This is a genomic window from Chryseobacterium sp. MYb328, assembly GCF_037572595.1.
Classification (GTDB): Bacteria; Bacteroidota; Bacteroidia; order Flavobacteriales; family Weeksellaceae; genus Chryseobacterium; species Chryseobacterium pennae.
Genome location: NZ_JBBGZQ010000024.1, coordinates 1 through 109,463, shown reverse-complemented (window position 1 = coordinate 109,463; position 109,463 = coordinate 1). Strand labels below are relative to the sequence as shown.

Genomic DNA, 109,463 nt, shown 5'->3' with positions numbered 1-109,463 from the left:
CTTCGAGGCCGCCGATTCTTTTAAAATAATATTAATATGAAGTTATAAAATTACGGTCTGTATAGAGTGTGCCGGAGCATTTACCTTAGCCGCCATGCCTTCAATCCAAAGATTAGTTTCGATATCATTATCGGAATCGTTCATAATTACAGTAACCAGCTCTCCGTTTTCATTCATAAAAGCAGAAGACGTTAATGCCGCTCTGTTGGAAGATGAACCTATCCTTTGTGCATTAGGTTTGATGTATTTTGATACATGGCCGATGTAGTAGTATTCATAAGTATAGAACACCTCCCCTGTTTTTGTATCGGCAATGATGGGTGCAAAACAGAAATTTCCTTTATGGTTGGGTCCACCGGTTTCATCCAGCAGAATATTCCAGTCTGTCCATAAAGCATTTCCTTTATTAAAATCGTTCAGCATATTCTTGCTGTATAGTTCACCTAGGCTTACATCATAAATTCTATCCATGGCAAACTGTTCTTTACAGCCTTCCGTGAAGGCAAGAAATTTATCCGGGAAAGCTCTGTGGGTTTCTGCAAGGTTATCAAATAATTGGGTTTTATTATTCCAGGTTTCATACCAGTGATAGCCTATTCCATGCGCATATTTTGAAGTTTCAGGGTCACCAAGTGTGGTAGTTGCCCTTTGATAAATCAGGTCTCTGTTGTGATCCCAGATCATTACTTTTTTATCTTTATAGCCGTTTTTCCATAAAGTTGGACCTAGGTTGTTTTTCAGGAATTCCCCTTCTTCTTCGGCTGTATAAATGCAGGATTCCCAGGATTGTGTTGCCATAGGTTCATTCTGAACAGTTAATCCCCAGACATTAATTCCTCTTTTTTCGTATTCTTTGATGAATTTAATATAGTAATCTGCCCAGGTCTGGTAATATTGGTTTTCCAGCCTTCCGCCTTTGTATAAACTTTTATTAGACTTCATCCAGGCTGGCGGACTCCATGGAGAGAAGTAAAAGGTAAAATTATTTCCTATTGCTTTCTGTGCTTCTCTGATCATCGGAATTTTATACTTTTCATCGTGGGCAAGGTTGAAAGTTTTCAGAGAAGTGTCGTTATCTTCTACATAGGTATAGGAATCGCTGGAGAAGTCACAGGAATTCATATTAGTACGCACCACAGTGTATCCCAATCCGTTTTTCCCAAAATAGGCCTCCAGAATTTCTTTTTGCTTATTCTTTGGCATTTTGTAGAATGTTTCTGCTGATGCATCTGTAATAGCTCCTCCAATTCCGATCAGCTTTTGATATTTAAAACCAGGAGCTACAAAAATACAGGCTTCCGTTTCCTTTGGCTGTCCGAACTGCTCAAATTTTACGGGACCTTTATCTACCATTCTTTCATTCACTTTAGAGTTGGTAAGAATGACCTTTGCTGTTTTTCCTTCATGTTTTTTCCAATAATTCTGGGCATTGACATTGATGGCAATCCCTATTACAAAACAACTTACGATTAGTTTTCTCATGATTTCTTTGTTTGTGGACCGTATGTCCTCTTTTTCATTATTTATTTTGATAGACCCTTACATAGTCTATATAATACTTTTGTGGAAAGATGCTGTCATCTATTCCCTCTTTTCCGCCCCAGAAACCACCTACTGCCAGATTTAAAATGATAAAATAAGGCTGTTCAAAAGGCCATGCTTCATAGGTCTTTTCTTTATTTTCATAGGTGAAAAACTTCTGATCATCAATATATACCTCTATCTTTTCCGGTGTCCAATTGGCTTTATACACATGAAATTTTTTGCTTGCATCTTTTACAATCAAAGTATCCGTTTTTTGGGTTCCCAGAATATGATTGTATTTTTTAGTATGTACCGAAGCATGGATATAGCCTTGATTAAATCCTACATGTTCCATGATATCAAGTTCGCCGTCATCAGGCCATTTCTTCATCTTTTCACTCATCATCCAGATGGCTGGCCATGTTCCCCGGCCTTTCGGAAGTTTTGCACGAACTTCTACCGTTCCATATTGAAAGGAAAATTTCCCCTTGGTTAACAATCTTGCTGAAGTATATTTATTCTTTTCCCAATTTTCTTTTTTAGCTTCAATAACAAGATTTCCGTTTTCCAGTCTGGCATTTTCCAGCCTGTTTTTGGTATAAAACTGAGCTTCATCATTTCCATAGCCACCACCACCCACATCGTAGTTCCATTTTAGTGAATCCGGAAGTCCTTTTCCGTTAAATTCATCACTCCAGATCAGTTTTCTGTCGGAATCTGCTTTGTTTGAAGCACAATTCGCCACAGATAAGGCTAATATTCCTGCTATACAAAACTGAATGGTATTTCGGAATTTAATTTTCATATTGTTATGATGATTAAGCTTTGGCTAAAGACATTTATATTTTTTATTGTGGTCAGGTTAAAAGAATATTTATTCCACCCAATTCACTCTTTTTGTTTGTACATTCTGAGAATTGGTTCCCACCATAATATCAAATTCACCTGCCTCCCAGTCAAAATTCAGTTCATCATCAAAAAATTTCAAATCTTCCGGAGTCAGTGTAAATTCTACTTTTTTGGCTTCTCCTTTTTTGATGAATACTTTTTTAAAACCTTTTAATTCTTTTACAGGTCTTACTACTTTCCCAAAAAGATCTCTTATATAAAGCTGCACCACTTCCTCACCATCATATTTCCCAGTATTGGAAACAGTAACACTGATGTTTAATTTCTGGTCTCCTTTCAGGTTTTCAGAACTTAAAATCATACCGGAATAGGTAAATTCTGTATAGCTTAACCCAAATCCAAACGGGAATTTCGGATCGTTGTCAAGATCAATATATGCTGAAACATAATTTCTGTCCGTATTGTTTTTTGCAGGTCTGCCTGTATTATAGTGATTATAGTACATCGGAATCTGTCCTTCAGTTCTTGGAAAGGTCATTGGAAGCTTTCCTCCTGGGTTTACGGTTCCAAACAGGATATCGGCAATAGAATTTCCTGCTTCCGTTCCCAGCCACCACGTATAAACAATAGCAGGAATATGGTCTGCCGCCCAGTTGAAAATCAAAGGCCTTCCTGCATTAATCATGAGAACAATCGGTTTCCCTGTTTTGGCAACTTCTTTCAAAAGATCTTCCTGTACCCCGGAAAAACCAATAGCACTTCGGCTTTTTGCTTCACCACTCATCGCATGTCCCTCTCCTAAAGTCATAATCACCACATCTGCTTTTCTGGCGGTCTCTACTGCTTCCGCAAACATTGTTTTGTCCTGATCATCTACATTACAGCCTTTTGCATATAATAAGGTAGAATTTTTATCCAATTGATTTTTAATCCCATCAAACTGAGAAACTATTCTTTGGGTGTCATCTTTAAAAGCAATAGACCAAAACCCATGATTGGCTACGGTTTCTTTTCCGAACGGACCAATCAAAGCCACTGTTTTTACAGTTTTTGAAAGTGGAAGGATATTATCTTTATTTTTAAGGAGAACAATACTCTTAGATCCGAACTCCCTTCCGAATTTCCTATTTTCCTGGTTATTAACTTGTTCTTTTTGTCTTTTCTCATTGCTGAATCGGTAAGGATCGTCGAAAAGCCCCATCTCGAATTTTTTGGTTAAAATTCTTCCTGCAGCATCATCCACCAGTTTAGTATCTACTTTTCCTTCTTTAACAAGTTTCGGAAGTTCTGCCATATATACCCGGCTTTCCATATCCATATCACTGCCTCCCTGTACTGCTTTTTCAGCAGCCTCAGCGCCATCCTTTGCATATCCGTGAGGAATCATTTCCCCGATACTTCCCCAGTCTGAAACTACAAAACCTTTATAATTCCATTTTCCTTTTAGTAAATTTCTCTGAATATATTGATTGGCTGTGGCCGGAATTCCATTGATATCATTGAAAGAATTCATGAACGTAGCAACTCCTGCTTCTGCGGCAGCTTTGAAAGGTGGAAGATAGGTTTCATTCAGTTGTCTGAGGCTCATGTCAACAGAATTATAATCTCTGCCGCCCACCGCTGCACCATAGGCTGCAAAATGTTTTGCACAAGCCATTACCGCATCAAGGCTTCCTAATCCTTTCCCCTGAAATCCTTTAATTCTTGCCAATCCGATTTGAGTTCCCAGATAAGTGTCTTCTCCTGGCCCCTCCATTACTCTTCCCCATCTCGGGTCTCTGGCAATATCTACCATCGGGGCAAAAGTCCAGTGAATGCCATACGCTGATGCTTCTGTAGCTGCAATCCTTTCTGATTTTTCTATCATTCCCAGATCCCAACTCGCAGCCTGCCCGATGTTAACAGGAAAAGTTGTCCTATATCCATGGATAACATCCTGTCCAAAAAGTAAAGGAATCTTCAATCGGGACTGCATGGCCAGTTTCTGAAATGCTCTGGTTTCTTCTGCTCCGGCAACATTCAGCATAGAGCCCACTTTCCCCTTTTTAATTTCGTCCAGCACTGCAGCCGAATTAGAATGCTGAGGCCCTGTGGCATATTCAAATCCACTGTATTGCACCATCTGCCCTACTTTTTCTTCCAGTGTCATTTTAGACAAAAGTTCTGCAACTCTCTGATCTGTTGTTTTCTGTCCATAGACATTCATTCCAAGTGTTGAGAATGCGAGTAAGAAATAAACTCTCTTCATACTTATTCGATTAAAAAATATAAGTGGCGGCAGATTGCCCAGGAATGTTTACTGTAGCGATCTTTCCGGCAAATTTAATATTAAAAATTTCAATTTCTTTACTATCGTTCTGAACAATCAATACCGTTTTTCCGTTGGGAGTTCTGAATGCAGCAGTCGATAAATATTGGGTCTGAGTGGAAGCAATACGTTGAGATCCTGAAGGGATAAACTTAGAGGCGTGTGCTACAATATAATAGGCAACATTTCTGGTAAAGCTCTCACTGTCTGAAATGGTTATTGCTCCTTTACATTCCGTACATCCGCCCTCTGTGTGGGGGGCATACTTTGAGTCATTGGCAAGATTCCACTCCAGTGCTGTTTTACTCCAGTTTCTCATAGAACCGATAATCACATTCTTTGTGTGCCAGTTCAGATCTTCATTGAAAGTTCCTTTTGAACCCGTCCACTGTTCGGTAAAATATAGGTTTTTATCTGGAAATGCATCATGAACCGTACTCAATGCTGAAATATCCCCTTCATACAAATGAAAAGCAGATCCATCTATATATTGATAGGCTTCAGGATCTTTTAAAATATCAAGAGCATACTCAGGTTTGTTACAGTTATGATCATATATTACAATCTTGGTTTTTATTTTATTGTTCTTAAAAGCAGGTCCTAAATGCCCTTTAATAAAATCCCTCTGTTGATCAGATGGCATGTACATACTCGGATTATTTCCAGGATGCAAGGGTTCATTTTGAGGAGTTACTGCATCAATAACAATCCCTTCGTTCTGCATTTCCTTAATATATTTTACAAAATACCGGGCATATGTCTCATAAAATTCAGGTTTTAAACTTCCTCCTTTAGATTTTCCGTTATCTTTCATCCAAACCGGAGGTGACCACGGAGCTGCAATAATTTTAATCTTAGGATTAATAGCTAAAATCTCTTTCAACATTGCAATCAGAGCCTTGTCTTTTGCTAAACTGAATTTAGAAAGAGAAACATCCGTCTGTCCTTCCGGAAGATCATCATACGAAAAAACTTCTCCATCAAGGTCCGAAGCTCCAATGCTTACTCTCAGATAACTGATGGAAATGGAATGTTTACCACTTCCGAAAAGTTCATTCAATAAAGCTTTTCTTTTGCCTGGAGACAAACGATTAATAACCTCAACACTTCCTCCCGTTAATGTATATCCGAAACCCTCAACATATTGAAACTTTTGTGTATCATCAATTTCAATATTCTGAAGGGTATTAGATGTATTTACAAATCTGATGGGAGCCTGGGGCTGTAATTTGATGTTTTCATCTCCTTTGGTAAGCCAATATTCAACTTCATCACCATTCTTCTGAGCAACAGTAGTACATGACAAAGGAAAAAGTACCACACCGCAAAGCAGTGCAGTACCTTTAAAGAAACTATATAAGTTGTGAAACTTCATATTTAATATCCCGGATTTTGATGTAACGCTGTATTCGGCAGTTCATTAAACGGAATGGGTAAAATTTCATTTTTACCAGCTTTAAACCCTTTGAATGCAAGCTTTATAGGTGCATCTCCCCATCTTACAAGGTCAAACCATCGGTGTCCTTCTCCGGCAAGTTCTCTTCTTCTTTCATCTTTTATTGCCTGAATAGAAACAGGAACTGATCCTAAACCAACTCTTGCTCTTACTGCATCCAACAAAGCCTGAGCTCTTGCTCCTGCTGCGCCTAAGGCCTCTGCCTCCATAAGATAGGTATCAGCTAATCTTATGGCTACATAATTTTGTCTGAAGTTGAGTTCTGCGGCTCCGGGAAGTGAGCTTTTCAAATCATTGGTAGGTAAATATTTATTTAAAAAATATCCGGTATCCGAAAATGCAGGACTATAGCTAACTTTATCCTCTGCTAACAACGGTTTCATATTGAAAATAGTTGTATTCATTCGTGGGTCACCCTGCATGAAATTATACAAGTCCTCAGCCACTGTATTAAATGCCCACCCCGGATATAAATCAGGAGCATCATTATCTTTAATTTTTTTGTTAATGGAATAAGAACGAGGTCCAAGCATTGCATTGATAGAGTTTCCTTCATCTTTTCCCTGTCCCCAGAAACCCCAGTCAGAATTCCCTTTGTTAGTATGCATTACTTCCAGAATAGATTCCGTCGAAAACTTATAAGGATCTACCGTTTCTGGTCCTACTTTAAATAGATCTCCATAATTTGCTACCAATTTGTACCCATATTGGCTGGTCCCTCCAGGTGTGCCATTCACCTGTTCAAATTGTGCTGCTGCTTCCGGCATTTTCTTATCATAAAGATAGATCTTTCCTAATATTGCTCTGGCTGTCCCCTGTGTAATTCTTCCTCTGTCATTACCTGTAGCTGTTAACATCAGATCAGGAAGTGCAGCAATGATATCATTTTCTATCTGTGTGTATACTTCGCCTGGCTTTGCCTGTGGAATATTCCAATAATCATCATCAAATTTTACACTTTTAAGAACCAAAGGAATATTTCCAAACATTCTTACCAATTCGAAGTAGTATAAAGATCTCAAAACTTTAGCTTCTGCACTGTATCTTTTTTTGAGACCTTCATCCATATTAGCTCCCGACACTCTCTCCATTAAAAGATTGGCACGTGCTACACCCTGATAATAATCTTTCCAATAGCTCGCAGGCATTGTGTTAGGGTTCAGTGAATAATTATTGAGTCCCTGAATACCTGCACCATCATTAGAATTTCCACCTCCGGAATAAAAATCATCAGATCCTGCATTAAAAAAGGTAACAGTATTCTCAAATCCCCCGGAATATTTTCTTAAAATATCATATACAGAAACCAGAGCACTAAATGACTGTCTCTCATTTTGAAAATAAGTCTCCGTTTTAAAAGCTCCTGAATTCTGTACTTCATCCAGATATGAACCACTGCAGGCCATATTGCTAAAACTCAGACCCACCAAAAAAGTTACAGCAAGTCCTTTATATATAAAACTTTTATTTTTCATGTTATTATGTATTAAAATTGAATATTTGCCCCCAGTAAGAAGGTTCTTGCCTGTGGATAGTAAGCTCTGTCTACCCCGATAATATCCTGCTCAGAATTATTTCTTCCGGCAATTTCCGGATCATATCCAGTATATTTTGTAAAGGTGAAAAGGTTTTCTCCGGTAATATATAATCTCACTTTATTCATTCCAAACCGGCTGGTAACGTCTTGAGGAAGGGTGTACCCCAACTGAATAATTTTCACACGAACATAATCTCCTTTCTGAAGATAGTAGTTAGACATCCATGAATAATTATGGTTAGAATCATCCCTGGTAACTCTCGGACTTGCATTAGTAGAACCCTCTCCTGTCCATCGGTCTAAAACCTTTGTCTGATAATTCGCATCAAGAATATCCAGCCTTCTTAATCCCTGAAAGATTTTGTTGCCAGCTTGCCCTTGAGCAAATATCATAAAATCAAAGTTTTTGTAATTCATGTTAACGGTAAGTCCAAAGGTATATTTTGGAATAGAACTTCCTAAATTCACTTTGTCTTCCTCATCAATTTTACCATCACCATTATTATCCTGCCAGATAAAATCTCCTGGTTTAGCACCAGGTAACAGCTTACTACCGTTAGCATTTACATAGGCATCAATTTGTGCCTGATTCTGAAACACTCCACTGTAAGTCTGTCCGTAAAAAGATCCATAAGGCTGTCCTACTGCTACTCTTGAGACAGCTCCCATGGTCTGGAAAGAAGCAAGATTGAAATAATCAATATCATTCTCTAATCGCAAAACTTTGTTTTTGATGGTTGCAAAATTTCCGTTTACAGATATACTGAAGTCTTCCCAATTCTTTTTATATCCCAACTCAAGTTCCAATCCTGAGTTTTCCATATCTCCTACGTTTGACCAAGGAAAATTAGGAACCCCAACATAGCCGGGAATATTGATTTGTCTTAAAATATCAGTAGTTTTCTTCTTATACCAATCTGCCGAAAGGGTAAAATTATTGAATAGCTTCAGGTCTGCTGCAATATTCAGCTGGCTGGTCTGTTCCCATTTAAGGTTTGGATTCTCCAGGGTACTTGGCGCATATCCTATAATGATATTATTTCCAGAATTGGAATAGTTACTTCCTGAAACCATAAAACTTGCAAATCTGAAGTTCTCCATTTCGTCATTTCCTAAAACACCATATCCTCCTCTCAGTTTCAAGCTATTAATCACTTTATTTTCTGGCCAGAAATCTTCTTTATGAGCATTCCATCCTAAAGACATAGACGGGAAAGTTCCCCAATGCTGATTTGTTGCAAATTTTGAAGACCCGTCTCTACGAACGGTTCCTGTAAATAAATATTTATCGGCATAATCATAAATAATTCTACCAAAATAAGAAGCTTTACGGGTTTGAATCCCATCCCATCCTTTGGCTGTAATATCATCCTGAGGAATATCAAAGTTAAAAGAAGCATCCTGCCAGCTATCAATAGGCAGATTACTGTAGGTTAAGCTGGCTCCGCCTGATATATTATATCGATATACTCCCTGTCCTATCAAAATACTTAAGTTATGATCCCCAAATTTATTCTGATAGGTCAATGTATTTTCCATGCTCCATTCAAACTTATTTTCATCCACTTTATTCAGACTATTGAAACCTGTGTTTCTATAGTTAGGACTTAAATAATATTTAGGAGTAAAAGTGCGGCTTCCCCAATACGATTTCTTACCATTTAAACTTGATTTGAAGGTAAAATGATCAAGAAATTTAAGCTCAGCAAAAACATTTCCTACAAAATCATCAGACCAGTTGTAATTCCCTTGCTGAATAGTACGGAAAGCTCTTGGGTTTGTCATTTCGTTGTTGACATACCGTGAAATCCCATACGGATTGCCATTGGGATCACGAGCGATATAAGGATCTGTGTACCCGCTTGGATCTACCTTCGACCAGTCTGTCACCACTTCCGGTGTAATAGGATCTAAGTTAACAGCTGAAGCCAATGGTCCACCATATTCTTCGTTGGCACTTACTCCCTGAGATTTGGTATGGGTATAAGCAAAGGTTTGCCCCAAAGTTAAATAGTCCGTAACCTTGTGAGTAGAGTTGAATCTGGCATTGATTCTTTTATAATAGGATATATCAGTCATTACAATACCCGTCTGATCAAAATATCCAAACGATGTATAATAACTTGATTTATCATTACCTCCAGTGATACTTACCTCATGAGAGGATTTTTCTCCTGTTCCAAAAATAGTATCCTGCCAGTTTGTTCCTTTTCCAAATGATTCAGGATTAGCAAAACGTGGTGCTTGCCCATCGTTTACAAAACCTTCATTGATAATTTTTGCATATTGGGTGGCATCCAGAAGGTCTAACTTTTTAGATGCATTTGAGAATCCGTAAAATCCATTATAAGAAAGAGAAAGCTTTCCTTTTTTCCCTTTTTTCGTGGTAACCAGAATTACCCCTTTTGCAGCAGAAACCCCATAGATTGCGGATGAAGCTCCATCCTTCAATACTTCAATACTTTCTATGTCAGATTGGTTAAGCCATCCGATATTGTCCACTACAATACCATCTACCACCCATAGCGGGCTGTTACTTCCAGCTCCAAAACTGGTAATTCCACGGACACGCACCGTTGCCGCAGCACCCGGCTGTCCGGAATTGGTTACTACAGAAACCCCTGCAGCCCTTCCCTGCAATACCTGTTCCGGCTTACCGGTGGGTATGTTTTCTATATCACTGGCTTTAATACTTGCAATAGATCCGGTTACATTAGACTTCTTCTGAGTCCCATAACCGATCACTACAATTTCATCTATTTTATTTTCTTTAGAAAGCGTGTCCTTTTTCGTCTGGCCACTGAAGTTAGCCGTAAAATAGAGGACGGCAATCACTCCTAAATTTCTCGATATTCTTACATTCATATACAGCTATTTGTTTTAATTCTCAAATTGAGACAATAAAAATATATTTTTTTTCAATTAATTAACATTATATTAATAAATATTTTAAAATTTCGTTTATTATTGAGGGTTAAAAGCCATATCTTCGCATCAATTATTCACAAAAAGCTATAAAAATTCAATAAAGTTAACTCCCGAAATGACCGCCAAGCTTTCCAAAATTTCTCTCCCGTTAAAACTAACCTTCCTTATTTTCTCCATGGTGTTAAACTGTATGGGACTTATTATCCTACAACTTGCAGACACTAATATCACCTATGGGGAGCTTGGGTTTCTTGAATCTTTTAAAGACCTGCCTATTGCTTTTATCTCTCTTTTTGCAGTAGGTTTCATCAATAAAACAGGATCAAAAAAAGCATTAATTGCCGCTTTGGCTATTGTAGGATTTTGTTCCTGCTTACTGCCGTTTATAGAAGAATTCTGGTTTTACAAGGTATGGTTTGCCATCATTGGAGCTTGTTTTGCGATTGGAAAAATATGTGTATTCGGAATTATCAGAAATAATATTTCGGATGAAAAATCTTTGGCCAAAACCATGAACAGTGTGGAAGCTTCCTTTATGATTGGAATCTTTGTAGTGAATACAGGTTTTGGATGGCTTATCTCCAGTCAGTATTCCGAATTTTGGAGATTTGGCTTTCTGTTGATTGCCGTGCTATCTGCCATTACCATATTCCTTCTTTCAAAAATAGAAATAACAGAATCGAAACCCTCGGAAAGCAAAAATATTTTCGCTGAATTATCAAGATTTACAACTCCTGTGGTTGCTTTATTTCTTGCTGTGATCTTCTTTATTGTTTTTGTAGAACAGGGATTTAATTCATGGCTTCCCTCTTTTTATAAGAACCATCTGAAGGTGAATTCATTTTTTGCTCTTCAGGCTACATCCTTCCTCTCTCTTTTTTCATACGCAGGAAGAACTGTTACGGCTAATATCATCCGTAGATTCTCATTATCAAAATATTACGTTGCATGTATTTCATTAATCATCGCTTTATTGCTGGTGATCTTAGGAATTCAGTATTTTGATTCCGAAGATTCAAAAATGCTTCTGTTCTTATTTCCGGTTATAGGATTGTTCCTGTCACCACTCTACCCTGTTGTCAATTCAAAAATGATTACTTTGGTGGACAAAGAAAAGATCAATCTGTTTACTTCTCTTATTGTTATTTTTTCTTCCCTGGGAAGTTCAGTCAGTTCTATTATTATGGCTGTACTCTTTGGAAAACAACTATTAAACTTTTATCCATTATATATATTATGCTCTGTAATTCTTCTTTTTGTGATTAGTTTGATGTATTTTAACGTCTCAAAAAGAAAATATAGAAAATAGTTTTTATTTTTACAATCATGAAAATCAAAGACACAAAAAGTAAAGAAACACTTCAGGAACTGATCGACACAAAGGATTTTGTTGCTCATATTTCTGTAGACTGTACGATATTCGGCTTTCACAATAATATTTTAAAAGTTTTATTATTAAAATATCATGATCTGGATCTGTGGTCACTTCCGGGTGGTTTTGTTTTCAATGATGAAGACCTTAGGGAAGCTGCTGAAAGAGTTTTGTATGAGCGTACTCATCTTAAAGATCTGTTTTTAAAACAATTCCATACCTTTGGAAGAATAGACCGTACAGAAAATAATGTTCACCAGATCCTCCTTAGAAACAAAGGAATAGAAGTCCCTGAGGATCACTGGATCTTTCAGAGATTTATTACTGTGGGATACTGCAGCCTTATTGATTTTTCTATGACAAATACTTTTCCGGATGCTTTTAATGAAAGCTGTGAATGGTTTGAAGTGAATAATTTGCCCAAGATGGCTTTTGATCACGACAGAATTATAGAAACCGGTCTGGAATACCTGAGAATGAATATCAATACCGAAGTGGCTGCCAGTAATCTTCTTCCGGAAAAATTTACTATGAAGGATCTTCAGGCTCTTTATGAAACTATTTTAGGTCAGAAATTCAGGAGAAATAATTTCCAGCGAAAAATATTAAGTCTAAACATCCTTGACAGGCTGGAAAAGCTTTATGACGGTTCTGCCAATAAAGCGCCATACCTCTATAAATTTAAAACCAAGGTGCATAATGCAACCAATCAGTACCCTATCTCCAATGATGAGGAGAGTTAAAATACAAGTTTTACCCCTCAAACAGGAAAAACAAGCATTATATATTTGAAAACCAGCATTTAGATAAGTTTTCAAAAAAATTTCCCAGACACCACAAAAAATGTTATTTTTAACAAAATCAAAAAATCATGTCATATTATCCTCTTACAAGCATCCCTGATTACTATGGAATTGATGCTTTACTTACTGAAGAACACAAACTGATCCGCCAATCTGTCAGAGACTGGGTTGAAAGTTTTGTAATGCCGCAGATTGATCAGGCAGCTCAAAATCATACTGACCTTCCTGGCCTTATGAGAGAATTAGGAAAAATTGGAGCATTAGGTCCGTATATTCCTGTTGAGTATGGAGGTTCCGGATTAGATCAGATTTCTTATGGTCTTATCATGCAGGAGTTGGAAAGAGGAGATTCTGCAGTACGTTCTGCTGCTTCAGTACAGAGCTCTTTGGTTATGTTTCCTATTAATGAGTTCGGTTCTGAAGAACAAAAGAAAAAATATCTTCCAAAGCTTGCTGCAGGAGAAATGATTGGTTCTTTTGGATTAACTGAGCCTAACCATGGTTCTGATCCGGGTTCTATGGAAACTTATTTTAAGGATATGGGTGACCATTACCTGTTGAATGGTGCTAAAATGTGGATCACCAATTCTCCACTTTGCGACATTGCAGTAGTATGGGCAAAAAATGAGGAAGGAAAAGTACAGGGATTAATTGTTGAAAGAGGAATGGAAGGATTCACGACTCCGGAAACGCACAATAAATGGAGCTTAAGAGCTTCCAAAACAGGAGAATTGGTATTCAATGATGTAAAAGTTCCGAAAGAAAATCTGCTTCCGGGAGTGACAGGATTGAAAGGACCTTTATCTTGTCTTAACTCTGCCAGATATGGAATTTCATGGGGCGTAATTGGTGCTGCTATTGATTGTCACTGTACAGCAGTGCAGTATTCTAAGGAAAGAAAACAATTTGGTAAGCCAATCGGTTCTTTCCAGCTTCAACAGAAAAAATTAGCTGAATTCTTAACAGAGATTACAAAAGCTCAGTTATTATGTCTTCAGTTAGGAAATCTTAAAAATGCACATAAAGCAACTCCTGCACAAATCTCAATGGCTAAACGTAATAACGTAAAAATGGCAATTGATATCGCAAGGGAATCAAGACAGATCCTTGGAGGTATGGGAATCATGGGTGAATTCCCAATGATGAGACACGCAGCCAATCTGGAATCTGTTATTACGTATGAAGGAACTCACGATGTTCATTTGTTAATCACCGGTTTAGATATTACAGGTCTCAACGCTTTCTAAGAAAAGAAAGAAGAGAAAAAATATAAATAAAAGAGTCTGGTCATTGATCAGACTCTTTTGTTTTACTCACCTTTCAGAGAATTTAATATTCAATGAATAGTTATTAATGTCTGAATATTTTTGCGAATTTACTAAAGTTATTACCTTAACCCTAATAAAAAATCACGACATGAAGAAAATCACAACTTTTTTAATAGGACTGGTAGCCCCATTCTATTTCAGCCAGCAGGCAGGAGACCTTGTAAGCGCCGAACAGAAACTGAATTTAACACCGCAGGGAGTTGTTAATTTCATTGCCAATAATCTTGGCGAACAGAATTCCCCTGATTTTGTAAGCTATCTCAATGGTTTCAATGTTGGACTAAAGGGATATAAAATAACCTATTACACCAAAAATGAAAACAATGTTCTTGTAAAAGCTACAGGGCTCCTCATGTATCCCAATGTTAATATGAAGCTTTCCACTGTCGTATCCAACCATGGGACTACCGATAGCAGACACAATGTTCCTTCAAATTTTAAGGGAGCTTTGGTAGCCGGATTTGTGGTTGAGCTCTCTTATGTTCTCAATGGTTATATTTTAATGGCTCCTGACTATGTAGGAATGGGAGACGGAGAAGGGGTACATCCTTACGTAGACTATGCTACCGAATCCGGAGCAACTATTGATTTTGTAACAGCAGCCAATAAAGCATTAGCACAATTAGGAATAAAGCGTTATGATGAATATTTCCTGGCAGGTTATTCACAAGGGGCACATGCAGCTATGTCAACCTTAAAAAGGTTAAACACCTCTAATCCAGGTAATTTAAAGTTTAAGTATGCCTATATGGGGGATGGACCTTATGATATGTCAGAAACCACTTTAAAGAAAGGTGTTTTAGAAAAAGATATTTATCCGTTCAGCTCATTCCTTGCCAATGTTCTTCATAGCTGTAACAATATGGGCTATAAAACTTATACTAATGATATTTCAGAAGTTATTTCTGCAGAATATCTTGACAAATACAATTATCACGTTGTTCAGGATAACGGAGGTTTGTTATGGGGGCCATTTATATGGAAAAAACTTTTCACGAACAATTTCGTTAATGAAGTTACCAACAATCCAAATCATAAATTCAGACAGTGTCTGAAGCCTAAAGATGTATACGACTGGTATAATAAGACCCCTATGACATTAGGTCATTCTACCGTTGATCTTGCGATTCCGCCAGAAAATACTTCTAAAACTATAGATGTACAGCGAGGTTATTATGCTTGGTGGGATCTGAATAAATACAAACTGGATTCCTTTTACTGGGGCCCTCTTGGACATGTGGGTGGCATTGTTCCTTTTGTTTTGGCATCCAATGCTAAATTCAATACTTTAAGAAGTGGCGGATTGTTCAATCAATGGGCTGTAGTAGGGTCTGTTTTTGGAAAACAGTCTGCAAACGCTTCACAAGAAGCTCCTACTCTATTTTCATCCCAGATAAAACCTGACCTTGGAAATATGCAGTTACTTGAAGTAACTGATTTCAATAAAGAAAAAGCAAACAGACGATCAGCAGATGACCACAGCTTATCTTCTTTAAAAGATGGTGTGTATCTATTGAAAGTATCGGAAAATAATCAGGAGAAAATGCTTCCATACATTAAGAACACCCCTAATGAAGTAGCTGAAAATGAAATTGTACAGTCTGGCAATAATGCAGTTTTAAAGCTGAAGATTGATCAGAATGAACTTTCTGCAGTTTATGTTTTTGATGAAAATAAAAATCTTGTTAAAACGATTTCTAAAGACCAGTATCAGGAAAATGACGGAATCAATATACAGGATCTGGATGCCCAGAAATATACATTCGAAGTAACGACCTCCTATTATAATTTGCAGTTCAGTAAAAATATCGGAAGCCGTACACTGGTAAGCAGCACAGATATATTTGCACAAAACAAACAGATCAGGGCCAGAGCCAATACTGACATCAAAAACATCAGCATATACAGCATTTCCGGAACTTTAATTGTTCAGCAGGAAGTCAATTCCCAGCAATTTGAATCAAAAAACATGGATTCTGGAGTATATGTGGTACAAATGACTCTTTCCAATGGGAAAGTGATCAATAAAAAAGTTAAACTATAGCATCAATCCTTTTTATATATCATTTTCAAGTTAATTTTGGCACTCCAGCAATGGAGTGCTTTTTTTAAACGCAAATGAAATTATCAAATATTACATTTTAGTGAGCTAAAAAGTCTGCTTTACCGTTGATAATAACAATATATAGCTATTTAATAACTTCATAAGAGGGTTCCTCTTTTGCCTCCTCAAAATACGTTCAATTATTCTTATTATTCCATTGTAAAGAAAGTAGGTATCCTTTAAACGGAAATAACTCCAACAATAAAACTTAGAAATAAATATTAAAAGATACTAATTAAACAAAATGTAAATGATTAAAAATCAACTAAATAAATATATATCTATAACTCTAAATGAATATTATCAATAATGCAAGTAAAATGATTTTTATCAATTATTTTAAATTATTCTAAATAAAATTAGAAATCTTATTTAAGCCCTCCTACCTTTGCGGGAAGAAAAGTACCAGATGGTAAGCAATGATCCACGATTCCCTATTAAAACACAAATTCTCACATTTTTATTTCTCTTCAGTGCATTTTCAACAGTCCATTCACAAGACAGGTCTGCCACTATTTCATTTGAAGTAAAGAACATCCATGCGGGACCTTTAAAAGATTCTGAAATAAAAATATTATCTACAGACCATAAATATTCGATATCTACCAATGACAAAGGTATTGCAACTGCCTCTATCAATCCCGGCCAGTATACTATTGAGATTATCAAAAACGGAATTCTTGAATATTCCGGGAAGATTGTGATCACAACTTCTCAAGCATTTACTTTCTCATTAAAAGATAAAATCAATTCTATTGAAGAAGTGATTATTACTGCTAAGGAAAGTAAGGGACTAACTTCTTCATCTATTATCAGTCAACGTGCCATGCAGCATTTACAGCCATCAAGCTTTACAGATCTTTTGGAATTACTTCCTGGAGGGAGATCCGGAGATCCGGTAATGAATCAGATGAATAAGATCAGCCTTCGTGAAACAGGTAATCCCGGAAATGATTACAACACTTCTGCAATGGGAACCACATTTTTAGTAGATGGCGCTCCATTGAATTCTGGTGCAAACCTTCAATATACTTATGATTTTTTAGACAAAAGCAATAATGGATTAAAAAGAAGGCTTAATCTTACGAGTGGAGTTGATATGCGAAGCATTTCCACAGATCAGATCGAGAAGGTAGAAATATTGCGCGGAATTCCTTCCGTTATTTATGGAAATTTAACTTCAGGGATCGTTAAAATCACCAACAAGTCAGGCTATACTCAATGGAAATCCAGATTTAAAGCAGATGGCTATAGTAAACTCTTTGCTGTCAGTAAAGGATTTGAAGATAAAAAGTATGGTCTGAAAATCAATACAGGAATTGATTATCTGAATGCTAAATCTGATCCGAGAGACAGACTTGAAAACTATAAACGAATTACAGCAAATTTTGCCCTGGCCAAGGAGAAACAATACAGCCATAGCTCTTTCAGATGGCAAACTCATCTTAGCTATACAGGTTCTCTGGATGGTTCGAAGACCGATCCGGATGTTGACTTGTCTCAATTAAACTCTTATGAGGTCAACAACCACCTTTTGAGCCTTTCAAATGTTTTTAATTACACAAAAAACGAGCCTTCATTTTACAGGTCTACAGAAATTCAGGCAACAGTCAACCAAAGGTTTGATAAAATAAAACAAACCAAATTCATTCAGTTGGAAAACGCAACAGCCTTTCCACTTTCCAGAATTGAAGGTGAATATGACGGATATTATCCTGAAGCCAGATATATTTCTGATTATACCGTAGATGGCAAGCCCCTTGACATTTTTGTAAAAATGATCAATAATTTCCAGTGGGATTTTAAAACCATTAAAAATGAAATCAATACAGGATTCGACTGGCAATTAAGTAAAAACTGGGGACAGGGACAGCTGTTCGACATTTATAAACCTATAGATCCTAAAGCGACATTCAGGCCCCGCCCTTATCGTGATGTTCCGGCTTATTCTACTTCTGCTTTATTCTTTGAAACCATAAGTACTGCAGATATCGGAAAGCATAAACTTACTGCAGCATTAGGAATAAGAGGAAATTCAATGCTGAACCTGCCTTCTGATTTTAAAATGAGCGGAAAAATCTATGCGGACCCGAGAGCCAACCTTCAATGGGATCTTCCTGCGTTTAATATTATGAACAGAAAAGCCCAGTTTACATTAACGCTTGGCTATGGAAAACAGAGCTTATTCCCGGATCTTAACCTGCTCTATCCGGAACTGGTTTATAAGGATATTCAGCAATTGAATTATTTCCACTCTAATCCGAATTACAGAAGGGTAAACTACAAAACCAATATCTATAACCCTCAAAACAAAGAAATAGAACCTGCTGTTAATGAAAAGTTTGAAGCAAGAATGGATTTCAGTCTGGGACTTCATCAATTATCTGTGACCGTTTTCAGGGAAAAAATGCATAATGCATTCCGTAGTATGAATGAATATGCGGTTTATCAGTATAAAAAATACGATACCTCAGGACTTAATCATGATGCTATCACTTCTCCACCGGACGTCAATACACTTCCCTATCAGGATATGACAGAAAACTTCACTTATTCTGCACAGCGAAACGGAAGCAAAATAGATAAAGAAGGTGTTGAGTTTCAGTATTCTTCTAACAGAATCCCTGCAATCAACACTAGATTTACGCTTAGTGGTGCATGGTTCCGTACAACATACGGCAACAGTCTTCCGGTATATAAAAGATCTGATGTATTGCTCAATGGAAGACCTTATCCTTACCTCGGACTTTACAATGGAATGGAACCTAATTCGGTGAACGAAATTCTGAATACCAATCTTATGATGGATACTTATATTCCTAAACTGGACCTTATATTTTCATCTTCTTTCCAGTTTTCATGGTATTCAATGAGAAAACTGGACCCTATGAACGGAACTCCCAGCCATTACGTGGATCAAAACGGGAATATATTGCCATTCAATCCTGATACAGCCAAAGGAACTATTCTTGAAAGGCTGATCATTGCCCAGAATGAAAACAAATATACCACCAACAGAAGGCCACTCGAAGCCAATGTTAACCTGAAGGTAACCAAAAGTTTCAGACATAAAACCGTTATCGTTTCTATGTTTGCCAACAGACTTTTCAGCTATTATGCTCCTTATAGTGTTAACGGATTCACGATCAATAGAAAAGGGGCAAATGATCCCTATTTCGGAATGGAAATCAATTTCAATTTATAACAATTTCAACTCAATACATTATGTTAAAACAATTATTAAGAACACTATTACTATTGTGTGCTGTAGTAAGTCTTGCAGCATGTTCATCAGACTCTGACGCACCGGAATCCCAGGCTCAGACCACACTTAATCTTCAACTGAAGGTAGTTCCGGAAAACATTAAGGTGAAAGAATACAAACACCTTACCGTTAATTTTAAAGAACTGAATACCGGATTTACAGTTATTCAGGAGCTTAATAATACCAACCTTCTGAAAGCAGTTCTTCCTACAGGAACTTATAACATTACTGTAGAAGGAAGTATTGTGTATACTGATAATGCAGGGGCTACAGAAGCAAAAGTTGGTGGAGTTCAGACCGGAGTGGTAATCAATGGTACTGAACAGACTAAAGTCATTGACATTTCAATGAAAGCGCAAAGCAGTGATCTTATCCTTGAAGAGGTATTTTTTGCAGGAACAAAAACACCGCAGGGAGCCATGTATTTTGGAGATCAGTATTTTAAAATCACAAATAATACGGATAAAACATTATATGCTGACGGAATGCTGCTGATACAGTCAGCTTTTATGACGAATGAAAAACAGGATTACAGCCCGAATATTATCGGAACAATATTCTCTGCCGGAGCGGTCATCAGAATTCCCGGTAACGGAAGTACATATCCGGTATTGCCAGGTTCATCTATAATCATTGCAGAAGATGCTATCAACCATCTGGAGTTTAATTCTTCCTCTATTAACCTTTCTCAGGCCAACTTCCAGATTTTCAAGGAAGATTCTGATGACATTGATAATCCTGCAGTACCTAAAATGCTTAATGTATTTGAAAAAATGGTTATTCACACCCAGGGATACTATGCTTATGCTTTAGCTCGTATGCCACTAGGAATGACCAATGAAGCGTTAGTAAGCCAGAACTCATACACTTACACATATAACCTCACTTTTGGCGGAGATGTCTATCCTATGGACGGAACAGCTGTTAAGATTCCAAATGAATGGATCACAGATGCAGTTAATCTCAGTGTACAGGATTCTTTCCAATGGTTGGTCACTTCACCTTCTTTAGATATGGGATGGACTTCTGTAACATCTTTTGATGGAGATAAAAACCGTTTTGGAAAAGCAGTCCGTAGAAAAGTGATTGGAAAAACTTCAGAAGGTAAAGATATTCTAAAAGACACCAACAACTCTACTGTGGATTTTGATCACGGTGTAAAACCATCATTATTCAACTAAAATGAAACATTTTCAATCCATACTTATCCTGCCGGTTCTTTTCCTTTGTTCTGAAATGCATGCTCAGGATAATGACACCATCATGAAGAAGATTCATGAAGAATACAGCTATGAAAGGAGACTTAAAAGCAGTATCAATTCCAACCCCGCCAATGTATTAGGCTCAAGGAAGTATGATATTACAGTTTTTAATATATTCACCCAAAACAGTAATACTCCCAATGAAATACAGCAAAAGGGCAAAGGGAAAAATATTTGGGGTGCAGAAGCCCGTACCCATCAGATATTGGATCCAAAAACTACGGTTTGGGGCAATGCTTCCTATTCACAGGGGAAAAACAAGCAGGTAGTATGGAACGAAAATGCCGACTATGACATCATCTACCCTTATGTGGCAGCAGACAGTGTAGGTGGAGATATGAAGTTTGAAAATTATGCGTTTTCAGGAGGATATTCCAGGGAATTCAATTCATTCACCATAGGTATTACAGGAAGCTACAGAGCAAGTTTGAGCTATCGTGATCTTGATCCGAGGCCTAAGAACACCTCTGCTAATTTTTCATTGGCGCTGGGAGCTCATAAAATGATGTTTGGAAAATTTAAAATCGGGGCTTATGTGGAAGCTGAAAAGTATACTCAAAAGCATTATCTGAGTTTTGTAAGCAACCAAGGTTTTCCAATGATTTACAATATGAGTGGCCTGGGTAATTCTAATGAACTGCTTTCAGGGAAACTTCGTCAGGCATATTATGAAGGCTGGTCCTATGGAGGGGGGCTGCAGATTTTTGAAGCAGAAAACAGATCGTGGTATCTTACTGCCGGAATTAAAAAGCTCAACCTTGACAAGCTCCTGACTGAATATACGAACCTTAATGCCTCCAGAATTGATGAACAACAGTTTAATTTCTCATTAGGGAAGTTTTTTGAAACAGGAAGAATCTCCTGGGGAATTTCTGCAAACGGAAACCATATCAACAGAAAAGGAACTGAAAATCTGTTTTTAAATGACAATTCAAGGAATTATATACAGATAGGTTCTGCACAAAGGTACAATCATCAGATAACTGATATTTTATTAAAAGGATTCTTAGAACTTGAGCATAAAAAAGCAAAATCATCACTGCTCCCCTTCTTTGGATGGCTTCAGGAAAAAGAAAACTATAACAGTCCTGTTTCGTTCATTGATTTAAATAAGCTTGTCTACGGTGCGGATTATCAATGGATAAAGACATTCACTGACAAGCTCGCTCTTTCGGTCTGCATGGGACTTGCGGTAACTGATGTTTATAAAAAAGATGCTGCGTTCAGTATTTCCAATAAACCTGGCATTCAACAAATGCTGCAGGAAAACTACAGCTATCAGTCTTCAGACTTCTGGCAGGCAAAACTTGATGTTAATTTTCACTTTAGCCTTCCGGTTATTAAGAATGCATATGCAGGCGGTAAAATGGTGTACAGTGATTTCAAAAATGGCAACAATATGTTTTTTGCGGCTACTATAGGAGGTATTTTTTAATTAAAAAAACATGAAATTTTCAAATATTAAATTAATACTGATGATCGGGATAATCGCTTTATTCTGCATGCAGTATACTTTACCCACATTCAAAAAAGATTACGGAGAAGTAATAAAACAATATAAAAAACCAATACAGTACTGGCCTAAACCTTCCGTAGATGCCGATGTAAAATGGAAGGAGTTTGAATCTATAGAATGGGATTCCAATTATTATGAAACCCAGGAATTCCCCGAAGTAATGCTTGGAAAAAAATTATTCTTTGATCCCAAACTATCCTCATCAAGCCAAGTTTCCTGTAGCAACTGTCATAATCCTGAATTGGGCTGGAGTGACGGACAGGAAGTGGCCTTGGGTAATGATCATTTGCTGGGAAAAAGAAATACACAATCCCTTTATAATATTGCGGATAGAAACTCTTATTTCTGGGACGGAAGAGCCAAAACTCTGGAGGAACAATTGATAGGTCCTATTTCTGCTCACAATGAAATGAATATGAAACCGGAAAAGCTGGCCGGAAAGCTTTCAAAATATAAAGAATACAAACAGCTTTTTAAAGAGGTTTATCATACCGATAAAATTACATTTAATCACATTGCGAATGCATTGGCTACCTTCCAACGTACCATCAGAAGTCAGCCGAGCAAACTGGATAAATTTATCAATGGTGATCACAAAGCTATGAGTGATAAGGAAATATACGGCATGCACCTGTTCCGCACCAAAGCAAGATGCATGAACTGCCATTATGGTAAATATCTGACTGATGAATCATTCCATAATATAGGACTTACCTACTATCAGCGTGAATATGAAGATCTTGGACTTTATCATATCACCAAAGATCCTGATGATGTAGGCAAATTTAAAACCCCATCTTTAAGGGACCTGAGTTATACAGCTCCATGGATGCATAATGGCTTGATGGATGACTTACACGGTGTGGTAAATTTATACAATAGCGGAATGCAGATGATCAACCCCAGTCCGGAAGAAAAGAAAGCCGATCCTAAGTTTCCGGTTACCGATCAGAGAATGAAACCATTACAGCTCAACAATCAGGAAACAGACGCTATCGTAGCCTTTCTGAAGAGCATATCCGGAAGTTATTACAAGATGCCACGTCCTGAAATTCCGAGAAAGTAGGAAATTATTGACTGGAAGCTGGAAGAGGGAGGCTGGAAGTTGCGATTGAGCAAATCACTTCCAGCCTCCTTTTTTCATTAATTTGAATGGATAAGTAAAATCTCCCAAAAATTTCTGGCTTCCTTATCTTAAAACAATATCCAGAGACACCGTAAACCACAATTCCTTCCCTCTTCCAGCCTCCATCTTCTTACTTCCTTAAAACTTTCTTGAACTGATAAAACTGAGGTACAGCTATAGCCTTAATCCCGAGCTCTTCCCTCTCCCTGCTTCCAACTTCCTTACTTCCTTAAAACTTAAACCCAACACTGAAATATATTCTTGAAAAATCAAGCTGATTATTTCTGGAAATATTAATATTAATTGGTCCTATGAGAGATTCATATCCCAAGTTCACCCCATATCCAAACATTTCAAAACTATCATTGAAAGGCGAAAACTCTTCACTCATCTTTCCGTAGCTGAATGAAGGCGTTAAGTATAATCTTTTCATAATTCTGTACTGAAGTGATATACCTGCCTTTGCTACAGAATTCATTGGTAATTCTTTCTGACGAAGTCCGTTAAACTCAGGATTTAATATATCATAATTATACTCACTCCCCCCTAAATTATATTTTTGATTCAGGAAAAAGTAAGGTACTGTGTCTTCTCTGTATGCACCAAAGCTTGTTCCCAGGAACAGATTAACCTTTGCAGCCAGTCTTCTTGTAATAGGATAGGCAAAATTTTCGTTCAGGGTAAAAGACACCAGATTTTCAGGAACAAGATAACCAGGAGTCTTAGGGTTTAAAATCGGATATAACTGAGGCTGTACCACTTGCAGATCATATAAATTATACTGCTCTCCAAAATACAGTCTTGTACTTATCTGAAGATGATTCCCTTTGGTAGAAAAGTATCTCTTATTCAGATTATTCTGTTCAAACTTCAGAAACGCATTAAAATTGCTGTGATTATAAAGCTTTTTGCTAAAATTATCGGCCTTTGCCTGATCTATTTTATCCAGCAATGTATACATCCTTTCAGTACTGAATTCTGTTCCCACAGAGATAAAAGCATTAGGTGTAATATTGTAATTTAACGCTACTTTTCCAGTAATATTCCGGTACATGTGGTTAGGGAACTTTGTAGTGTAATCATCATATCCAAATGTCCTAAAAATTAAATCATTACTTTTAAGATGAACCATTTTCGCTTCAAGATCTATCCACCAACGGTCACCGCTCCCCAGGAAACACTGATAAGCCAGACGTGCCTTAAAACGTTCCGAAATATCAATAGTAGCAAGAAATCTGGATCTGTTTGCCAGGATATTTCTGTAAGTATAATTTACAATAATTCCCACCGACTGTTCCGTATCGTAGTGAAGCGCAAGTTTAAAGGCTCCTTTCTTTGCTTTTTTAACGAAAATATTCATGGTAAGGCCATCTCCTTCATGGGTATAGGTGTAGTATACTTTTTCGTATTGACGCACTCCAAACACCCTGTCTATTGCTTCATTGACGGTTTTCACATCATAATACTTCCCTTCCGTAAGCCCAAGTTCTTTTTTAATAACGGCAATTTCCACTTCATCAGTAAGGGAAGTTCCGTTTTCTTCATTAAACGTGAATTTTGTTGTGGGAAGCTTTACTTCCTCAATTTTTTCATGTTCATACCTGATTCCCAATTTTTTCTGAACTTCTGCCAAGGCTACAAACTCAGGAAGATGCTTTCTGGCTTCTACTTCTCCTATTTTAATGATCTTTCTGAACCTCGCAAAGTCTTTTGTAGTAATATCTCCCAAAGGATCTACAAAGTCTACCAGAATATTAGATAAGGCCTTCTGATGTTTAAAATCTTCCACAGAACGGATCGCATGTGTCTGATAGATCATTTTCATGGGATTTTCAATTTCTTTTTTGGTAAAAAGTCTGAAACCTGTATACCCACCGATGACAAAATCGGCTCCCATCTGGCGAACTTCATTGGCCGGATAATTTCGATCCAAACCACCATCAACCAGTAATTTTCCGTCAATATAAACTGGAGCAAAAGCAGCAGGAATAGCCAATGTAGAACGAATAGCCAGTGGCAGGGATCCTTTTTTCTGCATGATCAGCCCTCCGTTTTCAATATCTGAAGAAGTAAGTTCTACAGGAATTCTCAGTTTACTGAAATCATTGATATGTTTTGCATTAAACGTCAGCGTATTCAAGACCTCTCCCATATACTGCCCTTCAATATAAGAGCTGGGAAGGGTGGGAAATCCTTTGACTACAGGAAACTCCAGAATATATTTGTCATATTCATCCTTTTCACTGATATTCACCTTGCTGTAAGGGATTTTATTGCTTAAAATTCTGTTCCAGTCAACTTTATAAATGGTTTTCTTTAATTCATCAGCATTATATCCCATTGCATATAAACCACCCAGAATTCCTCCCATGCTGGTTCCCGTAATATAATCCACCTTTATTCCAAGGGAATCTATCATCTTTAGGATACCAATGTGAGCAAATCCTTTTGCGCCTCCTCCACTCAGAGCTAAGCCAAATTTTGTATCCTTCGTTACATTTTGCAATCTGATATTCAGGGAATCGTTGATATGCTGTGATTTAAGAAAAAGGGAAAGAATTATGGTTCCCAAAACCAGGAGTTTTTTCATGAGACAGCCTGTTTTTATGTATAAGAAAATTTTAGAGTAAATATACAATTATACCATAAAAGCCAGTCAAAAATCATTTTATTCTTTTTGAGCATTACAGAAGGCTACATCTTTGTTCACTAAAATAAAACCTCAAAATATATTTGCTTTTGTAATCATTCAGATTCACAACCTGATCTGTGAGAAACTAAAAATAACCTGAGGCTGAATTTCTAATGGAAAGACAAAGAGGACAGATATTACTTAAAAACCTGTGTATTAAGTTAATCTACGGGAAAAATAAATGAATTCTCATAAAGGTATCCATAGACCAATTATCCGTGAAGAAAATTCTAAGCTCAGTAAGATTTTATACTTTCCACAAAGTTGATATCAGGATTCAGGATTTCCAGAATAAGACTTTTAACAGATCTCATGGCATCATCAATATCTCCTTTGTCAAATACCAGCGGAACCATTCCTTTCTTGGCTTCAGCAAAACTCCAGATCCCGGTTTCAATCGGGAAACCCCAAAACTCAGGAAGATGCTGCACTACATAATGATAAATACAGAGCTGTAATGCCTGTTTTCTGTCACTGTTATGGAAATAGTCTTCTACATTATCCGCATCAATTTTTACATGGAGGTTTTTAATTTTGGCCGTTTTATAATCAATGATCCTTAAGGTACCGTTCAGCTTATCGATCCGGTCAATAAATCCTAAGAAAGAAATTTTATCATTTCCGTCAAGATAAAACTCTACATTTTCAAACCTTCTTTCAATATCAATGATCTCTAATTTATTTCCCTGTCTGATCAGATCAAGATCATGATTCAGTATATTTTCAATCACCTTTTTTGCAATGGCTTTGTGAATATAATTCATCCCTTTTTCATAGAACTCCTGCTGGTGTTTAAGCTTCTCAATAGCAATATTTATAAATTGATCTATCGCTTTAACTGATTTTTGTAAATCACTTTCTTTTAAAACCTTACCCTTCAACCCCTCATAAACTTCTTGAAGTGAATAATGCACTAAATTTCCGTAATTCTTTACTGAAAGTTCTTCTTCAATTTCATCCGATTCCGAAGTGTTCAGAATCTTGGACAGATAGAAATCAATAGGATTATAAAGATAACTTGTAAGGTGGGAAGCTGACACTTTTTCTTTCCACTTCTGAAGTCTTTCCCTTACAATTTCCGTCTTGGAAATTTCTATAGGTTTGGTGACGATGGGGTCTGAAGCATTCTCAATAATCAGATGTTCGATCTGATGAGAGCTTTCCATTTCGATCTGTGTAATGAAACGGCTTTTTTCTCCGGTATTCACTCCTGAACTCAAAGCATTATACAACAAATGGACATTTTGAGCATCCTGAATAAGTCTGTAAAAGTGATAAGCGTAAATACTGTCATTTTCCAAAAACGTATGAAGATCAAAAAATCTTCGGATATCGAAAGGAATATAGGTGTTCTGTGAGTTCCCCAACGGAAGTTTTCCTTCATTTACTGAAAGCAGAATCACATTTTCAAAATTCAGCAGACGTGTTTCCAGTAATCCCATGATCTGCAGACCACGTAAAGGTTCCCCTTGAAAATCTATACTTTCAGAGTTGATATGCTGGTTGATCAAAATCTCCAGGGTTTCCATTTTGATCTCAATATTGTAAGGAGTCAGCTGGTTCTTGATGACCCTAAAGGCATTCTCGAAGTGAGAAACATTTTCATATTGAATATCATCTATTTCCAGCCATTTTACCTGATGACAGAATGCAATAAGAATATCCAGATAAGCATGCGTTCCTGCTGCTTTCTGAAGAAGTCCGAAATAAGACAACTCTCCTAAAAGTTCGTTCAGCAGTTTTTGAGAAATATAAACAATATTTCTTTCTTCTATTTTCGTCTTAAAATCATTGATTATTAATCCATCTTTAGCAGATTTCGGAAGTTCTTCCAGTATGGGAAATACATCTCTGTAGTAATATGATGTTTTGTTCTTCTCCAGTTGTTTCTGCAGATAAAAAAGTCGTTTTACCGCATTGGAAAAAGAAAGGTTCTTCAATGGAAATCCCATTGTAATGTTCAGATTATCTACTCCATGCATAACGTCCAGACTGGCAGGAAGAAGGTTCTCATCCAGCAGCACTACTGCTGTATTGGAATAGGTCTTGTTATTGATTTCCTTAAAGATCTCCGGCAGCACTTTCGTCTGGGTGACATTTCCGGATACTTCATAGACTTTGATCTTTTTAGGTTGGCTAAAATCATCTTCTATCCACTGAAAAGCCCTGTTATCATCAAATTCTTTCCATGTTTTATGATTTCTGAGGAATTTCCCTGCCTCCTGTCTCTCATCATTAAAGTAATACTGGTCTGCCTGGAAAAAGCATTGAGCTTTATTCCACTTCAAAAGACTTCTTACGAGTTTTTCTTCAACCGGCGTAAAGGCATTAAATCCGCAGAATACGAAATGTTCCTGGGTATTCTTCGCAAAATCCAAAATACTGGCCTTAGCAGCCTCGTGAATCATTCCTGAGGTCGCCCAGTTTTTTTCCTGCAGCCTGCTTTTTAATTCAGGAAGGAAAATATTCATATTCTGCCAGAAATTAAGGAATTTCCTTCTCGGTACATCATCATCCTCACCCAGGTTCTGAGCCCATTCCTTGATCCTTTCCTCATCAAACATATATTGCAAAACAGCTTCATCACTGTCTGAAAATTTCAGAATATCGTCCCAATCCTTCTGCAGGGTTGGAAACCACTTCAGAAAGTCCGAAAAATCATCTCTTGGAATCAGGTTTAAGCTTCTGTAAACATTAAATGAAAAAAGCCAGAGTGGAATTCCCTGAATGACCTGCCTGTCGGCAATAGTATTGATCAGCTCCTCAATTGTAAAAAAATTAGGGAGAAATCCTGAATAATTATTCTCCTCCAGAATTTGTCTGATAAATACAATCGGACGTTTTCCCGGCAGAATGATATTGAACGCCGAAAGATCCGGGTTTTGTGCCAACAGTTCGTGAATGATCTTATTGAGAAATTTCAAGGGGCTTGGTAGCTTTTAAGGTTTTCTAATTCTTTGGAAATAGCAACATTGTATTCTGCTTGTTTGTCTTCATTCATTCCATGACGCGTATCCCGGTCATAGGCTATCTGAAAATTCTTATATTCATTGGATATCTGGCTATAAATAGATTTAAATAACCTATCATAATCACCGGATTTCCTGATATTTTCAGCAACAGATCTTCTGAATTTTCTCACAAAAAGTTCTGCGATATCAAAATGTTTCTGCTCATGCAGTAGAATATAATCGTTAATCTTTTTGTTATCCTTCCAGGATTTATCTTCGTTGAAAATCGTTTTTATTTCAATTTTTACTGGCGACTTCGGATTACTGGATTTTACTACGGAATATTCCCAGCCACAATTGGTGTACGCTGCAACATCAGGATTGTTCCTTCTATTGACTGGGCTTTTAAAATTATCCCATACCAGTTTCTGCCCTTCCTGCCAGATAATTTTCTGTCCATATACCCAATGGGCAGATAACAGACAAAACACAAACATCAATCTCATTATTTCACCACAATCGTTTTTGTAATCCAGTTATCTCCGCCATTCCAGAATTTAAAGGTGTATTTTCCTTTTTTCTGAGGATTAAAGTTAATCTGATTTGCAGCGGTATACATATTTTGAGAACAGGGACCATTGGTTACATATTTGTAAGCCGTCACTGATCTTTCAAGTTCACCACTATAGACGTAATCATACCCATAAAACCCCTGGCACTTAGATGGATAAGCAGAATAAGTCTTTATCTGCTGTATGGCTAAAACATCCATGGTATCTCTGGTGATTTTCACGCTGTCTATCTTGATTTTGCCAATAGATTCAATGGTTTGATAATCATCATCGTCATTACACGAAACCAATACTAAACCAAACAATAATGCGGAAAATCCAATATTTAGAAGTTTTTTCATATTTTTTTTAAATTTCCTGATTATCAATTTGTATTTAGCAAAAATTATTCCTATTTCAAGTAAAATCAGGAATTAAAATTACCTTTTGATAAGTAAACCACTTTTTTAGTATCAAAAAATTCTCCTTCAAAATATTGTTTCAGGTTGAAAATTTCGCATTTAATTCCGGCAAGTTCTTCTGCAAGATCTCCTCCTTTTAAATATAAAATTCCGTTATGTTTAGGATTAAACTGTTCTTTTTCAAATTTACCTTTCAGCCATCTTAAAAATTCCGGCATCTGGGTTACTGCTCTACTGACTACAAAGTGGAATTTCTCTTTTAATTTTTCTGCTCTTCCGTGGATAGCCGTAACATTTTTCAACCCTACTCCTTCTGCTACAGCATTGACTACACTGATTTTTTTACCAATGGAATCGATCAGGGTAAATTCCGCTTCAGGGAAAAGGATAGCCAAAGGAATTCCAGGAAAACCACCTCCGGTTCCGATATCCAGAACTTTGGTTCCAGGTGCAAATTCCATTACTTTTGCTATTCCCAACGAGTGAAGAATATGTTTTTCATACAACGATTCCATATCTTTTCTGGAAATTACGTTGATCTTTTCATTCCATTCATTGTACAGGGTTTCCAGTTTTGCAAACTGTTCCAACTGAGTTTCGGTAAGATCCGGAAAATATTTTAATAGTAACGATGTAGACATGTGAATTATTATAATCCGCAAAAATAAGTTTTTATTGGCTTTATTCAAATTTTCAGAAAGAGTATCTCAAAAAATAATACAAGTTTCTTTTTAATCTGCTGTTTCTTTTTCAATAGGATTATTACTTTTCTTAAGCAGTCTTCCCAATTCTGCATCTTCATTTCCCTTACCGGCTTTTTTAATCAGACTCATATCCAATTGAGTAGCATATCCATCTTTCAATTGCACTCCCATCTTCCCTGTCTGTCCGTCTATATTGATACTCTCAATATCTTCGGGGCTGAAAATATCATCTTTCAGAAGTTTTCTATATTCCTTGTCAGACATTTTCTTATTGTTTTTAGGAACAAAGCTAAATATGGAGTTTACTTTTTTCACCTGAACCATATTAAAAACATGCTCATTATCGATATCTTTAATCCTTACTACAATCCCTGGAAGGCCATTGAATTTGTAAGGACCATCGCTGATAGGATAATCTTTGGAGAACCATGCTTCCCATTCTCTGCCCTTATATCGGGCAACCGCTTTCTGGCAATTCATTCCATTGATATTTAAAAATTCTTTCTCTACAGACCATTTTGGGACTTCAGAATCTGTAATAACAAGATTGGCCGTTTTGTATTTATCATATAAATTGGCCTCTCTTTTCGAGTAGTCCTTTTCAATGATATAACTTAAGCTTCTGTCATAGTTTTTACTCTTAAAAAGAACTTTAAGGTTTTTATCTGCTTGGTAAACAGAATCTCTTTCATATTTCACTGCATTATAAAAATAAGATGTCTTCCCATCGGAATCCAGATTCATATAATCTGTAACCAAGGAGTCTTTATGATCAATATCAGATTTCATTTTGTACTCATACACAAAACGATAGTTTTGGGCAGATACTGTACAGGCTAATGCCAAAAGTAAAAGTTTATATATTTTTTTCATGGAATTAAGTTTTTAAGGAAATAAATTTTTCCAATACAAATTGTATCAAAAAAAACACCTTAACTACAAATATAGTGAAACCTTCTAAACCTGATAAAAATCTTTAAACCTGTTCCCTTTTTATTTCTCCCGCAAAACGTTTTTATTATATATTTGTTAAAATTCAAAAAAAACATGGATAAACTATCAGATAGAGTAAAAAGACTAGGATACTCACAGACCTTTGTAATGTCTAATAAAGCAAGGGAGATGAAGGCGAATGGAATTGATGTAATCAGCTTAACCCTTGGTGAACCGGATTTTGATGTTCCGGACAATATCAAACAGGCAGCGTTTGATGCCATTAATCAAAATTATAGCCACTACTCTCCTGTTCCGGGATTCCTTGAACTGCGTGAGGCGATTGCATATAAATTAAAAAGAGACAATAACATAGAATACAAACCAGCCCAGATTTGTGTTTCCAATGGCGCCAAACAAGCTATTTTAAATGTTTTGGCCGCTATCATCAATCATGGTGATGAAGTTTTACTTCCTGCTCCTTATTGGGTAAGCTATGACGAAATGGTAAGAATGATGGACGGAACTTCTGTAATCCTTCCAACATCTTACGTTACCGATTTCAAAGTAACTGCAGAACAGCTTGAAGAAGCAATTACTGACAAAACAAAGGCTATTCTTTTCAGTTCACCATGTAACCCATCAGGAGGATATTATACCTATGATGAATTAAAATCCATTGCTAAAGTGGTTGCCAAATATCCTCAGGTAACTATTATTTCAGATGAGATCTACGAATTTATCAATTATGAAACAAAAACAACTTCTATCGCTCAGTTTCCGGAAGTCTACGAGCAGACCGCTGTAATCAACGGAATGTCTAAAGCTTTTGCAATGACCGGATGGAGAATCGGATATTCGGCATGCCCGGAATGGCTGGCTAAAGCCTGTGAAAAAGTACAGGGACAAATGACAAGTGGTGCTAATACTGTTGCCCAGAGAGCTTCTATTACCGCTTTAAAAGCAGATCCATCTGAATACCGATATATGATTGATGCTTTTAAAAAGAGAAGAGATCTTGTATATGAACTGATTCAGGAGATTCCAGGATTTAAAGTTCTGCTTCCAAAGGCAGCCTTCTATTTCTTCCCGGATATTTCATATTATATTGGAAAAACACTTGACGGAACAGAAATTAAAAATTCTGATGACTTTGCAATGTTCCTGTTAGAAAATGCACATGTAGGTTGTGTCGGAGGTTTCTCTTTCGGAAGTCCGGAATGTATCAGATTCTCTTACGCCGCTTCTGAAGAGGAATTAAGAGAAGCCATGAGGAGAATTAAAGAACTGTTGGAAAAGTTCGGATAACCCTTGCAATAAAATCTCAATTAACATATATAAAATAATGAAAAGCCCTGAATTCAGGGCCTTTTATTTAATAACACATCAAAAACAATTATAGATTTTATTTATCGAAATTCATTTGTTCGATAGATGAAACTTTTCTATATTTGCAACAGAAATTTAAATATAAAACAGAAAATTATGTCATTAGTAGGAAAAAAATTCCCGAATTTAACAATCGATGCAATGTCTGAAATGGGTGATGATTTAAGAATCAACATCCTTGAAGAAGCTACAAAAAACCAACAAAAAGTTCTTTTGTTCTGGTACCCTAAAGATTTCACTTTCGTATGTCCTACTGAGCTTCACGCTTTTCAGGAGGCTTTAGGTGAATTCGAAAAAAGAAACACTAAAGTAATCGGTGCATCTTGTGATACTAACGAAGTACATTTCGCATGGCTGAACACTCCAAAAGATAACGGAGGTATTGAAGGAGTAACTTACCCGCTTTTAGCTGATACTCACAGACAATTGGCTAACACTTTAGGTATCGTAGATCAGGATTTCGAATATAACGAAGATGGAGAAGAAATCTTCACCGGTTCTAACGTAACCTACAGAGCAACTTACCTTATCGACGAAACTGGAAAAATTTTCCACGAAGCGGTAAACGATATGCCTCTAGGTAGAAACGTAAAAGAATTCTTAAGATTAATCGACGCTTACACTCACGTTCAAAAACATGGTGAAGTATGTCCTGCAAACTGGGAAGAAGGTAAAGATGCTATGAAAGCTGACAGAACTTCTACTGCAGAATACTTAGCGAAGAACTAATTCAATTTAATAATCTACTAATTTAACAATGTAACAATACGTCATTGTAACAATAGTTTTTTTATTGGTACATTGATATACTATTCAATTGTTACATTGTTAAATTTTAATTCTTAAAATTTAACCTATTATGTACACAGAATTAACCGAAGATACATTACAGAATATAGTAAACGACAACGAAAAAGTAGTTGTTCAATATGGCGCAACATGGTGTGGAAACTGCAGAATCATGAAGCCTAAATTCAAAAAATTAGCTTCTGAGAACGAATCTATTCCTTTCTTATATGTAGATGCTGAAAAACTTCCTGAAAGCAGAAAATTAGCAAAAGTAGACAACTTACCTACATTCGCTATCTTTAAAAATGGCGAATTGGTAAACCAGGTTCAATCTAACCAGACTGAAAGTTTAATTAACCTTTTTAACGAATTAGCATAATGAAATTACCCGTAATCAGACAGTTCTATCAGAATCAAACCCCTGAGAACCTAGAAAAAACACTAGAAGTATTAGAAAGCTTCTGCGAATTCAGAGGAACAAGTGAAGAGGATTTAAATGTTGCAGGAGAGCTTATTACGAACATTTGTGGAGCTTTAGAAGTTCATGCTAATGTACAAAATGGAATGAGCGAAAAAGATGCCTTAAACTCTTTTGCCCAAAAGGTTTTAGGATCGATTGATAAATAATCTTTATCATTCTCCATTCAAACACAAAACAACCGAGGTTTTCCTCAACTCTATACTTCCCTATTCTTTAACAGCTCTTCTACTTTTATCACTGAAACAGAACTTCAGAGGCTTTTCAAATCCTATTGAAGCAGGATTCAGCATTGAACCCGTTAAAGAATATCCAATTAAAATCCCGATGAAATGTCATCAGGATTTTTTGGGCTCTTACCCATCAAACATTAATTTCCCACTAATTTTGCACTAACAGCACAAGTACCGCGACGCAAAAAGTGCCATTTGCAGTAAAAAACATCTGTTGAATCCGTAAATCTGCGAGAAAAAAAAAAAAAAAAAAAAACAGATCCATACAAATAAAAAATCCTGATGAAAACTCACCAGGACAATTATTTAATGCTAAATAGATATTCAATTAGCTTCTTCTGCTCATCAGAATATTCAGGATATACCAGAATAGAAGCATAATAGAAGCAAAAAGCTGTAACGCCGCTCCTACATACTGATTAGTAGCATAAGCATCCTTCAGTTTACTTGTCTGATATAAAATCGTTGCAGAAGCAAGAATTACCATTCCTACAGAGAACCATAATCCAAGATTAAAACCGAATGCCATTCCTCCGATAATCAATCCGATAGAAATAAATCCACCAATAATGATGATATTTCTTAAAAAGGAAAAATCTCTTTTGGAAGTAAAAGCAACTGCAGAAATCCCCGCAAACATAGCCACTGTTAAAGTAGCTGCCTGGAAGATGATATTAGCACCCCCTGCAATATTAGTAGCTATATAAAGCAATGGTAAAAAAATCACCGCCTCCAATACGATATAGAATCCTAAACCAAGGTACTGAGTGGATTGACTTTGTGAAAGCGACCATTTAGAAGCTAAAATAGAAGCCAGCCAGAAAACCCCGATAATTAATAACCAGGTAAATCTTCCGCTAAACATCATCGCAATAATCTCTACGGGTACAGTTTTCAACAAAATAGTCTCAACTCCAATAAATGCAAGAATAGATAATGCAACATGCAAATACGTCTTCTTGTAAAAATTCGCTTTCTCTACGTCTGTAGAATGAGCGACCAAAACATCTGTCATCATAGTTATATTTTTTTTGATTAATAGAAATTTATTTTTCCATTCCGGCAGGCAATACTCCGAGAATCTTTCCATCATCTTCAAATACAGCGCTTATCACTTCTTTTGATTCAGAATCTCCGGCATATTTATATTTAATGTTAGGATGATTCACACCATCCATGGTAACATAATAGCCTACTTTCAGAGGTTCCAGTTTTTTGTTGGCATCAATTCCGTCCTTTACCTTGTTAAGAACATTCTCAGTAACAATTTCTTTTACTTTATCAGAAAGCAGCTCCTTTGCAATTTTATAATCCGAAGAATGCAAAGCTTTGATAAATTTCTGAAAATTATCATTATAAACATTCACTTTATCCTTACTTATAGCAGCAGGCTGTTCTTTCTTTTGGCTGTTCTCAACCTTCAGCCCCGCTACTTTCTGAGCAAACGTCAACTGCGCACCAACAATCGCCAGACCTAAAAATATTTTTTTCATATTATTCATTTTGTTATTAGTGAAATAGGTCATGGAAGATACGAAAATCAGACCACTTCCAAAAATTTCATTGTATCCACATTATCTGCATAGGTATCAAGACCCGGATTCTGCGCTTCACCAAAATAAATCGAATTTAATTCCAACTCATCTTTCGCTACTATACACTGGATATCCTCCTCGTTTTCAGCAATAAAGCCTTTAACCTCCTCCAACGATTCATATCGGCTGAAATTAATTACAGAAAGCGGACTGAACAATTTATCATCTTCTTTCAGCATCACAAAATTATTATCCCAGAATTTATCCTGATTCAAAAGATAAACCGCTCTGTTGTAATCATAATTATTAGCATATTTATTATGATTGATAATATCCTGGAATCCTATAAAGCTTTCAAATAAGCGATCAATAACAAAATCCTGAGGAATAAAAATTCTTGTTACATTTCTGCACCCTAAACCGAAGTATTGAAAAATATCATTAGCCAAAAGCTGCAGTTCCTCATTAGTTTCATCACCCTTTAAAACAGCGATGGAAGTTCTGTTTTTACGGATAATACTTAAATGATTTTTAAAATAATACTCAAGGTATCTTGCTGTATTATTGCTTCCGGTAGCAATAACTGCATCAAAATTCGCTAATTTTTCTACAAATTCAAACTGCACCTGGCCATCTGAAAACTCATTCCACTTTTTTAATAAGAACGGGATCAAATACCTGTCTTTAGAAGATAACTTAATTACAGGGATGTGATTGCTGAGTACTACAGAAATCACGTCATGAAACCCTACCAAAGGAATATTTCCAGCCAAAATCAACCCCACTCTCTTTGAAGTTGCAGAGATTGAATAATTTTTAAGCCAGTTTTTAATATTTACCTCAGTAAGAAGATCTGCCCATTGCTGTAAAGCAAATTTCTGATTATCAACTACAAACCACGGATTTTCTATTTGAGATTTTTCTAACAATAACTCAATATTTACATCATCTTCATTGTGATCTTCCGGTTTTTTCGCTAAAAACGCTTTTATATAATCACTTAATTTAATAAGTCCTAAAACTTGATTTTCGATATTCATAATTACTTTAAAATTGGGGAATATTTTGTAATTTTGTGCAAATTTAAAAAAAATTAGCGATGGCTATTAAAATAACTGATGAATGCATTAATTGTGGCGCTTGTGAACCGGAATGTCCAAACAATGCAATATATGAAGGAGCTGTAGATTGGAAAGCTTCTGAAGGAACCAGTCTTCAGGGGACTATTACAATGCCTTCAGGACTTACTGTAGATGCTGATGCACCACAGGAACCTGTAAGTGATGATGTTTATTTCATTGTTACAGATAAATGTACGGAATGTAAAGGATTCCATGAGGAGCCACAATGTGCTGCGGTATGTCCGGTAGACTGCTGTGTTCCGGATGAAGATCATGTAGAATCTGAAGAAACTTTGCTTAATAAGAAAGCTTTCTTACACGGCGAATAAAAAAAAATTCCGTCTCATCATGTGTGAGGCGGCTTTTTTTAACCTAAATCCAATAAAAACCAAAAATTCAGCTAAAGGACTCCATTTCCTGAAGCAACCAAAAAATAAAAATATGAACAAAAAGCACAACTTCAGCGCAGGGCCATGTATCTTACCACAGGAAGTGTTCGAAAAATCGGCACAGGCAATCTTAGATTTTAACGGTATTGGATTATCTCTTCTTGAAATATCGCACAGAAGCAAGGATTTCGTTGCTGTAATGGACGAAGCACGTGCAATTGTAAAAAGATTAATGAACCTTGGTGACGATTATGAGGTTCTTTATTTAGGAAGTGGCGCAAGCATGCAGTTTGCCATGGTTCCTTATAACCTGATGAAAGCAGACGGAAAAGCAGCTTACCTGGACACAGGAACATGGGCAGCCGGAGCCATCAAAGAAGCCAAAAAATTAGGAACAGTAGATGTATTGGGTTCTTCAAAAGAAGAAAACTATTCTTTTATTCCTAAAGGTTATACAGTAGGTTCAGAATACGACTATTTCCACTGTACTTCCAATAACACCATTTATGGAACTCAGATGAAATCTTTCCCTGAAGTAGACACTCTGATGGTATGCGATATGAGTTCTGATATTTTCTCAAGACAGCTGGATTTTTCTAAATTTGATTTAATCTATGCGGGGGCTCAGAAAAATATGGGACCTGCAGGTGTTACTTTAGTAGTGATCAAAAAAGAAATTCTTGGCAAAACAGGAAGAGAAAATATGCTGTCTATGCTGGACTATTCTCAGCATATCTCCAAAGAATCTATGTATAATACTCCACCGGTATTCCCTATCTACGCTTCTTTACTTACGCTTCAGTATCTTGAAAATAATGGCGGAATTGCTGCTGCAGAACAAAGAAACGAAGCTAAAGCAAAGCTTTTATATGATGAAATCGACAGCAACCCATTATTTGAAACGTTCTGCGTAAAAGAAGACCGTTCGTTAATGAATGTTTCTTTCAAGCTTACAGATGAAAGCAAGAAAGAAGAATTTGACAATGCATGGAAAGCAGCAGGAATCAGTGGATTAAACGGACACAGAAGCCTTGGCGGATACAGAGCCAGCTTATACAATGCCTTACCTATTGAAAGCGTACAGGTATTGGTGGATGTAATGAAATCTATCAAATAATTTAAGCATAAAGAAATTCAAAGATTGAAAGATTTAGAAGCGACAAATTTAAATTTCTTAATTTGCGCCTAGTTTTAAAATTTTGAAAGATCTAAATTTTTCAATCTTTAAATCCAATAACACATGAAAGTTTTAGCAAACGATGGAATCTCAAAAGCAGGAGAACGGGCTTTAAAAGGCGCCGGAATTAATATTCTGGACAATAGAGTGGCTCAGGATCACGTTATTAATTTTATCAACGATAATAATGTAGATGTACTTCTTGTAAGGAGTGCAACAAAAGTAAGACAGGATCTGATTGATGCTTGCCCGGGGCTTAAAGTTATAGGCAGAGGCGGTATCGGAATGGATAACATAGACGTTGAATATGCGAAAAGTAAGGGAATTAAAATCATCAATACCCCAACAGCATCTTCAAAATCCGTTGCGGAACTGGTTTTCGGGCACTTTATTTCATTGGCAAGATTCCTTCACGAATCAAACAGACTAATGCCTTTGGAAGGGGAAACTCATTTCAACGCCATGAAAAAGTCATTCAGTAATGCGTATGAACTTTCAGGAAAAACATTAGGAGTAATTGGCTTTGGAAGCATTGGCCAGGAAGTTGTAAAAATAGGAATTGCCTTAGGAATGAAAATACAGGTGCTGACAAGAAGCCCGAAAACAGAAGTCCTGACCCTGAACTTCTTTGACGGACAGTCGGTGAATTTTGAAATCACTTCCACCAATGACATGGATGCTTTCCTTAAAGAAGCAGATTTCATCAGTATCAATACTCCGAGAACGAATGAATACATTATAGACACTCCACAGTTTGAGAAAATGAAGGATGGCGTCTATATTGTAAATACTGCAAGAGGCGGTGTGATAAATGAAGTAACACTGATTGATTTTATTGATTCCGGAAAAGTAGCGGGAGCAGCATTGGATGTATTTGAAAGCGAACCCAATCCTGAACTTCCTTTACTGATGAATCCGGCATTATCACTTTCTCCTCATGTAGGCGGAAATACGGTAGATGCGCAAGAGAAAATCGGTATCGAACTTGCAGAACAAATTATTAAGCTACAAAAAGAAACTATAAGATAAATATGCCTGTTTTTAAACCTTTCCGTGGAATAAGACCTCACAGAGATTTTGAGGATACTTTCCCTACCCATCCACTGGATAATTTTACCCAGGAAGAAATAGCAGAAAAAGCACAAGTTGAAAATACTTACATCAACATGATAAAACCATATGTTGTAAGTAAATCTAAAGATGTTGACCGGAACCTGAGAAAGATCCGTTCCACATTCGAAGAACTTGTGGACGAAAAGAAACTCGTTCAGGATAATTCTGCCTATTATCTTTACGAACAAATATATCCTAACAAGCAAATTTTTAGAGGGCTTCTAGGTCTGGCAAGTATTGAAGATTTCTGGAACGGAAAAATCAAAAGGCACGAAAGTACCATTCCCCAGAAAAAAGAAAAACTGGCTCATTACCTTGAAAAAGTAAATCTTCAGGCTGAACCGGTACTTCTTACTTACCCTGCCAACTCGAAAATTGAGTTGCTGATGAATCATGAGGAAAAGAATGTTCCGATTTTCAATCATGTAGATACCATTGGAATCAGACATAAGATCTGGAGAATAGATAACCGTCTGAAGCTTCAGCAGTTTAAAGAAGTAATCGACCAGATTGATTCCTTCTATATTGCTGACGGACACCACAGAATTGGTTCTACTGCATTAAATGCAAAGAAACATAAGGAGAAAAACAAAAGGCACAACGGTACAGAGCTTTATAACTTTGTGTATAGCTTTATCGTTTCCAACCAATCAATTAAGATTCATGATTACAACAGAATTCTTCATGATCTGAACGGCCTTTCCAGCGAACAGTTCTTAAAAGAACTTGATCAGTATTTCCTGATTCACGAAAAAGGTCAGACCCCTTATTTTCCTTCTCAGAAATTCCACATCTCCATGTATCTGGATGGTAAATTTTACTCCCTTCATGTGAAACACGACCTTCGTTCCAAGGAAATGTCTCTGGATAACCTTGATCACCACTTATTGGACAAATACATTTTCAAAGGTATTCTAAAAATAGAAGATCCGGACAGTTCTGATTTGATCTCTTATGTAAAAGGAACATCCAATATCAATGGAATCAATATCTTAAAAGAAAAGATAGATGAAAAAGAAGGAGTTGCAGGCTTCGGTATTTATCCTGTAAGTTTTAATGACATGATTAAAATTTCAGACTTAAAATTAAGTATGCCTCCAAAATGTACATTCATTGAGCCAAAATTGATTACAGCACTGTTAATGTACGATATGAAACCTTAATAAATTCCTATTTTTTTCCTACTTTTATCATTGGAAAAAGAAAGGTAAATAAAAAATGAAAAAAATATTCATTATACTTCCACTCTTTTTGAGTGGATTTTTATTTTCTCAAAAAAAAGTCCAGAAAAAGCCTGCCGGCAGAACAGCAATTCCTGTAAAATTAAATTACCATGATGAATTCAAAAAGATCTCAGATGAGATCATGACCAACGGCAGAGCTTATGAAAATCTTGGAGAACTCACAAAAGGTATAGGACCACGTTTCAGTGCAACCCCCGGTTACACAAAAGCAGTAGAATGGGCTGAAAAAAAGTTCAAGGAAATTGGCATTAATATGATCTGGAGACAGGAAGCCAAAGCTCCAATATGGATCAGAGGGAAAGAGTCTTTACAGATAAAAGCGGAAAATGGTGAATGGAAAAGCCTCAGAATGCTTTCTTTCGGAAACTCTGAAGGAACCGGAGGAAAAGATCTGACAGGTGAAATTGTTTTAATCAATTCCACTTCAGAGCTTAATGCAATGTCAATAGGCCAGCTAAAAGACAAAATAGTCTTCGTAAATGTCCCTATGGACCCGAAAATCATTAACACCAGTGATTCTTATTTACAGACCGCTAAATCAAAATTAATTTCTGCTTCCGTTATTGCTAAAACCGGTGCAAAAGCTTTAATCATAAGATCACTAACAACAGCTAGCGATGATACGCCGCATGCCAAAATGATTTACTACGAACCAGATGATAAAGTTAAAATTCCAGCTTTATCAATAGGCGTAAGATCAGCAGATGAACTGGAAAAAACATTAAAAAAGCAAAAAATAACGGCTAAAATCAACATGACTGCCGAATCAAAAGGCAATACAACCAATCCTAATATTATAGCTGAAATTCAAGGCAATAAAGATTCCAAAGTAATTGTTCTGGGAGCACAGCTTGATTCATGGGATATTGGAGAAGGAGCAATTGATGATGGAACAGGAGTCGCTCAGTGTATCGAAGTATTAAGAACACTGAAGGCACTCGGATATGAAAATAATCATACCATTCGCGTAGTCCTGTATGCCAACAGTGAAAACGGAGGGCAAGGCCGCGAAATGTATGCAGCTTATGTGAAAAAGAAAGATGAAAAACACATCTTTGCACTGGGGACAGATGCAGGAGGCTATTCTCCGCGAGGATTTTCTTTGGATATGTCTCCTCAGAGAAGAAGATTAGTTTCTCCCTGGAAAGAATATTTTCTTCCTTATGGCATTTATGATTTCGATCAGACAGATGCTATTCAGGACATTTCTCCTTTAAAAAAACTGGATATTCCTTTAGCTGAACTTGTGGTAGACACCCAAAGATATTTCGATTATCATCATTCCGAACAGGATACTTTTGATAAAGTAAACAAAAGAGAACTTCTTCTCGGAGCGGTTGCCATAACACAAATGATTTTTATGGTTGATAAAAACTGGTAATATGAAAAAGACAATCACAATCTCATTATTAACTTTAGGAGCAGCCTTCATACCAGCGCAGGCTAAAGAAGATTCTATACAATTCAATAAAATTTCCACCGAAATTTTAAATAACGGAAAAGGATATGAAGAACTTCGGGAACTCACTAAAAATATCGGTCACCGGTTAAGTGGTTCAGAAGCCTATGAAAAATCTGTGCAATGGGCAGCACAAAAACTTCGTGATGCCGGAGCAGATAAAGTATGGCTTCAGGAAGTGATGATCCCGGTTTGGGTAAGAGGAAAAGAATCCCTATACATCAAAACCTCCGGCGGAAGCTGGAAAAGTCTTAAAATGCTTTCTCTTGGGAACTCCGAAGGAACAGCCGGAAAAGATGTTTCAGGGGATATCATCATGGTTAAATCCCTGGAAGAATATGATAAACTCCCTGCTGAAAAGGTAAAAGATAAGATTGTTTTCTTTAATTATCCTTTTAATCAGGGAAATGTACAGACTTTTATTTCCTATAGAGAGTCAGGAGCCTACAGACGCACCGCAGCTTCTTTAACCGCAAAGAAAGGTGGAAAATTTGCAATCATCAGATCTCTTTCTTCAGCTTTTGACGATATTCCGCATACAGGAAACATGCGATATGAAGAGAATATTGTCAAAATTCCGGCTGTTACTATCGGAAATACGACAGCAGATGAACTCGAGGCTTTATTAAAAAATCAGAACGTCACTGCAAAACTCAATTCCAATTGTGGTATGAAGGAGGAAAAGCTATCCCATTCAGTTATTGGTGAAATTACGGGTAAAAAAGATCAAAATGTAATCGTAGTAGGTGGGCATCTTGATTCCTGGGATGTAGGTGAAGGCGCCCATGATGACGGCTCCGGAATTGTTCAGAGCATTGAAGTCTTGAGAACATTCAAAAAATTAGGAATACAGAATAACCATACCATCAGAGCGGTCTGTTTTGCTAACGAAGAAAACGGAACCAAAGGCGGAAAGCAATACGGAAAAACAGCAAAGGATAACCATGAAAAGCATCTCTTTGCCATAGAATCTGATGCAGGAGGCTTTTCTCCCCGCGGAATTTCTCTGGAAATGGATGACGCGAAAAGAAATCAGATCAAAAGCTGGGTAAATCTGTTTTTACCTTATGGCGTTTATAATTTCGAAGGAAAATATTCAGGTTCAGATGTCGCTCCTCTCCATGAAATGGGTGTTCCTACAGCAGAACTCGTTCCGGAGCCACAAAGGTATTTTGATATTCACCATACAGCAGAAGATACTTTTGAAAAAGTCAACCGCAGAGAATTACTTCTCGGTTCAACGGTGATGACACAACTTATTTATATGATTGATAAAAATTGGTAACAATGAAAAAGATATTAGGAACCTCATTATTGTTTTTAGGATTGGCAGTTTTTGGCCAGGCCAAAGAAGACTCAATACAATTTAGCAAGATCTCCCTTGAAGTTTTAAATAACGGAAAAGGATACAGTGATCTTCGCGAACTCACTAAAAATATTGGCCACCGTTTAAGCGGATCTGAAGCTTATGAAAAATCTGTACAATGGGCCGCACAAAAACTTCGTGAAGCAGGAGCAGATAAAGTATGGCTTCAGGAAGTGATGATCCCGGTTTGGGTGAGAGGAAAAGAATCCCTACACATTAAAACCTCCGGCGGAGGCTGGAAAAGTCTTAAAATGCTTTCTCTCGGGAACTCCGAAGGAACAGGTGGAAAAGATATTTCAGGAGAAATTATCATGGTGAAATCTATGGATGAATACAATAATCTTACACCGGAACAGGTAAAAGATAAAATACTGTTCTTCAATTACGCTTTCAAACAATCATTCATAGAAACTTTTAAAGGTTATGGTGATGCAGCCAAGTACAGAACAACAGCAGCATCTTTAGCCGCTAAAAAAGGAGGAAAATTTGCCATCATCCGTTCTCTTTCCTCAGCTTTCGACGATGTTCCTCATACAGGAGCCATGCGTTATGAAGAAAACGTTTCTAAAATACCCGCTGTAGCTGTCGGAAGTACTACTGCAGACGAGTTGGAAACTTTATTAAAGAGTCAGAAAATTACAGCAAAACTGAACTCCAATTGTGGAATGAAAGGTGAGAAACTCTCCCACTCCGTGATTGGTGAAATTACAGGTAAAAAAGACCAAAGTGTAATTGTAGTAGGTGGTCATCTTGATTCCTGGGATGTAGGAGAAGGCGCTCATGATGATGGAGCCGGAATTGTTCAGAGCATTGAAGTTCTGAGAACATTCAAAAAATTGGGAATACAGAATAACCATACGATCAGAGTTGTTTGCTTTGCCAATGAAGAAAATGGGGTAAAAGGTGGTATTCAATATGGAAAAACAGTAAAAGAAAAGAATGAAAAACATCTTTTTGCCATAGAATCCGATGCCGGAGGTTTTGCTCCGAGAGGGATCGCACTGGATATGGATGATACCAAAAGAAAACAGATCCAAGGCTGGTCCAAACTATTCCTGCCTTATGGAGTGTATAATTTCGAAGAAAAGTTTTCCGGAACAGACCTCTACCCGCTTCATGATATGGGAATTCCCGCAGCTGAGCTGATGCCCGATTCTCAGCGTTACTTTGATATTCACCACACAGAAGAAGACACTTTTGAAAAAGTTAATAGAAGAGAGCTTTTATTAGGCGCTGTAGCTATGACCCATATTATTTATATGATTGATAAGAACTGGTAATGAAATACTAGCTTGATATAAATTAACTCCCCATTAAATTCTATAAGATTTGATGGGGGTTTCTTTTATTACTTTAAAAACATAAATCTCAGAAATGATTATGTAAGGAGAGGACACTGAATAGATTTTAGAAAGTTTTCGCTTTAAAAATTTAACGGTGCTTTGTTATTCCTTAGAAATCCAAATAAAGCTTTTAAAAATTATGGTCTGGATTTTTACGGGATGACAATCTAAATATTATTTAATGTAAAGGTCTAGCCACAGAAAGTATTTATTTTGTGCTTAATTTGATGTAGAAAATAATTCCAGGAATCTCTTACTCCACCTAATTCCCAATTGACATCAAACTTTCTTCCTTTTACTACATAATTAGGAAGCGAAATTTTTGAATGAAACATAGGTGGTTCTTTTTTCACTATAGCAAAATAATCAGGTTCAAAATTCGATTTCCTGTAATATTGAATTTCAATTACAGTTTCTTTTCGGCCTGCTTTGAAGATATATAATGTAATATCATAAAGATCATGATACTCCTTGGTTAAAATTTCAATTACTGAATCTAATCCTAGTACATCTTTATGTTTATTTATTTTATTCCGGGCTTTCCTTTGTTCAAAAAATTTTGGCCTTTCAAACTCATTGAAATCAGACACTATAAAAACAAAATCAGGAGATATCTTATTCCAACAATTCATCTTTGCCAATCGTTGAAGATTAACAATACAAATCTCAATATTATCCTTTAAGCTATCTTTGTTCACTTTTCCAAAATTAAACTTTTTTACAATTATCCCAGTGAGGAGGCCTAAAAACTGTGCTCTAAAAATTCAATAGAAACAGATTTTAATCCGTTCATATTATACATTAAATTTCATTGACTTTAGCTAAAACCTAGATCTAAGAATTTTACATTCAAAATCTATTTTTTCTTTGTTTAAGGAAATAAACAATATAAAACATTGAAGAACAATAAAATAAAACAAAATAATTCCAACTGTTAATCGTAGAATTATCACTTTGGCATGAAATTGGCATGTCCTTTTGTGAGAAAAAATTAAAAAAACACTAAGGATGAGAAAAAAGGTTTTCTGTGGATTTTCAGTTTTCCACTGATTCAAAGTTCATATCTCGTATATGAATCCTTTTTTTTCTACGATGCCGTAAAAGATACGGGAACGTGATTAATTAGCCCTCTGGCCGATTTTTCACAGCAGATTTATGCGCCGTATCTAACTGGTATCAACAATAAACCCGTGAGTCATTTATTGATTCAAAAATGATTATTAAACCCGGACTTTAAAGCCCGGTATCATAATATTGAATAAAACGGCAAAGTCATCGCGAACCTTAGCCCAGTAAAGAAATATGCCTTTCTTTTTACCGTGATGATTTATACCTGATTTATTCTCAATTAATTAAAGTATAACCCTTAAAATGTTAGTAATGATGAGAGCCTTTTTTGAAATGATTTTTAAGAGAAATGAAGACGCTGCAAAAATGCATATCTGGAGCCTGTTATTGGTTTTAAGTTTTGCTGCCTTTTCTGTACTGGTATACAGTTCAAAACCAAGTTTAAACAGCTTAATAGTATATCTGACCGCCTTTGCCGCTTATATCGGCTTTGGTCTTGTATTCATCAGTTCCCTTGCGGGGACAGGAATGAATAAAAGATCCGGTAGAAACATATAACTTTTATTTCACTCTTTTACTGAAAAACCGCCCTTCTGGGGCGGTTTTTTTATACAGTTTTATAAGTTATTCTTTAAAGATATCTTTCATCATCTTCTCAAGGAACTGAGTCGTTTCCTCTTCAACCATTTTTTCAGATTTTGCTACTAATTCTGCATGAAAGGGCTGGCAGCATGCCTTGATTCCAAATCCTTCATCTGTTTTTACAAATTCCGGATGTAAGTTATGTTCTTTACAAACTTCAGCCTCTATTTCCTGTTTTATTAAATCGTAATTAAGATCAAACATATTTTTTATTTTTATTCATTGGTGAGGGATAAAGATAGGAATAATTTACTTTCATAGAAAACCCGTATTTCCACAGTATTTCATTTCATACAGATCTAGAAATCAGCCTTTAAATACATTTTCTTTTTAAGGTTCACACTCATTACAACTCCGCCTCTCTTTATTTTCATATCAATAGCAGTAACATCCTTTTCTACCCTGTTCAGAAAATAATGACAAACGCCTTCTTTGTCAAGATTATCAAGGTTTATATTATTAATACTAATGATAGAATCTCCTACCATTAAAGGGAAATTTTCTTCCTGAAATACATAGGCAACAGTAGGTTTAGAGTCTATAAAACGATACCCAAAACCAAAGGATTCCAATTTGTAAGAAGTTTCCTTAATTTGCTTCATATAAATCTTACGGCCTTCCCAATCCAGAACAAATACAAAGTTTTTCAAAAAATCATTTCCTATTAAGTTTGAACTTCCTGTTGCTACCATTGCCTTGTTAAACGTTTTATTTCCCACAGCGATATTAGAAGCCTTAAAAATATATCCGGACACAGGATTTCCGGCCCCAAAAGCCCCTACAGAACTGTTTCCGTAAACATCTATTTTCTCTGTTACTTTTTTGGAATTGTAATTATTATTGGTAATTTTTATATTTCCTGAAGATCCAGTATCAAATGTGAAATTTATTTTCTGATCAAGAATACTGGCTTTTATAATAGGTGTTTTCTGATCTTTTACATCAAAAGGAATTATAATATCATAACCTGTAAGATCAAATCTTGAAAGATCCCGAGTTGCTTCCAATGAATTTTCATCATAGTTTATCCTCCAGAAAAGTTTAGCCATCTGATTAGAACCAAGAATTCCATCCACTTTAAAGCATTCGAATTCAGTTGCCGTAAGATCCATTACCATGACTCCAATATTTTTAAAAACCAACTGGTCTACAATCATTTCAGGTAATACCGTAAATATCTGATCCTGCTTATTTTTTTGCGAATCTTTCACACTGCTTTATATTTCTTCTCAAGACCCAGATCTGTATAAACTGCCGTAGAAATAACAGTTGGAGCTCCGGTATCTAAAAGAAAATTATATATTTTTCCATTAATGCTTACTTTTACAAAAGGTAAATCTGTGGAATATTTTAAATTGATTTTTTCAACTGTCGACTTTAGCTGAACATCACCATTCTCAAAGAATTTCTTCCCTTGGGCAATAAGACTAAGATTGGAAAATATAAAAAGAGTATAGAAGATTTTTTTCATGAAACAGTTTTTACTAAAGTAGTCATTTTCAGAGTACAGACAAAACCATCTCATTAATATAAACAAAAAAGCCGCCCTTTTCGGGACGGCTCTCATATCTTTAAAGATTCAATTATTTTACTTTTACAAGCTCAACATCGAAAACTAACCAAGAGTTTGGCGGAATAACTCCTCCTGCTCCTCTTTCTCCATAAGCCATTGCTGGCGGGATCAATAAAGTAGCAGTTTCACCTTCTTTCAATAATAGGATTCCTTCATCCCATCCTTTGATTACTCTCCCCATTCCGATTGGAATATCAATAGGTTCGTTTCTCTTAAATGAAGAATCGAATTCAGTTCCGTCTACTAATTTTCCTGCATAGTGTACAGAAACGTTATCACCTACCTTTGGTGCTTTACCATCAGCCGTTTTAGTGATTTTATAGTAAAGACCTGATTCAGTTTTTTGCATTCCGGCTTTTAGGTTTTCAACTAATTTTTCCTGGTTTGCTTTGAACTCTTCTTCTTTTTTCTTTTTTTCCGCTTCTTCTTTAGCAATGAAAGCTTTGTTATTTTCTGCGATTTTAGCCTTTCCCTCGTTGAAAGTTTTAGCTGCATCGTAGTTTTTATACTCGTCACCTTTACCGAAGATAGAAACTTTTTCTAAAACGATATCTGTTTTAGGTTTATCCTGAGCTCCTTTTTCAACATTAGCAATAGTGTCAATTACATCATTACCTTTTACCACTTTTCCGAAGATCGTGTGTCTTCCGTCTAACCAAGGAGTAGCTACTTCAGTGATGAAAAACTGAGAACCGTTTGTATTTGGCCCTGAGTTCGCCATAGAAAGAATACCTTTTCCTGTATGTTTAAGATCGTTTCTTTCATCTTCAAATTTATATCCAGGATCTCCCATCCCTGTTCCCTGAGGATCACCTCCCTGGATCATGAAATCTTTGATTACTCTGTGGAAAATAGTTCCGTCATAATAAGGAACTCCCTTAGCCTTAGCTTTGTTGTCGATTTTCCCTTCTGCAAGACCGATAAAGTTGGCTACAGTTACTGGAGCTTTCTTGTCCTCAAACTTCACAATCAGGTTACCTTTTGTAGTTTGAAGATTGGCATAAAGCCCGTCATTAAGACCTTCGTAAGTTTCTTTGTCTACGTTCATTTTTTTATAAATTGGGGTACAACTCATCAGCGAAACACTTGCCGCTGCCAGAATTATATTCTTGTTAAACAATTTCATGTATTATAAAGCTTTTAATTTTATGATTAATGGTATATCGTTGTCTATTTTCTTTTCGTCTCCAAAAGTTCCATAAGCCAAAGAAGACGGCACCAAAAGCGTCACTTCCTCTCCATCATGTATAAAACGCAAAGCATTTTCCACTGCTTTCAGTTCATCAAAATGCCCGAATTTGGCATCTCTTCTTTCAAAAGGCTGATCATAAATTTTGGTCTCATCAAAATCATACAGTTCATAAGAATAGGAAATCAGAGTATTATCTGCTCTCCTTTCTCTATAATCAAAACCATCAACCGTTACCCAATAATTAAGCTGTGTAGGATAAAATTTTATCGTTTGTCCACTAATCCAATCCTGAATCTGACCCCTTTCAATGGTATTCAGATTTTTCATTCTGTTCTTAGAAACATCCAGATCTTTCTGGCTCAAAACACCTCCTACTGGAGGATGTGCCGTCTGTACATTTCTATTACAGCTCAACAGGCTTATGGCTGATATGAAGAGTATTTTTTTCATAAACTTTTGCGAAAATACACATTTTGTGAATCAATTACAAAAGCTTTAAACCATTAATGTAAATTATATAAAAACCTCCATTGCTATTTATGATTAAAATCCAATTACAAAAGATACAAAAGTTTTTAGATACTTAAGTCTTATAAGTTAAAAGTATAACGTTGGCAAGAGCACTTAAGTTTAAAAAATGAAAGATTTTTTTGGTTGGGCCAGATCTCACTCAATTTATGAACAGTGATTACATACAAACATCTGTGCAAATCTTCGTCATCTGTGGTTAAAATCTACCTACATATACTCCAGTTTCTTAATTTGTGTGAATTTAAATCTATAGGATAATAAAAAAAGCCGGGTGATTCCCGGCTTATTATAATGTATTTAAATACTTTTAAACTGTTTCAAGAGCATGGTCTACAACCACTCTCCATCCGAATGGATCTTCAGCAAGATTATTTTGAAGGTCTACTAAATCTTTCTTAAGGATCGCTGCATAGCTTTCTTCATCTGATAATCTTGGAAGTGCTAATTTTTCACCCTCATATCCTAAAGCCTGGAATTGAGTGGTTACCACTGCTGTACCTACTCCCCATACTTCTTTAAGTTCTCCGTTTTTCAAAGCTTCAATGACGGTTTTTACTGGGATTGGCTCAACTTTAACTTCGATTCCTCTTTTCTTAGCTAATTGAAGGAAGCTGTCTCTTGTAACTCCGTCAAGGATTTTCTCAGATGTAGGTGGTGTATAGATTGTATCGTTGATTCTAACAAATACATTCATAGTACCACTTTCTTCGAAATACTCATGCGTTGCATCATCAGTCCAGATGATTTGCTCATAACCTTCTTCAATAGCTAATTGAGTTGGATAGAAAGAAGCGGCATAGTTCCCCGCTGCTTTAGCAGAACCTACTCCACCATTTGCTGCTCTTGAATAGTGATCAGAAATTTTTACAGAAACCGGTTCTGAATAATAGCTCTTTGCTGGTGTTGCTACGATAGCAAACATATATTTTTCAGAAACTCTTGCTTTTAAAGCTTCCTCTGTTGCGAAAATCAATGGTCTGATATATAAAGACATACCTTCTCCCTGAGGGATCCAGTCTCTGTCGATATCTACTAATGCTTTTAATCCGTCTAAAAACATTTCCTCAGTCACCTCAGGCATAGCAAGACGCTTCGCTGACTTGTTGATACGTTCAAAATTCTTTTCAGGCCTGAAAAGGAAAACCTGCCCATCTTTGTCTTTATAGGCTTTCATACCTTCAAAACAAGCTTGTCCATAGTTTACCCCCATCATGGCAGGTGTAAATGGTATTGGACCGTAAGGAACTAGTTTCACATCACCCCATTTTCCATTTTCATACTCACATATAATCATATGATCTATAAAGGTACCACCAAATGAAAAATTGTTAGGGTCAAATGTAGAAATTCTGGAGTTTTCAGTTTTTTGAATTATCATTTTTTAAAATTTTTACGATGTTCTACAAATTTAACATAATTTTCTAAATATAAAAATTTTAGAGTAAATTTGACAAAAAATTAGCTTGAAAAGAGAAATTAAGACAACAAACGACGGAAGTAAAACACTGTTTATCAATGATTTAAATGAAAATTATCATTCTCATCATGGTGCTCTTCAGGAAGCAGAACATGTGTTTATTAAAAATGGATTAAACTTAATAAATAATTGCGAAATTAATATTTTAGAACTAGGTTTTGGAACAGGTTTGAATGTTTTAGTGACAATTAATGAATATTTAAAAACTGACAAAAATCATGTCATTAATTATTTTTCGCTCGAAAAATATCCCATAAATGAATCTGAAGTTAATGATTTAGCCTACTTTGAACTTTTTGATAACCCTGAGTTTAAAAATATTTATCAGAAAATTCATCTGGCAGATTGGGAAAAGTCAGTAGAAATCATTAGTGGATTCAACCTTAAAAAGATAGAATGTGACTTTTTTGATTTGAAGAACATTAATCTGCCTGAAATCAACCTTGTTTATTTCGACTGTTTCGGAGCAAGAGTACAGCCGGATCTTTGGGAAAAACCACTTTTCGAGTTAGTAGCTGACAAAATGGCCATTAACGGATTATTAACAACCTACTCTTCTAAAGGAAGTGTGAGGCGAATCCTTCAGGAGCTGAACTTTCAGGTCGAGAAGAAACAAGGACCTCCAGGAAAAAGGGAAATGATTAATGCAATCAAGCTTTAATCAAGTAAAAATGCATACTAGTGAAATTACATTTTCATCCTTTCATCAATATTTGCCTCATAAAAATTCCTTACCTTAGCTATACAAAATATTATACATTATATATATGATAGACAAGATCAACATTAGAGTGTATGGCTGTGCAGTAAAAGATAAGAAAGTACTCACTTTATTTGAAGAATATGCCGGCGAACCTTTAGTGAAATTTCCGGGTGGCGGATTGGAATATGGTGAAGGAACATTAGAATGTCTCCATCGTGAATTTGATGAAGAACTGAATGTGAAAGTAGATATTGTAGAACATTTCTATACTCAGGAAAACTTTCTTGTTTCCCGTTTCAAAGAAAACGAACAGCTTCTTACCATATATTATATTGTAAACATTGTGGACGAGAACGAATTCCTTATTATGGATCCTTGCATTGAAAAAACGGAATGGATGGATATTGACAGGCCTGATAATCCTTTCCCCCTTCCTATTGATAAAATCGTATTTGATAAATTAAAAGAAAAATTCCTGTAAGCTCACTTACAGGAATTTTTTATATTATTATTTTTTTACTTTAAAATCAGTTGCGCCTGGATAAGGTTTCAGATATCCTGAATTCCAGTTAGACTGCAGTAATGACTCTACAAATTCGTCTGTTCTGTTTTTATGGGGATCATATCGCTCTTTTAAATCAATATCAGCCATTTTCCCTTTCAGGTTCCACCAAAAGGCACTAAACCCGCCTCGCATCTCTTTAATGATTTCGTATACATTTTTACCGGTTGCTCTATTCATCAACTTTGCAAAAACCTGCCCTTCGGTAGTGGTAAGATCTCTCAACTGTTTTTCATATTGATCGGCAAGCATATTTTGTCTTTCTCTTACAAACTTTCTCTTGGCTTTATTATCCATGTCATTCATGTCTACCTGAATGTCTCTGTACTGCTGCAAAGCGGTTACAAATAGCGGATATACCCTGTATAACTTCTTATTTAAGAAATAGTAGTAATTCTTATCCAACTGATTATTAAACCTCGGCTTATTAACCAAAACCAATTCATCCATTACTACCACAGGCTCTCCGTTCACTTCATAGATCTTGACTTTCTGCTGCTCGTCGTAATAATATTTATTGCCAAATTCATCTACTTTCAAAGATTCAGCGGGGTATTGATTCAGTGGTTTTGCCACCACAGTATCGTTCTGTCCAAAAACACTGACTCCAAAAAAGAACATAAAAAGACAGACAATCTTACTAAAATTCATTATTTTTACACTTATAAGAACAAAAATTAAACGCAAAAATCATTCCTTTTTATGAAATTTGAAAAGAAATCTTTAAAATTTTTAGAGAAATATTTAAACACTTCATCTCCAACAGGTTACGAACACAAGGGACAAGAGGTTTGGATGGACTACATCAGACCTTATGTAGACAAGATTGAAGTGGATCATTACGGAACATGCTATGGAATCATTAATCCTGAGGCTGAATTTAAAGTAGTGGTTGAAGCTCATGCGGATGAAATCTCGTGGTATGTTAATTATATCACAGATGACGGACTGATTTATGTAATCAGAAACGGAGGCTCAGATCAGACGATCGCTCCATCAAAAGTAGTACACATTCATGGAGAAAACGGGATTGTAAAGGGTGTTTTTGGATGGCCGGCTATCCATACGAGAACAAACCAGAATGAACCAACTCCAAAAATTGAAAATATCTTCATCGACTGTGGAGCTACTTCTAAAAAAGAAGTGGAAGACATGGGAATTTTTGTAGGATGCATGGTTACCTACCCCGATGAGTTCTTCGAAATGAATGACAGGTATTTTGTCTGCAGAGCTCTTGACAACAGAATCGGAGGTTTCATGATTGCTGAAGTGGCAAGACTTTTAAAAGAAAATAAAAAAACGATCCCATTCGGTCTTTATATCACCAATTCCGTACAGGAAGAAGTAGGTTTATATGGAGCAGATATGATTGCAGACACCATTAAACCTAATATTGCTATTGTAACCGATGTTACGCACGACACAACGACTCCAATGATTGAAAAAAAGAAAGAAGGAGATCAGAAATGCGGTGCAGGTCCTGTAGTATTCTTCGCTCCAAGTGTTCACCATATCATCAGAGAGTTAATTATTGACACTGCAAAAGCAAAAAAAATTCCTTATCAGAGAGCTGCAGCAAGCAGAGCAACAGGAACAGATACTGATGCTTTTGCTCATTCCAATGGTGGGGTACCAAGTGCTTTAATTTCCTTACCTTTGCGCTATATGCATACAACAGTTGAAATGGTATCTAAAGAAGATGTAGGTAACGTTATTAAATTAATTTACGAAACTGTCTTGAAGATTAAACCAGAAATGAAACTGAAGTATCATTAAAGACATTAGATAACAGATATCAGACACTAGACTATAACAACAGTACTCTAAATCTGATATCTGATGTCTAATATCTGAAATCTAAGTAAAAGTATAAAAAGTAAAAATGAAAACGAAGCTTATTGCTCCATCCCTTTTATCTGCAGACTTTGGGAATCTGCAAAGAGATATTGAAATGCTGAACAACTCTCAGGCCGACTGGTTCCATATTGACGTTATGGACGGTAGATTTGTTCCTAACATTTCATTTGGTTTTCCGGTGATGAAAACTGTTCAGCAGCATGCTAAAAAATTCGTGGATGTTCACCTGATGATCGTGGAACCTGAAAAATATGTTGATGAATTTATCAACCATGGTGCTGACCTTGTATCTGTACATTATGAAGCATGTACTCACCTTCACAGAACCATTCATCATATTCAGAGCAAAGGAGCTAAAGCAGGTGTTGTTTTGAACCCCTCCACTCCCGTTTTAATGCTTGAAGACATTATTGCTGATGTGGATCTTGTATTATTAATGAGTGTAAATCCAGGATTTGGAGGACAGAAATTCATTGAGAACACCTACAAAAAGATTGCTGAAACTAAAGATCTTATCCTGAGCAACAACTCTACAGCACTTATTCAGGTAGATGGTGGAGTAAATCTTGATAACGCTTCTAAGCTTTTTGAAGCAGGAGCTGATGTTTTGGTTGCCGGAAATGCAGTATTCTCTGCTGAGAGTCCGGAGAGAACCATTGAACTTTTGAAAATCTAATAAAAGATATAAGTTTTACATAGACAAAAGGCAGTTCCAATGGAGCTGCCTTTTTCAGTTTGAAATTGAGTCGTCCTGGTTATTAATTTTTTTTCAAAATTCTTTTAATGTTTAAATTCCTTCTTACTAACAACACAAAGATCAGTATAAAATTCATTTCTGTCAATCCGTAGAAATACGGAATTTACACTTGAGTGGTTTCCCTTATTATAAAGGCTTATCTACAATTCTCTATGCCAGATACAGGCACAAACCACTAACGTTATACTAACTATTGAAAAAACGGTTCTTACATTATTCAGAAAATCCCATCTGTTTTCAAAGTTTTCGCGCATTTGTTTAATAGCTTCAACTGTAGAACCTGAAATATCAAATTGATCAAGCTGATCATTCATGGGAACATTCCCAACTACCGTAACCCCGAAAACACCTATCAGATAAGCCAATGTAGCCAATAAAAGAAAAATAAAAACAGGTTGTTCCCCACGCAGAAAAAAAGTAGACACAGGAAGAAGAATAGTCGTTCCCATAAAGCTCAGGAAAAATACCGGATTAAGAATTTCACGGTTGATGCTCTGCATAGACTTCAGATATTCCACATCAGACAATTTTCCCAGTCCCAGAACTACAGAACAGGAGTAGGCGTAGAAAAGTCCGGCAATGAGAGCCATAAGCACAGCTGTGATAATTAACAATACTATGGTCATTTTCATATAATTTGGTTTGTGATTATTAGCTTCTTATCAGGGGGATTAATAGGGATTCCATTTTTTAATGATATTCCGGGCCGTAATAATCATTTCCAGGTCCCATTTTTCTGTTTTGAAATATTGAAATGTATGATGATTAACAGATTCAGGTTCAACATTATCAAACAGTAATTTTGTGAGTAACGTCTGCTCTTCGTGTAGAATCCTATCTTCCAAAGGATGTTCCGGGAATTGTATTTCTTTCCTGTTTCGGTTCTCCTTATTTTGGGTCTGCCAATCTGATGAATCAATCAGCATTTTGACCTTTGTAAAATCATCCAGAAAACTTTTCTTTTTTTCTTCCGTATTAATTGTATGACCGAGCCTTTCAATAATTATATATTCCAGATTTCTGCATTGAGATAAGACTGAAGGCAATACAGACAGAATATCTTCAGGAATTACATCATCATGGGTATCTCTCCGTACCGGCTTTTTTCCATAGGCACTTTCCTGCCAGCTTCCTCCTGAAAGATGAATCTCTTTAACCTTATCGAGTGGGTATAGTTTAATAATATCCTGCATCTGTACTTCAAAATTACAGGACTGACAATAGATATTGTGAAGATCAAGAATCAGGAATCCATCAGTATCATCTGTCAGCTTGTCAAGAAATACACCCTGCTCCAATACATCATCCAATGAGAATGAGAATGCAAGGTTTTCTATTCCTACCGGAACCTGTACAGCATCCTGTAATCTGTAAAGCCTGTCTTTACCTATCGCTAGTGTTTTTGAATGCAAAGAGACAGGCAGCGGTACTCCCTGATGAAAGTTTTCGGTATTCATGAAACCGAAATGTTCCGTAATATGGTTGTATTTTCTTTTACGAAACTCTTCTTTTAGTTTTTGCAGCCAAAGATCTTGCCTTTCGGTCCATCGGGCATCAAATAGAGAGTAATACACTCCATGACCAATCAGACGATTATTTTCTGAGTAAAAATTAAGCAGATCACTCAACCAATCCGGTTCTTCCGTATTGTAGAATGTATCAAATGACCATTCAAGCACTTCAATAGAATTGCTTTGTAATAAAGGCAAAACAGCAGACAGAAATTCTGCTTCTGCCATCATAGACAGCCCTAACAGAGGTTTTCCCATAACCTATCCCATTCCACAAGCCGGGCAAGAAAACCCGTTAAGTTTAATGGTATCTTTTTTAACAATGGCTTTAGGAGTAGTCGGATTAGGTTTTTCCGGACTTTCAGAAGCCGGTGCTACTTTTCTAACTTTCTTCACTGGCTTTTTAGTTTTTGAAACAGGTTTTGTAGTTTGTGCAGAAACTCCTGCTGCCAATAAACTCGCCATTAATAATGTTGGAATTTTCATAATCTCTTTTTTAAAAAATTTACAATAAACGTTCCATTTTTAAAAATACAATAATAAGAAACGTTTTAACAACAATTATTATCAAATATTAAAAAACTATTTTACACTGTAAGGTTTTCTTTATTTATATTTAATGTTAAATAATATAAATATGCAAATCAGTCTTATTAAAGCTGTTTTCCTTGGATTAATATTATCTGCGAATAGTATTGATGCACAAGCCCAAACAGTGGACAACAGCAAAAAAATGGAGTGGTTTAAAAATGCAAAACTGGGTATTTTTATTCATTGGGGAATCTATTCCGTTAACGGGATCTCTGAATCCTGGTCATTCTTCAACAATTACATTAATCACGAAAACTATATGAAACAGCTGAATGGTTTTTCAGCTTCAAAATATCAACCAGAACAATGGGTAAATCTTATTAAGGAATCTGGAGCAAAATATGCTGTCATTACCACAAAACATCACGATGGAGTTTCCTTGTGGAACTCAAAGGCCGAAAAAGCGACAAGTATTCCTCAAAACTCTCTGGCAAAAAAGGACATTTTAAGCCCTTTTGTTTCTGCTCTGAAAACATCGGGCTTAAAAACAGGGCTTTATTTCTCTTTACCGGATTGGAGCCATCCATATTATGATATCAATACAAGGACAAAAAAACGTTATGAAATAAAAGATGAGCCAACACGCTGGCATAATTTCATCAGTTATTATCAAAGTCAGCTCAATGAACTTTCCACTCAATATTCTCCAGATCTTCTTTGGTTTGATGGAGACTGGGAACACACTTCTGAGGAGTGGAAAGCTTCTCAGACTCTAGATTTACTCAAGAAATACAATCCTAATATTATCATCAACTCCCGACTCAACAATCATGGGGATTATGATACTCCTGAACAGGGCATTCCTGTAGTTCCACCAAAAAACCCATATTGGGAGCTTTGCTATACCATGAATGATTCCTGGGGCTATCAGCCTTATGACAAAAATTACAAGACCCCTAATATGATTGTAAGAACTTTCACAGATGTAATCAGTATGGGTGGAAATCTTTTACTTGATATCGGTCCGAAGTCAGACGGTACCATTCCCGAAGAACAGATTGAAATTCTTAAAAACCTTGGGCGCTGGACATCCAAACATCAGCATGCCATCTACGAAACGACTCAAGGGATTCCTTTCGACAATTACAAAGGGAAGTCGGCTTTGTCAGTCTCTAAAAAATCTTTATTTCTTTATCTTGATGAAGCCAAAAATTTTACAAAGATCTATGGATTGGCAACAAAGCCAATTTCAGTAAAAATCGTTGGAGATCCATCGGCTGTTGTTAAAACAGATTATAATGCTGAAAAAATACTCACCTTGAACTTCTCCAATGTAAAGTTTGACAAAGATGTTACCGTAGCAGAAGTTACTTTTGACCATCCACCTTTATTTATTAAAGATTTTAAGAAGGAAGAACGTCCGCTTTCCGAAATACTGGAAATGAAAAACACTCAGGAAGCAGTTTACGATATCACCAATGCTCTGAACTACGATAATAATCTAGTAACACTTGATGGACTGACTAATGATGGCCTTGACATGAAAATTAAAAAAACATCTAAGGCAAACCCAGAGACCGTACAATGGATAAGCAAACATGCAGAGGCCTTATTTGAAACAGGCAAAGGACTTCCGGAGGGGCATTTTCCTGGAATGAGTGCTTTATCAAAAGACAAACAGACTCTTTATCTTTTTGTGGAAGGAATCCCTACCGGCCCTATTGCTCTAAAAGGAATAAAAAATGATATTTCCAGGATAAGAATCGTAGGTGACGGCAGTATGCTTACCCATACTATTTACAATAAACTTTACTGGAGTGACCGTCCGGGAATTATTTACATTGATATCCCAAAAGAAAGACTGGATCAACAGATGACTGTGATCGCCGTTTTACTTAATAAACCTATTGAACTGTACAGAGAAAGTGTAGGAGCTATCGAAAACAACCTTTAATCAATTTTGAAACAGGAGTTCATAAAAACAAAATCCGGAGAAAAAATTCTCCGGACCTTTTATTTTGTAAAGTAATTTTCTTAGAAAATCTCTCTTCCTGAAAAATGGAACTGAGCTTCGATTAATGCATTCTCGTCAGAATCTGAACCGTGAACTGCATTTTCTCCGATGCTTCTAGCAAACATTTTTCTGATTGTACCTTCTGCTGCTTCTGCAGGATTAGTAGAACCGATCAATGTTCTGAAATCTTCAACTGCATTGTCTTTTTCTAAAACTGCAGCTACGATAGGACCAGAACTCATGAACTCTACCAATTCACCATAAAATGGTCTTTCAGCATGTACTTCATAGAATTTTTTTGCATCAGCAACTGTAAGCTGAGTTAATTTTAAAGCTTTGATTTTAAAACCACCTTCAGCAATCTTACCCAATATTGCACCGATATGTCCGTCAGCTACTGCATCTGGCTTAATCATAGTGAATGTAATGTTAGACATAAATGTATATTTTTTTAATGCCGCAAAATTACAAAAAATATCTTTGATTTTTATTTTAATTTTTTTTTAACATAAAAATAACTTTTATTAAGAAATCATGAACCAAACTTTGGCACAGTAATTGTTAATTCTATTACGATTCTCATGTTTAATTTGAGTTTTCATGGTTATTAGTTTTTACCCAGCTTCGGCTGGGTTTTTTATTTGTAAAAAAACATGCATTTTATTATCAATTTGACAAAACTAAAATACATATAAAACTATATTAATATAGTATTGCTTCCATTTCAATCAATGAAATAATTGATATTTTTCACTTTTTTTTCATGGTAGGAAATTCTGACATCAAAAAGTGGAGTTATACTATAAATTCCCATGACAAAAAGTAGAGTTATTTTAAAATCCTTTATTTTTTTATCTCCAAAAAACAAAAATAAGTTCCTGAAATTATTTTTATTACAGTTTTTTTAAAAATTATTTCCAAGATTACAAATGAAATAAGAAAATTTATTTGCTAAAACAGGACAAAGAAAACTTAATAGGTTTTTAAAATTTGTTAGGTTCAGATAAAAAAAACCTCCATACTTATTATATGGAGGCATATTGGTAGAAATATTTTATAATTATTTTTGGGCAGCTTCTTCAGCTTCATCCATCAACTTTATATAAGTTGCGTAACGGGAATGCTGGATCTCTCCGGTTTCAAGAGCATCAATTACGGCGCATTTCGGCTCATTGACGTGAAGACAATTATGGAACTTACATTCTTCTCTTTTTTTGAATATTTCAGGGAAATAATGCTGTACTTCTTCCTTTTCAATATCAATCATTGCAAATTCGCGGACTCCTGGAGTATCAATAACATTTCCCCCGAAATGCCAGAAATGCATCTGCGCAAAGGTCGTTGTATGTTTACCTTTCAAATGCGTATCCGAAATTTCAGAAGTTTTCAGATTTAATCCAGGTTGTAAAGCATTTACCAATGTAGATTTTCCGCATCCTGAATGTCCGAAAAAAACAGAGGTTTTATCTTTCAGAAGATCCTGAAGCTGATCGAGATTCAATCCTGAATATGATGAAATCTCTAATGTATCATACCCTATTCCCTGATAATCAGATTCAACATCTTTTACAATTTCAATCTCCTCTTCATGTAAAACATCAATCTTATTGAAAAGAATTAGCGGCCTAATGTTATAAGCTTCACAGCATGCCAGAAACCGATCCAGAAAACCTAATGACGTTTCCGGGTGCTTTAAAGTAAAAATAAAGCAAGCCAGATCAATATTGGAAGCGATAATATGCGCTTCCTTTGAAAGGTTTACGGATTTCCTGATCAGGTAATTTCTGCGGGACTCAATCTTTGTAATCCATGCAATATCATCCTGTTCCAGCTGGAATTCCACAAAATCTCCTACAGCAAGCGGGTTGGTAAGTCTTGTTTTGATGAGTTTGAATTTCCCCCTGATCCTGGCCTCGAAAATTTTATTTGTTTCCAATTCCAAAACCTGGTACCAGCTGCCTGTAGATTTAATGATTTTTCCTTTCATAAATAATATGGTGCAAATATAAGGAATTAGGGCTTAGGGTTTCGAATATAGGTGAAAACAATGTTCCGATTTCCTAAATTCTATTCCCTAAGCCCTATTCTTTGTTATCCTTTGTCAACAGTTTATTTCTTATCGATCATAATACTGTTCTGTACTTCAATAGATTCTTCGTGAATCGCTTTGAATACTTTCTCAATAAAGTCCTGAGACATTCCTGTTTCTTTTGCTTTTTGGGTTGCGTATTCTGTAATCACTTTCCAACGTTCAGGCTGGAAGATTGCAATATCGTTTTCTTTTTTAAGTTTCCCGATTTTTTCTGAGATTTTCATCCTTTGAGAAAGAAGTTCAATTAATTGGAAATCAAGGTCAGAGATCAGGGTTCTGTGTCTTCCCATTTCACCTTCGAAACCTGCAAGATTTGTACTTCTTACTTTTAAATTACCGATCAAATCAGCCAAAACTTCAGGGGTGATCTGCTGTGCTGCATCACTCCATGCTTCATCAGGATTGGAATGGGTTTCAATAATTGCTCCTTGGTAACCTACGTTAAGTGCTTCCTGAGTAATATCTGCCAAACCTGTTCTGTTTCCGCAAATGTGAGACGGGTCAATCAGCATTGGAATATTCGGGAACTGGCTTTTGAAATCAAGAGCAATCTGCCAGTTAGGGTTATTTCTGTATTTTGTTTTTTGGTATGTTGAGAATCCTCTGTGGATAACTCCCAGATTTTTAATATCCTGCCCCAAAAGTCTTTCTAATGCTCCAGCCCATAAAGCAAGATCCGGATTTACAGGATTTTTAACGAATACCGGCTTGTCTGTTCCTCTTAAGGCCATTGCAATTTCCTGCACCGTGAAAGGGTTTACTGTAGAACGTGCACCAATCCAAAGAACATCTACATCTGCCTCCAACGCTGCAAATACATGGTGAGCATTAGCAACTTCAGTCGCTGTTTTGAAACCATACTCTTCTTTTACTTTTTTCAGCCAGTTCAAACCGATTACTCCTACTCCTTCAAACCCATTAGGTTTAGTCCTAGGCTTCCAGATTCCTGCACGGAAAACCGATACCTGAGCATTGGATTCTTTAATTCTTCTGGCTGTTTCAAGCATCTGAGCTTCACTTTCAGCACTGCAAGGTCCTGCAATCATTAACGGCTGTGTAAGCCCACTAATCCATTCGTTTTTTAAGTCTTTTAAATTCATATTCTAAATTTTATTGTTTTTATATTTTTTGTTAAGTCTACAGCAATAGCCCTTTTGATCATAAAATTTAATTTATAATTCTTTTCAAAAAATGCCGTTCAAAATTGTTTAAAGGAATCAGGAAAATGAAAGGGCTCTACTTCTCCTGTATTTTTTGGAAAGAAATTTTATTAACAGTACCAATAAAATCGGTAATACGTTCTAAAATTTCTAAAATAAGAAGCAGAAAAGCTAAAATAACCGCTAAAATAATTAGCGGGTGCAAAGAAAGACAGATATGTATTAGATAATTTTTCCATTTTGTTCTGGAAATGTCTTTGTTTTAGCGTTTCGTACTATAATTTGTTTTTGTCGAAAAGTTATTTCTCGCAGAAAACTTTGACAAATATATAAAAATTATGTCAAATCAAACTTCATTAAATCATCAAGATCTTTCAAAAGTGGATTTTTTTCAATAAATTTTTCGAATATTTTCCTTTTGGTCACTACCTCAATCTTCAGATTTTCAACGTCTCTCACGTATTCTACCTCAATTGAATAGTTCTGAACTTTTCTTCTGAAATGATTAAAAAATTCTCCACTTATTTTATCAAATTCTACTTTTGCAGAGTCGGAAGGGAACAAAACTTTGATTTTATTCTCTTCTTTTTTCTCCAGCTTAAAGGTTTTTACGGCATTAAAAACGAAATTATTTTTTACCTGCAGCTGCTTAAGCATGATTTTCCATTCCATCTGCAGATCTGTATCTGTAAAATGGTTTTTGGGAAGATGATCAGTTCTCACTACTGCATCTTCTTCAGTAACCACTTTCTCTTCTTTATTCAAAAAGGAATTGATACTGAAGCCGGAGGAAGCTCCAGGTCTGGATAAAGGTTTTGTAGTTTTGCTGATAACAGCCTGTACATTATCTACTTGTACGGCCTGTTCTATCTTAGCGGGTTCTTTTTTCTCCGGAGCTTTTTCAGGAATTTTCACTTCCTGTTTCTCACTGAGAAACGGAGCCAGTATCAGGAATTTTTTTTTTTAGTAACGTCTGAATTAGCAGTCAGCGAAGCCAATTGCATTAAAGCAATCTCAACAGTAAGTCTTGGATTCTTGGAATTTTTATAATTAATATCTGCGTGGTTGCAAATCTCAATACCATCAATCAGCAGTTGTGCGGACCATTTCTGACCTTGCTCCACAAACTTAGATTTTGTTTTCTCACCCACTTCGATCAGGTCTATGGTAGACGTATTCTGAGCCATCATTAAATCGCGGAAATGATTTCCAAGTCCGGCAACAAAAATATGGGGATCGAAACCTTTTTTAACAATCTCATTAAAAGCAGAAAGTACTTCAGGAATTTTATTTTCCTTGGCAAGATCCACAATATTCAGATACTGATCGTAATCCAGAATATTCAGTACTTCGGCGGCTTTTGCCAGGGTAATATTCCTCTGAGAGAACGTGGAAAGCCTGTCGAAGATAGAAAGTGCATCTCTTAATGCACCATCAGCCTTCTGAGCGATCAGATACAAGGCATCATCTTCGTATTGGATATTTTCTTTCTGAGCAATATTTCTGAGATGTCCCTGAATATCTTCAATCATGATTCTTTTAAAATCATAAATCTGACAACGGGATAAAATGGTTGGAATAATTTTATGCTTTTCTGTAGTAGCCAAAATAAAAATGGCATGAGCCGGCGGTTCTTCCAGGGTTTTAAGGAAAGCATTGAAAGCGGCAGAAGACAGCATATGAACCTCGTCAATGATATATACTTTATATTTACCTACCTGAGGTGCAAAGCGTACCTGATCTATCAGTTCTCTGATATCATCTACAGAGTTATTGGATGCAGCATCCAGTTCATAGATATTATAAGCAAAGCCATCTTCTGAAACAGAGCCGTCTTTCTCGTTAATTTTTCTAGCCAGAATTCTGGCACAGGTAGTTTTACCTACACCACGAGGACCACAGAAAAGTAATGCCTGAGCTAGCTGGCTCTCTTCAATTGCATGTTCTAAAGTATCCGTAATATGGGATTGTCCTACTACAGTGTCAAATTCCTGAGGACGATATTTTCTTGCAGATACTATAAAATTTTCCATTGGTCAAAAATAAGAAATATAGTTTTAATTTGAAAATTAAAAGTTTTCAAATTATCCACAAGAATTATTATTCTGTTTCAATTAGAAAACTTTTAACTATCATTTTTTTGTAGTATAGTAATGGTTGATAATCTCTACAATTACTTTTTTCACTTCATCTCTTCCTTCGTCTGTTCTCATATCAATACCACAAAACTCTGTCCCATTGTATGCAGGGAATAAATTCAGATAGTAAACTCCTGCTGCAATTAAAGCTAACATTGCTCTGATTTTTGTAGCATCTTCTCCAAAATAAGGATCTGTTACATTTTCAAAAAGATTAGCAGCTACTTCTTCTCTTTGCTTAAGAATATTTTTAAGGATTGGCTTACTTTCAGAAAGTTCCCAAAGAATAATTTTTTGAAGCTCTTTGTTTTTCTTCAGGTTCTCGAATTGTGCAAGAATTCCCTGGGTTAAAGCCTCCTGGCCTTTTCCAACATGTATTTCTTCTTCAATATCCGGGCTGAATTTACTCCAATAATCCTGAGATTTAATGTATTCATCAATCAGTTTATCTGTACTTCCAAAGTACTCATAGATAAGCTTTTTATCGAATCCGGCCACTGCGGCGATCTTACTTACTTTCAGACCGGAATAACCTTTTACTCTCAAAATTTTACCAACTGCAGCAAGCAGTTTTTGTTTTGTTTTTTCTTTGTCCCTAATAGGGCCCTGCACTACTTTTCTAGGCATAATTTATTATTTTTTTGCAATATGCATTTTTTTATTAATATCATCAAAGACATTAAGAGTTTTGTCGAGATGCTCCTTCTCGTGTCTTGCTGTTACGCTCATCCTGATTCGGGCATCTTTTCTGGCTACGGCCGGATACATAATCGGATTGGTATAAACACCATTTTCCAGTAATATGCGTCCTATATCCCACATCTTATTCTGATCACCGATCTTCACGGGAATAATTGCAGAACAGGTAATCCCGGTATCCAAACCTAAATCATTAAGTCCTTTTTTAAAGTAATTGATGTTGTCCCATAGTTTCTGTTGCCAGAAAGGCTCTTCATCAATCAAATCAATTGCTTTCAATATTCCAAAGGAAGAAGGTGGAGGCGTCACTGAGAAAATATGTTGTCTCGACTGGAATTTAAGAAATGATGCAATTTTTTTGTTTGCGATCACATATCCTCCCAGATTACCGAAAGTCTTGCTAAATGTTCCTGTTATAAAGTCTATTTTATCAAATAATGCATCATCTTCTAAAGCTCCTCTCCCGGTTTCTCCTAAAACCCCTACTCCATGTGCATCATCTACCAGAAGATAAGCATTATATTTTTTAACAAGATCACAAATTTCCTTAGCGCGTGAAACATCTCCTTCCTGAGAGTATACTCCATCTACGATAACAAGCTTTGTACGGTACGTATTTTCACATACCTTCAAAATATGTTCCAAAGCCTCCAAATTATTATGAGGAAATGTTTTTTTATTGGTAAAAGCACATCCTTCATGCACACTGGCATGCACCCCCATATCTAAAATCGCAATATCCTCTTTCTGCATTAAAATCTGCAAAGTGGCACTATTAGCCGTATATCCGGAAGTAAACAACACTACTTCATCTTCATTTCTTCCAAAGAAATTGGCAATTTTTTTTTCTATATCACTATGGTAATCAAAGTATCCCCCGATAAGAGGTGATGCTCCTGTACCTGTTCCATATTTTTCTATTCCATCAATAGCAGCCTGTTTTACTTTCGGGTGCTGTGTTAATCCAAGATAATCACTGGTCACAAAGCTTACATACTGTTTATTCTGGTCTGCAATATCAATATTTAATATTGCGTCGGTTCCTGAAGTATTTTTCAGTCTGTAATTCATGTGCCCTCTAGATTTCATAGTATCTAGAAACTCATAAAAATAATCTGCTCTTTGAGCAATATCGTAGTCTGGGATATTCTCAAAATCTTTAAATGTTGCTGTTGCAAAATCAATACTCATCCTAAGTTATTTAGTGGGGTTCATGTAACAAATATATGACTATTCAAGAGGCTTCAAAAGTTTAATGAAATTAAAAAATTATTAAAAGCATATTTTCTGAAGTCAAATAATTTATATATCAGTAGTTTCTTTAATTTTTGATTTAATTAATTTTCTAGATTTAAATTTAACAAAAAAAAGAAATCCATAAAGCAATATTAATAAAGAAACCATAAAAAAATTCCCATGTACAACACAACTACCTCATTTATAAAAGATTATTTTTTATTATCTTACAATTTAATTAACATGACTGCTGTTACAAGAACATACCAACCAATACTCCTTCTAAATTTATCACAAAATAAAGAAATAAATTATATAAAACCATACTATAATAAGGTTTTTTGATAACAAATTAAATTTCATCTACTGGAAGAACTTCTAAAATCACCAGGTGTCTTACCTGTCACTTTTTTAAAGAACTTTGAAAAATTTGAAGGATCATAAGTAAGAATACGGGCAATTTCTGCAACGGATTTATCTGAATCAACTAACATTTGTTTGGCTTGCCGGATAATTTCTTCGTCATAAAAGTAGCAGGGATGCTGTCCGGTCTTCTTTTTAATGGTATCTGTAAGATGCTTGTGGGATACTGCGAGTTCCCCTGCAATCTCGTTTACTTCCATAAATTCAGGAACTTCTCCTGAAACCACCTGCCGGATATGGTTTATCAAAAAGTCAAAATATTGAGTCGTAATTTCTTCGCTTCTTTTCATGTGTTTTTTTGTTATAATTAATTAAAACTATAAATCTAAAAATACGAATTAAAAACAACATGGTGAACTTTTCGGATTACTATAAGAAAGATTAAGGTTTTCCTGCTTTTAATATTAAAAAATCTGTCGGATCCCAGGTTACTCAAATTTCATTTTATTAAAAAGCAAAAGATCTCCTGAAGAGACCTTTTTTTGGAGGGAAATCATTTGTGCTTTCAGAATCATCAGCATAATAAAAACTCTTTTATGCCGCTATAGGATCTGTTTGCAAAAGTATGGACCTTTCTGAATCCGGTCAAAAAAAGAATGTAGAATAATCACAACTTTTTTGTAAAATTTTTACTACAAAACAATAGAAATCAATGAAAACCATCAACGTAAATTTCATAACAGACAGGCAGACCACCTGCAGGCTTTAGATTACTGAATTGTAATTAATTAAACTAAAAAACGATAAAAAGCCATCTCCAAAACCTGCCCTGCGCTGTATGAAAATGTTTCAGTTTTTATACAAAACAAGAATTTCAGAAATAAACCTGCAGGCTAAGAATTCTCCTAAAACAAGATTCAGCAAAATAAACTATCACATCATGTAGAAATATTACTACAAAAAAGCAGACTAATATCAGTGCTATTGTCAATAAATACAGACAAAACTTATAATAAAACAAATCAAAACATACTGATTTATCTATATAATTTCATTATTTTTACAGCATCAAACAAAACTATTTAACTCTTAAAAACACAGAGGCAAAGAATTAATGACAAAAATTTATTTCCAATCGTTCCTATCTTTTAAAAAAACTTCGACTTGTACAAAAACTATTATTAACCGTTTTTTGCTTTAGGGCAAGAGATAAAGATCAGTTTTGCATGAGAGTTTGGGCATTGTTTTTCACTTGCTTATATTTCAACATATACGGACAACGCTATACATCTACCTGGTATAATATTGACAACGGACTTCCACAAAGCAGTGCAAAGGCCATTGTTAAGGATAAGTATGGCTTTATCTGGATCGCTACAGAAAACGGGATTGTGCGGTATGACGGAAGTTCCTTTATTACTTTCAACAGTTTTAAAATAAACAATCTTCACTTTGGTGAATTCATTGGTGATCCTTCTCAGGACAGTATTACCGTCCTTAATGATTTCCAGGAGAACAAAGTCATTATTAAAAACAGGTTTCCTAAACTGACAAAACTTCACAGCAGTGATAAAATAACTTTCACAACGGGGAATGAATTTTTGCACCGGGTTGCCAATAATATTCTGGCCTGTAATTTTTATAATGACGTTCAGTATTTTGTAAGACTCAAAAATTCAACTTACAGTTTTACTGAAAAGAACAGTATTGTCTACAAAGACCATAAAGGAAGAGAAACCAAAATCTCCATCCCTTTTTCCAATAAAGATTTGAACAATATGTTCGTATTTAATGAAGTTCTTTTCATTAATGATATGAAGAACAGAAAAACCTACTCTATTGATAATGGAAAGGTGTCTGTTTATGAAGGTCCAAGTCTTTTTAATGACCCAAATACCAGAGTGTATTGGCAGCAGATTACCAATCAAACCTTTGTCATCAATCACAATAATATCTATATTGTAGTAGGTAATGAGAAAAAACTTGATCTGAAATTCCTTGTAGAATATGATGAAATAGGAAGTCACTCCTATTGTTCTATGTTTTATGGATGGAAATTCAACAAACTTTATCTCGGAACCCTGAACAATGGTTTAAATGTACTGAAGCTCTCCGACTTCTATGTAGCCAAGAAAAAAGAAGACTTCTCCAATAATGTTTACTATGCTTCTCTACCCATGAGTAAGAAGACTATCATTGCGGAAGACGGAACGGAATTCGGAAGAGACGGAATTGTAAAGAAATATCCTTTGGGTAATAATGACAACTATCTTATGATGTATGACAAAGCCGGAAATATACTGATCCGGAAAAGAAGCAGCGTCATTAAGTTTTACAAAGATTCTGGTTACAAAAGGAAGGATTCTACTTTTATAAAACATGGATTTCAGGCTTTCTTACAGAGTGGAAGTCTTTATGGAGCTTCCTTTTCAGATTCTTCAAAAAGTCAGCTTCAGATTTTTAAAGAAGATACTTTCTCAAAACCTGATTATACCTACGAATTTGACAGTTTCGTCAACACTTTCTTTCAATACCGTGAAAATGAGATCTTAGTGGGCAACAGTGACGGTCTGTATTCTGCAGTCTTGGGAAGTAAAACAGTTACTCCCATTCACAAAAACATCCATGTTAAAAGCATTATCAGGACAAAGGACAATCTGATCTGGGTGATGACCAATAAAAGCGGCTTCTATCTTCTCAGAGATAGAAAACTCATTAAAATGCCTACCGACAGAAATAACCATCTGATGTCTGCCCATTATATTCTGGAGGACAGGAATGGTTTCTACTGGATATCTTCCAATAACGGACTTTTCAAAGTTCCAAAGAAACAGCTGCTGCAGTATGCACAAAACAGGAAAAACCCTGTCTATTATTATCGTTTTACGAAAAGAGACGGATTTCTGACCAATGAGTTCAACGGCAGTTCGCAGCCTAATGCCTATGCACTGGAAAATGGAGATTTTGTATTTCCTTCGATGGATGGATTTGTGTTTTTCAATCCGGACCATGTCAGAACCTTTTACCCAGACAAAGATAAAATATTCATAGAACGGGTAAAGATTGGAAATTCTGAAACAGAATATTTTCATGACAGATTGAATCTGGAAAACAATTATAAAACGGCAGAGGTATTTATTGACATTCCTTATTATTCTAACCTGGAAAATCTTTATTTAGAAGCTAAGATAGCAGGAAAAGAAAACTCTGAATGGGAGCCTGTCACTACGGGAAAAGAACTTAAATATACGATCAGTAATCTTGATCCTGGAGAATATACCCTAAGTGTAAGAATACTGCTTTCTCCGGATGGAAAATTTGAACAAAAATCTATTAAGTTCAAAATAAAACCACTCTTTTATCAGACATTAGTGTTCCGGGTTTCAGCTTCAATTATTATTCTTGTCATCATCATTGTGATTGTTCAGCTAATGACTAATTTTTTAAGAATCAAGAATAGGGTACTGAAACAGATTGTCCACAATAAAAATTCTGAACTGAAAGAAACCTCACTTAACCTTGAAGTGGTAAAAAGTGATCTGCGAAAAGAAACGGAATACCAGAAAAAGCTGGTGGAGACGATCAGTCATGATATTACTACTCCTATCAGGTTTATTGCCATGCTTTCACAGAAACTTCATGAATCTGATGATCTGGAACTTCAGAAAAAATATTTCGACAGTATTTATAAGTCTTCAGAGCAGCTATATCAGTTTACGCTTAATTTAAAAGAATACACTGAACTTTATAAGGCTGAGAATATTTTTGAAGAAGAAAAATATCTGATCAACAGGATCCTGGAGATCAAGAAAAAACTATTCTGTGAAATTGCAAAAGAAAGAGGTACTACAATCATCAATGCAGCAGAAAGTAATGTTTACTCCCAGGTGAACGAAAGTATTCTAACAGCTATTATTCATAATATTCTGGATAATGCTGTGAAAAATACGTTTGATGGGGAGATACACCTTAATACAGCAGAAAATAATCAAAATATTACCATAACAATTTCTGATACGGGAACAGGAATGCCTGATGAACAGATCAATATGTATATGAGTCTGTTCAGGAACCCTAAACTGGAAACTCCAAGCTTTAAAGGAAAAGGATTAGGATTGCATATGGTAATTCACCTGGTCAAAAAAATAAATGCAGAAATCAGTTTCAGACACAACCAGCCTCAGGGAACGATTGTAGAATTAATGCTCAATAAAAACTAACTTATTATGAATGAAAGAATCTTAATCGCTGATGATCACTATGTAGTCAGAGCAGGAACCGCTTTGGTTCTTGAATCCGGATTTCCGGAACTGAAAATAGATTTTGCGGAAAACTACGGGCAGGTAAAGAAAATGCTGGAATCTCAGGATTACAGTCTTATTATTTTGGATATCGATATGCCGGGTACACAATATAAAAAGATGATTTCTGAGCTTAAAGCCATACAGGCTAATATAAAAATCCTTGTATTTTCAGGATATGATAAAGATGTAGCCATCCAATACATCCGGGAAGGTGCTGAGGGCTACCTGAACAAGCAAAGCAGTGAGGAGGAAATTAAAAATGCAGTACGCACAGTGATTGAAAAAGGCTATTTCTACCCTGCAGAGCTGATAGGACTTATCATTCAGAATAAAAAAAGCAATCCCGCTGAGAAACTTTCATCCCGGGAATATGAAATTTTTAAACTTTTAGCAGATGGAAACGGAAACCTTGAAATTGCCAACAGGCTCAATATCCAGATGTCAACAGTAAGCACCTATAAAAAAAGAATTTTCCAGAAACTTGATGTAGCCAATATTGCTGAGCTTATCAAGGTGTATGAAATGATGCACTGACAGTTGGAAGACAGGAAACTGGAAGAGAGAGGTTATCAAGCCTTCAGAATCAATGTAATCTCATTTTATTAATTGGAAAATTATTGATTTTGTTCTCTATTCCAGTATCCTGCCTCATCACCAATTCCTATCACCATGATTGAGATAATGATTTTTACAATTAAAAAATAATCAGGAAATTTACAGAACCATATTTTCTAAGAAACACTGCATTTTAACTGCAAAATCAAAAATCTATTGGAAAAAGCAGATCAGGGAAGCCAACGTTTCCGATATATAAAACTTTGTATTTTCTTTTCCGGACTGTCGGTATTTGCACAGCTTTATCTTTTTCAGCCAATGCTGCCCATGGCTGCGGAGCATTTCAATGTATCTGTTGGAGACACTTCTCTTCTTGTTTCATCGTCCACTATCGGAATGGCTCTGGGACTGCTGTTTTTTGCCTTTAAGGCGGATAGTTATTCCAGAAAAGGACTGATGACTTTTTCATTGGTCTCCTCCGCTCTGCTCACTATTATTTCAACATGGATTCCCAGCCTCAGCCTTCTGATTGCTATCGGAATTTTTAAAGGATTTGTAGTTTCCGGTGTTTCAGCCGTTGCCCTGGCCTATCTTACCGAAGAAGTAAGTGCCGCGGTAATTGGTGCTGCCATCAGTATGTATCTTAGTGGAAATACGATTGGTGGAATGAGCGGAAGAATACTGGCAACCATTTTAGCCGGAGAATTTGGATGGCGGAATGCAGTGTTGGTGATTGGTATAGAAAGCCTGGTTTTGGGAGCTATATTCTGGAAATTATTCCCTGAATCAAAGTTTTTCAATCCACAGAAAACAGATTATCATCTTAAGGTAAAGCAGATGAAATTTTTCCTCACCAATCCTTATATGCTTCGCTTATATCTTATAGCAGCCCTTGTTATGGGAGTTTTTGTGAGTGTTTACAATTATCTGACCTTCAGACTGGAGGCTCAGCCATTCTCGCTAAGTCATTTTATCATCGCTTTTATCTTCCTGATGTATATCTTTGGAGTTTTCGGAACCATGACCGTTGGCCGGCTTTCCAAAAGGTTTTCTTCAAATAGTATTCTGAGGTGCTCTATTCTAAGTATGCTGGTCGGAGCTTTATTACTGTTGTCTGAAAATCTATATATTCTTATTTTTGGCCTTGGATTATTTACTTTTTCTTTTTTCGCAGCTCATACCATGGCTAGCCAGATGGCTGCCCTTTATGCCAAACGGGGAAAGTCTTCGGCTACGTCTATTTACTGGCTGTTTTATTATTTTGGATCAAGTATTCTGGGAAGCGGTACAGGTTATCTCCTTCACTCTTACTCCTGGAATGTCTTTATTGCTTTTCTTATTGTTTCTGTGGTAATTGCACTTATTCTGGCAACAGCAAATCAATCTCCGAAAGATAAAAAAAACTGATACCACATCCATACCACATTTTATTTTATTGGAAATTCATTCCAAATGGCTATAATATTATTGTTTTAACATACTCTTAATTTTTCTTATTGAAAATTTAACCTAATATTCACGTAAACACGACTTTACACTATAATGCAGGGCATAATATTTGCTATTTATATATCACCATATCATCCATTAAAATTCAAAATATTATGAATGTAGCAGATCTTAAAATCAAAAACTTAGTCGAGTACAAAAATCAGATTTATACGATCACTGAAATTTTTCAGAGTATAGAACCGGCATATTTTGTTAAAATTGAAAATGATATTCAAAGTATTTCAGTTCCGGCAGATTCTATCAAGCCTATCAAGATAACTGAGGAATGGCTTGAAAAGCTGGGATTTTCAAAAACGTTCAGTTCGGATCAGAGCATCAGATACGAAAGACCGGAAACTTTTATAAAATACGACATCGATCTGAGTTCCAGAAAAATGCTGGAAGGATTGAAAATTTACGGGAATGCCATCAAATGTAAATATATCCATGAGTTCCAGAACATTTTCTCATGTTTATTCGGGAAAGAACCGGCATTGCATTTTGGCTATCTGAAGACAGAATCGTAGTTAAATAGTTCTTAGTTATCGAAAACCACAGTTTAGTATCATAAACTGTGGTTTTCTTTTTAGAATAAGAAATGTCTAATCAATACTCTGAGGTTAAATTAAAAGTTTTTTTCAAAACATCTATGCTGTCATCTACAAATTAAAAAAAATCCGAAAAACTCACCATGCGTACTTCATTCATTTCGCGCATATTTGTATTAATCTATTATTCCATTAATACAAAAAACACTCGACATGATTTTAAAAATTATTAATTCCATCCTTATTCTTACTGCTGTTTTTATGGGGATTAAACAGGGAATTGCCATGTTTTCAGGAAAACCTGAAATGACCACTATGTTTGGAAAATGGGGATTTGATAAAACCGGACTGATGATTAATGGCGCCATCACCATCCTTGCTGCCGTACTGATTCTCTTTCCCAAAACATTTGTCTGGGGAAACTTTCTGATGGCTGCAGGAATTTTACTGATCATCTGCTTCCATCTTTTGGATAAAGATTTCAAAGGAGTACTGATAGAACTCCCCTTTCTTTTCCTCAATCTCCTGATTATCTATCTGCAGCATCCTCTTAAAAATTAACTTCAATATGAAATATTCCAATTTTGCAATACTATTGGCTATAGGACTTTCATATACAGCCTGTGGTCAGAATACCATTAAAGAAAAACAAATCTCAACACCAACTTCAAAAAAACAACAGACAATGGATGTATCAAAAATAACAGACTCACAGGTAAAACAGGCAATAGAAGCTCTTCAGACGGGAGATAAAAGCTGGTATAGCTTCTTCATTGAAAACCCAGCCATGACTGATGATGGCAATAAGGTAGATTTTAAATCTTTTTTTGCCAATGCACTGGGTAAAGAAGTCTTTCTCAGTATAGACCGTGTAGAAAATGATGGCAAGGATATTTATGGCAATTTTAAAGCCGGACAATGGGGAACATTTCCGGTATTCTTCAGATTTCATAAAAATACGGAAGGAAAGTTTGACCGCCTGGATATCGGACAGGATAAATAAAGGGTGATTTTCAAAAACATAAAAGGCTGCCTCAAAATGAGGCAGCCTTTAAGCACTTTATCTAAAATCGTTGTGCTTTAATACTAATGAAGATTATTTTTAGCTTTTAAAAACTACTTTGTTCGCTAGTTTTAATGTATAAGCATTTTTGTTTTTTGTCAAAGTATACTGTCCTTTTTTGTACACTACGGCTTTTTTAGAAGCTAATTTATCAAGTACCAAACTTCCATCAGATGAAGGCAGAAATATTTCTGCTCTTTTTCCATCTTCGCTAAGAATTACAGCAGCATTAGAGATGTAAGATTTTTTATTATCTACTTCTTTCAACTGTATTTTTTCTTCAAAGATTCTTACACAGTCATTTTTTATCACTGAAAATGTATATCCTGCAGATCCTTTACAACCGTGTTTATCCTTATCTGCACCTTTGGGACTAAGTTGTGCTGAAGCTACTGAAGCAAACATAACAACTGTCATTGCTGTAATAAATCGTTTTACGTTTTTCATATATGTTTAATTTAATCAAATTAATTTACTTATTTTTCCTTAGATGGAGTTCTATTGGTCCATTAAATTTATCTTATAATTTTCCAACACCATTTTTTCATTAATTCCATTCATCATAAAGAGGGGCTTCGCTTTGTGTTTTTAGAATCTTTATTATTTTTTAATATATTTATTTTTGCCCCTCTTTTGGTTTTGCAAATTTTAAAAACTTATTAAAAAAAACCACAATTTTATCATACTACATTTATACCACATTTACTGTCGCACCCCTAAATAAGGCCATTTATCGATAAAAATCTATAAAAAACACGTTGAATCTGGCCAACGAAAATGAAGACTCTCTCATTTTAACACAAGGGTAAGGAAAAGTCTGGAAATTATTTTTTCCTTTTTAAGTATTTACCACATAATACCTGTCCTATATTAATCAGAAACAATACATGAATATTCAGAATCTTCAGCTACCACACATATACTACATTGCTTGCAGTTATTTAAAAATCCAGAGCAGTAAAGATGTTCTTCTTTTTGGAAGAAGTTCTTTCTATTTTAATGTTGTATTTATAAAGAATCAAAGAAAATAAACAGTTCCTGTTCGGTAGGAACGTTCAGTTTTTTCCTTAACCGGTGTTTTTTCTGCTGTACAGACTTGTGTTGAATAAAGGTATATTCTGCAATTTCCTTTGACGTAAAATTAAGCTTTATCATCGCACAGAATGCCAGTTCAGAAGCGCCAAGCCTTGGATTGATCTCCAGAAGTTTCGGGCAAAATTCAGGATAGACTTCCTGAAACCTTGTTAAAAATGTAGAGTCATTCTTCTTGACAAGGACTACTAATTCATCAAACGAATCATTGATCCTGTTTTTCAGTGAAAGAGCTTCACTTTTAAATTGATTTTTCTTTTGTCTTAATGCCCGGTTATGATTGTAGAGTAAGATAAATACAACCAATAACAAAATAACAATAAAGCCAATATAAAGATAAACTTTCTGCTGAAAGCCGTTAGACTCTTCCTCTTTATCATTCAGCATATGATCTATTGAAATATTGATCGCTTCATTCTGAATATTTTCCAATTCCGTTTTTTCATCTGTATATTTTTGCATGGCTTCTTCTTCCTTCTGAGGATCATTCAGCATCTTATAGGTTTTAGCTATGGATTCATAAACTCCCGGAATATTATACATTCTGTTCGTCTTACTGTAGTAATCCAAAGCTTTACTGTAATACTCCAGTGCCATTTTATAATCCTCCAGCGCAAAATAATAATCTCCATAGGTTAAATATACAAACCCACTCTGAACATTCACTTTACCGGTATTTACAATCTTATCTGAAGCTTTCTGAAGATAGATCAGAGCAGAATCTTTTCTTTTAGTATATATTAAATGGTGTTTGGCCAAAAGCGTATTCAGTAGAACTCCCTGTCCGTCAATCCTTTTTCCTTTCTGTAAATAAATGTACGCTGAGTCTGCTTTATTGGCTTTATATAGAAAGTCTGCTCTATTAGCATAAAGCCTGTATAGGTAAAATTTTCTTTTCTCCTTATCCGGAATATTTTTTAAATAATATAGCCCTTTCGCATTCAGATCAAGAGCACTTTTATAGAGTCCTATGACTCCATTCAGCTGGCCATGCTCCTGATAAAGTCTTGCTTTTAAAGCCGGATTACTGATCTTTTTAAGTTCCTTTTCAGCAAGGGAAAGATAAGACAGTCCTCTTTTATAATTTCCGATGGTGGCTGAAATATTGGAAATATTGATATAACAAAGAATAATTCCTTCCTTATAGTTTTTTTCTTCTGCCAGATTCAGATAATCTTTATTAAGACGCACAAGATTTTCATAATCTCCCTGGATCCGGAGTGATTCTGTTTTCTTCAACAGGATACTATCGAACCTTTGATGTGAAAATACACCCTGACCATAAGCAGATCCGGTGCAGCACAACAGAAGAAAAAAGAGGAGATTATATGAATAAAATATTCTGTTTAATTGAGGAGGGAACATTTTTTTATTATTTAAAGGTAATAATTGTTAAATTTTAAATCATCTATAGGTTCAACATAAATATCTGATTGCTAATAAATTCTATCCATTTCATGTTTCGGTATGCATTACAAATAGTATTCCATTTCCAAAACAAAGGATTCTTTTCCCTATGAAAAAGGATGATTTATGATTAAAAAGAGATCATTTAAGTGAAAATATTTGAGGAACCATTTTCCATTTGTCCAAGTGGATATCTAAAGAAAGTTTCATTTTTTCTCCCTAAGACTATCCGGGCTATATTCCAAAATTTAAAAAGGAATAAAATAAATTGAATTGATGGCTTCATTATATTTAGTTTTAAATGATGAAGCAAATCAGGAATTTTGTATCAATTTAAATATCTGATTATTGAAATCGGACTTTTTTATAGGGGAAAATCAGTCTGATTTAAAGCCCGACATCAACAAACTCACTGATTTTCTGTAATCTGTAAGTGTTTGATTGGTTTCTTTTTTAAAGGCTGTGTAAAAAGATGATTTGGAATTAAATCCTACTTCGTACAGAATCTCCAGTACTGTAAGTTGAAGATTCTCTTTTAAAAGTACCTTTGCATCATTGATTCTGAACTCATTTGTAAAGTCAAAAAAATGTTTACCCGTATGTTGATTAATGAGCTGGGAAAGCTTTTTTTCAGACATGTTCATCTGCTCTGCCAGTTTCTGTAAGGTAAGCCTATCATCCCGATAAGGCTTTTCCGTTTTCATAAAACTTATAAGTATTTTCAGTTGTTCCGGCTCCTCTTTGATTTCTTTTACAGGTTTTACAGGACTCAGGTTTTTATCGATTCCAGCAAATAGACTGTAACGATATAAGGCATTCAATACCAACCAGCTTATCACGAATAAAACAAATACTGAAGAAAAGGTATATAATCCTATAAAAACAGTATTATTATCCTTTCAAACTCTCCATCTGGACAAACCATTCTTCATATACATCCTGTGCTGTTTTTGTTGTATAGTCTGTAAACATTTTATGATAACTAAAATCACTATTGAATTTATCTGTTTTAGGATGATAGGATAACTTAAACATCACCGGAACTTCCCGCCCATTATTTTTGAAAAGGTGTTCAATATTCTTCAATATCTGATTACCTCTATTAAGCATTCCAAAAGCCCTCTCGTTACTGATGTCATACTGCATATCAGACACTTCATTCACTTTATGGGATTTTACCAGATAACCATTGATTTCATAAAATACTTTATAAAAATAACCAGATTCTATCAATCCGATGATATAAACAGCATCTACTTCTTCTGAATTACTACCGACAAATTCAAAGCCTGTTTCAACCAGTTCTGCAAGATATTTTTGAAATTCGTTATCAAAATGACTCATATTCTGATGGTTTACAATTGCATCAGTTAAGATAGTAAAATTTAACCATCCAATCTTCAGTCTATTTGAGCATTTAATCTTACTATCAATCATTCTTGACATTAGCCATAATATTTACGTAAATTTGGCCCTGATCTGTCTGTTAATAAGCAAGACAGACGATATTGAAACTTCATTATGGATACAGATATTATTATTTCGCAGCTTACAGAACATTTCCAAGAAATAGTCCCTTTAAAAGAGGAAGAAATTGCTCTTGTGATTCAAAAACTGGAATTTATTCAGCTAAAAAAGAAAGAGTATCTGCTTCGTGAAGGGCAAATTTCAAGACATATGCGTTTTATTGCCCAAGGAAGCCTGTATGCTTATCATATTGATGAAAAAGGCAAAGAAAATATTACTCAGCTCGGTATTGAAAACTGGTGGATCAATGATCTGTACAGTTATCTGAGTGAGCTTCCTTCAAGAATGTTTATTCAGGCTAATGAAGAGGCTACCATCGTTCAGATCAGTAAAACCAACCTTGAATTATTATACAAGGAAATTCCTGCCATCTCTGAGTTCTGGCGCCTGAAAATGCAGTCTGCCTATGTTACGTTGCAGGAAAGAACGTTTGAACATTCAAGAGTAGATGCTTATACCAAATACAGAAATTTTGTTACTTCCTATCGTAATATTGAACAGCGTTTTCCTCAGTACATGATTGCATCCTATCTTGGAATCACTGTAGAATATCTCAGTTATTTAAGGAAAAAACATCTGTCTGACGTTTCTTAAGATATCTTAAGTTTATTCCGTCCCTGCCTGAATAGTTTTGCTCTCAGAAATTTAATGAGTGCAATATGAAGGCAAAAATTATCGCCATAACAGCTCTTGCATCAGTCTCTCTAAGTCTGAATGCACAGAAACTAAACTTTACTCCGGACCTTGTTTTAGGACACCGCTCCTATACCTATATGCATAATGTCAATTATTATTTCAATGATCGGCTTAAGCTCAATAATCTCACTCTATTTGATACAGAATATACCAAAGACAAAGAGAATATATTCTTCATCCGAAATACTCTTGCTTACAGTTTTACCAAAAGATTCAGCGTAAATGCAGCATTCGGTATCAAAAATCCGGGTGCATTCTTCAGCGCTTATGTACAATACCGGATTGCCAAGCCCACTTATTCCCTTTCCTACTCCATCGGAACAACCTATCAGAAAGGATTTTCTCTTGAACAGTCGGTATCATTTGAATACACTCCTTATCTGAAAGAAAACCTTCAGGGGTACTTCAGTGTGCTAGCCATTGGAAACCTGGATGACAATGGTTATCCAAGAGGGTTACAGTTTATCCGTCTGGGGGTAAAACAGGACAAAATAATGTATGGAGTGGCCTCTAATTTCGACCAGTTCAACAACGCAAAAAAGACCCTTGAAAATGTAGGGGCATTTGTAAAATATAACTTTTAAATAATAATAAAATGAAAAAAAACATTGATTTAGGACTATTAATCAGCAGAATAGCTATCGGATTTCCCATGTCAGTTTATGGCGTTAACAAATTGATTCACGGAATCGGATTTATTGAGGATATGCTCACGATGCACGGCCTTCCTTCATTCTTCGCTTACGGAGTATTTGCGGGAGAACTTATAGCTCCGGTTATGCTGATGATAGGTTTCAGAACACGTCTGGCAGGCTTAATTTTCGCTATAAACTGCTTTACTGCAACAATTCTTGCTCAGACAGCTAATATTTTCAAACTTAATGATTTTGGTGGATGGGCTTTGGAGTTATTGGTGATCTATATGTTAGTAGGAATAAGCTTCTTCTTTACCGGAGCAGGAAAATATGCGGTTTCAGTTGCTAATAAGTGGGATTAGTTGGAAAACGCAAAGGCGCTATTTTTTTCCTTTTAACACGTTTTTAAGGCGCAAGGATTTTATCTCCGATAAAATTTTGAAACGCTTATTTTTTTGCCACGGATGCACGAATGATCTTATTTGTGCATTCGTGGCTAAATATCCTGAAGATCATTTATTGCACCTGATTATCCTGTTATTAATAAACTTAAGTATTCATGTTAGAAAACGCAGAGGTCTATTTTTTTTTTCAATACGTTTTTAAGGTGCAAAGATTTTATCTAAGATAAAATTTTGAAATATATTCCGTCTGTCTGAGGTTTATTCTGAATCCAATTTGGTCTCTTCCAGCTTTTTCCTATAATTTTTTGGAGTGGATCCGGTTTTTATTCTGAATAAATAAGAAAAGTGAGAAAAATTCTGAAAACCGAGCTCAAAAGCTATTTCTTTAATGGATTTGTCTGAACTGTGAAGTAAATTTTTAGCCTCAAGAATAATTCTTTCTTTAATAAACTCGAGTGGTGAAATTGTATACTGTTTTCTACAAAGCACCCCCAAATAATTAGGAGTAATACATAGCTCGCCAGCATAAAAAGCTACATTCTTTTGCGTTTTATAATATTTATCCACCAACATATGAAAACGGAAAGCCAGATTATCCGGCGTACTCAATGCTTTATTTCCGTAAGCATGTTCTACCCAAAGATTAATAATTAGTGCTAACAGACGCACCCTTGCATTGATAAGTTCCGGAAAAACAACATCAGCAGCAATTTCTTTCCTGATGGCATTAAATTCAAGGCTGAATCTGTGATAGGTTTCATCATCAGGTTCTATCATTTCATATTTACTGTAAGAGGAAAAAGTAAATTTAAGCGTCGGAGAAAATGTCTTAAGAATAGCATCATTAATAATAAGCCTTCTTCCGACAGTATGAGGAGCCAGTTCCCATTTGTACTCTCTTTTCGGAAGATGGATGAATAGTTGCTGAGCTTTTAACCCATATTGATTCAAGCCAGTGGTGCATTTTCCGCCCTCACATTGATCCAGTAAGATAATGGTAAAACAGTTTTCAGGAAAAAAGTTGAGTGAATCACCACTGATCTCATCCTGAAAAACAACGTCAATTCCTTTATTAAACACCTCTTCTACCGAATTTTTATTAATCAGTTCTTTATCTATTATCATATAACCCTTTTCAATACTAATTTATAAAAATACCTCATATATCATCGATGACCGTTACAATATATTTTATTTCCTGTTGTTTTTTAGCAGCATGCAAAGATACATTCTTCTTCTCCGTCTGGAAATATCAGAAACCGTGATAAGAATATCGCATTTTCATATTGTTTGCTGTCAATAAGAATATTAAAAACCCATAAGACCAGGCTCTATTTCCTTATATATCTTGATTTTAAGACCTTTAATCCTATTTTTCCACACATCATTTTCAAAATTTATATTTTTAGTTTTTCGTTAAAACAATAAGTATATTTGTGTAAGTTCTTTTTGCTTTACTCCTATGTTAACAGACAAATTCGGAAGACATATCAATTATTTAAGGCTGGCTGTTGTCGACAGGTGCAACCTCCGATGCACTTACTGTATGCCGGAAAATGGGCTTGCATGGATAAAGCAGGATGACCTGATGACAGATGAGGAAATGCTCAGCATATGTACTGTCTTTACGGATCTTGGTTTAGATAAGATCAGAATAACGGGTGGAGAACCTTTTGTCAGAAAAAACTGCGTCAGTCTTATCGAAAAAATCTCGGAGCTTAAAGGCCTTACTGATCTCAGTTTAACCACAAACGGGCTTCTCACTGAACAATACATCCCACAGCTTAAAGCATTTGGAATAAAATCTGTCAATCTCAGTCTTGATACATTGGATGAAGATCGTTTTTTCAAAATTACGCGCCGCAAAAGCTTCGATAAGGTAATGAAAACCTTGGATGGTTTATTGAAACATCACATCAAGGTAAAGATTAATACGGTAGTTATGGATCATCAGAACATAGAAGATATTATTCCTCTGGTTCAGCTTACCAAAGAACTTCCGGTAGATGTACGTTTTATTGAGGAAATGCCATTCAATGGAAATAATAACAGTGATATAACCCCGAAATGGACTTATCCGCAAATTTATAATCACATCAGAGATCATTTTCCCGGGATTAAAAAATTGGAAGATCCTAAAAGTTCCACATCTTATAATTATAAAATACCCGGTTTTATAGGAAATATCGGCATTATTGCAGCGTATACACGTTCTTTCTGTGGAGATTGCAACAGAATACGGATTACACCTTCTGGTATTTTGAGAACCTGCCTGTACGAAGGCGGCGGGATCAATTTAAAAGATATGATTCGCTCAGGTGTAACCGATGACGAATTAAAAAATATAATTATCAACAGTATACATCATAAGCCCAAAGACGGATGGGAAGCGGAACAACAAAGCCTGAACGCTTCATCTATTCATCAGTCTATGGCTACAATAGGAGGATAACTATGGAAATGATCACCGTACAACAGGCAGAAGATATTATACTTTCCCAGACGAATAATTTTGGAATTGAATATATTGCCTACAACCAGGCATTAGGAAGAGTCTTGGCTGAAGATCTTACTGCAGACAGGGATTTACCTCCTTTTAACCGCCCTACCGTAGATGGAATTGCCATCCGCTATACTGCTTATGAAAAAGGAATACGATCCTTCCCTATCATAGCGATACAGTCTGCAGGAGAGTCTTCTGTGCCTATTGATTCAGAAACTGAATGTATAGAAATCATGACTGGCGCTGCTTTGGATAATTCAGTGGATACTGTAATCCGATATGAGGATATCTCAACCCATAATGGAGTGGCAAGTCTTAGCATTGAGATTAAAAAAGGACAAAATATCCATCTGAAAGGCAGAGATAAAAAAGAGGGTGAAATATTGGTAAAAGCCCATCAGATGATCACTCCCGCTATCATTGGAATAGCCTCGTCCATTGGAAAAACCACCATAGCTGTAAAAAAATTACCCAAGATTATCATTATTTCTACGGGAGATGAAATGATAAGTCCGGAATCTATCCCTTCTCCTTATCAATTAAGACGCTCCAACGGAATCACCATACAGTCTGTTTTGAAAAAGTATCATATTAAAGCAGATACGCTTCATCTCAATGATGATTATGAAGAGATAAAAAAAGAACTTTCCCGTTGTATTAATAAATATGACGTTCTCCTTATGAGTGGCGGTGTATCTATGGGGAAATTCGACTATTTACCCCAGGCCTGCGAGGAACTTGGGATAAAAAAGCTTTTTCACAAAATAAAACAAAGACCGGGAAAACCATTTTGGTTTGGTAAAAGTAATACTCAGAAACTTGTTTTTGCATTTCCGGGAAATCCTGTTTCTGTATTCATGTGCTTACATCGGTATTTTATTCCCTGGTTGGAAAAATCTCTGGAAATATCCGGATGCTTTTCTGGGTTCGCAGTGTTACAAAACGATATCGAAGTTCCCTTTTCCCTGCAATATTTTGTTCAGGTGAAACTTGGTACGAATCAATTGGGGCAGGTCACTGCTGAGGCGGTGAATACAAATGGTTCAGGGGATTTCTCTCATCTTGCGGACACGAATGCTTTTATGGAACTTCCTTTGGAGCAGAATAGTTTTAAAAAGGGAGAAGTATATCGAGTATGGAAGTATAATGATTAAAATAATTTGTAAAGATGCCACGAATGCACGAATACAATACTGAGAATATTTTGATTATTGAGAATTATTACTAAATTACTCAACAGTACAGTTTAATTAGGAAAGCGCAATAAAAAAATTCGTGCATTCGTGGCAAAAAAATTCCCATCAGTGGTTTAAAAAAGAATATATGTCAGAATTTACCCATCTTAATAAAAACGGAGAACCTGCCATTGTAGATATTGGCGGAAAAAATGTTACCAAGAGAAAAGCCGTTGCACAAGCCATTATTTCTTTACCCAACAATGTGTTGGAGGCTTTGCAAAAAGATGATTTCCAAACAAAAAAAGGCTCCGTATTCCAGATTGCCATTATTGCAGGAATTATGGGGGCTAAAAAAACAAGTGAACTCATACCTCTTTGCCATCCTATCGGACTTGACAACTGTAATTTACAGATAGAGCTGAACAATCAAAACGACATCGTCATCCAATGTACAGCCAGTATAGAGGCTAAGACTGGAGTGGAAATGGAAGCATTGACCGGAGCATCTGTTGCAGCCCTTACTATTTATGATATGTGCAAAGCATTGAGCCATGATATTGTCATCAAAGAAATTAAATTAATTGAAAAAACAGGTGGAAAAAATGACTTCAGAAGAGCATAATACAAATCCAAAAATCAACGGCCTTGTTCTCGCTGGTGGAAAAAGTGCCAGAATGGGAACAGCTAAGGATCTCCTTCAATGGCATGGAAAGGAACAGCGTTATTTTGCAGCTGATCTTCTGGCCCCTTTTTGTGATGAAGTTTTCATTTCCTGCCGGCAGGATCAGTTGGAAAATTTCAACCCTCATTATAAAGCTCTTACTGATACTTTCCTGAATATGGGACCTTTTGGCGGAATTCTTTCAGCATTACGGGCTCAGAGAGATAAAGCATGGTTGGTTGTGGCCTGTGATCTGCCTTTATTAGATCCAAAATCTCTGGAATTTTTAATACAGTCGAGAAATCCTGAAAAAGCAGCTACTACTTATGAAAGTCCTTTTGATGGATTACCTGAACCCTTAATTACGATTTGGGAGCCTAAAAGCTATCCTTTGTTACTTAATTTTCTGGGAATGGGAAATACCTGTCCGCGAAAGGTTTTAATCAATAGTGACACGCTTATTTTAAAACCGGGTAATCCGGATGCTTTAATGAATGTGAATACGCCTGAGGATGCTGAAAAGGCGCAACGAATCCTGAAAAATTAATTTTATTGGAAACTTTTTTGGAAACGCGAAGGCGCAAATTGATTGTCTGCTTATACTTTTAAGGCGCAAGGATTTTATCTGCGATAAAATTGAATGCTGTAAGTAGCTTGTGGATATAATTTATATCTCGCAGATTACGCTAATTAAGTAGATGTTTGTGAAAAATATACGCCACGAATGCACGAATAAGATTCTCAGATGTAATAATTAGAATCTATAATTAAGGATTCTTAGAAATAAGTTAAAAGGAATAAACTGAATAGTAAACATTAAAAATTCGTGCATTCGTGGCTAAAAGAAAAAAAAACAGATTATGAGTACATCATTTGAAAGATATCAGTGTCAGATAGCTTTACCAGGGTTTGGTATTGAATCTCAGGAACTGCTGAAAAATGCAAGAGTTCTTATTGTAGGAATGGGAGGCCTGGGATGTCCTTCTGCCCAATATCTGGCTTCTTCCGGCATAGGGACCATTGGTATTGCGGATGATGATCTTGTTTCTTTAAGCAACCTCCATCGCCAAATTTTATATACGCCTGAGGATGTAGGAGCTTACAAAGTAGATGTTGCAGCCAAAAGATTACAGCAGCAAAACCCTTCTGTTTCCATTATTCCTTATCGATTGCGAATTACTTCTTCCAATGTGATGGAGCTGATTTCGGAGTTTGACCTCATCATTGAAGGAACCGATAATTTTGAAACCAAATGTTTATTGAATGATGCCTGTGTTTTAGCTGGAAAACCTTTAGTATATGGAGCTATTTACCAACATGAGGGTCAGGTAAGCATCTGGAATGTTTTACAAAAGGACGGTACCTATTCTCCCAATTACCGGGATGTTTTTCCTAATGCAGAAGAGTCTCAGGTTCCTAACTGCAGAGAAGGCGGTGTCATTCCTCCCTTAGCCGGAATGGTAGGCTGTATGCAAGCTAATGAAGCCATAAAATACCTCATCCGGTCTGAAGAAACCTTAGTGGGAAAACTATGGATGATGAATGTGATGAATGGCAGAACGCAAATCATTAAGTTAAGGAAGACTTCTCCTCAGATTACAGGTCTGGTTCAGACTGTGCAGCTCATAAGTTGTGAAGAATTTATGCAGAATCAGAAAAACTTTGAAATTATAGATGTACGAACAAAGGAAGAACATCAAAAATTCAATATTGGCGGAAAAAACATTCCGTTGGATGAATTGGATGAACATTTCTCCTTTATTTCTTCAATTTCAAATCCTATTGTTATTTATTGCCAGTCTGGTAAACGAAGTATGGAAGCTGTGAGGAAAATTAAAAAAGAATTTCCTGAAAAGGAGGTGTTTTCTTTGAAAAACGGTATTAATGAAATACCACGCTAGTTTCTTAATTGCAAATAGAAGGTTCAATAAAGCCAAAAGGGACAAAAGGTTTATTAGCCACAAATGCACGAATAATTTTTAGTTGAATAAGATCTTTTTTTACATACATGAAAATCAACACAGTGCTTTGTCATTCCGTAAGAAACTCAACTTTGTTTTTAGACTATTATAGTATAGATTCCTACGGAATAACAAACAGGAAGCTAAAAACTAATAATTTCCAGTAAGTAAGATTGCTTCACTTTGCTCGCAATGACATAAAGTATCTATTTAATCAAATAAACTTGCATCTGAATAGAAGACTTTGCCATTACTTATTCTTGCAGGGGCAGTATAAGGATGTTTTTCAGCTTTTCCAATATTCATAATATGTTCCACATCCCAACCTTTTGCTTTGAGATCATCTGAGATCATAGATCTGTGACAACTCCACCATACGGCTTCTGAGCACATAAAAGCAGTTGTTTTTGTCCTTGCTATGGTTTCCAGTTTTCCAATCGCTTTGGTAAACTCTTCAGTCTGCATATAATCAGCATATCCACGGAAAGATTCGTTTCTCCAACGGCTATTGACTGAATCAGGCTGAACTTTTCTCCGGCCTCCCAATGCTTCAAAATGAATATATTCAATATTATTTTCCGGTAATACTTTCTCAAGATTTTCTTTGCTGAACCACGGATATCTCTTTGACCCTGCAAATCTCCGTACATCAGCAAGAACTTCAATATTAAATGACTTCAACATTTTTAAAAATCCCTCCAAAGGGCGAGTAGAGTGTCCGATGGTATAAATAACCGGTTTTTCCAAAGATTCCATAAGTTTACAATCTGCTACATCAGTCTATGATCGTTTGTTTCTCTTTCCTGGAAGTGGTAATCTCCTCTCCTGCCATTTCATGAATCGTTTCCTCAATCATTACAGACATACTGTTCAGAGCCAAATCATTAGCTTCCGTACCAAATGGTTCTTCAATTTCATCTGCAATGGCTTCAAATGCTACAAATGTATAAGCAACAAACACAACAATAAGTGGTGTAAACCATCTCAATGAATCAACCAGTCCGAAGGGTAAAAGAAAACAGTAAATATATACGGTACGGTGCAATAAAACACGGTAACTGTAAGGAAGCGGAGTGGAAACAATTCTTTCGCACCCGCCTACAATATCAGAAAGTTTATCAAAATTTTCATCAAAACGGGCTTGCTGAATCGTATCTATACTTCCTTCTTCTTTTGCCTGCTGAACCCATTCCGCCAATAATCTCATAATGACAGCAGGTTTATACTTTGCCACAGAAACTATTTTTAGCTGATCTTCATTCAATCTGTCTTTTAAATCTTCATGAGCATCGGTTCCTCTCAACTGATGTTTCAATGCAAAAACAAAAGCGCCTAACAGCTTGATAAATTCCGAGGCAGAAACTTTGCTTTCTTTTGTATTTTTTAAAGTTAAAGCCTGTCTGGTTAATGAACGGGCTGTATTCAATAAAGCACCCCATAATTTACGTCCTTCCCAGAATCTGTCATAGCTGGCATTATTCTTAAAACCTAAAAATAAAGCCAATACAAAACCAAATAACGTTAATGGTGCCGGATTAAGCGGTATTTTAAAGGAAAAGATAACCCCACGCAGATACACTATACCCAACGATAAAATAAAAAGCAAAAAAAGCCGTGGCAACAGTCCTGGTAATACTGAACCATGCCATACAAAAAGCATTTTAAACCAATGTTCCTTCTTCCTTATAATCATACTGTTTCTTGTAAAGCTTTTATCTTAAAATTTATTTCTTAATCTGACCTATCACTAAAGACTGTAGCTGATAAGAGCTGCGTGCAGGTTTTTTTTCACCTTCTGCAACAATGCGAAGCGGACCTTTTGACTCTGCCAAAGGTTTTCCGTCAATGGTGTCTGCAACAATCACGTTTTTATCTGCAATAGAAGCATCCAGCTCAGCTAATGAAAATAAAACCTGATAGCCATCTGCACATTTTGCCAATACATATTTTGATATATTTTCGCCATGAAGTTCCTTTCCTGAAGGAGCTCCCGCTTTTGCGAGAATATCCTGAACAGCAACTCCGGAATATATGTGAACGCTTCCATCTTTGTCCTTAAGTGAAGCTTCTTTTCTTGGCATCTTTGATAAATCCGCAAGACTCAATTCTAAAGGTGCAGGAATTTCCCCACTCACTTTAAGTTTGAATCCGGATTGACAGAATGCCCAGCCAGAGAGTAACAACATCGCTACAGGCAGTATTTTTTTCATACAACAATATAAGAATAATTATGGTCTTTGAATGGCCCCCTGATATAGCATTTCATCTACTTTTTTATACACTTCAGGATCATGTTTTTTGATCTTAATTTTCACATACTTGGAAGCAGGCATATTACTTTCCTTCACCACATTATTGACAGAGACCAACACATTGGTTTCCGGGAAATAAGTAACCGTATTCTTTTCAGGAATCTGATAGGATACAATAATGAATAAAGGAGCTACCCTTTCTATCCCGTCATCATAGTTGAAAAGATCTACTTTGTCTCCTGCTTTAAACCCTGCTTTATCAATATCTTTTTGATTCATGAAGATTACACGGCGTTCATTTTTAATTCCACGATAACGGTCATCTAATCCATAAATAGTCGTGTTAAATTGGTCATGAGTCCGGGTTGTAGCCATCATATATTCATCAGAAGCCAGCGTATTATCCGGCACTTCTGTTAATGTAAATGGAGCACGTCCGCCAAGTTCCTTCGAAAAGCTTTGTTCATCTCTTGCCGCATTGGGAAGATAAAATCCTCCTTTTTGTCTGACACGGACATTATAATCTGTGAAACCGGGAATACATTGCTCAATATCATCTCTTATGGCATCGTAACTGTCATGATAGCGCTGCCAATTTACTACGGAACGGTTTCCTAATGTAGCCATTGCCATGCGGCATACGATCTGAGTTTCATTGATGAGGTTATCTGATATAGCATCCAACATTCCTTTTGAACTCTGAACAACTCCCATAGAGTTTTCTGTCGTAATAATCTGGACTTCACCATTGACAATATCTTTATCACTTCTCCCATAAGTAGGAAGAATTAAAGCTTCTTTACCATGAACAAGATGTCCTCTGTTCAGCTTGGTGGAAACACATACCAACAGGTTAAGTTTTCTCAAAGCATTGGCTGTATATGTTGTATCCGGAGTGGCAGAAAGAAAATTCCCACCCATACAGAACATCATCTTTATTTTTTCTTCGTGAATGGCTTTTATGGCCCGCACTACGTCATATCCATGTTTACGGGGGACTTTGAAACCATAGAAATTCTCCAGACGGTCAAGCTGTTCTTCCGTAGGTTTTTCATCAATCATCATCGTTCTGTTTCCCTGAACATTACTGTGACCACGAACCGGACAAACACCAGCTCCCGGTTTACCGATACTTCCTTTCAGCAAAAGAATATTCAGTATTTCGCGGATCATATCTACTCCGTTAGGTTGCTGAGTGAGCCCCATTCCCCAACTGACGATAATTTTCTTTTTGAAAGCCATCATTTCTGCGGCCTGACGGATAGCATCCTTCGGTACTCCTGAAAGTTTAGCCAATTCATCCAGTTTATACTGATCAAACTGCTTCATGAAGTCCTCGTACCCTACTGTTTTATTTTTAATGAAGTCTTCATCAAAAACCTGACCCGGGTTTTGTTTCTCAAATTCGATTAAAAGAAGTTCCAATGCTTTCAATAAAGCCATATCTCCATTGATCTTTACAGGTAAATAAAGGTCTGCCAACTGCACCCCGCCAACAAGGACTTCCCTGACACTCTGAGGGTTAATAAAGCCCATTAATCCAGCTTCCGGTAATGGATTGACCGCTATAATTTTAGCTCCATTTTTCTTTCCTTTTGCCAGCGCACTCATCATTCTTGGGGCATTGGTTCCTGGATTTTGGCCAATGATCACAATGACTTCAGCATCGTAAAAATCTTCCAATGTTACGGTTCCTTTCCCAATTCCAATGGTTGGACGGAGTGCAGAACCTGAAGTTTCGTGACACATATTGGAACAGTCGGGCATATTATTCGTTCCAAACTCCTTTGCAAATAACTGATAAACAAAGGATGCTTCATTACTTGTTCTGCCGGAAGTATAAAAAGCGGCTTCATGCGGAGATTCCAGCGCATTGAAATGTTCTGCTATTTTTTTAAAGGCATGATCCCAACTGATAGGTTCATAATGAGTTGCTCCGGGAGCCAGATACATAGGATCGGTAAGTCTGCCCATTTTCCCGATCTGATAATCATCTAATTTTGCCAGATCGTACACAGAGTTCTGTTTGAAAAATTCAGGTGTCACTTTTTTAGTGGTAGCCTCTTCTGCCAGGGCTTTTGCTCCATTTTCGCAATATTCTCCCAGAACGGAACGCTCATCATCAGGATCCGGCCAGGCACAGCTTGGACAGTCAAAACCTCCCATCTGATTCATTTTGAACAGCGCTCTCATTCCACGGATAGGTGCTTTTTCTTCAAATAAATCACTAAAAGCAGCCATCACAGCAGGAACTCCTGCGGCGGCTTTTTCCATATGGGTCAACTTAAGGTCAAGTAAAGTGAATGGATTCTCGGCATTGGGTTCTCTACCGATTTCTTCTTCTACTTTCTTTTTATTATTTTCTTCCATACCCTTTTATTTTGTAAAGTGATTAACATTTAAGATGGGGATTCGGGTAATTATCGCTTTGATCTTCCATCGTATTGTCTATACATACAAAATCTTTTTCAACCAAAAGCATTACTACCCCTGCCTGCCCGTCAAATCCTACAATATCTGTAGAAACTAATTCTTCAACCATGGCTTCTGGCATTTTCATCACGATTTTATTTTCAATAAATGCTGCAGATAATGTGGTGTCATTTGTTTTCTCAATAGTGTAAATGAACGGTCGATCTACAAATTCTGTGAAACTGGAAACTATTCCGTTTCTTACCAGTTCTGAAACTTCGGATTGGGTTAAACGGAATCTGATGGAGTTGTCTTTTATTCTTATTTTCATTTGTTTATTTCTGTTTTTACCACGGATTCATAGATCATGGATTACTAAATCTCTTATTTTTTTCGCCACGAATGCACGAATGGTTTTTGTGCTCATAGCTACTTAATTTATTTTTACTTTATCCACTATTTTTATTCGTGAATTAGTGACCATTTATAATAATTCGAGTACAAAGATTTTTTTTTGCCACGAATGCACGAATAATTTTTGTGTTACTAATTATTATTTTATAATTTTCATCCAATCATGTCATAATTTATGAGCATTCTTAACTAATAATTCATATTATTTATTCGTGCATTCGTGGCCATCATAATTTGAATAATTTGATTACAATATCTTTATTTTTTGACACTAATACACAAATATTTTTTTGTGTTAGTAACGATGATCATTTATAAAACTATTCGCTTATAATTTAATTTTACTTCTCCGAAGTTGACTACTAATGCCAGTTTGTTTTCAGATACTTTTAAATAATTAATTGCCTGAGCTATATGCTCATCTGCTATATCTGATGTTCCTTTTATTTCTAATATTATCTTATCAAATATTACAAAATCTGCGTAAAACTTATGGGGAAGTACGGTTCCTTTATAATGAACTGCATATTCTTTTTCACGTTCATAAATAATACCAGCGTAGTTCATTTCATATTCTAAAGCGTCTTTATAAACAATCTCTGAAAACCCGGAGCCCAAACTATTATGTACTTCCATGCATATTCCAATTATTGCATAGGATTCCTGCTTGTAAACTAAATCTTTCATTCATCATTTGTTTTTTTATTACCACAAATCCATATTTCTTATTCGTGTATTCGTGCCCATCATATTTCGGATAATTTGATTACAAAATCTTTATTTTTTGCCACGAATGCACGAATGGTTTTTGTGCTCATAGCTACTTAATTTATTTTACTCCTTTTAGGATACTTCATTATTATTATCCATTATTATTATCCATTATTATTATCCATTAATCTTATTCGTGCATTCGTGGCATTTATAATCTATTTTTCAACAATTTTGTTGAAACTGCTCTCGTTATAAATATTAAAACGGTTATCACGAAGGAATCCCACTAATGTCATATCAAATTCTTTTGCTAAATCTACCGCCAGGCTGGATGGAGCTCCTATTGCTGCCACCAAAGAAATTCCTGCCATAGCTGCTTTTTGAATAAGCTCAAAACTAGCCCTGCCACTGAGCACTAAGATTTTGTCCTTCAATGGAAGTTGCCCGGTAAATAATGCATGTCCGATCAGTTTATCCAATGCATTATGTCTTCCTACATCTTCCCTTAGAGCCATCAACTGTCCTTCAAAATCAAAAATCCCGGAGGCATGGATTCCTCCTGTAGCACTGAAATTATTCTGAAAGGACTGCAAATTTCCGGATAGTTGGTATAAAACCTCAAATGATAAATGATGATGTTCTCGTACAATATGTTGAAAAGTACTTACTGTCTTGATAGATTCTATAGAGCCTTTTCCACATACTCCACAACTGGATGTGGTATAGAAATTTCTGTCAACATTTTTTAAGTGAGGAATAAAATATTCGGCCACTTCCACTACAATAATATTTTCCCGGTTCCTGGAACATTCTGTCTGTAGATGATCTATATTTTGAATTTGATTTCCATCTGAAATAATTCCTTCCGTAAATAGAAATCCTGCAGCCAATTCTGCATCATTACCGGGAGTTCTCATGGTTACAGATATATTTTTACTCTCCCTCTGACCTTTTGAGCCATAAGAAATCCGGATCTCCAGCGGTTCTTCTACAGAAATATCGTCTGTATAAGGAAAACTTTTGTCTTCTTTTACTTTGACAATCTCTATTTTCTGTACAGATTTATTTTCTAATGTATTGGTTTTCATATCTGAATAATCTGTTATAGTAAATATACGAATTTCCGGTCTTCAATTACGGATGAGCCGAAACCCATTCTTCCCCATCTTCAAAAATCTCTTTTTTCCATATAGGAACCGTTTTCTTTATGGTATCTATAACGTAACGGCATGCATCGAAAACAGCATCCCGATGCCCATCACTTACCACAATGATTACAGCAGCATCACCTGGAAACAAAATTCCGGTACGATGATGAACAACAATATTTCGTACAGAAAACAGGGTCATGGCCTGATCTGTTACCTTTTTAATTTCTTTTGTGGCCATAGATTGATAACATTCATATTCCAAACGGAGAACAGACTTATTTTGAGTAATGTTACGAACAGTTCCTATAAAAGTTGCAATCCCACCACTGCTCAGATCCTGGGCCAGATCAAGACATTCGGTGATATTTAATGCGTCTTCTGTTATTCTGATATCAATCATTTCTTTACATTTTTAACTTTGATTCTACACAGTATTTTTGTTCCTGTGTTTGTGATAAATAATGCCACGAATGCATGAATTATTTCTGAATGTTTAAGTTTTAACCTCCACTTACAGGAGGAATGATGGCTATTTCGTCTGTGTTTATAAGGATCTGATCGTCTTCAGCATATTCTTCATTCACAGCAATGAAATAGGATTTCAGTTTTATAAGTTGAGGAAAATCTTTTTCTAACTTTTCTTTTAATTGCCTGACATTCAGACCAACCTCAACTTCCAGTTCTTTTTCTGATGCTCCGAAAATATCTTTCGTTATTCCAAAAGCCAATATTTTAAGTTTCATTTTATTTTTAAACTAAATTTTCACCAATATTTCATGAGAATATTTACTCCTGCCACCAATACAAGAATGGCAGTCATTCTTTTTATAACTAAGGGATTCCATTTCAGAGACATTCTGGATCCGATCTGTCCGCCTATAAAAACGGCAAGACATAAACTTAAAATTCTAAAGTAATCCATATCTACCGAAAGTTTTGATAACTGTCCGAAAATGCCTGAGACAGAATTCACCAGTATAAAAACACTGGAAGTGGCTGCTATCTTCCTTGGCGTATCCCATTTCATCAGATTCAATAAAGGGGAAAGAAAAATTCCGCCTCCTATTCCTACCAGTCCTGATAAAAACCCGATTCCACCTCCCAAAAGACTGTTCCCAAAGACTGCTGATTTTGAATCCTGTTGCAATTTCTCTATGTTTTTGGTTTCCGTTTTAATCCATAATAAGATGGCAGCTATGACGAGCGTGATTCCTAAGATCAGGAAGAAAGTTTCCTGACTTATTTTCATTACGGCTCCCAAATAGGCCATGGGAACACTCACCAACGTTATGGGCAATACTTTTTTCCAATCGACCTGTTTATTCTTAATATAAATATACACGCCTCCCACAACTACAATCACATTACAGATCAATGCTGTTAAACGGATTTCCTGATATGGCAGGCTATACATTGCCAATACTGCCAAATAACTGGAACCACCACCAAATCCTACCGAGGAATAGACAAAAGCAATTATCAAAAATAACAGAAAAATCTCCCAATGCCCCATATTATGTATTGAAGGTTAATTTTATTACAATAATACTCATTTTACGGCTTGTATACTGTCAGAAAATATAAAAGTCTCTACGGTAATTTGTGAAAAAATTGTCATAAATTGTTTATCTCAAGAATAAAGTGATGAGGTACCATTATCATTTATTAAATTTGATTCATTAGAAACAGTAAAAATGCCTGCAAACGAAACACAAAAAAACATGAGTTCTCAAAATGTCACCGACTATCCTAACAACAATACTTATTTTCTGGTATGGAATTTCAAACAGGATGCAGATCCATCAAAAGTTAAATCGGTATTCCAGAGAGTCTGTGCATTAGTCACTAACCTGAATAATTCGGCACTTGACCGTTTTCCCAATTCTAAAGCAAGCTGTGTTCTGGGAATTGGCTATGAAGCCTGGTTACAGCTTGACTTACCCAGCCCGTTACCTAAAGAGTTTAAAAAATTTGAAGAAATAAAAGGCAGTAAACATACAGCAGTAAGTACGAGAGGAGATATTCATTTTCACATTCGTTCTGATGAAAAAAGTCTGGCGTATGATATGGCTTCCACGATTTCGGATTTTATGACAGAAATTGCAGATTGTGTGGTTGAGGTTCAGGGCTTCCGTTATTGGGACAGCAGATCTATTTTAGGTTTTGTAGATGGCACAGAAAATCCGCATGGTAAAGACCGTGATTATTTTGCTGTTATTGGAGATGCAGATCCTGAATACGAAGGCGGAAGTTATCTTTTTGTCCAGAAATATATCCATAATATGAATGCCTGGAAATCTCTTTCTGTGGAAGATCAGGAAAAAGTGATCGGAAGATCAAAGGAACAGGATATTGAAATGGATGATGAAGTAAAGCCTAAAAACTCCCATATTGCATTGGCCAATGTAGGTGATGATTTTAAGGTAGTGAGAGATAATATGCCTTTTGGAAATGTTTCTACGAATGAAATGGGTACTTATTTTATCTGTTATGCAAGCACATTCAGTACAGTAGAAAAAATGCTGACGAATATGTTCATTGGTGATCCTGAAGGGAATTACGACAGAATCCTGGATTTCAGTACCGCCCAGACGGGAACTTTATTTTTTGTTCCTTCAGCAGATATGATGGATGAGTTTTCTTCATAGAATCATTTCTTCTGAATAATAAAATAAAAGGATCGCCTCAGATGAAGCGATCCTTTTGATTAAGGCTATTTTACAGCAACTTCATCATATAGCTCTTCCTTCCATAAGATCGTCTTCAGTTTATCCTTATGAATCCTGACAACATCTCCGTTCTGAACTTTATGTTTTTTTTGTAAAAGTCTTTCATGAACGAAAATAGCTTCTGCATCAATTAATTGATTCAACTTACTTGATGAAAGGTTCAAACAGGTTCTGATCACCGTTGATAATCTGAGATTAAATTCAAAAGGACATTTGATGGTAAAGCTCAGCATTTCATCCTCACAAGATGTTATCTCTTCTACCGGAACCTCATCAAACTGAATTTCATATTCTACACTATCCAAGTCCGCTTCGGCATTATTTTTTCGTCTTGCTTCGCGGGAAAAGGCATATTCCCAGGCCAAATCAGTATCATTCGCCGAAAGTCGATTAAAGATTTCTTTACTGATAGATTCCGTTCTGATTCTGGAAAATACTGTCATATTGTATCGGTGGTGGCATTTTACACATCTGTAGATTAACCAGATATCGATGTTCTTTTTTTGGGCATTCAGCCTGAATTTATCACTGCAATGAAACCTTTCGCTGTCACAATGGTTGCATTTCTTTTTTAAAAGGGGTGTATTTTTCGTTTTGATTACCCACGTATACTCTATACTCATTATAATTTGTGCTTAATATTCTTTAGTAATTTTTTTACCTATTATTCACGCATTACAAAATCAGTACAGCTATTGAATAGAAATATCCTCTCCTATTCTCTTCTGAACAGTAAAACCGTCAAAAACAGAAATAGAGATACAGTTGCCTTCATTGGCAATACAGTAAATGATAGGATTAAATGAAAACCTGTTCAGGTAGAGTTACCCGAACGAAAGAATAATTAGCCTGCGGTTTCTGAAGGCTAATTTTAAGCGATAACAGGTTTAAGAGTAGTTCTCAAAACGAATTGTTTACTTGGTTAGAATAAAAGTAGGGATTTTTTTGCTTTAAACGTATTTTTTCTACAAATAATACAATTTTATTATTCCAATTTCAAAAGGGCTGTTTTGTTGGAAACGCAAGGGCGCTAATTTTTTTATATACTGTATGTTTTTAAGTCGCAAGTATTTTATCTGCGATAAAATTGAATGTGGAGAGATATTCTCACGCGGATTACGCAGATTCTGAATAATGTTTTGATGGCCACAGATGCTCGAATTAAATATTTTAATGGCTAAAAACAGGTAGATATTCAGTTTGTTTTTTTATTACATAGGCTATGGTGAGAAAGCAATTTTTAATGTTTATAAAATCTCACTTTTTCTATCAATTTTGAAGGTATTAGAAACCAAAAAAGGGCCTTCATAATGAAGACCCTTAGCAGGGAAAAGAGAGAACCACCACTCTTCAAACTTAGGCTTGATAATTCAAAAACTTCTGAGCTTAAAGGTTTTTGAAACTTTCCCGCTTTATTTTTAAATTAATTAATAACCGGCATTCTGGGTTAAATTAGGATTAGCTGTAATATCTGCAGATGGAATTGGGAAAATATTGAATTTTGAATCCACCGCTTTGCCGTCTTTGGTATTTCCTTTCCAGCTCCATACATAATCTCCAGATGTAAATTTGTTGAAACGGATCAGATCAGTTCTTCTGGTTAATTCCCAGGAAAGCTCTCTTGATCTTTCATCTAAAATAAAATTCAGATTCAGATCGGAAGAAGAAATGGCTCCGGCTCCGTTGCTGTAAGCCCTATTTCTGACTACATTAATATTACTAAGTGCAGATGAATTATTCCCTACTCTGAAATACGCTTCAGCAGCTGTTAAATAAGCTTCTGAAAGACGGAACATTGGAAAATCTGTATCTACATAAGCTGCGTCGGATCCTGCTTTTCCGGTTTTGTCTACGTTTCTCCACTTGGTAAAGGCATATCCGTCCTGGAAGGTTCCCGGAAGAGCTGCAATTTCTTTTTTATGGCCCACATTAAAGATCAATGCCCTGGTATCCCCTTTTGTAAATGCATTAGGATCTGAAGTATTGAAATTTTGGTCTGCAGTCTGGAATTTATTCACAAACTCCGGACGCAAACGGATATTCCCCCAGCCTCCTGAAATTCCCATATTCAGGTAATTCAGCATGGTACCCCCGGTTTGTGCCAATACATAAAAGGTAGTTCCACCATAGGTTTTGGATTTTACCCCATCCATATTTAAAGACCAGATAATTTCCGGAGAGGTATTGTTGTCTGCAAGGAAGTTATAAAGGTATTTGGGAGATAAACTGTAATGACTTTGGATCACTTTTTCAGCATATTCTGCAGCTTTAGTCCATTGCGCCGATTTTATGTAGACTTCTGCATTCAGATATAATCTTGATAATAGAAAATCGGCAGCTGTTTTATCTACTCTTCCGTATTCATTGGTTACCGGGAGAATTGTTTCAATCTCTTTCAATTCTTTTTCTATGTAAGCATACAAGTCACCAGGCATGATCTGTTTAGGTAAAAACTGAGGATCCTGCTTGTCTGCATCTGTTACAAACGGAACTTTTCCAAATGTGTCTAATAATACCCAATAGGAATAAGCTCTCAGAAAACGGGCTTCTCCTCTGAAATAGGCGACTTCCTGTTTAAATTTAGGGTCGGTGTGTCCTCTTCCCTGTAGTTTTTCATCTGTAGTCTGTCTTAAAAACTCATTGGTATATCCAATAATCTGGTACAATCTCGCATAGTATCCATTCAGAATTGCAGTATTGGAATCCCAGCTGTTGGTTGCCATTTGTCTTAATCCATTGGTTTGTGAACCCATAATAGCTTCATCCGTTGTCAGAACCTGAACATAGAAAGCCAAACGGATAAATGAGCTGTAGCCTTCATCAAAATTTCCCATATCCGGATCTCCTGTAGGCCCCTGCTGTCCACTAAGACATAAAGCAGCATAACATTTGGCTAAAACTCCTTTATAGTTATCAGGATTGGAATATACCTGTTCTGTGGTCACGATATTCGGATCAATGGGCTCTGTATCCAGATCTCCAACACATGAACTCACCGTAAAAAGTAATAGTATAAGAGGTATTATATATAAACGTTTCATATTCAAATTATTTAAAATTAACATTTAACCCAAAAAGGAATGAGCGAGGTCTGGAATACATATTATTATCGATTCCCAAATACACTTCAGGATCCAGACCGCTATACTTTGTAATCACAAAAGCATTCTGAACAGAAAAGCTGACTCCCAGATCAAATTTATCACTGATATTCTTAAATGTACGCCCTAATGTCATATTATCCATTCTGAAGAACGATGCATTTTCAAGGAAGAAATCAGAGTAAAGCTGTAGATTTTCAAAGCCCTGCTCTGCGGTATAGCTTAAAATATTGGAATAGGTTCCGTTTCCGGAATAGGTTTTAGTTTTATAATCCTTGGACTTGATATTGTTATACACATAATTTCCAAAATTAGCATGCCCGTTGAATCCGAAATACCAGTCTTTATAGCTTAGTTTAGAAGAGATTCCTAAATAGGATTTCGGCATTGGGCTTTTATCTTTTACGAGGCCGCCTTTATATTTTCCTTCAATAGGTTTTCCGTTAGCATCATACTCCTGTTCATACAGATAAAAAGTATAAGGAGAAAAGCCTACAGAGTGAACCTGAATGGTTCCGGCCGTAGAGCCTGAAACATTTCCGATGTTCACCCCGTAATTCGGATTGTCAACAAGGGTAAGCTTTGTAATTTCCGATGTATTGAAGGTAAGGTTCATATCCAGATTCCATTGCCAGTTTCCTTTTTTAACAGGAATGGTATTCAATGTAAGCTCCAGCCCTTTGTTTTCCATGGAACCTATATTGGTGAAGATCATATTGGTAAGATTAGAACCTGCTGCAACCGATATTTTATTCAAAAGATCATCAGTAGTCCTTTTATAAACCTCCACAGACCCTGAAATTCTGTTTTTTAGAATTCCGAAATCTAATCCCAGGTTATAAGTAGAAGTGGTTTCCCATTTCAGATTAGGATCATATCCATTGGGACGAATCGTTTGATAGAATTGATCTCCAAACTGATATAAAGCCTGGGAATCACTGTAGGTATAAGTCTGCATCCATTCATAATCTCCACCAATATCCTGCTGCCCTGTTTTACCATAACTCAGTCTTAATTTCAGGTCGGAAAAAAAATTGCTGTCTTTAAGAAATTCTTCTTCCTTGATCTTCCAGGCAAAAGCTGCAGAAGGAAATAGTCCCCAATGATTATCCTTAGCAAAGCGGGATGAACCGTCATTTCTAAGAGTAGCGGTAAAAAGATAACGGTCATTGAAACTGTAATTTAAACGTCCATAAAATGAAACAAGAATATATTCTGATTTCGGAAGAATACTTTTATAGATTTTGTTTCCTGTAATATTGGTCTGGTAATCATTATAACTTTTCCAGAACCTTTGCCAGGAATATCCGCCCATCACATCAAATTTATGTCTGCCTAATGTTTTGGAATAATTGGCAAAAGCATCAAACTGCAGATTGCTTTTCTTCTGGGTATAATTCTCCATAAGTCCCTGACCGTCATTTCCGATGGAAGTCCAGGCAAGTGGTGCATTGTCTGGAACGAAGATATTCCCTTCGCTTTTTAAAATATCAAACCCTGTATTAAGATTTAATTTCAGGTCTTCAAACCCATGAATTTTATAATCCAGCTGTATGTTTCCGATATGTCTGATTACTTTTGACTGATCTGTTCTCAGATCAAGCATTGATACAGGATTTGCCCCAGCCTGAGTAATAGGTCTTCCGGAAGCATCCGTCCAGATGAAATATCCGAGTCCATATGGCGTTGAATGGTCAAAAACCGGACGTGTAGGATCGAATGATACCGCTCCACTAGCAGGATTGGAAATAAAGTCGTTGTTTTCTATGCTTGGTTTATAGTTTAGGTTTACATTTAAGTGTTTATCAAAAAACGAAGGATTCAAAGCTAAACTCAGGTTCATTCTTTCGTAAGCATTTTTTCTGATGATCCCTTCCTGATTGGTATATCCTAATGATAAACGATACGGAATATCCTTTACAGAACCTGTCATACTGAAATTCTGATCGTTGCTTACAGCTGTACGGTAAATTTCTTTCTGCCAGTTCGTGTCATTAATTCCCAGACCATTAATCACGGCAGCATTTCCGGCATATTGATTTTTTATAAAACTCCTGTATTCATCACCATTCAATACATCCAACATCTTGGGATTGTAGCTCACCTTGGTATTGGATGAATATTGATAACGCGTTTTCTTACTGCCTTTCTTGGTGGTAATAATAATTACCCCGTTGGATGCTCTTGATCCATAAATCGCTGTAGAAGAGGCGTCTTTCAGAACGGTATAGCTTTCTATATCATTGGGATTAATCATCCCAAGAATATTGCCTGATCCTGAAGTGGAAGAATTATCTATCGCAATCCCATCAATAACGATGAGTGGATCATTACTTGCTGACAATGAAGATCCCCCTCTGATCCTGATTGCAGAACCAGCTCCTGGTGCTCCTCCGGGAGAAATAATATTAACACCAGCGGCTTTTCCCGTTAATGCATCCTGCGCGGAAACCGGGTTTCCGTTATTTTCAGCATCCATTTTTACCGTAGTAAGAGATCCTGTAGCATCGGATTTCTTTACTTTTCCATAGCCGATCACAACAACTTCATCAATCTTATTTTCCTTCACCGTAACGGTATCTTTTGCCATGGAAATAGCTTTACTCGGAACAACGGCTTTTATAGAGGTTTTCCTCAACATTACAGTATTGTTCCTGATCTCATATTCTACAGGATAATACGTTTTAAGGTATTTCAATGAAGCATCCAGTGATGAATAATTTACTCCACTCTCATCCACAAGAATATCTTTAAAATCTGTGCTGGAGTAGAAAAAAGGCACTTTAGAAGATTTACTGAGCTTATCAAAAACCTTAGCAATGGACACCTTTTTTTGTTTTGCCTGTGTAGCCGGAGGCTGTTGTGTAGTTTGGCCATAAGCCACTGGAAGTCCCATCGCAACCAGAAATGTCACGGAAATTATTGTTTTTTTCATAAATTTGGGAATAACTTTATTAGACTTTAGCGAGTTAAATAGTTAATCGGCATCAATAACCCTCATTATTGGTGCTTTTTTATTTTAGTTGTATCTCTTTATCGGATTTTTTTTCTGTTTTAAGATTAAACGGATAGCAGATGGCAGATAAAACCTCGTTCAGATTCCCTGAGAAAGATCCTTTGATTCTCTTTTCTCCATATTCCTTTGGGTATTCTATTTTAATATTATACACCTGTTCCAGCTCTGTGACAATATTTTTAAGTGTTTCATCCTCAAATGAAAATTCTCTTTTTGCATCAACAGCATAATAAAAACGGGCAGGCTTTTCAATATTTTTATTCCAGGACTGGTTAGGTAATAAATAGGTGATCTTCCCCTGGTGATCTACCTTCACTTTTCCCTCAAAAAGTTCTACCTTTTCCTTTCCATTGGTCTGATCCAGGAAAAATTTTGTTCCCAGTACCTGTACTGTAAAATCTTTTGCATTGATTCTGAACGGACGGGTCTTATCTTTTGCAATATCAAAGGTTGCTTTACCAGTGAATGTAATTTTTCTGTCTGCTTTCCCAAAATCGGAAGACAATACAAGTGTACTGTGAGGTTCCAGAACAATATGACTTCCGTCAGGAAGGTCAATACGTTTTGTAAAATCTGAACTGGCATAAGCCTGAACTGTAACCTGTTCTGCCACAGAAGAAGACTCAGATGGATTGTAGAAAAACAAACCAATCCCCACTACAGCTGCTGCAGAAGCAGCCCAAAAGATATTTTTCAGGTTTCTTCCGGTCTTGATCTTACGTTCAATTCCAGACTTAATCCGTGCATCAGTAAGCTGATCCATTTGCTGGTTTTCCCTGTAGGTTTCTTCCCAGTTTTTTTTGAAATCTTCGTCTTCCATGTTGTTCATATTTAGTATTACGCAGAAAAATTAAATCGTCAACCTTTTTTAGAAAATATTTTTAAAATTTTATACATTTCTATGTTTTGAACGGGAGTAGGATCTTCTTACCGTCATTTCGTTGAGAGATTCTTCAGTCTGTTTCATTCAGAATGATAAAAGGCTTTTTTTGAAACCACAAAAGATTAAGCATCTTAATGAGTTCCTACAATATTTTCTAAATACGGTTTAACCTCTGTCCATCGATAGTATGGGAAACTGTCGGTTTGTAAAGGAATATGAACTTCATTCTCATTATGAAGAAACTTAACCAGAATATCATTCTTTTTGTTTTTATAGAAGATCAATTGTAAATTAGCTGCCATAGGTGCTGCCTGGAAGGTGTTCCAGACTTTATAGACTTCTTTTGGATCGGTTTCTTCTTTATTCATTCCTTCAATATTCAGAAGGGCAAGTAAAGGCGTAATATTCCCATCATGTCCGAACCTTAAAGAAGCTCCGTTTTTATTATTTTTAATATAATCTTCTGCTTCATCCAGCATGTTTTTCACCAATGGAATAGAATTGTTCTTCACCAATCCTTTGCTTAAGGGAGACGGACCGTCATTCACATAAGTCTGATAATTGATGGCCTGATAAATATTGAATAATTCGTCTTTTGTAAATAAATCATAGAAGGAAATATCCGTTTCAAGGTTCTGCATATCGCTGGCAATCCAGTAGAAGGCTTCAATAACTCTTTCGGGATTGATGTTTTTATAGATATATTCGTCATTATTGAAAAGGTTTTTGATAAACCTGTCAGACTTCATATTCTCCGATCTGAATTTCCTTTTTTCTTCCTGCCAAAAGTTATCTGCTGCCCTGAAATCAATAGATTCTTTGGTATGGTGGTTAAGATACTTCATGTATTTATCCGAAGATTCCATACTGACCTGAAGTTTAGGATTGTTGGCTACCAACTCGTTCGTAAAGTTAGCCATACTCAGAATACATCTTGGGACTACTGTTGATTTTGCAGTTACTACAGCATTTTTTTCAAATGCTTTAGGATTGTTCTTAAACATTCTTTGTGAGATCTGTTTGTGCTGTAATGCTCCCAGTTCTGTAAGATCTCCGTTGTGGCCTTCCGCCTGAATCCATATTCTTTTCAATCTATCCAAAGCAGATTTCCCCTGTTCGGTTAATGCATTATTATCGGCTGCTTTTTGTAATACTCCCATCACTCCGGAAAAATCTTTATCATTGATGAGCCATCTTGAGCCATGTCTTCCGTAATGACTGATGTAGAATGATTCATATCCTGCCGGAGCCGGTGTTTGTTTATGGGATGGTGTTGGATAAGCATAATATACTCCGCCGGTAGTTTTGATATCCGAAAAAATTTCTTCTTTCGTTGTCTGGGCTTGGGTTGAGAAAAATGCTGATACCAATACAAGCAGTAATGTTGTCTTTTTCATAGTAAACTCTTTTTAGTCGGTTGAAATTCAGCTTCAGCAAACGAAACTGAAAATATGATTTTGCATAATCATACTTACTATTACGCAACAGTAGTGAAATCGTCAACCCTAAAAAAAGCTTTTTATAAAAATTAAGAATGAAAAAAACAGATTGAGGTGGGTTTTCAGAAGACTTAATACCTTATTAACATGTTTAGCCACGGCATTTTTAGAAATACTGTGTTCCTTGGCTATCTGTGAATAGCTCTGTCCCTCCACTTTATGTTTGAGAAAGAATGCCTTGCTTTTTTCAGGCATCTGATGGAGTAATTTTTCGATCTGTTCTGTATGATGTTGGTAATCGTCTTCGTCTTCCTCCTCTTTTACCACTTTCAGATGGCTTTCTTCCCGGAGATCCGAAAAAGCGAGTTTATTTTTTCTGTAGAAGTTCGAAATTTCCTGCTTAGCTGTTTTAAAGATGATAGCTTCCCTGTTTTTCTCCAAAACATCCCTGTACTTCCATAAATGGACAAAAATATCCTGCACAACATCTTCAATATCTTCTCTTCCATGAATATATTTTTTCACGAAAAAAAAGACCTGATGCTTGTATTCATCATATATTTTCTCAAATAATGGTTCCACAGAAAATTAGAAATACGGTAATGCTCCAAATATATAAAAAATAAACTTTAGACAAGTTTTAGGGCTCTGTTATCGTTTTAACCCCATTAAAACATTGAAAATATTTAATTATTTAAACGTTTTATTAATATTTTTTTCTTGACAAAAATCTGCATTTTCATCGTATTTTCTTAGACACAAAGATGATTTTTGATTATACTGAATTTTAAGTGAGCTAAGAGATTAATCGATTGATGAAGCATACTGTTCCCATTAGCTTAGTCAACGAAATAGTCGAAAACTTTGCTCACCTAAAATCCTAAGCTTCATAAATAAATCTTTGTGTTAATTTATTAGTAATGATAAGTTATATAAAGGGTAAAATATGATGATTATTTAATATAAAAATAAAGAAAGGTATCTCTGATCAAATAAAAAGCTGCAAATTTGTTTCTATTCACCAGAAGTATTTACCATGAACATGAATTATCTCGAAAAAATAGAACGCTTATATCAATTATCTAACGATAACCATTCTGGTTTTTCTGAAACAGAAATTACAGAAGCAGAACAAGCTCTGGGCTTTAAATTTCCGGCAGTTCTTCGTGAATATTATCTGAGCCTAGGTAAAAACGAAGCAATTAATCATTCTCACAACAGGCTTCTGAGTCCCAATGCTATTTATTTTACAGAGGACCGGTATCTTATTTTCTATGAAGAGAATCAAGGAGTTGTACAATGGGGAATTAAAGAAGCGGATCTTTCTCTTGAAAATCCTTCGGTATGGGGAAATTATGATACGGTTTACGAATCCGACTGGCAGCAGGAAACAAAAACACTGGAAGACTTTTTCCTATCTATGTGTGTCTACAACGGAACTCTTGGCGGACTTCTCTATAATGCCAATTCATTTTCACCTGTAGATACGGAAACTGTGAAACTTATACAGCAAAGCTGGTCTGAAATTCCAGAAATTTCCTGGGAAAGGCAAAAGATTTATACAGATGACTATTTTGAGGTCATCAGTCTTTCATTTGATGAAGCGGATCAGTGTACGGCTATCTTCGTAGGTACCTCTATAGAAGAAAGGTTTGAAAGAATACTGGATATTTCTGGTATTGACTGGTCGTATACTTCCTATGAAGATATGGATGGTGAATATGAAGAGGAAGATTAACCATTGTTTTAAAAATTATTCTTTCAGTGATATTTCTTGGGGAATCTTTTACTTTAAAATTAGTATTATTATCCTATTTATATTGTATCAATCCACTTATAGAGATCAATATCAGCAGAAATCCCAAACGATTTTCTGAGTCTGCTTTTTCTGGTCTGAATGGTTCGAACCGCAAGGTGATTATATTCTGCAATATCTTTTGTTGTGAAGCCAAGTTTAATCAAGGCGCAAAGCTTAAATTCATCGGTACTCATATCAGGGTTAAGTTCCATCAGGTTGTCATACAGACTGGGAAACATCTGCTTTACTTTAGGAATAAAGGCAATATCGTCATTCATGGCCAGCTTTACAATACTTTCCAAATCTATTTCATCTTTGTTGTTGAGTTTAGCTCTCAAATCAGTAATAATCTTCTCACTTCTCATAGCCTGCTGATATAATTTCACAATTTTGAATTGTTTTGAAAGTATAAAATATCCCAAAATACTCACTCCTAAAAACACCTGCAGAAAAGTAATCAGTCTCTGATTTTCTGAAAACAGTACATTATCTGCTCCTTCAATGGTAAATATCCTGAAATCATAGTAATGACTGATGCTGAAAAGAATAAGTGCCGTAAGGTAAACGATCAAATTATACCAGACTGTTTTTTTGGAATTAAAAATAAACAGTGAAGCCAGCATAATGACAAAATAATATAATGACAGGCCATTTTCAAAGCCTGTGGTAGATGAAAAGAAGAAGATCAGAAATAAAAAAAGCTCCAGACTAAACAATGTCACAAAATGATTGTAACGTACTTTTGTAAAGAAAAAAAGGAAAAGATAAAAGATTCCCAATGCTGATAAGACAAAAAAATTGACCTTTAAACCAAACAAAAGGTCTCTACATCCGTTAAATATCAGAACTGCTCCAATGGAAAATGCAAATAAATTCATTCTCTGTGCTTCAATAAGCTCAAGCGGACCTGTATTGGGAGCAATATGCCTATTCGCTATATAATCCCAGATTTTACGAAACATAATTTATAAATATTTAGCAAAAACATAAAATTCAATACAAAATAAATAAAATGATTTTATATTTTATTTAAATAATCAATTTTGATTAAAAATACATTTTCAAATATTCTCTATTGGTAATATCTATCACGCTCCTCCAGTTTTCCTTATTTATATATAAAAACTTCTGAGTGTTATAGAAATATCTATTTACATCAAAAAGATTTTTCTCCATTTTGCAATGGTATTGCGGCTTAGTTTAAAATGAAGGGCCAACTGAGTATTGTTGAGCATATTTTCTTTCTGATAATCCAGAATCTTCAGAATATCAGTTTTTTTATAAGAACGGTATTGGCTGCTGTATTTTTCAGAGGTTCCAAAAATAATAGTATTAAGCTTCAGAATGTCTAAAGCTAAAAGTTCATTTTTCGAGAGTAAATATTCACACAGATCATATTTGTCCGGATATTTACGTGTAATGATGTCTTTGTAGATCTGTTTAAAATCAGGTTGTTTATATTTTTCCATATTGTGTTGCAATATATTGACGGATTACTCTTTCGGTAAAAGCATCAAAGTCTCCTTTAAATTATTAAAATGAGTTCCATGATTTCCCTGCCAACAAAATCTTATAACAATTTACCGGCTGTATTTCCCAATCCATTTATGAAGAGTTGTTTTAGGAATTTTATATCGTATAATAATTTCTTCCTTCGTCATTTCACCATTTTTTATCTGTTCAAGAATAAAATCTATGACTTCCCAGGTATAAATATTTTTTCGAAACCGGGGCAATACTGTTTTTTTCTCTTCCGATGGTATAGTCTTTATTTTAGGTGAAGCCGGAGCATAAAGAATCAAATGTTGGGTATAGATTCTGAAAAAATCATATTCCAGAAGTTTGCTCCATTTCAATACAATTTCGGTATCCAGGCTGCTGCAGGTATACATTTTACCAACCTCTTTTTCTGTACAGTGAAGAAAATTACAGATACGGGATAATTCTATATTACTTTCGGAAACAGCATTCTCGATCAGGTTTCCTATATGAATGTTTTTATAATTCATACTGCTTTTCATTTTAAATACTTTCAGTCTATAAAGAGACCTGTATTTATAATCAGTTTGTATATTATTTCAAATGTTCAATCAACTCTGTCAAAGGATGTTTATTTTATCAGACTGAATATTTTAAAGGTTCCGGCGGGGCTCCGC

General features: G+C 35.8%; 99 protein-coding genes. 41 read left to right on the top strand and 58 right to left on the bottom strand.

Annotated elements, in window-relative coordinates; all coding sequences use genetic code 11:
• Positions 1-42 precede the first annotated feature (42 nt).
• The 6 genes from WH267_RS20350 to WH267_RS20325 form a co-directional block, all read right to left on the bottom strand.
• On the bottom strand, positions 43-1,482 hold the full coding sequence (locus WH267_RS20350) for a glycoside hydrolase family 30 protein (protein ID WP_340010613.1): 1,440 nt from the start codon (positions 1,480-1,482) through the stop codon (positions 43-45).
• 37 nt (positions 1,483-1,519) lie between these two features.
• Positions 1,520-2,329 (bottom strand): glycoside hydrolase family 16 protein, encoded by an 810-nt coding sequence (locus WH267_RS20345; protein ID WP_340010611.1) that lies wholly within the window; start codon positions 2,327-2,329, stop codon positions 1,520-1,522.
• Between the two features lie 69 nt (positions 2,330-2,398).
• Positions 2,399-4,621, bottom strand: a complete 2,223-nt coding sequence (gene bglX, locus WH267_RS20340; protein ID WP_340010609.1) for a beta-glucosidase BglX — start codon at positions 4,619-4,621, stop codon at positions 2,399-2,401.
• A 10-nt stretch (positions 4,622-4,631) separates the two neighbouring features.
• Complete coding sequence (locus WH267_RS20335) at positions 4,632-6,056, bottom strand: glycoside hydrolase family 30 protein (RefSeq protein ID WP_340010607.1); 1,425 nt, start codon at positions 6,054-6,056, stop codon at positions 4,632-4,634.
• A 2-nt stretch (positions 6,057-6,058) separates the two neighbouring features.
• Positions 6,059-7,612, bottom strand: coding sequence for a RagB/SusD family nutrient uptake outer membrane protein (locus WH267_RS20330; protein ID WP_340010606.1), 1,554 nt, complete (start codon positions 7,610-7,612; stop codon positions 6,059-6,061).
• A gap of 11 nt (positions 7,613-7,623) precedes the next feature.
• A complete protein-coding gene (locus WH267_RS20325) occupies positions 7,624-10,539 on the bottom strand; it encodes a SusC/RagA family TonB-linked outer membrane protein (protein WP_340010604.1) in 2,916 nt (971 codons plus the stop codon).
• Between the two features lie 178 nt (positions 10,540-10,717).
• Between WH267_RS20325 and WH267_RS20320 the strand changes: the two genes are divergently transcribed.
• From WH267_RS20320 to WH267_RS20285, 8 genes are all read left to right on the top strand, one after another.
• Positions 10,718-11,911, top strand: coding sequence for an MFS transporter (locus WH267_RS20320; protein WP_340010603.1), 1,194 nt, complete (start codon positions 10,718-10,720; stop codon positions 11,909-11,911).
• Between the two features lie 17 nt (positions 11,912-11,928).
• A complete protein-coding gene (locus WH267_RS20315) occupies positions 11,929-12,717 on the top strand; it encodes an NUDIX hydrolase (protein WP_115968944.1) in 789 nt (262 codons plus the stop codon).
• Between the two features lie 128 nt (positions 12,718-12,845).
• Positions 12,846-14,024 (top strand): acyl-CoA dehydrogenase family protein, encoded by a 1,179-nt coding sequence (locus WH267_RS20310; RefSeq protein WP_115968945.1) that lies wholly within the window; start codon positions 12,846-12,848, stop codon positions 14,022-14,024.
• A gap of 169 nt (positions 14,025-14,193) precedes the next feature.
• Positions 14,194-16,149 carry a T9SS type A sorting domain-containing protein gene (locus WH267_RS20305; protein ID WP_340010601.1) on the top strand — a complete coding sequence of 652 codons (1,956 nt, stop codon included), beginning with the start codon at positions 14,194-14,196 and terminating at the stop codon, positions 16,147-16,149.
• A gap of 469 nt (positions 16,150-16,618) precedes the next feature.
• Positions 16,619-19,414 (top strand): TonB-dependent receptor plug domain-containing protein, encoded by a 2,796-nt coding sequence (locus WH267_RS20300; RefSeq protein WP_340010600.1) that lies wholly within the window; start codon positions 16,619-16,621, stop codon positions 19,412-19,414.
• Between the two features lie 20 nt (positions 19,415-19,434).
• Positions 19,435-20,655 carry a DUF4876 domain-containing protein gene (locus tag WH267_RS20295; protein WP_340010598.1) on the top strand — a complete coding sequence of 407 codons (1,221 nt, stop codon included), beginning with the start codon at positions 19,435-19,437 and terminating at the stop codon, positions 20,653-20,655.
• Between the two features lies 1 nt (position 20,656).
• On the top strand, positions 20,657-22,171 hold the full coding sequence (locus WH267_RS20290) for a DUF6850 family outer membrane beta-barrel protein (protein ID WP_340010597.1): 1,515 nt from the start codon (positions 20,657-20,659) through the stop codon (positions 22,169-22,171).
• A 10-nt stretch (positions 22,172-22,181) separates the two neighbouring features.
• Positions 22,182-23,318: a cytochrome-c peroxidase gene (locus WH267_RS20285; RefSeq protein ID WP_340010595.1), complete on the top strand. Its 1,137-nt coding sequence runs from the start codon at positions 22,182-22,184 to the stop codon at positions 23,316-23,318.
• A gap of 289 nt (positions 23,319-23,607) precedes the next feature.
• Here WH267_RS20285 and WH267_RS20280 read toward each other — a convergent pair whose 3' ends face one another.
• From WH267_RS20280 to WH267_RS20255, 6 genes are all read right to left on the bottom strand, one after another.
• Positions 23,608-25,968, bottom strand: a complete 2,361-nt coding sequence (locus WH267_RS20280; RefSeq protein WP_340010594.1) for a patatin-like phospholipase family protein — start codon at positions 25,966-25,968, stop codon at positions 23,608-23,610.
• 338 nt (positions 25,969-26,306) lie between these two features.
• On the bottom strand, positions 26,307-28,994 hold the full coding sequence (locus WH267_RS20275) for a PD-(D/E)XK nuclease family protein (RefSeq protein ID WP_340010593.1): 2,688 nt from the start codon (positions 28,992-28,994) through the stop codon (positions 26,307-26,309).
• Positions 28,991-29,518: a DUF922 domain-containing protein gene (locus WH267_RS20270; RefSeq protein WP_340010591.1), complete on the bottom strand. Its 528-nt coding sequence runs from the start codon at positions 29,516-29,518 to the stop codon at positions 28,991-28,993. The genes WH267_RS20275 and WH267_RS20270 overlap by 4 nt, the downstream gene beginning before the upstream one ends.
• A gap of 8 nt (positions 29,519-29,526) precedes the next feature.
• Entirely contained in the window at positions 29,527-29,934 is a 408-nt protein-coding gene (locus tag WH267_RS20265; protein ID WP_115968954.1) for a hypothetical protein, read from the bottom strand.
• 65 nt (positions 29,935-29,999) lie between these two features.
• Positions 30,000-30,635 (bottom strand): 16S rRNA (guanine(527)-N(7))-methyltransferase RsmG, encoded by a 636-nt coding sequence (rsmG, locus tag WH267_RS20260; RefSeq protein WP_123319403.1) that lies wholly within the window; start codon positions 30,633-30,635, stop codon positions 30,000-30,002.
• Positions 30,636-30,725: 90 nt separating this feature from the next.
• Entirely contained in the window at positions 30,726-31,571 is an 846-nt protein-coding gene (locus WH267_RS20255) for a GLPGLI family protein (protein ID WP_115968958.1), read from the bottom strand.
• A gap of 174 nt (positions 31,572-31,745) precedes the next feature.
• Here WH267_RS20255 and WH267_RS20250 point away from each other — a divergent pair, with 174 nt between their 5' ends.
• From WH267_RS20250 to WH267_RS20235, 4 genes are all read left to right on the top strand, one after another.
• Positions 31,746-32,939: a pyridoxal phosphate-dependent aminotransferase gene (locus WH267_RS20250; protein ID WP_340010589.1), complete on the top strand. Its 1,194-nt coding sequence runs from the start codon at positions 31,746-31,748 to the stop codon at positions 32,937-32,939.
• Positions 32,940-33,116: 177 nt separating this feature from the next.
• Positions 33,117-33,749, top strand: coding sequence for a peroxiredoxin (locus WH267_RS20245; protein WP_115969187.1), 633 nt, complete (start codon positions 33,117-33,119; stop codon positions 33,747-33,749).
• Positions 33,750-33,879: 130 nt separating this feature from the next.
• The gene (locus WH267_RS20240) at positions 33,880-34,188 is read left to right on the top strand and encodes a thioredoxin family protein (protein ID WP_115968961.1); all 309 of its coding nucleotides are present in this window, start codon (positions 33,880-33,882) and stop codon (positions 34,186-34,188) included.
• Positions 34,188-34,436 (top strand): DUF6952 family protein, encoded by a 249-nt coding sequence (locus tag WH267_RS20235; RefSeq protein WP_002980002.1) that lies wholly within the window; start codon positions 34,188-34,190, stop codon positions 34,434-34,436. Before WH267_RS20240 ends, WH267_RS20235 begins: the two co-directional genes overlap by 1 nt.
• A 412-nt stretch (positions 34,437-34,848) precedes the next feature.
• On the opposite strand, the gene WH267_RS20230 is transcribed toward WH267_RS20235, so the two are convergent.
• Genes WH267_RS20230 through WH267_RS20220 form a run of 3 tightly spaced genes read right to left on the bottom strand, consistent with a single transcriptional unit; the run spans position 34,849 to position 37,095 of the window.
• Entirely contained in the window at positions 34,849-35,538 is a 690-nt protein-coding gene (locus WH267_RS20230) for a Bax inhibitor-1/YccA family protein (protein WP_340010588.1), read from the bottom strand.
• A 28-nt stretch (positions 35,539-35,566) separates the two neighbouring features.
• Positions 35,567-36,013, bottom strand: coding sequence for a peptidylprolyl isomerase (locus WH267_RS20225; RefSeq protein ID WP_340010587.1), 447 nt, complete (start codon positions 36,011-36,013; stop codon positions 35,567-35,569).
• Between the two features lie 47 nt (positions 36,014-36,060).
• Complete coding sequence (locus WH267_RS20220) at positions 36,061-37,095, bottom strand: acyl-CoA reductase (RefSeq protein ID WP_340010586.1); 1,035 nt, start codon at positions 37,093-37,095, stop codon at positions 36,061-36,063.
• A gap of 59 nt (positions 37,096-37,154) precedes the next feature.
• Between WH267_RS20220 and WH267_RS20215 the strand changes: the two genes are divergently transcribed.
• The 7 genes from WH267_RS20215 (at position 37,155) to WH267_RS20185 (ending at position 45,204) form a co-directional block, all read left to right on the top strand.
• Positions 37,155-37,505: a 4Fe-4S binding protein gene (locus tag WH267_RS20215; RefSeq protein WP_115968966.1), complete on the top strand. Its 351-nt coding sequence runs from the start codon at positions 37,155-37,157 to the stop codon at positions 37,503-37,505.
• A gap of 112 nt (positions 37,506-37,617) precedes the next feature.
• The gene (serC, locus tag WH267_RS20210; RefSeq protein WP_115968968.1) at positions 37,618-38,682 is read left to right on the top strand and encodes a 3-phosphoserine/phosphohydroxythreonine transaminase; all 1,065 of its coding nucleotides are present in this window, start codon (positions 37,618-37,620) and stop codon (positions 38,680-38,682) included.
• 123 nt (positions 38,683-38,805) lie between these two features.
• Positions 38,806-39,771, top strand: coding sequence for a D-2-hydroxyacid dehydrogenase (locus tag WH267_RS20205; RefSeq protein ID WP_340010583.1), 966 nt, complete (start codon positions 38,806-38,808; stop codon positions 39,769-39,771).
• A 2-nt stretch (positions 39,772-39,773) separates the two neighbouring features.
• Positions 39,774-41,018 carry a DUF1015 domain-containing protein gene (locus WH267_RS20200; protein ID WP_340010581.1) on the top strand — a complete coding sequence of 415 codons (1,245 nt, stop codon included), beginning with the start codon at positions 39,774-39,776 and terminating at the stop codon, positions 41,016-41,018.
• Positions 41,019-41,073: 55 nt separating this feature from the next.
• The gene (locus WH267_RS20195) at positions 41,074-42,480 is read left to right on the top strand and encodes a M28 family peptidase (protein WP_340010580.1); all 1,407 of its coding nucleotides are present in this window, start codon (positions 41,074-41,076) and stop codon (positions 42,478-42,480) included.
• Position 42,481: 1 nt separating this feature from the next.
• Positions 42,482-43,843 carry a M28 family peptidase gene (locus WH267_RS20190; protein WP_340010579.1) on the top strand — a complete coding sequence of 454 codons (1,362 nt, stop codon included), beginning with the start codon at positions 42,482-42,484 and terminating at the stop codon, positions 43,841-43,843.
• Between the two features lie 2 nt (positions 43,844-43,845).
• Positions 43,846-45,204 (top strand): M20/M25/M40 family metallo-hydrolase, encoded by a 1,359-nt coding sequence (locus WH267_RS20185; protein ID WP_115968977.1) that lies wholly within the window; start codon positions 43,846-43,848, stop codon positions 45,202-45,204.
• Positions 45,205-45,458: 254 nt separating this feature from the next.
• Here WH267_RS20185 and WH267_RS20180 read toward each other — a convergent pair whose 3' ends face one another.
• Positions 45,459-45,965, bottom strand: coding sequence for a hypothetical protein (locus WH267_RS20180; protein WP_340010577.1), 507 nt, complete (start codon positions 45,963-45,965; stop codon positions 45,459-45,461).
• 682 nt (positions 45,966-46,647) lie between these two features.
• Between WH267_RS20180 and WH267_RS20175 the strand changes: the two genes are divergently transcribed.
• Entirely contained in the window at positions 46,648-46,893 is a 246-nt protein-coding gene (locus WH267_RS20175) for a hypothetical protein (RefSeq protein ID WP_123947268.1), read from the top strand.
• A 66-nt stretch (positions 46,894-46,959) separates the two neighbouring features.
• Here WH267_RS20175 and WH267_RS20170 read toward each other — a convergent pair whose 3' ends face one another.
• The 6 genes from WH267_RS20170 to WH267_RS20145 all read right to left on the bottom strand — a co-directional run bounded on the left by WH267_RS20170 (position 46,960) and on the right by WH267_RS20145 (position 51,651).
• Positions 46,960-47,181: a hypothetical protein gene (locus WH267_RS20170; RefSeq protein ID WP_340010576.1), complete on the bottom strand. Its 222-nt coding sequence runs from the start codon at positions 47,179-47,181 to the stop codon at positions 46,960-46,962.
• Between the two features lie 95 nt (positions 47,182-47,276).
• Positions 47,277-48,188, bottom strand: a complete 912-nt coding sequence (locus WH267_RS20165) for a hypothetical protein (RefSeq protein WP_340010574.1) — start codon at positions 48,186-48,188, stop codon at positions 47,277-47,279.
• Positions 48,185-48,448 (bottom strand): retropepsin-like aspartic protease, encoded by a 264-nt coding sequence (locus tag WH267_RS20160; RefSeq protein WP_340010573.1) that lies wholly within the window; start codon positions 48,446-48,448, stop codon positions 48,185-48,187. The genes WH267_RS20165 and WH267_RS20160 overlap by 4 nt, the downstream gene beginning before the upstream one ends.
• 112 nt (positions 48,449-48,560) lie before the next feature.
• Complete coding sequence (locus WH267_RS20155) at positions 48,561-49,598, bottom strand: peptidylprolyl isomerase (protein WP_228438523.1); 1,038 nt, start codon at positions 49,596-49,598, stop codon at positions 48,561-48,563.
• A gap of 81 nt (positions 49,599-49,679) precedes the next feature.
• Positions 49,680-50,192 (bottom strand): FKBP-type peptidyl-prolyl cis-trans isomerase, encoded by a 513-nt coding sequence (locus WH267_RS20150; protein ID WP_123319412.1) that lies wholly within the window; start codon positions 50,190-50,192, stop codon positions 49,680-49,682.
• Positions 50,193-50,580: 388 nt separating this feature from the next.
• The gene (locus WH267_RS20145) at positions 50,581-51,651 is read right to left on the bottom strand and encodes a branched-chain amino acid aminotransferase (protein ID WP_115968986.1); all 1,071 of its coding nucleotides are present in this window, start codon (positions 51,649-51,651) and stop codon (positions 50,581-50,583) included.
• Between the two features lie 85 nt (positions 51,652-51,736).
• On the opposite strand from WH267_RS20145, the gene mnmD reads away from it, so the two are divergent.
• Positions 51,737-52,411: a tRNA (5-methylaminomethyl-2-thiouridine)(34)-methyltransferase MnmD gene (mnmD, locus tag WH267_RS20140; RefSeq protein WP_115968988.1), complete on the top strand. Its 675-nt coding sequence runs from the start codon at positions 51,737-51,739 to the stop codon at positions 52,409-52,411.
• Positions 52,412-52,517: 106 nt separating this feature from the next.
• On the top strand, positions 52,518-52,934 hold the full coding sequence (locus WH267_RS20135) for an NUDIX domain-containing protein (RefSeq protein ID WP_340010572.1): 417 nt from the start codon (positions 52,518-52,520) through the stop codon (positions 52,932-52,934).
• A 27-nt stretch (positions 52,935-52,961) separates the two neighbouring features.
• Here the strand turns inward: WH267_RS20135 and WH267_RS20130 are convergent, their stop codons facing one another.
• A complete protein-coding gene (locus WH267_RS20130) occupies positions 52,962-53,666 on the bottom strand; it encodes a DUF4294 domain-containing protein (RefSeq protein ID WP_115968992.1) in 705 nt (234 codons plus the stop codon).
• 51 nt (positions 53,667-53,717) lie between these two features.
• On the opposite strand from WH267_RS20130, the gene chrP reads away from it, so the two are divergent.
• Both chrP and rpe read left to right on the top strand, forming a co-directional pair.
• Positions 53,718-54,791 (top strand): chryseobasin maturation metalloprotease ChrP, encoded by a 1,074-nt coding sequence (gene chrP / locus WH267_RS20125; RefSeq protein WP_340010571.1) that lies wholly within the window; start codon positions 53,718-53,720, stop codon positions 54,789-54,791.
• Between the two features lie 106 nt (positions 54,792-54,897).
• On the top strand, positions 54,898-55,548 hold the full coding sequence (rpe, locus tag WH267_RS20120; protein WP_123319416.1) for a ribulose-phosphate 3-epimerase: 651 nt from the start codon (positions 54,898-54,900) through the stop codon (positions 55,546-55,548).
• 221 nt (positions 55,549-55,769) lie between these two features.
• Here rpe and chrI read toward each other — a convergent pair whose 3' ends face one another.
• The 3 genes from chrI to chrA are packed head-to-tail and all read right to left on the bottom strand — an operon-like array spanning position 55,770 to position 57,626.
• On the bottom strand, positions 55,770-56,261 hold the full coding sequence (gene chrI, locus WH267_RS20115) for a chryseobasin maturation helper ChrI (RefSeq protein ID WP_340010569.1): 492 nt from the start codon (positions 56,259-56,261) through the stop codon (positions 55,770-55,772).
• A gap of 39 nt (positions 56,262-56,300) precedes the next feature.
• Positions 56,301-57,398, bottom strand: coding sequence for an MNIO family chryseobactin maturase (chrH, locus tag WH267_RS20110; RefSeq protein WP_340010567.1), 1,098 nt, complete (start codon positions 57,396-57,398; stop codon positions 56,301-56,303).
• A gap of 3 nt (positions 57,399-57,401) precedes the next feature.
• Positions 57,402-57,626, bottom strand: coding sequence for an MNIO class RiPP chryseobasin precursor ChrA (gene chrA, locus WH267_RS20105; RefSeq protein WP_123947269.1), 225 nt, complete (start codon positions 57,624-57,626; stop codon positions 57,402-57,404).
• 151 nt (positions 57,627-57,777) lie between these two features.
• On the opposite strand from chrA, the gene WH267_RS20100 reads away from it, so the two are divergent.
• Complete coding sequence (locus WH267_RS20100) at positions 57,778-59,625, top strand: alpha-L-fucosidase (protein ID WP_340010564.1); 1,848 nt, start codon at positions 57,778-57,780, stop codon at positions 59,623-59,625.
• An 80-nt stretch (positions 59,626-59,705) separates the two neighbouring features.
• On the opposite strand, the gene WH267_RS20095 is transcribed toward WH267_RS20100, so the two are convergent.
• The 8 genes from WH267_RS20095 to WH267_RS20060 form a co-directional block, all read right to left on the bottom strand.
• The gene (locus tag WH267_RS20095; protein ID WP_034722935.1) at positions 59,706-60,122 is read right to left on the bottom strand and encodes a nucleoside-diphosphate kinase; all 417 of its coding nucleotides are present in this window, start codon (positions 60,120-60,122) and stop codon (positions 59,706-59,708) included.
• Between the two features lie 623 nt (positions 60,123-60,745).
• Positions 60,746-61,672: a ribosome small subunit-dependent GTPase A gene (rsgA, locus tag WH267_RS20090; RefSeq protein WP_340010559.1), complete on the bottom strand. Its 927-nt coding sequence runs from the start codon at positions 61,670-61,672 to the stop codon at positions 60,746-60,748.
• A 122-nt stretch (positions 61,673-61,794) separates the two neighbouring features.
• Positions 61,795-62,877, bottom strand: a complete 1,083-nt coding sequence (locus WH267_RS20085) for a chorismate mutase (protein WP_115969011.1) — start codon at positions 62,875-62,877, stop codon at positions 61,795-61,797.
• Between the two features lie 396 nt (positions 62,878-63,273).
• The gene (locus tag WH267_RS20080) at positions 63,274-63,852 is read right to left on the bottom strand and encodes a hypothetical protein (RefSeq protein ID WP_340010556.1); all 579 of its coding nucleotides are present in this window, start codon (positions 63,850-63,852) and stop codon (positions 63,274-63,276) included.
• Between the two features lie 32 nt (positions 63,853-63,884).
• Complete coding sequence (dnaX, locus tag WH267_RS20075; protein ID WP_115969014.1) at positions 63,885-64,970, bottom strand: DNA polymerase III subunit gamma/tau; 1,086 nt, start codon at positions 64,968-64,970, stop codon at positions 63,885-63,887.
• 99 nt (positions 64,971-65,069) lie between these two features.
• Positions 65,070-65,702: a TetR/AcrR family transcriptional regulator gene (locus WH267_RS20070; protein ID WP_115969016.1), complete on the bottom strand. Its 633-nt coding sequence runs from the start codon at positions 65,700-65,702 to the stop codon at positions 65,070-65,072.
• Positions 65,703-65,708: 6 nt separating this feature from the next.
• A complete protein-coding gene (locus tag WH267_RS20065) occupies positions 65,709-66,965 on the bottom strand; it encodes an aminotransferase class I/II-fold pyridoxal phosphate-dependent enzyme (RefSeq protein WP_115969019.1) in 1,257 nt (418 codons plus the stop codon).
• A 404-nt stretch (positions 66,966-67,369) separates the two neighbouring features.
• Complete coding sequence (locus WH267_RS20060; protein WP_115969022.1) at positions 67,370-67,723, bottom strand: helix-turn-helix domain-containing protein; 354 nt, start codon at positions 67,721-67,723, stop codon at positions 67,370-67,372.
• Between the two features lie 876 nt (positions 67,724-68,599).
• Between WH267_RS20060 and WH267_RS20055 the strand changes: the two genes are divergently transcribed.
• The 6 genes from WH267_RS20055 (at position 68,600) to WH267_RS20030 (ending at position 75,274) form a co-directional block, all read left to right on the top strand.
• A complete protein-coding gene (locus WH267_RS20055; protein ID WP_340010552.1) occupies positions 68,600-71,593 on the top strand; it encodes a sensor histidine kinase in 2,994 nt (997 codons plus the stop codon).
• A 6-nt stretch (positions 71,594-71,599) separates the two neighbouring features.
• On the top strand, positions 71,600-72,211 hold the full coding sequence (locus WH267_RS20050; RefSeq protein ID WP_123319422.1) for a response regulator transcription factor: 612 nt from the start codon (positions 71,600-71,602) through the stop codon (positions 72,209-72,211).
• Between the two features lie 237 nt (positions 72,212-72,448).
• Entirely contained in the window at positions 72,449-73,639 is a 1,191-nt protein-coding gene (locus tag WH267_RS20045) for an MFS transporter (RefSeq protein ID WP_340010551.1), read from the top strand.
• Between the two features lie 197 nt (positions 73,640-73,836).
• Positions 73,837-74,250 (top strand): hypothetical protein, encoded by a 414-nt coding sequence (locus tag WH267_RS20040; RefSeq protein WP_115969033.1) that lies wholly within the window; start codon positions 73,837-73,839, stop codon positions 74,248-74,250.
• Positions 74,251-74,484: 234 nt separating this feature from the next.
• Positions 74,485-74,832: a DoxX family protein gene (locus tag WH267_RS20035; RefSeq protein ID WP_115969035.1), complete on the top strand. Its 348-nt coding sequence runs from the start codon at positions 74,485-74,487 to the stop codon at positions 74,830-74,832.
• Positions 74,833-74,839: 7 nt separating this feature from the next.
• Complete coding sequence (locus tag WH267_RS20030; RefSeq protein WP_228438509.1) at positions 74,840-75,274, top strand: hypothetical protein; 435 nt, start codon at positions 74,840-74,842, stop codon at positions 75,272-75,274.
• A 99-nt stretch (positions 75,275-75,373) separates the two neighbouring features.
• Here the strand turns inward: WH267_RS20030 and WH267_RS20025 are convergent, their stop codons facing one another.
• From WH267_RS20025 to WH267_RS20010, 4 genes are all read right to left on the bottom strand, one after another.
• Positions 75,374-75,781, bottom strand: a complete 408-nt coding sequence (locus tag WH267_RS20025; RefSeq protein WP_340010548.1) for a hypothetical protein — start codon at positions 75,779-75,781, stop codon at positions 75,374-75,376.
• A 561-nt stretch (positions 75,782-76,342) separates the two neighbouring features.
• Complete coding sequence (locus WH267_RS20020) at positions 76,343-77,665, bottom strand: tetratricopeptide repeat protein (protein ID WP_228438511.1); 1,323 nt, start codon at positions 77,663-77,665, stop codon at positions 76,343-76,345.
• 545 nt (positions 77,666-78,210) lie between these two features.
• On the bottom strand, positions 78,211-78,654 hold the full coding sequence (locus tag WH267_RS20015; RefSeq protein WP_340010545.1) for a helix-turn-helix domain-containing protein: 444 nt from the start codon (positions 78,652-78,654) through the stop codon (positions 78,211-78,213).
• A 70-nt stretch (positions 78,655-78,724) separates the two neighbouring features.
• Entirely contained in the window at positions 78,725-79,177 is a 453-nt protein-coding gene (locus WH267_RS20010) for a hypothetical protein (RefSeq protein WP_340010543.1), read from the bottom strand.
• A gap of 177 nt (positions 79,178-79,354) precedes the next feature.
• On the opposite strand from WH267_RS20010, the gene WH267_RS20005 reads away from it, so the two are divergent.
• The 3 genes from WH267_RS20005 to WH267_RS19995 all read left to right on the top strand — a co-directional run bounded on the left by WH267_RS20005 (position 79,355) and on the right by WH267_RS19995 (position 81,053).
• Positions 79,355-79,954 (top strand): Crp/Fnr family transcriptional regulator, encoded by a 600-nt coding sequence (locus tag WH267_RS20005; RefSeq protein ID WP_340010542.1) that lies wholly within the window; start codon positions 79,355-79,357, stop codon positions 79,952-79,954.
• Positions 79,955-80,019: 65 nt separating this feature from the next.
• Entirely contained in the window at positions 80,020-80,640 is a 621-nt protein-coding gene (locus WH267_RS20000) for a hypothetical protein (RefSeq protein ID WP_115969048.1), read from the top strand.
• A gap of 11 nt (positions 80,641-80,651) precedes the next feature.
• Positions 80,652-81,053: a DoxX family protein gene (locus tag WH267_RS19995; RefSeq protein ID WP_123319429.1), complete on the top strand. Its 402-nt coding sequence runs from the start codon at positions 80,652-80,654 to the stop codon at positions 81,051-81,053.
• A gap of 300 nt (positions 81,054-81,353) precedes the next feature.
• On the opposite strand, the gene WH267_RS19990 is transcribed toward WH267_RS19995, so the two are convergent.
• Positions 81,354-82,220: a helix-turn-helix domain-containing protein gene (locus tag WH267_RS19990; protein ID WP_115969054.1), complete on the bottom strand. Its 867-nt coding sequence runs from the start codon at positions 82,218-82,220 to the stop codon at positions 81,354-81,356.
• A gap of 337 nt (positions 82,221-82,557) precedes the next feature.
• Here WH267_RS19990 and moaA point away from each other — a divergent pair, with 337 nt between their 5' ends.
• The 5 genes from moaA (at position 82,558) to WH267_RS19965 (ending at position 87,338) form a co-directional block, all read left to right on the top strand.
• Positions 82,558-83,547 (top strand): GTP 3',8-cyclase MoaA, encoded by a 990-nt coding sequence (moaA, locus tag WH267_RS19985; protein ID WP_340010537.1) that lies wholly within the window; start codon positions 82,558-82,560, stop codon positions 83,545-83,547.
• A 2-nt stretch (positions 83,548-83,549) separates the two neighbouring features.
• Positions 83,550-84,752, top strand: coding sequence for a molybdopterin molybdotransferase MoeA (locus WH267_RS19980; RefSeq protein WP_115969058.1), 1,203 nt, complete (start codon positions 83,550-83,552; stop codon positions 84,750-84,752).
• Between the two features lie 169 nt (positions 84,753-84,921).
• A complete protein-coding gene (moaC, locus tag WH267_RS19975) occupies positions 84,922-85,398 on the top strand; it encodes a cyclic pyranopterin monophosphate synthase MoaC (protein WP_115969060.1) in 477 nt (158 codons plus the stop codon).
• Positions 85,379-85,984: an NTP transferase domain-containing protein gene (locus tag WH267_RS19970; RefSeq protein WP_115969062.1), complete on the top strand. Its 606-nt coding sequence runs from the start codon at positions 85,379-85,381 to the stop codon at positions 85,982-85,984. The genes moaC and WH267_RS19970 overlap by 20 nt, the downstream gene beginning before the upstream one ends.
• A gap of 313 nt (positions 85,985-86,297) precedes the next feature.
• Positions 86,298-87,338 (top strand): HesA/MoeB/ThiF family protein, encoded by a 1,041-nt coding sequence (locus tag WH267_RS19965; RefSeq protein WP_115969064.1) that lies wholly within the window; start codon positions 86,298-86,300, stop codon positions 87,336-87,338.
• Between the two features lie 270 nt (positions 87,339-87,608).
• Here WH267_RS19965 and WH267_RS19960 read toward each other — a convergent pair whose 3' ends face one another.
• The 10 genes from WH267_RS19960 to WH267_RS19915 form a co-directional block, all read right to left on the bottom strand.
• Positions 87,609-88,154 carry a DUF488 domain-containing protein gene (locus WH267_RS19960; RefSeq protein ID WP_340010533.1) on the bottom strand — a complete coding sequence of 182 codons (546 nt, stop codon included), beginning with the start codon at positions 88,152-88,154 and terminating at the stop codon, positions 87,609-87,611.
• Positions 88,155-88,173: 19 nt separating this feature from the next.
• Positions 88,174-89,091 carry a bestrophin family protein gene (locus WH267_RS19955; RefSeq protein WP_340010532.1) on the bottom strand — a complete coding sequence of 306 codons (918 nt, stop codon included), beginning with the start codon at positions 89,089-89,091 and terminating at the stop codon, positions 88,174-88,176.
• 31 nt (positions 89,092-89,122) lie between these two features.
• Positions 89,123-89,608 carry a molybdopterin-dependent oxidoreductase gene (locus WH267_RS19950; RefSeq protein WP_340010531.1) on the bottom strand — a complete coding sequence of 162 codons (486 nt, stop codon included), beginning with the start codon at positions 89,606-89,608 and terminating at the stop codon, positions 89,123-89,125.
• Positions 89,609-89,626: 18 nt separating this feature from the next.
• Positions 89,627-92,020, bottom strand: a complete 2,394-nt coding sequence (locus WH267_RS19945) for an FdhF/YdeP family oxidoreductase (RefSeq protein ID WP_340010529.1) — start codon at positions 92,018-92,020, stop codon at positions 89,627-89,629.
• Positions 92,021-92,042: 22 nt separating this feature from the next.
• Complete coding sequence (locus tag WH267_RS19940) at positions 92,043-92,393, bottom strand: DUF7009 family protein (RefSeq protein ID WP_340010527.1); 351 nt, start codon at positions 92,391-92,393, stop codon at positions 92,043-92,045.
• Between the two features lie 395 nt (positions 92,394-92,788).
• Positions 92,789-93,163, bottom strand: a complete 375-nt coding sequence (locus WH267_RS19935) for a GxxExxY protein (protein ID WP_340010526.1) — start codon at positions 93,161-93,163, stop codon at positions 92,789-92,791.
• Between the two features lie 242 nt (positions 93,164-93,405).
• Positions 93,406-94,278: a formate dehydrogenase accessory sulfurtransferase FdhD gene (fdhD, locus tag WH267_RS19930; protein ID WP_340010525.1), complete on the bottom strand. Its 873-nt coding sequence runs from the start codon at positions 94,276-94,278 to the stop codon at positions 93,406-93,408.
• 46 nt (positions 94,279-94,324) lie between these two features.
• Positions 94,325-94,741 (bottom strand): molybdenum cofactor biosynthesis protein MoaE, encoded by a 417-nt coding sequence (locus tag WH267_RS19925; RefSeq protein WP_340010524.1) that lies wholly within the window; start codon positions 94,739-94,741, stop codon positions 94,325-94,327.
• A 100-nt stretch (positions 94,742-94,841) separates the two neighbouring features.
• Positions 94,842-95,084 (bottom strand): MoaD/ThiS family protein, encoded by a 243-nt coding sequence (locus WH267_RS19920; protein WP_340010523.1) that lies wholly within the window; start codon positions 95,082-95,084, stop codon positions 94,842-94,844.
• A gap of 20 nt (positions 95,085-95,104) precedes the next feature.
• A complete protein-coding gene (locus WH267_RS19915) occupies positions 95,105-95,854 on the bottom strand; it encodes a sulfite exporter TauE/SafE family protein (protein WP_340010522.1) in 750 nt (249 codons plus the stop codon).
• A gap of 208 nt (positions 95,855-96,062) precedes the next feature.
• Here WH267_RS19915 and WH267_RS19910 point away from each other — a divergent pair, with 208 nt between their 5' ends.
• Complete coding sequence (locus tag WH267_RS19910) at positions 96,063-96,989, top strand: Dyp-type peroxidase (RefSeq protein WP_340010520.1); 927 nt, start codon at positions 96,063-96,065, stop codon at positions 96,987-96,989.
• Between the two features lie 65 nt (positions 96,990-97,054).
• On the opposite strand, the gene WH267_RS19905 is transcribed toward WH267_RS19910, so the two are convergent.
• The 6 genes from WH267_RS19905 to WH267_RS19880 form a co-directional block, all read right to left on the bottom strand.
• Complete coding sequence (locus WH267_RS19905) at positions 97,055-97,693, bottom strand: DUF1062 domain-containing protein (protein ID WP_340010519.1); 639 nt, start codon at positions 97,691-97,693, stop codon at positions 97,055-97,057.
• 804 nt (positions 97,694-98,497) lie between these two features.
• On the bottom strand, positions 98,498-100,111 hold the full coding sequence (locus WH267_RS19900; protein WP_123320093.1) for a RagB/SusD family nutrient uptake outer membrane protein: 1,614 nt from the start codon (positions 100,109-100,111) through the stop codon (positions 98,498-98,500).
• A 7-nt stretch (positions 100,112-100,118) separates the two neighbouring features.
• Entirely contained in the window at positions 100,119-103,106 is a 2,988-nt protein-coding gene (locus WH267_RS19895; RefSeq protein ID WP_340010518.1) for a SusC/RagA family TonB-linked outer membrane protein, read from the bottom strand.
• Positions 103,107-103,185: 79 nt separating this feature from the next.
• Entirely contained in the window at positions 103,186-104,007 is an 822-nt protein-coding gene (locus tag WH267_RS19890) for a FecR family protein (RefSeq protein WP_340010517.1), read from the bottom strand.
• Positions 104,008-104,201: 194 nt separating this feature from the next.
• Positions 104,202-105,467: a histidine phosphatase family protein gene (locus WH267_RS19885; RefSeq protein ID WP_340010516.1), complete on the bottom strand. Its 1,266-nt coding sequence runs from the start codon at positions 105,465-105,467 to the stop codon at positions 104,202-104,204.
• 108 nt (positions 105,468-105,575) lie between these two features.
• On the bottom strand, positions 105,576-106,091 hold the full coding sequence (locus WH267_RS19880; protein WP_340010514.1) for an RNA polymerase sigma factor: 516 nt from the start codon (positions 106,089-106,091) through the stop codon (positions 105,576-105,578).
• Between the two features lie 460 nt (positions 106,092-106,551).
• Between WH267_RS19880 and WH267_RS19875 the strand changes: the two genes are divergently transcribed.
• A complete protein-coding gene (locus WH267_RS19875; protein ID WP_340010512.1) occupies positions 106,552-107,247 on the top strand; it encodes an SMI1/KNR4 family protein in 696 nt (231 codons plus the stop codon).
• A gap of 77 nt (positions 107,248-107,324) precedes the next feature.
• On the opposite strand, the gene WH267_RS19870 is transcribed toward WH267_RS19875, so the two are convergent.
• The 3 genes from WH267_RS19870 to WH267_RS19860 form a co-directional block, all read right to left on the bottom strand.
• Positions 107,325-108,269: a helix-turn-helix transcriptional regulator gene (locus WH267_RS19870; RefSeq protein WP_340010510.1), complete on the bottom strand. Its 945-nt coding sequence runs from the start codon at positions 108,267-108,269 to the stop codon at positions 107,325-107,327.
• A gap of 189 nt (positions 108,270-108,458) precedes the next feature.
• Entirely contained in the window at positions 108,459-108,776 is a 318-nt protein-coding gene (locus tag WH267_RS19865) for a helix-turn-helix domain-containing protein (protein ID WP_340010508.1), read from the bottom strand.
• A gap of 111 nt (positions 108,777-108,887) precedes the next feature.
• Entirely contained in the window at positions 108,888-109,316 is a 429-nt protein-coding gene (locus tag WH267_RS19860) for a transposase (protein WP_340010507.1), read from the bottom strand.
• Positions 109,317-109,463: the final 147 nt, after the last annotated feature.

Bases quoted from the DNA above. Each gene is read 5' to 3' on its own strand.
- WH267_RS20005 (WP_340010542.1), top strand. From the start codon at position 79,355: ATGGATACAGATATTATTATTTCGCAGCTTACAGAACATTTCCAAGAA.
- WH267_RS19995 (WP_123319429.1), top strand. From the start codon at position 80,652: ATGAAAAAAAACATTGATTTAGGACTATTAATCAGCAGAATAGCTATC.
- WH267_RS20350 (WP_340010613.1), bottom strand. From the start codon at position 1,482: ATGAGAAAACTAATCGTAAGTTGTTTTGTAATAGGGATTGCCATCAAT.
- WH267_RS20155 (WP_228438523.1), bottom strand. From the start codon at position 49,598: ATGAACGTAGACAAAGAAACTTACGAAGGTCTTAATGACGGGCTTTAT.
- WH267_RS19935 (WP_340010526.1), bottom strand. From the start codon at position 93,163: ATGAAAGATTTAGTTTACAAGCAGGAATCCTATGCAATAATTGGAATA.
- WH267_RS20060 (WP_115969022.1), bottom strand. From the start codon at position 67,723: ATGAAAAGAAGCGAAGAAATTACGACTCAATATTTTGACTTTTTGATA.
- WH267_RS20070 (WP_115969016.1), bottom strand. From the start codon at position 65,702: ATGCCTAGAAAAGTAGTGCAGGGCCCTATTAGGGACAAAGAAAAAACA.
- WH267_RS20130 (WP_115968992.1), bottom strand. From the start codon at position 53,666: ATGAATTTTAGTAAGATTGTCTGTCTTTTTATGTTCTTTTTTGGAGTC.
- moaC (WP_115969060.1), top strand. From the start codon at position 84,922: ATGTCAGAATTTACCCATCTTAATAAAAACGGAGAACCTGCCATTGTA.
- WH267_RS19895 (WP_340010518.1), bottom strand. From the start codon at position 103,106: ATGAAAAAAACAATAATTTCCGTGACATTTCTGGTTGCGATGGGACTT.
- bglX (WP_340010609.1), bottom strand. From the start codon at position 4,621: ATGAAGAGAGTTTATTTCTTACTCGCATTCTCAACACTTGGAATGAAT.
- WH267_RS19915 (WP_340010522.1), bottom strand. From the start codon at position 95,854: ATGGGGCATTGGGAGATTTTTCTGTTATTTTTGATAATTGCTTTTGTC.
- WH267_RS20225 (WP_340010587.1), bottom strand. From the start codon at position 36,013: ATGAAAAAAATATTTTTAGGTCTGGCGATTGTTGGTGCGCAGTTGACG.
- WH267_RS20300 (WP_340010600.1), top strand. From the start codon at position 16,619: ATGGTAAGCAATGATCCACGATTCCCTATTAAAACACAAATTCTCACA.
- serC (WP_115968968.1), top strand. From the start codon at position 37,618: ATGAACAAAAAGCACAACTTCAGCGCAGGGCCATGTATCTTACCACAG.
- chrP (WP_340010571.1), top strand. From the start codon at position 53,718: ATGAAATTTGAAAAGAAATCTTTAAAATTTTTAGAGAAATATTTAAAC.
- WH267_RS19860 (WP_340010507.1), bottom strand. From the start codon at position 109,316: ATGAATTATAAAAACATTCATATAGGAAACCTGATCGAGAATGCTGTT.
- WH267_RS19890 (WP_340010517.1), bottom strand. From the start codon at position 104,007: ATGGAAGACGAAGATTTCAAAAAAAACTGGGAAGAAACCTACAGGGAA.
- WH267_RS20320 (WP_340010603.1), top strand. From the start codon at position 10,718: ATGACCGCCAAGCTTTCCAAAATTTCTCTCCCGTTAAAACTAACCTTC.
- WH267_RS20065 (WP_115969019.1), bottom strand. From the start codon at position 66,965: ATGAGTATTGATTTTGCAACAGCAACATTTAAAGATTTTGAGAATATC.
- WH267_RS19925 (WP_340010524.1), bottom strand. From the start codon at position 94,741: ATGATTGATATCAGAATAACAGAAGACGCATTAAATATCACCGAATGT.
- WH267_RS20035 (WP_115969035.1), top strand. From the start codon at position 74,485: ATGATTTTAAAAATTATTAATTCCATCCTTATTCTTACTGCTGTTTTT.
- WH267_RS20255 (WP_115968958.1), bottom strand. From the start codon at position 31,571: ATGAAAAAAATATATAAACTTTTACTTTTGGCATTAGCCTGTACAGTA.
- WH267_RS20235 (WP_002980002.1), top strand. From the start codon at position 34,188: ATGAAATTACCCGTAATCAGACAGTTCTATCAGAATCAAACCCCTGAG.
- WH267_RS19965 (WP_115969064.1), top strand. From the start codon at position 86,298: ATGAGTACATCATTTGAAAGATATCAGTGTCAGATAGCTTTACCAGGG.
- WH267_RS19875 (WP_340010512.1), top strand. From the start codon at position 106,552: ATGAATTATCTCGAAAAAATAGAACGCTTATATCAATTATCTAACGAT.
- WH267_RS20030 (WP_228438509.1), top strand. From the start codon at position 74,840: ATGAAATATTCCAATTTTGCAATACTATTGGCTATAGGACTTTCATAT.
- WH267_RS19980 (WP_115969058.1), top strand. From the start codon at position 83,550: ATGGAAATGATCACCGTACAACAGGCAGAAGATATTATACTTTCCCAG.
- WH267_RS20010 (WP_340010543.1), bottom strand. From the start codon at position 79,177: ATGAGTCATTTTGATAACGAATTTCAAAAATATCTTGCAGAACTGGTT.
- WH267_RS20000 (WP_115969048.1), top strand. From the start codon at position 80,020: ATGAAGGCAAAAATTATCGCCATAACAGCTCTTGCATCAGTCTCTCTA.
- WH267_RS20290 (WP_340010597.1), top strand. From the start codon at position 20,657: ATGAAACATTTTCAATCCATACTTATCCTGCCGGTTCTTTTCCTTTGT.
- WH267_RS20265 (WP_115968954.1), bottom strand. From the start codon at position 29,934: ATGAAAAAACTTCTAAATATTGGATTTTCCGCATTATTGTTTGGTTTA.
- WH267_RS20175 (WP_123947268.1), top strand. From the start codon at position 46,648: ATGATGAGAGCCTTTTTTGAAATGATTTTTAAGAGAAATGAAGACGCT.
- WH267_RS20280 (WP_340010594.1), bottom strand. From the start codon at position 25,968: ATGAAAAAACTCCTGGTTTTGGGAACCATAATTCTTTCCCTTTTTCTT.
- WH267_RS20095 (WP_034722935.1), bottom strand. From the start codon at position 60,122: ATGTCTAACATTACATTCACTATGATTAAGCCAGATGCAGTAGCTGAC.
- WH267_RS20185 (WP_115968977.1), top strand. From the start codon at position 43,846: ATGAAAAAGATATTAGGAACCTCATTATTGTTTTTAGGATTGGCAGTT.
- WH267_RS20100 (WP_340010564.1), top strand. From the start codon at position 57,778: ATGCAAATCAGTCTTATTAAAGCTGTTTTCCTTGGATTAATATTATCT.
- WH267_RS19910 (WP_340010520.1), top strand. From the start codon at position 96,063: ATGAGTTCTCAAAATGTCACCGACTATCCTAACAACAATACTTATTTT.
- WH267_RS20325 (WP_340010604.1), bottom strand. From the start codon at position 10,539: ATGAATGTAAGAATATCGAGAAATTTAGGAGTGATTGCCGTCCTCTAT.
- WH267_RS20195 (WP_340010580.1), top strand. From the start codon at position 41,074: ATGAAAAAAATATTCATTATACTTCCACTCTTTTTGAGTGGATTTTTA.
- WH267_RS19990 (WP_115969054.1), bottom strand. From the start codon at position 82,220: ATGATAATAGATAAAGAACTGATTAATAAAAATTCGGTAGAAGAGGTG.
- WH267_RS20145 (WP_115968986.1), bottom strand. From the start codon at position 51,651: ATGATAATTCAAAAAACTGAAAACTCCAGAATTTCTACATTTGACCCT.
- WH267_RS19970 (WP_115969062.1), top strand. From the start codon at position 85,379: ATGACTTCAGAAGAGCATAATACAAATCCAAAAATCAACGGCCTTGTT.
- WH267_RS20215 (WP_115968966.1), top strand. From the start codon at position 37,155: ATGGCTATTAAAATAACTGATGAATGCATTAATTGTGGCGCTTGTGAA.
- WH267_RS19960 (WP_340010533.1), bottom strand. From the start codon at position 88,154: ATGGAATCTTTGGAAAAACCGGTTATTTATACCATCGGACACTCTACT.
- dnaX (WP_115969014.1), bottom strand. From the start codon at position 64,970: ATGGAAAATTTTATAGTATCTGCAAGAAAATATCGTCCTCAGGAATTT.
- WH267_RS19900 (WP_123320093.1), bottom strand. From the start codon at position 100,111: ATGAAACGTTTATATATAATACCTCTTATACTATTACTTTTTACGGTG.
- WH267_RS20315 (WP_115968944.1), top strand. From the start codon at position 11,929: ATGAAAATCAAAGACACAAAAAGTAAAGAAACACTTCAGGAACTGATC.
- WH267_RS20135 (WP_340010572.1), top strand. From the start codon at position 52,518: ATGATAGACAAGATCAACATTAGAGTGTATGGCTGTGCAGTAAAAGAT.
- WH267_RS20220 (WP_340010586.1), bottom strand. From the start codon at position 37,095: ATGAATATCGAAAATCAAGTTTTAGGACTTATTAAATTAAGTGATTAT.
- WH267_RS20050 (WP_123319422.1), top strand. From the start codon at position 71,600: ATGAATGAAAGAATCTTAATCGCTGATGATCACTATGTAGTCAGAGCA.
- chrH (WP_340010567.1), bottom strand. From the start codon at position 57,398: ATGGGAAAACCTCTGTTAGGGCTGTCTATGATGGCAGAAGCAGAATTT.
- WH267_RS20245 (WP_115969187.1), top strand. From the start codon at position 33,117: ATGTCATTAGTAGGAAAAAAATTCCCGAATTTAACAATCGATGCAATG.
- WH267_RS19870 (WP_340010510.1), bottom strand. From the start codon at position 108,269: ATGTTTCGTAAAATCTGGGATTATATAGCGAATAGGCATATTGCTCCC.
- WH267_RS20310 (WP_115968945.1), top strand. From the start codon at position 12,846: ATGTCATATTATCCTCTTACAAGCATCCCTGATTACTATGGAATTGAT.
- WH267_RS20270 (WP_340010591.1), bottom strand. From the start codon at position 29,518: ATGTTTGTGTTTTGTCTGTTATCTGCCCATTGGGTATATGGACAGAAA.
- WH267_RS20160 (WP_340010573.1), bottom strand. From the start codon at position 48,448: ATGAAAAAAATCTTCTATACTCTTTTTATATTTTCCAATCTTAGTCTT.
- WH267_RS19950 (WP_340010531.1), bottom strand. From the start codon at position 89,608: ATGAAAAAAATACTGCCTGTAGCGATGTTGTTACTCTCTGGCTGGGCA.
- WH267_RS19920 (WP_340010523.1), bottom strand. From the start codon at position 95,084: ATGAAACTTAAAATATTGGCTTTTGGAATAACGAAAGATATTTTCGGA.
- WH267_RS20345 (WP_340010611.1), bottom strand. From the start codon at position 2,329: ATGAAAATTAAATTCCGAAATACCATTCAGTTTTGTATAGCAGGAATA.
- chrI (WP_340010569.1), bottom strand. From the start codon at position 56,261: ATGAAAATGACCATAGTATTGTTAATTATCACAGCTGTGCTTATGGCT.
- WH267_RS20190 (WP_340010579.1), top strand. From the start codon at position 42,482: ATGAAAAAGACAATCACAATCTCATTATTAACTTTAGGAGCAGCCTTC.
- fdhD (WP_340010525.1), bottom strand. From the start codon at position 94,278: ATGAAAACCAATACATTAGAAAATAAATCTGTACAGAAAATAGAGATT.
- WH267_RS19865 (WP_340010508.1), bottom strand. From the start codon at position 108,776: ATGGAAAAATATAAACAACCTGATTTTAAACAGATCTACAAAGACATC.
- moaA (WP_340010537.1), top strand. From the start codon at position 82,558: ATGTTAACAGACAAATTCGGAAGACATATCAATTATTTAAGGCTGGCT.
- WH267_RS19885 (WP_340010516.1), bottom strand. From the start codon at position 105,467: ATGAAAAAGACAACATTACTGCTTGTATTGGTATCAGCATTTTTCTCA.
- WH267_RS19955 (WP_340010532.1), bottom strand. From the start codon at position 89,091: ATGATTATAAGGAAGAAGGAACATTGGTTTAAAATGCTTTTTGTATGG.
- WH267_RS19940 (WP_340010527.1), bottom strand. From the start codon at position 92,393: ATGAAAATAAGAATAAAAGACAACTCCATCAGATTCCGTTTAACCCAA.
- WH267_RS20170 (WP_340010576.1), bottom strand. From the start codon at position 47,181: ATGTTTGATCTTAATTACGATTTAATAAAACAGGAAATAGAGGCTGAA.
- WH267_RS20295 (WP_340010598.1), top strand. From the start codon at position 19,435: ATGTTAAAACAATTATTAAGAACACTATTACTATTGTGTGCTGTAGTA.
- WH267_RS20230 (WP_340010588.1), bottom strand. From the start codon at position 35,538: ATGATGACAGATGTTTTGGTCGCTCATTCTACAGACGTAGAGAAAGCG.
- rpe (WP_123319416.1), top strand. From the start codon at position 54,898: ATGAAAACGAAGCTTATTGCTCCATCCCTTTTATCTGCAGACTTTGGG.
- WH267_RS19905 (WP_340010519.1), bottom strand. From the start codon at position 97,693: ATGAGTATAGAGTATACGTGGGTAATCAAAACGAAAAATACACCCCTT.
- rsgA (WP_340010559.1), bottom strand. From the start codon at position 61,672: ATGAAAGGAAAAATCATTAAATCTACAGGCAGCTGGTACCAGGTTTTG.
- WH267_RS20285 (WP_340010595.1), top strand. From the start codon at position 22,182: ATGAAATTTTCAAATATTAAATTAATACTGATGATCGGGATAATCGCT.
- WH267_RS20250 (WP_340010589.1), top strand. From the start codon at position 31,746: ATGGATAAACTATCAGATAGAGTAAAAAGACTAGGATACTCACAGACC.
- WH267_RS20205 (WP_340010583.1), top strand. From the start codon at position 38,806: ATGAAAGTTTTAGCAAACGATGGAATCTCAAAAGCAGGAGAACGGGCT.
- WH267_RS20025 (WP_340010548.1), bottom strand. From the start codon at position 75,781: ATGAAAAACGTAAAACGATTTATTACAGCAATGACAGTTGTTATGTTT.
- WH267_RS19945 (WP_340010529.1), bottom strand. From the start codon at position 92,020: ATGGAAGAAAATAATAAAAAGAAAGTAGAAGAAGAAATCGGTAGAGAA.
- chrA (WP_123947269.1), bottom strand. From the start codon at position 57,626: ATGAAAATTCCAACATTATTAATGGCGAGTTTATTGGCAGCAGGAGTT.
- WH267_RS20150 (WP_123319412.1), bottom strand. From the start codon at position 50,192: ATGAAAAAAATACTCTTCATATCAGCCATAAGCCTGTTGAGCTGTAAT.
- WH267_RS20055 (WP_340010552.1), top strand. From the start codon at position 68,600: ATGAGAGTTTGGGCATTGTTTTTCACTTGCTTATATTTCAACATATAC.
- WH267_RS20040 (WP_115969033.1), top strand. From the start codon at position 73,837: ATGAATGTAGCAGATCTTAAAATCAAAAACTTAGTCGAGTACAAAAAT.
- WH267_RS20330 (WP_340010606.1), bottom strand. From the start codon at position 7,612: ATGAAAAATAAAAGTTTTATATATAAAGGACTTGCTGTAACTTTTTTG.
- WH267_RS20305 (WP_340010601.1), top strand. From the start codon at position 14,194: ATGAAGAAAATCACAACTTTTTTAATAGGACTGGTAGCCCCATTCTAT.
- WH267_RS20200 (WP_340010581.1), top strand. From the start codon at position 39,774: ATGCCTGTTTTTAAACCTTTCCGTGGAATAAGACCTCACAGAGATTTT.
- WH267_RS20085 (WP_115969011.1), bottom strand. From the start codon at position 62,877: ATGAATTTAAAAGACTTAAAAAACGAATGGATTAGTGGGCTTACACAG.
- WH267_RS20335 (WP_340010607.1), bottom strand. From the start codon at position 6,056: ATGAAGTTTCACAACTTATATAGTTTCTTTAAAGGTACTGCACTGCTT.
- WH267_RS20240 (WP_115968961.1), top strand. From the start codon at position 33,880: ATGTACACAGAATTAACCGAAGATACATTACAGAATATAGTAAACGAC.
- rsmG (WP_123319403.1), bottom strand. From the start codon at position 30,635: ATGTCTACATCGTTACTATTAAAATATTTTCCGGATCTTACCGAAACT.